General features: G+C 53.9%; 78 protein-coding genes and 1 tRNA gene (1 of these 79 running past the window's edge). 52 read left to right on the forward strand and 27 right to left on the reverse strand.

Features of this window, described 5'->3' with window-relative positions; all coding sequences use genetic code 11:
• The first annotated feature begins 9 nt into the window (after positions 1-9).
• From HW115_RS08910 to HW115_RS08930, 5 genes are all read left to right on the forward strand, one after another.
• Positions 10-924: a DUF58 domain-containing protein gene (locus HW115_RS08910; RefSeq protein ID WP_178932272.1), complete on the forward strand. Its 915-nt coding sequence runs from the start codon at positions 10-12 to the stop codon at positions 922-924.
• A gap of 15 nt (positions 925-939) precedes the next feature.
• The gene (locus tag HW115_RS08915) at positions 940-3,858 is read left to right on the forward strand and encodes a PA14 domain-containing protein (protein ID WP_178932273.1); all 2,919 of its coding nucleotides are present in this window, start codon (positions 940-942) and stop codon (positions 3,856-3,858) included.
• A complete protein-coding gene (locus HW115_RS08920; RefSeq protein ID WP_178932274.1) occupies positions 3,855-6,287 on the forward strand; it encodes a vWA domain-containing protein in 2,433 nt (810 codons plus the stop codon). The genes HW115_RS08915 and HW115_RS08920 overlap by 4 nt, the downstream gene beginning before the upstream one ends.
• A 2-nt stretch (positions 6,288-6,289) precedes the next feature.
• Positions 6,290-10,168 (forward strand): DUF4175 family protein, encoded by a 3,879-nt coding sequence (locus HW115_RS08925; protein WP_178932275.1) that lies wholly within the window; start codon positions 6,290-6,292, stop codon positions 10,166-10,168.
• 74 nt (positions 10,169-10,242) lie between these two features.
• A complete protein-coding gene (locus tag HW115_RS08930; protein ID WP_178932276.1) occupies positions 10,243-11,286 on the forward strand; it encodes a prenyltransferase/squalene oxidase repeat-containing protein in 1,044 nt (347 codons plus the stop codon).
• A gap of 48 nt (positions 11,287-11,334) precedes the next feature.
• On the opposite strand, the gene HW115_RS08935 is transcribed toward HW115_RS08930, so the two are convergent.
• Together HW115_RS08935 and HW115_RS08940 are read right to left on the reverse strand one after the other, a co-directional pair.
• Positions 11,335-12,177, reverse strand: coding sequence for a hypothetical protein (locus HW115_RS08935; protein WP_178932277.1), 843 nt, complete (start codon positions 12,175-12,177; stop codon positions 11,335-11,337).
• Between the two features lie 63 nt (positions 12,178-12,240).
• Positions 12,241-15,663, reverse strand: coding sequence for a hypothetical protein (locus HW115_RS08940; RefSeq protein ID WP_178932278.1), 3,423 nt, complete (start codon positions 15,661-15,663; stop codon positions 12,241-12,243).
• Positions 15,664-16,186: 523 nt separating this feature from the next.
• Between HW115_RS08940 and HW115_RS08945 the strand changes: the two genes are divergently transcribed.
• The 7 genes from HW115_RS08945 (at position 16,187) to HW115_RS08975 (ending at position 25,253) form a co-directional block, all read left to right on the forward strand.
• Complete coding sequence (locus HW115_RS08945; protein ID WP_178932279.1) at positions 16,187-17,341, forward strand: basic secretory protein-like protein; 1,155 nt, start codon at positions 16,187-16,189, stop codon at positions 17,339-17,341.
• 59 nt (positions 17,342-17,400) lie between these two features.
• Positions 17,401-19,509: an ABC transporter substrate-binding protein gene (locus tag HW115_RS08950; protein ID WP_178932280.1), complete on the forward strand. Its 2,109-nt coding sequence runs from the start codon at positions 17,401-17,403 to the stop codon at positions 19,507-19,509.
• Positions 19,510-19,614: 105 nt separating this feature from the next.
• Complete coding sequence (locus HW115_RS08955; RefSeq protein ID WP_178932281.1) at positions 19,615-20,685, forward strand: substrate-binding domain-containing protein; 1,071 nt, start codon at positions 19,615-19,617, stop codon at positions 20,683-20,685.
• Positions 20,686-20,954: 269 nt separating this feature from the next.
• On the forward strand, positions 20,955-21,929 hold the full coding sequence (locus HW115_RS08960; protein ID WP_178932282.1) for a L,D-transpeptidase family protein: 975 nt from the start codon (positions 20,955-20,957) through the stop codon (positions 21,927-21,929).
• 212 nt (positions 21,930-22,141) lie between these two features.
• Positions 22,142-22,693, forward strand: coding sequence for a sigma-70 family RNA polymerase sigma factor (locus HW115_RS08965; RefSeq protein WP_178932283.1), 552 nt, complete (start codon positions 22,142-22,144; stop codon positions 22,691-22,693).
• Positions 22,690-24,306, forward strand: a complete 1,617-nt coding sequence (locus HW115_RS08970) for a LamG-like jellyroll fold domain-containing protein (RefSeq protein ID WP_178932284.1) — start codon at positions 22,690-22,692, stop codon at positions 24,304-24,306. The genes HW115_RS08965 and HW115_RS08970 overlap by 4 nt, the downstream gene beginning before the upstream one ends.
• Before the next feature lie 185 nt (positions 24,307-24,491).
• Entirely contained in the window at positions 24,492-25,253 is a 762-nt protein-coding gene (locus tag HW115_RS08975) for a PEP-CTERM sorting domain-containing protein (RefSeq protein WP_178932285.1), read from the forward strand.
• Between the two features lie 64 nt (positions 25,254-25,317).
• Here the strand turns inward: HW115_RS08975 and HW115_RS08980 are convergent, their stop codons facing one another.
• Positions 25,318-26,868 carry a tetratricopeptide repeat-containing sulfotransferase family protein gene (locus HW115_RS08980; protein WP_178932286.1) on the reverse strand — a complete coding sequence of 517 codons (1,551 nt, stop codon included), beginning with the start codon at positions 26,866-26,868 and terminating at the stop codon, positions 25,318-25,320.
• A gap of 328 nt (positions 26,869-27,196) precedes the next feature.
• Here HW115_RS08980 and HW115_RS08985 point away from each other — a divergent pair, with 328 nt between their 5' ends.
• Positions 27,197-28,060, forward strand: coding sequence for a PEP-CTERM sorting domain-containing protein (locus tag HW115_RS08985; RefSeq protein WP_178932287.1), 864 nt, complete (start codon positions 27,197-27,199; stop codon positions 28,058-28,060).
• A gap of 234 nt (positions 28,061-28,294) precedes the next feature.
• On the opposite strand, the gene HW115_RS08990 is transcribed toward HW115_RS08985, so the two are convergent.
• The 3 genes from HW115_RS08990 to HW115_RS09000 all read right to left on the reverse strand — a co-directional run bounded on the left by HW115_RS08990 (position 28,295) and on the right by HW115_RS09000 (position 39,316).
• The gene (locus tag HW115_RS08990; protein ID WP_178932288.1) at positions 28,295-35,239 is read right to left on the reverse strand and encodes an MFS transporter; all 6,945 of its coding nucleotides are present in this window, start codon (positions 35,237-35,239) and stop codon (positions 28,295-28,297) included.
• Between the two features lie 52 nt (positions 35,240-35,291).
• Entirely contained in the window at positions 35,292-38,603 is a 3,312-nt protein-coding gene (locus HW115_RS08995) for a YfbK domain-containing protein (protein ID WP_178932289.1), read from the reverse strand.
• Positions 38,604-38,731: 128 nt separating this feature from the next.
• Positions 38,732-39,316 carry an RNA polymerase sigma factor gene (locus HW115_RS09000; RefSeq protein WP_178932290.1) on the reverse strand — a complete coding sequence of 195 codons (585 nt, stop codon included), beginning with the start codon at positions 39,314-39,316 and terminating at the stop codon, positions 38,732-38,734.
• Positions 39,317-39,582: 266 nt separating this feature from the next.
• Between HW115_RS09000 and HW115_RS09005 the strand changes: the two genes are divergently transcribed.
• The 5 genes from HW115_RS09005 (at position 39,583) to HW115_RS09025 (ending at position 44,123) form a co-directional block, all read left to right on the forward strand.
• Positions 39,583-40,884, forward strand: coding sequence for a bifunctional UDP-3-O-[3-hydroxymyristoyl] N-acetylglucosamine deacetylase/3-hydroxyacyl-ACP dehydratase (locus HW115_RS09005; RefSeq protein ID WP_227021389.1), 1,302 nt, complete (start codon positions 39,583-39,585; stop codon positions 40,882-40,884).
• Between the two features lie 54 nt (positions 40,885-40,938).
• A complete protein-coding gene (gene lpxA, locus HW115_RS09010) occupies positions 40,939-41,712 on the forward strand; it encodes an acyl-ACP--UDP-N-acetylglucosamine O-acyltransferase (RefSeq protein ID WP_178932292.1) in 774 nt (257 codons plus the stop codon).
• 99 nt (positions 41,713-41,811) lie between these two features.
• Positions 41,812-42,477 (forward strand): outer membrane protein, encoded by a 666-nt coding sequence (locus HW115_RS09015; protein WP_178932293.1) that lies wholly within the window; start codon positions 41,812-41,814, stop codon positions 42,475-42,477.
• 130 nt (positions 42,478-42,607) lie between these two features.
• Positions 42,608-43,267 carry an outer membrane protein gene (locus tag HW115_RS09020; protein ID WP_178932294.1) on the forward strand — a complete coding sequence of 220 codons (660 nt, stop codon included), beginning with the start codon at positions 42,608-42,610 and terminating at the stop codon, positions 43,265-43,267.
• 163 nt (positions 43,268-43,430) lie between these two features.
• Complete coding sequence (locus HW115_RS09025) at positions 43,431-44,123, forward strand: outer membrane protein (protein WP_178932295.1); 693 nt, start codon at positions 43,431-43,433, stop codon at positions 44,121-44,123.
• Between the two features lie 75 nt (positions 44,124-44,198).
• On the opposite strand, the gene lnt is transcribed toward HW115_RS09025, so the two are convergent.
• Complete coding sequence (gene lnt / locus HW115_RS09030; RefSeq protein WP_178932296.1) at positions 44,199-46,031, reverse strand: apolipoprotein N-acyltransferase; 1,833 nt, start codon at positions 46,029-46,031, stop codon at positions 44,199-44,201.
• Between the two features lie 86 nt (positions 46,032-46,117).
• A complete protein-coding gene (locus tag HW115_RS09035) occupies positions 46,118-48,058 on the reverse strand; it encodes a phospho-sugar mutase (RefSeq protein ID WP_178932297.1) in 1,941 nt (646 codons plus the stop codon).
• A gap of 120 nt (positions 48,059-48,178) precedes the next feature.
• On the opposite strand from HW115_RS09035, the gene HW115_RS09040 reads away from it, so the two are divergent.
• The 7 genes from HW115_RS09040 (at position 48,179) to HW115_RS09070 (ending at position 60,907) form a co-directional block, all read left to right on the forward strand.
• A complete protein-coding gene (locus HW115_RS09040; RefSeq protein ID WP_178932298.1) occupies positions 48,179-49,084 on the forward strand; it encodes a class I SAM-dependent rRNA methyltransferase in 906 nt (301 codons plus the stop codon).
• 49 nt (positions 49,085-49,133) lie between these two features.
• Positions 49,134-50,369: a hypothetical protein gene (locus tag HW115_RS09045; protein ID WP_178932299.1), complete on the forward strand. Its 1,236-nt coding sequence runs from the start codon at positions 49,134-49,136 to the stop codon at positions 50,367-50,369.
• A gap of 10 nt (positions 50,370-50,379) precedes the next feature.
• Positions 50,380-51,564: a hypothetical protein gene (locus HW115_RS09050; RefSeq protein ID WP_178932300.1), complete on the forward strand. Its 1,185-nt coding sequence runs from the start codon at positions 50,380-50,382 to the stop codon at positions 51,562-51,564.
• Positions 51,565-51,685: 121 nt separating this feature from the next.
• Positions 51,686-52,381 carry an SDR family oxidoreductase gene (locus tag HW115_RS09055; protein WP_178932301.1) on the forward strand — a complete coding sequence of 232 codons (696 nt, stop codon included), beginning with the start codon at positions 51,686-51,688 and terminating at the stop codon, positions 52,379-52,381.
• A 157-nt stretch (positions 52,382-52,538) separates the two neighbouring features.
• On the forward strand, positions 52,539-55,136 hold the full coding sequence (locus tag HW115_RS09060) for a DNA topoisomerase III (RefSeq protein WP_178932302.1): 2,598 nt from the start codon (positions 52,539-52,541) through the stop codon (positions 55,134-55,136).
• Between the two features lie 217 nt (positions 55,137-55,353).
• The gene (locus HW115_RS09065) at positions 55,354-57,183 is read left to right on the forward strand and encodes a phosphoenolpyruvate carboxykinase (GTP) (RefSeq protein ID WP_178932303.1); all 1,830 of its coding nucleotides are present in this window, start codon (positions 55,354-55,356) and stop codon (positions 57,181-57,183) included.
• 235 nt (positions 57,184-57,418) lie between these two features.
• The gene (locus HW115_RS09070) at positions 57,419-60,907 is read left to right on the forward strand and encodes a HEAT repeat domain-containing protein (RefSeq protein WP_178932304.1); all 3,489 of its coding nucleotides are present in this window, start codon (positions 57,419-57,421) and stop codon (positions 60,905-60,907) included.
• Positions 60,908-60,945: 38 nt separating this feature from the next.
• Here the strand turns inward: HW115_RS09070 and HW115_RS09075 are convergent, their stop codons facing one another.
• Positions 60,946-61,989 (reverse strand): SHD1 domain-containing protein, encoded by a 1,044-nt coding sequence (locus HW115_RS09075; RefSeq protein WP_178932305.1) that lies wholly within the window; start codon positions 61,987-61,989, stop codon positions 60,946-60,948.
• A gap of 113 nt (positions 61,990-62,102) precedes the next feature.
• Between HW115_RS09075 and HW115_RS09080 the strand changes: the two genes are divergently transcribed.
• The gene (locus HW115_RS09080) at positions 62,103-63,233 is read left to right on the forward strand and encodes a LamG domain-containing protein (RefSeq protein ID WP_178932306.1); all 1,131 of its coding nucleotides are present in this window, start codon (positions 62,103-62,105) and stop codon (positions 63,231-63,233) included.
• 82 nt (positions 63,234-63,315) lie between these two features.
• On the opposite strand, the gene HW115_RS09085 is transcribed toward HW115_RS09080, so the two are convergent.
• On the reverse strand, positions 63,316-63,984 hold the full coding sequence (locus tag HW115_RS09085) for a PEP-CTERM sorting domain-containing protein (RefSeq protein WP_178932307.1): 669 nt from the start codon (positions 63,982-63,984) through the stop codon (positions 63,316-63,318).
• Between the two features lie 145 nt (positions 63,985-64,129).
• On the opposite strand from HW115_RS09085, the gene HW115_RS09090 reads away from it, so the two are divergent.
• From HW115_RS09090 to HW115_RS09100, 3 genes are all read left to right on the forward strand, one after another.
• Complete coding sequence (locus HW115_RS09090; RefSeq protein ID WP_227021390.1) at positions 64,130-65,272, forward strand: glycoside hydrolase family protein; 1,143 nt, start codon at positions 64,130-64,132, stop codon at positions 65,270-65,272.
• A gap of 20 nt (positions 65,273-65,292) precedes the next feature.
• The gene (locus HW115_RS09095; RefSeq protein WP_178932308.1) at positions 65,293-66,948 is read left to right on the forward strand and encodes a glycoside hydrolase family protein; all 1,656 of its coding nucleotides are present in this window, start codon (positions 65,293-65,295) and stop codon (positions 66,946-66,948) included.
• 84 nt (positions 66,949-67,032) lie between these two features.
• On the forward strand, positions 67,033-68,313 hold the full coding sequence (locus HW115_RS09100) for an NnrS family protein (protein ID WP_178932309.1): 1,281 nt from the start codon (positions 67,033-67,035) through the stop codon (positions 68,311-68,313).
• Positions 68,314-68,316: 3 nt separating this feature from the next.
• On the opposite strand, the gene HW115_RS09105 is transcribed toward HW115_RS09100, so the two are convergent.
• Together HW115_RS09105 and HW115_RS09110 are read right to left on the reverse strand one after the other, a co-directional pair.
• Positions 68,317-68,832, reverse strand: coding sequence for a hypothetical protein (locus HW115_RS09105; protein WP_178932310.1), 516 nt, complete (start codon positions 68,830-68,832; stop codon positions 68,317-68,319).
• 172 nt (positions 68,833-69,004) lie between these two features.
• On the reverse strand, positions 69,005-69,631 hold the full coding sequence (locus HW115_RS09110; RefSeq protein ID WP_178932311.1) for a peroxiredoxin: 627 nt from the start codon (positions 69,629-69,631) through the stop codon (positions 69,005-69,007).
• A 329-nt stretch (positions 69,632-69,960) separates the two neighbouring features.
• On the opposite strand from HW115_RS09110, the gene HW115_RS09115 reads away from it, so the two are divergent.
• Together HW115_RS09115 and HW115_RS09120 are read left to right on the forward strand one after the other, a co-directional pair.
• Positions 69,961-70,839: a ThuA domain-containing protein gene (locus HW115_RS09115; protein WP_319609287.1), complete on the forward strand. Its 879-nt coding sequence runs from the start codon at positions 69,961-69,963 to the stop codon at positions 70,837-70,839.
• Between the two features lie 95 nt (positions 70,840-70,934).
• Positions 70,935-71,732, forward strand: coding sequence for a glycerophosphodiester phosphodiesterase (locus HW115_RS09120; protein ID WP_178932312.1), 798 nt, complete (start codon positions 70,935-70,937; stop codon positions 71,730-71,732).
• A gap of 457 nt (positions 71,733-72,189) precedes the next feature.
• On the opposite strand, the gene lysS is transcribed toward HW115_RS09120, so the two are convergent.
• The gene (gene lysS, locus HW115_RS09125; protein ID WP_178932313.1) at positions 72,190-73,674 is read right to left on the reverse strand and encodes a lysine--tRNA ligase; all 1,485 of its coding nucleotides are present in this window, start codon (positions 73,672-73,674) and stop codon (positions 72,190-72,192) included.
• Between the two features lie 521 nt (positions 73,675-74,195).
• The gene (locus HW115_RS09130; protein WP_178932314.1) at positions 74,196-75,479 is read right to left on the reverse strand and encodes an SUMF1/EgtB/PvdO family nonheme iron enzyme; all 1,284 of its coding nucleotides are present in this window, start codon (positions 75,477-75,479) and stop codon (positions 74,196-74,198) included.
• 127 nt (positions 75,480-75,606) lie between these two features.
• On the opposite strand from HW115_RS09130, the gene HW115_RS09135 reads away from it, so the two are divergent.
• Both HW115_RS09135 and HW115_RS09140 read left to right on the forward strand, forming a co-directional pair.
• Positions 75,607-76,263: an RluA family pseudouridine synthase gene (locus HW115_RS09135; RefSeq protein WP_178932315.1), complete on the forward strand. Its 657-nt coding sequence runs from the start codon at positions 75,607-75,609 to the stop codon at positions 76,261-76,263.
• A 103-nt stretch (positions 76,264-76,366) separates the two neighbouring features.
• Positions 76,367-76,440, forward strand: a tRNA-Gly gene (locus tag HW115_RS09140).
• A gap of 748 nt (positions 76,441-77,188) precedes the next feature.
• On the opposite strand, the gene HW115_RS09145 is transcribed toward HW115_RS09140, so the two are convergent.
• Positions 77,189-78,172 carry a helix-turn-helix domain-containing protein gene (locus HW115_RS09145; protein WP_227021391.1) on the reverse strand — a complete coding sequence of 328 codons (984 nt, stop codon included), beginning with the start codon at positions 78,170-78,172 and terminating at the stop codon, positions 77,189-77,191.
• A 118-nt stretch (positions 78,173-78,290) separates the two neighbouring features.
• Here HW115_RS09145 and HW115_RS09150 point away from each other — a divergent pair, with 118 nt between their 5' ends.
• Together HW115_RS09150 and HW115_RS09155 are read left to right on the forward strand one after the other, a co-directional pair.
• Positions 78,291-80,015 carry a sulfatase-like hydrolase/transferase gene (locus HW115_RS09150; protein WP_227021392.1) on the forward strand — a complete coding sequence of 575 codons (1,725 nt, stop codon included), beginning with the start codon at positions 78,291-78,293 and terminating at the stop codon, positions 80,013-80,015.
• Between the two features lie 283 nt (positions 80,016-80,298).
• Positions 80,299-81,027 (forward strand): PEP-CTERM sorting domain-containing protein, encoded by a 729-nt coding sequence (locus HW115_RS09155; RefSeq protein WP_178932317.1) that lies wholly within the window; start codon positions 80,299-80,301, stop codon positions 81,025-81,027.
• 198 nt (positions 81,028-81,225) lie between these two features.
• Here the strand turns inward: HW115_RS09155 and HW115_RS09160 are convergent, their stop codons facing one another.
• Positions 81,226-82,509 (reverse strand): mechanosensitive ion channel family protein, encoded by a 1,284-nt coding sequence (locus HW115_RS09160; protein WP_178932318.1) that lies wholly within the window; start codon positions 82,507-82,509, stop codon positions 81,226-81,228.
• A 136-nt stretch (positions 82,510-82,645) separates the two neighbouring features.
• On the opposite strand from HW115_RS09160, the gene HW115_RS09165 reads away from it, so the two are divergent.
• From HW115_RS09165 to HW115_RS09185, 5 genes are all read left to right on the forward strand, one after another.
• Entirely contained in the window at positions 82,646-84,487 is a 1,842-nt protein-coding gene (locus HW115_RS09165; RefSeq protein ID WP_178932319.1) for an NPCBM/NEW2 domain-containing protein, read from the forward strand.
• Positions 84,488-84,587: 100 nt separating this feature from the next.
• A complete protein-coding gene (locus HW115_RS09170; protein WP_178932320.1) occupies positions 84,588-85,967 on the forward strand; it encodes an FAD-binding oxidoreductase in 1,380 nt (459 codons plus the stop codon).
• Positions 85,968-86,179: 212 nt separating this feature from the next.
• Positions 86,180-86,596: a GxxExxY protein gene (locus tag HW115_RS09175; protein WP_178932321.1), complete on the forward strand. Its 417-nt coding sequence runs from the start codon at positions 86,180-86,182 to the stop codon at positions 86,594-86,596.
• Positions 86,597-86,760: 164 nt separating this feature from the next.
• Positions 86,761-89,070, forward strand: a complete 2,310-nt coding sequence (gene ligA, locus HW115_RS09180; RefSeq protein ID WP_178932322.1) for an NAD-dependent DNA ligase LigA — start codon at positions 86,761-86,763, stop codon at positions 89,068-89,070.
• A 147-nt stretch (positions 89,071-89,217) separates the two neighbouring features.
• Positions 89,218-89,541 carry a DMT family transporter gene (locus HW115_RS09185; protein ID WP_178932323.1) on the forward strand — a complete coding sequence of 108 codons (324 nt, stop codon included), beginning with the start codon at positions 89,218-89,220 and terminating at the stop codon, positions 89,539-89,541.
• Positions 89,542-89,555: 14 nt separating this feature from the next.
• Here HW115_RS09185 and yegS read toward each other — a convergent pair whose 3' ends face one another.
• Positions 89,556-90,455: a lipid kinase YegS gene (gene yegS / locus HW115_RS09190; RefSeq protein ID WP_178932324.1), complete on the reverse strand. Its 900-nt coding sequence runs from the start codon at positions 90,453-90,455 to the stop codon at positions 89,556-89,558.
• A 224-nt stretch (positions 90,456-90,679) separates the two neighbouring features.
• Between yegS and HW115_RS09195 the strand changes: the two genes are divergently transcribed.
• The 4 genes from HW115_RS09195 (at position 90,680) to HW115_RS09210 (ending at position 93,496) form a co-directional block, all read left to right on the forward strand.
• Positions 90,680-91,651, forward strand: a complete 972-nt coding sequence (locus HW115_RS09195; RefSeq protein WP_178932325.1) for a DUF6268 family outer membrane beta-barrel protein — start codon at positions 90,680-90,682, stop codon at positions 91,649-91,651.
• A gap of 19 nt (positions 91,652-91,670) precedes the next feature.
• Positions 91,671-92,243: a DUF4136 domain-containing protein gene (locus tag HW115_RS09200; RefSeq protein ID WP_178932326.1), complete on the forward strand. Its 573-nt coding sequence runs from the start codon at positions 91,671-91,673 to the stop codon at positions 92,241-92,243.
• A 76-nt stretch (positions 92,244-92,319) separates the two neighbouring features.
• Positions 92,320-92,889 carry a DUF4136 domain-containing protein gene (locus HW115_RS09205; protein ID WP_178932327.1) on the forward strand — a complete coding sequence of 190 codons (570 nt, stop codon included), beginning with the start codon at positions 92,320-92,322 and terminating at the stop codon, positions 92,887-92,889.
• A 52-nt stretch (positions 92,890-92,941) separates the two neighbouring features.
• Entirely contained in the window at positions 92,942-93,496 is a 555-nt protein-coding gene (locus HW115_RS09210; RefSeq protein ID WP_178932328.1) for a DUF4136 domain-containing protein, read from the forward strand.
• A 93-nt stretch (positions 93,497-93,589) separates the two neighbouring features.
• Here HW115_RS09210 and HW115_RS09215 read toward each other — a convergent pair whose 3' ends face one another.
• The 4 genes from HW115_RS09215 to nrdG all read right to left on the reverse strand — a co-directional run bounded on the left by HW115_RS09215 (position 93,590) and on the right by nrdG (position 97,040).
• A complete protein-coding gene (locus tag HW115_RS09215) occupies positions 93,590-94,402 on the reverse strand; it encodes a hypothetical protein (protein ID WP_178932329.1) in 813 nt (270 codons plus the stop codon).
• A gap of 27 nt (positions 94,403-94,429) precedes the next feature.
• Positions 94,430-94,669, reverse strand: a complete 240-nt coding sequence (locus HW115_RS09220) for a hypothetical protein (protein WP_178932330.1) — start codon at positions 94,667-94,669, stop codon at positions 94,430-94,432.
• 73 nt (positions 94,670-94,742) lie between these two features.
• Entirely contained in the window at positions 94,743-96,527 is a 1,785-nt protein-coding gene (gene nrdD / locus HW115_RS09225; RefSeq protein WP_178932331.1) for an anaerobic ribonucleoside-triphosphate reductase, read from the reverse strand.
• A gap of 30 nt (positions 96,528-96,557) precedes the next feature.
• The gene (nrdG, locus tag HW115_RS09230) at positions 96,558-97,040 is read right to left on the reverse strand and encodes an anaerobic ribonucleoside-triphosphate reductase activating protein (RefSeq protein WP_178932332.1); all 483 of its coding nucleotides are present in this window, start codon (positions 97,038-97,040) and stop codon (positions 96,558-96,560) included.
• Positions 97,041-97,491: 451 nt separating this feature from the next.
• On the opposite strand from nrdG, the gene HW115_RS09235 reads away from it, so the two are divergent.
• A complete protein-coding gene (locus HW115_RS09235; RefSeq protein ID WP_178932333.1) occupies positions 97,492-99,126 on the forward strand; it encodes an aspartate:alanine exchanger family transporter in 1,635 nt (544 codons plus the stop codon).
• Between the two features lie 30 nt (positions 99,127-99,156).
• Here the strand turns inward: HW115_RS09235 and HW115_RS09240 are convergent, their stop codons facing one another.
• A complete protein-coding gene (locus HW115_RS09240) occupies positions 99,157-99,951 on the reverse strand; it encodes a carboxylesterase family protein (RefSeq protein ID WP_178932334.1) in 795 nt (264 codons plus the stop codon).
• A gap of 176 nt (positions 99,952-100,127) precedes the next feature.
• Here HW115_RS09240 and HW115_RS09245 point away from each other — a divergent pair, with 176 nt between their 5' ends.
• From HW115_RS09245 to HW115_RS09260, 4 genes are read left to right on the forward strand one after another with little or no spacing between them, the layout of a single operon-like run.
• Complete coding sequence (locus tag HW115_RS09245; RefSeq protein WP_178932335.1) at positions 100,128-100,907, forward strand: hypothetical protein; 780 nt, start codon at positions 100,128-100,130, stop codon at positions 100,905-100,907.
• 17 nt (positions 100,908-100,924) lie between these two features.
• The gene (locus HW115_RS09250) at positions 100,925-101,635 is read left to right on the forward strand and encodes a hypothetical protein (RefSeq protein WP_178932336.1); all 711 of its coding nucleotides are present in this window, start codon (positions 100,925-100,927) and stop codon (positions 101,633-101,635) included.
• Positions 101,636-101,670: 35 nt separating this feature from the next.
• A complete protein-coding gene (locus HW115_RS09255) occupies positions 101,671-102,384 on the forward strand; it encodes a hypothetical protein (protein WP_178932337.1) in 714 nt (237 codons plus the stop codon).
• Positions 102,381-105,764, forward strand: a complete 3,384-nt coding sequence (locus HW115_RS09260; RefSeq protein ID WP_178932338.1) for a VIT domain-containing protein — start codon at positions 102,381-102,383, stop codon at positions 105,762-105,764. The genes HW115_RS09255 and HW115_RS09260 overlap by 4 nt, the downstream gene beginning before the upstream one ends.
• 18 nt (positions 105,765-105,782) lie before the next feature.
• Here HW115_RS09260 and HW115_RS09265 read toward each other — a convergent pair whose 3' ends face one another.
• From HW115_RS09265 to HW115_RS09285, 5 genes are all read right to left on the reverse strand, one after another.
• Complete coding sequence (locus HW115_RS09265) at positions 105,783-109,169, reverse strand: sulfatase-like hydrolase/transferase (RefSeq protein WP_178932339.1); 3,387 nt, start codon at positions 109,167-109,169, stop codon at positions 105,783-105,785.
• Positions 109,170-109,452: 283 nt separating this feature from the next.
• Positions 109,453-110,121 (reverse strand): PEP-CTERM sorting domain-containing protein, encoded by a 669-nt coding sequence (locus HW115_RS09270; RefSeq protein WP_178932340.1) that lies wholly within the window; start codon positions 110,119-110,121, stop codon positions 109,453-109,455.
• 148 nt (positions 110,122-110,269) lie between these two features.
• A complete protein-coding gene (locus HW115_RS09275; protein WP_178932341.1) occupies positions 110,270-111,877 on the reverse strand; it encodes a LamG domain-containing protein in 1,608 nt (535 codons plus the stop codon).
• Between the two features lie 8 nt (positions 111,878-111,885).
• Positions 111,886-112,410, reverse strand: a complete 525-nt coding sequence (locus tag HW115_RS09280; protein WP_178932342.1) for a sigma-70 family RNA polymerase sigma factor — start codon at positions 112,408-112,410, stop codon at positions 111,886-111,888.
• Between the two features lie 79 nt (positions 112,411-112,489).
• Positions 112,490-113,362 (reverse strand): MYG1 family protein, encoded by an 873-nt coding sequence (locus HW115_RS09285; RefSeq protein ID WP_178932564.1) that lies wholly within the window; start codon positions 113,360-113,362, stop codon positions 112,490-112,492.
• A 165-nt stretch (positions 113,363-113,527) separates the two neighbouring features.
• Between HW115_RS09285 and HW115_RS09290 the strand changes: the two genes are divergently transcribed.
• The 3 genes from HW115_RS09290 to HW115_RS09300 all read left to right on the forward strand — a co-directional run.
• Complete coding sequence (locus HW115_RS09290) at positions 113,528-114,526, forward strand: PEP-CTERM sorting domain-containing protein (protein ID WP_178932343.1); 999 nt, start codon at positions 113,528-113,530, stop codon at positions 114,524-114,526.
• A gap of 131 nt (positions 114,527-114,657) precedes the next feature.
• Entirely contained in the window at positions 114,658-115,200 is a 543-nt protein-coding gene (locus tag HW115_RS09295; protein ID WP_178932344.1) for a sigma-70 family RNA polymerase sigma factor, read from the forward strand.
• Positions 115,197-115,343, forward strand: the beginning of a protein-coding gene (locus HW115_RS09300) for a LamG-like jellyroll fold domain-containing protein (protein ID WP_178932345.1). It continues 1,398 nt past the right edge of the window; only the first 147 of its 1,545 coding nucleotides appear in the window; its start codon is at positions 115,197-115,199; the stop codon falls past the right edge of the window. Before HW115_RS09295 ends, HW115_RS09300 begins: the two co-directional genes overlap by 4 nt.

Below are 115,343 nucleotides of genomic sequence, written 5' to 3' on the forward strand. Positions count from 1 at the left end.
CCCGCAAGCATGTCCTTGCTCCCTACGGAGACCATGGCGGTGATGCGTCGGCTCGAATGGCTGGCACGCAAACGCATGCAAGGCACCCTGACGGGCAAACACAGCAGCCCCGACAAGGGGTTTTCTGTCGAATTTGCCGAACACCGGGAGTACAGCCCGGGCGATGATCCGCGCAACCTCGACTGGCGCGTGATGGCAAAAAACGATCGCAACGTCATCAAACAGTACATCGAGGAAACCAACCTCCGTACGACCGTCGCCGTCGATATCTCCGGCTCAATGCGTTACCGTGGCGAACAGGCGAGCGAAATCGATGGAACCGCCAGGTCGAAATTCGAATACGCACGCTACCTCGCCGCCGCGCTGTCCTACCTTTACGTCAAACAAGGTGACGGTGCCGGCCTCGTTACCTTCGACCACATCATCCGCGACCAACTCCGCTGCGCCAGTCGCCCCAGCCAGGTGCGACGCATCCTCGACACCCTCTGGAACACGGAGCCCGGAACCGAAACCGAAGTGGCCAAGGTGCTGCACGAAGTGGCCGAGCGTATCCCCAAACGAGGACTCGTCATCCTGATCAGCGACTTCCTCGATGACCCGAAGTCCATGGTCGAGGCCCTGCACCACTTCGATTTCCGACAACACGAACTGGTCCTCTTCCATGTTCTTGCCGAGGAGGAACTAAGCTTCCCATTCAAAAACTACCAACGGTTCCGCGACCTTGAAGGGATTGAACCGATGCTCAAAATCGATCCTCAGGCGGTGCGTGCCGCCTATCTCGAACGTCTGCGCGAGTTTATCCAATCCATGGAAACCACCTGCGGCAAGCTGCGTGCCGATTACGTCCCGGTCAACACCCGCACCCCGCTCAGCGACACCCTGGTTCGCTATCTTGGCCGTCGCATGCACGCCCGCCGCTCGTAACCATCCCACACCCCGATGCTTTTCCTCAACTCCATACTTCTGGCCGGACTGGCGGGTGCGATGATTCCGGTCATCCTCCATCTGATTCGCCGCCAGGCGGCCAAGCCGATGGACTGGGGCGCCATGCGCTTTTTATTCGACACCGTAGCCATGAGGCGACGGCGCATGGAATGGGAGGATCTCCTCCTGATGGTCACCCGCTGCCTCTTACTGGCACTCATCGCACTCGCAGTCGCACGCCCTTTTGTGCCCCCGAATTCGGCCGTCCCCTGGTTGGTCGTCATCCCACTCGTCTTGCTTGGCATGGCAGCTTTTGGGGGATCGTTTACCTTATCCGGGCGGAAATCAAGATGGCTACTCCGGCTCACCGGTCTACTCTGCCTGCTCGCTACAGCCGCAGCGATCATCATGGAACGGGAGCTCAACCTGAAACGCTTCAAACTCGCCAGTGGTCGGGATGTGGCTCTGATCATTGACGCGTCGAGCTCAATGACGCTCACCGACGGCACATCACCAAACAGCTTTACTCAAGCTGTCGAAGAAGCCAAGGAAGTGGTCAAACAAGCCCCCCGAGGCACAGCTTTCACCATCATCCTCGGCGGACCGGCACCAGAACTCAAGACGGCCACTCCTTTGACTCACCGCGCTGACGTGTTGGAAGTACTCGAGCAAGTGCAAGCGGTCGGTGGCCCCTTCCGGGCACAAGACGCCATCAGTATGGCCACACTCAGTCTGGCCGATGGAGAAAATGCGAATAAAGAAATCCTGGTCTTCAGCGATGGCCAACGCATCGGTTGGCGCACCGACAACCCGTCCGCATGGAGCTCGCTGGGCGATGTGCTTTCCTCCATGCCGCAGGCACCCAGATTGCTGATGCGGCAGCTGCCACCACCGCAGATCCTCCGAAATGTCGCCATTGCGGATATCTCCCTGTCGCGGGAACTCGTCGGAACCGACCGCCCACTCGGGATCAAGGTCATGGTTGAAAACACAGGAACGGAAACCATCACCCCGGGGGAACTCAGCCTCCACATCGGCAAGCAGTCGCTCGAAGCCCAGGGAGTCGGGCAATTGATCCCGGGCCAGCAGGAAACCATCCACTTCCAGCATCAGTTTAAACAAACGGGGGCCCAGCTCATCCACGCCCGGATCGATACCGCCGATGCCATTCCGGGGGACAACCACCGGGAACAGGTGGTTAACGTCCGCGAGTCCCTGCCGGTCCTCCTCATCGACGGCCACCCGTCCGGTGCCTTTTTCGAACGTGCCGCCAGCTTTACCGCACTCGCGCTCACGCCAAATAGCCAGCCACTGAAATCCGGAAAAAGCACCTCCGGCTTCCTGATGGACCCCAGAGTTGTCCCGGCCCCCGAGATGGGCACCCTGGACAAGCTTCCGCGACGCGGCGTCATCGTGCTCGCCGATGTGCCCCGGCTGCCAAGCGATCTCGCCCGGAAGGTAGAGTCCTTTGTCGCCAGTGGCGGCGGGCTGTTGATCCTCGCCGGATCACGTGCCGACGCCTCATTCTACAACACTTGGCAGGGAGCCTCGGGCCCGGTCTCGCCAAAGCAGCTTGCAGCGGCCAGTGGCACGAAAGAAGAAGTCTCCCCCGCCCCGGACACCTTCGACCACCCGGCACTCGATCTCTTTTCCCGCGATAAAAAAAGCGACCTCAAGCAGGCCAATATCTCGCAGTTTCGCAAGGTGCAGGCGCATGTATCCCAATCCGCCAATCAACACGTCATCGCCCGCTTCTCCAATGGCGCTCCCTGGTTGATGAGCAAACAACACGGCCAAGGACGCGTGATGCTCGCCAGCTGTCGGTTTGACCGCTTCAGCGGCACTCTACCGTCCCGGGAATCGTTTGTTCCTTTCATCCACGAAATCATCACCTGGCTGGCGGGAACCGGCGATATTCAATTCAATCTTCCCGCACGCTGGAGCCCCCGCATCTCGCTTCCCGGCGGCAGCGGCCTGCTTGCCAGCTATTACGAGCAAACATCGATGCAAGGCTCACCACTGAGCCGCCAAATCCATTCTGTGGTCGATCTCAATGATTCCCCCCGACAAGACCAAGCAACCACCGAAGCCAAGGCTCGTGGGATTCGCTGGCATGGGCGGCTCCTACCACCAAGCAGCGGCGAGTACAAGATCACGATTGAGGGCCGGGGGAAATACAGCCTGAGCCTCGACGGCAAGCAGCTCTTCAGCAATGGGCAGAAGTCCGAGGCATCGGCAAACATCAACTTAAGCGCCGGGCAAGCAGTGCCCCTGCAACTCGACTTCTCAAAAACCGGCAACCCGCCCTCGCTTCGTCTCCTCTGGACCCCGCCCGGTGCGCCGTCCTCGCTCATCCCCCCTGAAGCGCTGCTGCCACCACGCGACCCGGACAGCGGATCCGATCTGGTGTTGGAAAAAACCACCGCCATTGACCCTCTCGGCGTCCAACGCAGCAGCACCCTGACGCTCGGCGCCCGCGGTCCTTCTCTCAACATTGAGTGCCCCGCCATCCCGGGACTCTACCAGATCGTGGTTCCTCCCACCGCTGCCCAGCTACTCAACCAACAAGCCGGGACCACGATGCCCATGGTCGTCCGTCGGGACATCGAAGAAAGCCGCTACGAAGCACTCAATGACGATGATACAACCCTGATTTCCAAACACATCGAAACCATCCCACTCCGTAATCAGGACGACATTCTCGCGGTGTTGAATGGCAAAGGGTTCGGGGAAGAACTCTGGAAGGTTTTTGCCATAGGTGCCCTGGTTCTCCTGGTTCTGGAAGTCGCCTTGACCCGTTGGATATCGAAATCCCGACGGGCCGGGGAAGAAGTCAAAATCGATTTTGCCATCGAGGCCGACCCACACAACCCACTGGTGCAGCCAAGCGGCTCCCTGGGCAAAGCCGTCAACGGGAAAGGAGACCTCCCATGATCCGCCCCATCGCCACCGCACTCGCCCGTATCCTGATCGGCTTTTTCCTGATCCGGGGAGGATACGCCCTGCTCGGCCAGTGGCTCCAATTCGGGACCACCTGGTCGCTGACCACACTTGCACTCTGCGGCAGCCTCGCCGCAGAAACCATTTTCCAGTTATCCCGCTACGAACAAACGGTGGTTGCCTCACGCCGGGGTCGGATCTTGCTCGCTCTCCGATGGTCCGCTCTCGCCGGCCTGCTCTGGATGCTGTCCCAACCGGTGTGGAGCCGGATGGTCAAAAAAGAAATCAAACAGGAAGTGATCATTGTGATTGATGACTCCGCCTCGATGCACCTCACCGATGACGGCCAGTCGAATACCCGCCAGGAGATCGCCATCCAGGCGCTTGAGGCCTCGGGGCTCTCAAAACAATTGGAAGGTAAAATGCGCGTCCGCACTCTGCGGGCCGCCCGTAAGGTGCTGGGCAACGATGAACAGGCGATCGAAGGATGGAACCAGGCAACTGACTTGGCAGGAGCGCTTGACACCGTGCTCGACCAAGTTCCGGCCGACCAACTCGGCGGGGTGGTCCTCCTCAGTGACGGTCGCCATAACCGCCCCGGACGCGTGGAAGACATCGCCCGGCGTTTTGGCATCCTCGATGCCCCGATAGGAGTCCTCGCGGTTGGCGACGACGCCCCGCCTCGGGATGCCGCCATTTTATCCATCCAGTCACCGGATGCTGTCCACCTTGGGGATCGAATCCGGATCCAGGCCCGACTCAAGTTCGACGGATACAAAGGTAAAAAAACGAGCGTCCGACTCTACCAGGGGGAAACCTTACTTGAAGAACGGCCGGTCTCCATCCCTCAGGACAGCCACCGTGAAGAGATTCGCTTCCGCCACACCCCCGATCAACAAGGGATCACTTCCTACCGTTTGGAGCTCGCAGCCTTACCAGATGAACGGTTTTCCGACAACAACCGCTGGGCATTCGAAACCTCGGTCACCGATGCGCGGACCAATGTGCTGATCCTCGAATCCCACCCGCGGTGGGAGTTCCGCTACCTCAGAAACCTGTTCTATGGTCGGGACAAGTCCATTCACCTGCAATACGTCCTCATGAACCCTGACCGGATTTCAGGGCAGGAAGACCAAGCGGTACACGCCTCCGCTGCCAGGCCCTTCGGCCAGGCCCAGGCAAACCGACTGCCGAAAGACGAGCAAGCATGGCGATCGTTTGATGTCATCATTCTCGGAGACCTCCACCCGGACAGCCTGAACACCGATCAATGGAAGATTCTCGAACAGTGCGTTCAGCAGCGGGGAACCATGCTGATCACGATCGCGGGCCCACGATGGATGCCCCACGCCCATCAAAACCCATCACTCGAACGCCTGCTGCCGATCCTCTACACTCCCAGCCAACGAAGCTACTTCCACACCCGACAATCAGAATTCCAAATCCATCTGGCAAGCGCCGGACAATCCCACCCGATCAGCGCACAGTCCGACAGCCGACTGGAAAATGCCAGCATCTGGAGCCAATTTCCACGCCTCCGCTGGCGACATCCACTGGCCGGTGTCAAAAAGGGAGCCGAGGTGTTACTCATGGCCGGGCCTTCACAAACCCAGGCCCAAACAGCACCAAACAGCGCCAAACAACTCGACAAAGCGCTCGAAGCACTGAAACGGAAACGTGCCATCGAAAGCAACAATGCCCTGCTCGTCACCCAGACATACGGCAAAGGTAAAGTCGCCACCCTGCTCACCGACCGCATTTGGCGACTGAGGGAAGGCGTCGGCGACCAGCACCACCATCGCTTCTGGGGGCAACTCATCCGCTGGGGTGCAGGCCCCAACCTTCGCTCCGGCACTCCGGAAGTTCGCCTTGGCACCGATCAACTCACCTATTCAGGAGACGACCCCATCCAGATCATGGTCAGGCTCCGGGACAAACAACGCAACCCCATCAAGGACCCGGGACTGAAAGCCCATATCTGGAAACTGAGGAAAAAAGTTGCCACCGTGCCGCTCAGCTACGTCGAAGAGTCCCACGGTTTACACCAGGCGACAGCCCCGGCACTCGCGACCCCCGGCAGCTACCACATCACCCTGGAGAGTGAAAAATTGGATCCCAAACTTACCGGCAACCGCCTGTCGAGTGTCCGCACCGTGATCCGGGTAGTGGGCAGCACCAGCCCGGTCGAGCTCTCCGAGACCACCCTCAACCGGCCACTCATGGAAAAGGTCGCCGAGCTTTCCGGCGGGCAGTTCACCACTCCGGATGATGCCAGCACCCTACCCTCCTTGTTTTTGACAGGTGACGAATCCCGTGAAGAGTTAAGAGAAACCTCTCTCTGGGATCACTGGCTGCTTCTCACCCTCCTGCTCATCATCTTCACCACCGAGTGGTCACTCCGCCGAAAACTCGGCTTGCCGTAAACATGCCAGACTCCAACACTCCCATGACCGTCATGTCCCAAGCACCCACACCGGAAATCACGGATGGCCTGAAGGCCATCCTCAAGAGAATCCGTCGCCTGCAATGGACGCGTGGCCTCTTGGCCATTCTCACCATCAGCCTGAGCGGCCTGCTCGCCATCATGGCAGCCGATTGGTTTCTCGCTCCACTCGCAGAATCCACCCGTTGGGCGATGTTTGCCATCTGGCTACTGGGCTGCGCCATCGGGATTTGGCGCTTTCTTTGGGAACCACTTCGGCGACGGATTACCTTGGTCCAGATTGCCCGCTGGCTGGAAGTCCATCATCCGGACATTCAGGAACGCATCAGCACCTCACTCGAATTAGCTGATCGTTCATCCCACGGGATGTCCCCCGCTCTACTGGACGAAATTGCCCGCGAGGCCAGAGTCGACATCGCAAGGATCCAACCGCGGCAGGAAATTCATACCGGCCCGGTCAAACGCTGGCTTGCCCCGACGCTTCTGGTCATCGGCCTCTTTGCATTGCTCTTTGCCATCTGGCCAAACCAAACCGGCCGTCTTTTTGTCCGTGCCATTGCTCCTTTTGCCAACGTCGGTAATGCCGCAGCCATCCACATTGAAATCTCGCCAGGCAACCTCGAAGTGCTCGAAGGTGAACCCATCGAAATTCAGATCCACTACACCGGGGACCCCGGCGAAACACTCGTCCTGGAAACCCACAACCAGAGCCCGGGATCAACCACCACCACCGAAACCCTGCCCTATTCGGGAACCGAGGCAGGCAAACACCTCGCGGTCTACCGCTTGAGTCAGGCCAAGGAGGATTTCGCCTACCGGGTGCGCGTCGGTAAAGCCGAAAGCGAAGAGTTCCACGTCAAGGTCTGGCCCAAACCCCAACTTCGCTCAAGTCAGGTAAGCTACCGCTATCCGGCATACACTGGATGGAACAACAAACAACAGGAACTCAATAACCGCGGCATCGCTGCGATAGCCGGCACCCAAATCGAAATCACAGCAAAAACCAACACCCCGGTCATCCGCGGCGACTTACAGATTAAGGGCTCAAACCCAGTCCCGCTCGATATCCACCCAGGGGCCGACCAATCCAGCCTGAGCTGCCGGTTTCCCATCACCAAAAAACGATCGGGCCAAGGGACGATCCTACTCAAACACCGACTCGGCCAAGAGTTCGAAGCAGCCAGATTCCCCATCAACGTTCTCCCTGACAAAGCACCCAGCATTGAAATCCTATCGCCAGACAAGCAAGAACTTACGGTCCGCCCGGACGAGCACCTGCCGATCACCTATCAGATCCGTGAAGACATCGGTCTGCAATCCGTGGAGCTCGTATCCTTTACCGATCCGAAACATCCTCACAGCACATCCTGGCCGATGCCAACACAGGTTTCACCAACAAAAAAACAACTCTGGCGTGGAGAACACACCCTGCCGATTGCCACCTTGCTCGAGCTCCACCCCAAAGCTCGCGAGATCAACATCTTGATCCAGGCCAAGGACAACCGTCCACCGGAATTTGACGGACCAGGGGTTGGAAAATCAGCCATCCTCACGCTGAAAATCTCCCGCAGTGCGACCTCGCTGGCACGCCAGGAACTTGACCAGCAACAATCATCCGTCCGTGAAACCGCCCGCAAAGCTCGCGAAGCCATCAGGCAAGCAAAAGAAAAAATGGATGCCAACCGCGATACCGTCCGCAAGGAGGAGATCCCGAAACATAACCGACAACAACTCGCCAAAGCGAGAGAGCAACTGCACCTTGCGGAAAAATCACTGCATCAACTCGCCAAGGAAATGGAAAACACCGTGCACGCCCCAAAGGCTGAACACGCAAAAAAAGCCGCCGACAAATCGCGCGAAGCCCGTGAGAAACTCGAAACAGCCCCACTCCAAAACACCCCCGATGAGCGAAAAAAAGAACTCGACCAGGCACGTGACGCCGCGGAAGACGCGATGAAGCAGCTCGACCAACTCCAACAAAACGTCGACCGGGATCGCCAACGGGTCGAAGACATCGCCCGCCTCCGGGAGCTCGCCCAAAAAGAATCCGAGCTCGCACGCCAGGCTGAACAACGGGCACAGAAGCAACAAGCAGAGCAAGCCAAACAGACCGCAGACGCCTCTAGCCCGGAGCCAAACAAACAAGACGCAAAACAAGACACCAAGCGAACAAACAAACAAAACCGCGAACAAGCAAAAGCCGACGAGCAATGGCAACAGCAACAACGGCAGGTCCAGGAGGAACTCCGACGAGCCATCAACGAACGACCCGATGCACAGGCCGAGGCATCCCGCCAACAAGCGGAACAATCACGTGAACTGGCGGAACAATCACGCAAACTCGCATCCCAACAAAAACAACTGCAATCACTCAGCCAACAGGCAGAGAAACAACAACAATCCGCCGATCGAGCCAAACAAGCCGAGAAAACCAAGCCTCAATCCGCCGCAAGCAAACAGGCACAAAAACAAGCGAGCAAGCAAAAGGAGGCGTTCAAGCAACAGGTGGAAAAAGCACTCCAACAAGCCCAGCAGGATGTGATCGATCAAGCGGAAAAACAACTCGAACACGCCCGCCAAGAGGCAAAACCCGAAGCCGACACCCTGCCGGATGCCATCGCCAAAGCCAAAGACGCTCTGATGTCCCAAAAAGCAGAAGCCAAAGACAAAGCAAATCCAGAAAAGGACGGCAATCCGTCAACGGAAACAGCCGGCAAGCCATCACCCGAACAAAAACAATCAGCAACAGAACAAAGCAAACAGGCGGCCAAGGCATTCAACGAAATTGCCAACCAACAAAGCCACGAAGAATCCAAACCATCCAACAACACAACCGACCCAGCCGCTAACAAACCAGAGGAGCAGGCAGACACCAATGCTAACAAACCTTCATCAGCTGAGCATGATGCCGGGCTCGAATCCTTGGCTGAGCGTCAAGAATCGATTGCCAAAGCCGCGGAACAACTTGCTCAAAACAAGCCGAAAGAGGCACTCGCCGAGTTGCAAGGGATGCAAGCCAAGGCCACAGAGCAACTCGCCGATGACATCCAGGCACTACCGGAGGTCCAACACCACTCGGGGGAGCGCCAGCAGGCAGAACACCAGTCACGTCAAGCGCGTGAGCACGCACGCGAAGCCGCCCGAACAAGTCAAGAAGGGCAACTACCGGCCAGCACCCAGCGCAATGAGCAGGCATCCCGGTCACTGGAACAAACCGCCAAAGCGCTCGACGCCGAAGCCAAACGCCTCGACCAACAAGCGAAACAAGCGGAGTCGATCGCCCAACGGGAGGCCGCCGAAACAAGCAAAGCGGAAATGGCCATCGAGTCCGGACAACAACCGGGGCGTCAAACCCGGCCGATGAAACAAGCAAACGTCGACGCAAAACAACTCGCCAAAGCATTTGAACAGGCGGCTGAAGCCAGTCAAGCCGCCAAAGCCGGGCAAAACCAGAAGGCAGCCGAGGCAAGCCGGCAGGCGGCCGACGCCCTACAAGAGCTCGCCGCTCAAGCGATGGAAAATATGCAAGCCGGACGGCAGCAGCCCGCATCCAACCCAGCAACAAAACCTCAAACGGCATCGTTGTCTGAACCTTCCAAGCACGAAGAAGGCCCCGAGAACAAACCATCAGGTCAAGGAACCGGTGAACAGAACAAGAAACAAAACCAACAACCGTCACCCGGAGTCCCCCCAGAGCTCGCAAAGCTCGGCGTCTCTATCAAAGACTGGGAAAAACTCCAACACATGCTGAAATCCGATATCAAAGGAACCGATGCCGCCCACATCCCTGAAGACTACCGCCAACTGGTTCAGCAGTATTTCCAACAAATTGCCAGTGAGGGAAAGGAAGACCAACCATGAGACCCCGTAGATTTCGCCCTATCGATCGATGGATCACAAAGGCCCCGGTAGCCGGCATACTATGCGGTCTACTCATGGCCAGCCTCTCTGGCATCACGCCTCTCCATGCCCAGTCCCCGGCGGTAGCGGACAGCTCGGTTTTCGAACAATTTCGAAGCCAGGTTGACCCCAGTATTGAAAAGGCACTTACCTATCTTGCGGCGCAACAAAAACAAAACGGATCCTTCCCGGGCAGCTACGGCGATTCCACAGGTATCCCCGCCCTCGTCGGTATGGCCTTTCTCTCCAAAGGACATATGGCCACCGAAGGGATACACGCGGAAACCATCAGGCGATGTGTCGACTTCATCACCAGCCATCAGAAAGACAACGGACTTCTAGAAGCCGGCAGTGGAGGTAATGGCCCGATGTATGCCCACAACATCGCCACCCTTTTCCTCTCCGAAATTTCCGGTATGGTCGACCCCGAGCGACAAAAGAAAATCGACCAGACACTGCCCAAAGCACTCAAAATCATCCTCCAAGCCCAGGCCGTAAAAAAGAGCGAATCCCATCGCGGGGGCTGGCGCTACCACCCTGGATCACACGACAGCGATACCTCCTGCAGCGGCTGGGCCCTGATGGCCTTGCGCTCGGCCAAGCTCAACGGTGCCGCCGTGCCGGACAAGGCCATCGAAGATGCCGTTGCCTATCTCTATCGGCATCACAACCCCGATACCGGAACCTTTGGCTACACCGGCCGGGACGACCACAAAAACACCCTCACCGGCATGGGCCTGCTCTGCCTTGAGCTCTGTGGAGAACACGGTAACCCCGCTACCATCAAAGCCGCCGATTACGTGCTGAAAAACCACCGCTCACTGCCCGGTGCCCAGTTTGAAATCTATGGCAACTACTACAACGCCCAGGGGATGTTCCAGCTCGGCGGTAAGTATTGGAATAGCTACGGCAAATGGATGTACGCAACCTACCTTCCCAAACAACAAGCCGACGGCTCATGGAAAAGCCGGGAAGCCGGATCGGTCTACGGCACCTCGATGATGGTTCTTGCCTTCACCGTGCCCTACCGCCAACTGCCAATCTATCAGCGAGACGAAACCGTCGACGAACCGGAATAAACTGCGCGCCGCGCCCCCTCAACTCATCCGTTAGACCAAGATCAAACATCATTGATGTCTTGGATTTTCTCTTGGGCCCGACTTCTTTTTTTCGGTCTGGCCCTTGCGGGCATCCTCATCCTCTTTTTGTTTTGGCGCCCGATTGGCAGCAATATCCCGAGTATCGGCAGCCACCGTGTCTGAAATGCCGCGTAAAATCAAATTGCGTCGGTTTGCATCAAAAAACACAAAGATCAGATGCCGCTGGGTTGGGGTATGAAACCAGCGGGTGGAGCTCAGCGTGTTCCATTTTTTATTGGCGCCGTAGTATTCCAAGATCACCGGCTGACTGGCAAGCACCTTGGCCTGACTGTTGAGCACCGGCACCGTCACCATTTTCTGAGCCTGGCAGACAAAACGAACATTCTTCGAAGAGCCACGCTGGAAGGGATTTGCCCCCATTTCTCCACGCACCGGATACGAAGAAAGGTTGAGCACTTTTCTCGTTCCGGCTTTGAAGACATCCAGATCACCATTCAGAGCAAGAGCGCGATAAGGCAGCTTCGCTTCCTTTTGGGCAGGTAACAATACCACAATCGTACGCCGCCCGCGCTCAGGCAGATTCACCCGGGCAGCCGGGAGAAGTTCTCCACCATCGGCTCGGTGCATCAAGGTCAATGTCTTGGGCCCTCGATAATCCACTGGCGGAAGTAGGGTGTTCGACGACACTCGGATCTCTGGCAGATCGGCATCCTTTTGCTTTTCTCCACTATTCCAAAAAAAACGATTTTCCCCTCCCACCGGTTTAAAGCTCACCACCTGCAAGCTCTTGCTCACCAGATCCTGGGCATCCGCTGTCACTCCAAACAACATCCCCCCCGCGATCAGCATCCACACTAATAATCTTGCCATATCCTAGTTTACATCAAATCCAAACAATTCACACAAAAGCATCCGTAAAAAATACTCACTCCCTTACACCTCATCCAGAGACAACCAGCGGAACGATTGCACCTTGAACCTCCGGCCAAATGCCTGGTTCACTTCGGCCAGCTGATTCTGGTTCGATGGGTTGAAGACCTCCTTTTCAGGCTCATCCACACGATCGAGATACTCAGGGTATCGCTGAACAACGGCCTCACAGTAAGCCCTGGCCTGAACTCTGCCTCGCGAATCCACCGATTCCCCATAAGCACGGATTTTAAAGGTATCCGATCTTACTCTCACCAAGGGAGCCAAGGGCATCAACACATCCGCCTGAGTCACATACCCGGGAGCTCCTTCACCCACCTTGCCCAGAGCAGCTTCCGGGTTACGGTAACCCACTTCTGCCACTTCATTCTGAGTCACCAAATCCGAAGTCTTTTCAAACGATTTGTTGATGCTGGTCTCATCAATGGCCGCCTGCAACGCACCACGCAACCCGGACTCACCAGAGCTAAGTCGACGGTTGACAAATTCCGCCAGCGAAAGAAACGGCCCACGTTCACGAACTTGCTCGACCATGGCCTCGGCCAACTCCTCAATTTCATATTCAGTCAACGAGCGCACCCCTTCCCAACGCTTGCGCAGGAATTCTTTCTGATCACCATCGAACTCATCTGTTTCAGCGCCATCCGCGTTGGGAATCGTGAAGCGGCTCACGGGATAACGTTGTTCGTCTTTCTGATCAAATTGTCCGGTCTCGGCAGACAGCCAAGCCAAGGCCCGACCATCGAGGCTGGCAAGAAATGCCTGCCAAGCTTCAACCGATGTCGAGTTCACATTGAAAGCGCCTTCGCAAACGAGGTGCGAGCTGATTTTTTTATACCCATCCTCGTCCAGCAGTTCCGTCATCAATTCCTGGGCCTGGTCCCCTTGCCGGATCTGCATAAACCGGTAGCGGCTATTGGGTAAAGAAGTGCCATCTTCCAGAGCCTCCTGCAAGACCTGCAGCCTGTCGCGTTGCTGCGGCGAGGCAACAAGCTCCTGATCCTGGGGCGACACACTCGAAAAACACCAGGCATCCCAAAGCGCCTCATTCGCTTTCCAGCACTTGTCATGCAGCAAGCGGGATCCACCATTGTCGGGAGCCGGAGCACTCTCTTCAATCTCACTTGCTCCCAAATAAGGTAAAGCCCAGGAATTTCCGAAGGCATTCGCCACATAAGGGAATGAAACATACGGAACCGGACCATCCGGGTCATTGGGCGACTGCACATGATTCGGGTCGGGCCACGGATGACCAAGACCGGCATGCTGCAACTGGGCCAAAGAAATCATCGGTTGATATGGAATTTCCTGAATCGGCACATGATTTTGCCCATTCAAAGGTTCCAATGCCCCCCGGCTGGTCCCAAGGTAGCCTTTATTGTCAGCCGTCACCTCAACAAATGGGTAATCGTTGAGACTGTTCACGCGCTGAATGAAAAACTCATATCCACCGTGGCGCAGGGTCAGCGGATTATTATTACGCACATCCGTGTTCAATTGCCATGGGTCATTGAGGAGATAGTGCTTCACCTTGGCTTTCTCCGATTCAGAAATCGGACTTTCAGACGAGGGCTCGATCCGGTGCTCCGTTCGCATCCTCATGCCCATCAAGGCCAGTGGCTTTTTATTGCCCACCCCGGCAATCTGGCCAGCTGTAAAATTCGCATCGCTGGTCCGCTCCAAATCATTGGTCACCGTATCAAAAGAATCCTTGGTGATGACCCCCTTGAAATATCCATATTCGTTTGGATAGCCGTTCGGCCCGGTAAAATAAATGTCAGTGAAGTGATCAAAACCAGCCCACGTAGGCGCCGAGCCATCTTTTTCGATCACCGCCTCAATCTCGTCTCCGCCGGACACAATCAGCGGGTGCCCCCCATGTCCCAGTTTATAGGAATACAATCCGCCACTCATCTGCCACCCCGGCTCGAGACGAAACAGGTGATTGGGAGGCTGCGGGCTGTCAGAGTTATCGGAATACACCCGCACCTCACCAGGCATCAACGGAGTATCCAACCTCAGCATCGCATTGTGTAACTGCCAGTGCGTACTTTCCGGCATGTCTTGGATAATCCACCACAATGGCTTTTTGCTAGGTGTCCGGTTCCACCGCTGACCTCCAACGTAATAGCTGATACCATACGGAATATTCCATAGTTTGAAGTCAATCTGGCTGTCCGAAGGAATCGACATCGGGATGGTATACGGGTTCCACAGCTCCATGATGTTATCGAACACCATATTCACCTGAAACTTGCCAGGGCCATGCACATCAGGGTCAGCCGGCACACTGTAATGGGAAACCAACCACTGCCATTTGGTAGGAATTGGCAAATGCCGCCGCCAATTCGCCTTGCCAACATACTCCGACCAGGTATCGCCAGCGGCAAAATGAGGCACCCCGCCGACCCACTTGACCATGCCTCCTTCATCGACCGGCTTGTAGCTCCGGTAGTATCCATACAAATCGTCCCATGCCGGTCCCCCCTCATAGATTTCCTGCTTGGCAAAGTCCATGGGCAGACCGTCCAACTCGAACAACAAACTGAGATCCTTTCGCATCCCTGCCGATTTCGTATCGGTTAACAAGCCAAGGGAGTCCACCGTCACATCATGAAACCGATACTTCGCCGATTCCGGTAAATCCGCACCACCATCGCCCAGAAAATCCAAGGTTCCACGGGTCACTCCCCGCAGCACGGTTTCATCCTGAACCAGAGTGTTCATTTCCTCAATCTCCCGCACGGCAAGCACGGGTGCTGCCACCGATTCGTTGGCACGACTTGCCAACCCCTGGGCATCAGCCTGATACAAATTCACCCTTGCCTTGCTGTTCTCACCCGTGATCCACCAGCTGTAGGACCCTTTGCGTTGGCCATTTTCCTCCAGGGCGACTTTGGGCACCCGAACCATCAACTTGGGATCGCCCCCCTGCCCCAAGCTTCCCAAGCCCACCATTTCCACCGAGTCCGTCGCCAGATCACTTTGAGGAAACTGAAAATCATCGGCATTCGCACCCGATACCAACCACTTCCTGAAACGAGTCGGCCTGCCGACATCATAACTTGAAGCCACATTGGCCTCCGTCAATTGCTCACCATCTTCCATCCCTTCCCCCCAACTATCCCAGACCCCCAGCAAATGCGGCTGGGTAATCTCATCCCCCAAAATATCGGCGCGCGCCGTGACCCTGCGGTCCGGCCCGGTCTGCTTCTGCAATTCACCCAAGGCAATCATCAATGCCATCCGGGCATTGGCCCTGGCGTCCTGCATCGCCTGCCCCTGTTGGGAAGACCTCAATTCCACCGTACTCAGACTCAACATCGCCAGAGCAATCATCACCAGCAGCACCATCACACTGATGGTTGCCACCAAAGCAAATCCTTGTCGCCTGCCAATTGCTTGTTTTTGTCTGCGATTTTGCATCTTGTTCAATCTGTATGATTCCTAGCCTCCATGTTCACGTTCTCGCCGTCATCTCATCTCTCACAACCATCATTTTTCGACAATTGACAGTCAGAAGCCGGGATCCATTCATCCACTTCCTCTGACTGAACAGCGAAAACCTAATCGTTCTTATCATAGATACAGCGAAAAGAGCATCTAGGTAACTCCATTCCTTGTTCTCACGTTTCATTGCTTTTTTTTTGATGATTCACGACAAGGATCGAATTCCACCTCATCATTGAAGTCTGAGTATACCCCTTCCCATACGACCATACAATTTATATTCAAATGTAACCGCAGGGTACAAGACACATCCAAGCCTTACAGCCACCTGTTCCACAGCTAACCACCCCAAACTAGTAACCTAAGTAGACAGGTTGATTATTGAAATCCTTCGATTAAGATCACGTAGTTTCATCAGCCAGCATTGAGGCCCGACAGCTCAACTGCGCCTTCCTCATTTACCATAGCTATTTCATACTCATTTCAATCTCACCACATCATGCATTCGTCCACACCCCTACTTTCCGCCAGCCTCATCCCCGTTCTTGCCAGCTGCTTTTCACTCACCGCCAACGCTGCTGAAACCGATGCGTCAGCGAGCACGCCATCGTCCGGTCAAAATGAAATTCAGGAAACCCAATTCCAAGAGAGATACACCATTAGCACGCCACTTCCCACTTGGAAAAACCACAAGCCCCGACTCTGTTTGGACGGCAATGCCGAGACCCATTACTGGTCTTCCCGCCCGATGAAAAAAGACGAAACGTTCACCGTCACCCTCGCCAAGCCGGTCAAGGGCCTCACTCTCACCGTCAAAACTGGCAAAGAGGACGGCAAAGATATACTCAAGAATGGCGTGCTCGAGATGAGTCAGGACGGAACATCTTGGAAACCCGCTGGAAAATTCTTCAAGGGCAAAGCTGAAACCACACTCACCCGGGCGACCAAAGCCATCCGCTTGCGAGCCACCAAGGACCAAAACGCATGGCTTGCCATCCAGAGCATCACCCTGGGAGATCACGAGCGAACCCAACTATCCACCACCCGAAACGTCAAAATCGGGGAACAAAACCTCGATTTAACCATCACCGTCGAAACCGAAGGGTTTGAAGACCTGAAACCCCGGGTCGAGGAAATGACCAACCTTTACTTCAGCAGTTGGCAGAAAATTGCCAAAGCTCTCAGCGCCCCGATCGACCGCACCCCCACCCACCTGTTTCTGAGCTTTCGTGACGACATCAATTTCCCGGCCTATGTGCTCGGAACCAGCATGGTGCTCAAGGGAGACCATCTACGTAACAACCCGGAAGATACCTTCGGTGTGTTCACCCACGAACTCTGCCACTTTGTTCAGAATTACCCGGGAGGTGCCCCCGCTTGGTTCGTCGAAGGAACGGCTGACTACATCCGTTACAAAGCCTACCCCGACTCCCTCTGGGCCAAGAAAAACAAGAAGCGCACGGACAAATCCAAGCCGCTCGGCCAGTACTGGAACTCCACGGCCTTCCTGTTGTGGATTGAAAAAGAACACAAACCCGGCGCCGTCGCCATCGTTTCCCGAGCCTGCAAAGAAGGGAAATACAACGATAAGATTTGGATGGAACTCACCGGCCATACGCTCGACCAACTCGTCAAGGCCTACGGCAAATCCTAAACCCTCAGCAGAACCCAATAAGCACTCGAGAGAACCATCCTGACGCTTCCCTTGCCACCATGCCTTTCCCAACAACCTCCGCGGCTTCGTTGATTTGCCGTTGCCTGCAACTGGCAACCGCCGTGCTGCTGCTCGGAGCCTGCTCGGAATCCGATGAGCCCCCGAGCCATCGCCTGGATCTCAAATCCTTCACCCCGATCTACAACCAGTACATCCAACGCTGGCTGGCTGAAGAACACCAAAGAATCAGCAAGCAAATCCAAGAATTGGAGCGCTCGGGCAAAGCTCAACAACCCATCGATTCCAAGCTCCTCCAATCCCGCCGCGAGATGGAACGCATCACCTACCGGCAATCGCTGGGTGATTACTTCCAGTTCAAACAAATCGACGACCTACCCGAAGACTTGGTCTGGGAAGACGGCATGGACCAACCTGAAATCGGAGACCCGCGGGCAAAAAAAGGAGGCGTCTTTCGCTACTACATCACTGAGTTCCCCCCCACGGTTCGTCCCTTCGGCAAGGAATCCAACAACAGCTTCCGAGGCCGGCTTTACGATGAACTGGAAATACACCTCACCGGCGTTCATCCGCTCACCGGAAAACCCATTCCCGGAATCGCCAAACGATGGGCGATCAGCCACGATCAACGCACCGTCTACTACGAACTTGACCCCGAAGCCCGATACAACAACGGCAACCCGATCAAGGCCAGCGACTACATGACCGGCATCTACATCCGGGTCTCCGACAACGTCGCGTCCCCCTTCGAAAAACAATACTACCGCGAACAATTCGCCCAAATCACCAGCTTCGGAGAGTCCCATCTCGCCGTTACCCTGCCGGAACCGAAGCCCATGATGACCTATCACACGCGGCTGTCCCCGGCCGACCCCGACTTCTATCAAAACTACGGGCCGGACTTCGCTGAGCGCTATCAATGGAAGGTCGCCCCCCATAGTGGAGCCTATTTCGTCCAAGACAAAGACATCCGTAAAGGAGTCTCAATCAAACTCACCCGCAACCCGGACTGGTGGGCCAAAGACCACAAGTACTACCGCCACCTCTACAACCCGGATCAAATCATCTACACCACCATCCGGGACGCATCCAAAGCCTTCGAACTCTTCCGAGCCGGAGAACTCGACGCCTTCCAGCTCAACGAACCCAAACTCTGGTACGAAAAATCAGAAATTGATCCGGTGTTCAACGGCTACATCGAACGCTACATGTTCTACACCCAGTTCCCGCGCTCCCCCAGAGGGATGTACTACAACCTCGACCGACCTCTACTCCAGGACCTCAACATCCGACTCGGCATCAACCATGCACTGCATTGGCAAAAAGTCATCGATATCATCTATCGTGGCGATTACGCCCGACTGCAACAATTCAGCGAAGGCTTCAACGAGATCACCCGTTCCGACATCCGGGCCCGACCCTTTTCGGTCATTGAGGCCCGGCGTCATTTTCATGCCGCCGGTTTCTCCGAAGAGTCCCCGGATGGCATCCTCCGCCGCCCCAACGGGCAACGGCTCGCATTCGACATTACCTACCCGACATCGGGAAATTACAACCGCATCATCGCCATCCTGAAAGAAGAAGCCAGAAAGGCGGGGCTGGAACTCAGGGCCGATGGACAGGAACCCACCGTTTCCTACAAAAAAGTCATGAAAAAAGAACACGACATGACCTTCTGGGGATGGGGGTGCCGTCCGCCATTTCCCTCCTACCACCAATTCTTCCACTCATCCAATGCCTACTCGGACAATGGTGAAGTGAAACCTCAAACTAACAACATCAACAGCTTCAGCAATGAACAGATGGATGTCCTCTGCGAGCAAATCCGCAACGCCCGCACACGGGAAGAAGTCAAATCCACCTCACACGCCATCCAACAACTGATCCACGACGAAGCCATTTTCTCTCCCGCCTGGGTTGCCAATTTCGTTAGAATCGGCTCCTGGCGCTGGGTTCGCTGGCCAAATACCAAAGCAACCCCCTTCAACAATCCCGTCATCTCAGACCCACTCGAAAGCTACGTGTTCTGGATCGACCAAGACATTCAGAAGCAAACCCAACAAGCGGTCCAACAAGGGAAACCATTTCCCGAAGTTCAACGTATCATCGATCAATTCAAAGAAGGCATCCCCGATCAACCCAAACCCTGACCTCGATCAATAAAAACCCTGACCTCATCACACCGGGCGCTTTTCCTCCTTTTCTCTTTGTCGAATCCAGCTAACTTTATCCCTGATATCTACTCTGAATCCTCTATGAAAACACCTCAAAAAATAAGCTTGGTCACCCAAACCGCCAACATCCTGAGGGATCAGATCGCCACCGGAAAAATCCTGCACATGCTCCCCGGCGAAAATAAAATGTCGGAAGACCTCCAGGTCTCCAGAAAAACCCTGCGCGCCGCCCTGCTCATCCTCACCAGCGAAGAAATCATCTCAGAACCCACTCCAGGAGCCCGCCGACGCATCCTCAGTAAACCACAAAAAGTTAATCAACAACGCAGCGTCGGTATTCTCCTGCCCCGCCCGCTGGACGAATTACACGCATCCTCTCAGGACCTCTTCCGCGCCTTACGCAAAAACCTGAACCGGCTCGGAGTCTCCATCCACTACCACGACTATCCGTTCCTCACCACTCGCCAAAACCCGAACCAAATCAAAGGCATCTTCAAATCCCACCATGCGGATGTCTGGGTGGTCCTCGAAATCACGACCACCATCGTTGAAATCGCCGAAGAACTGAACATTCCCGTTGTTGCCTGCGGCGGCCGGACCCATAACAAATTTCACAACGTCGCCTACGATGCCGTCTCAGCGTTGGAGCACGCCTTCCACAACCTGATCAATCACGGCCACCAACGCATCTGTTACCCAAGTGACAAACAAGGATCAAGTATTCCCAGTCTGGCAAGCATCCTCGAACAGCAAGGCATCGAAGTCATCCCGGAACTCCACTTCCCGGCCTGTGATCAGTCCACCACCGACTTCGTCTGCATGCTGGAGCGGCTCTTCAAACGTCCCAATCCACCGACAGCCTTCATCACCGGCGGACCACGCAACCTGATCACCTTGATCACTTGGCTCGCCAAACAAAAACTCTGTGTGCCTGAAGATGTCTCCATCCTGCATATCGGTTCCGACCCCATGATCAGCCCCATCATCCCGAAGATCAGCTACTACAGCACCTCCTACGCACCACTCGCCAAACAACTCGGCCGGATTATTTCAGCCCTGCTCGAGAACCCAAACGCCAAGCTCGAACAAAAAACCTTCTTTATGGACTACATCCCCGGCGCCAGCCTGGCCCCACCCCAATCACAGCCATGACCCGAGAACCAAGGCGAATACACTAGGGGCTAACAGCCTGCGGCGCTGACAGGATTCACATGATTGAAGAGGATCTACAGAATTCTTTTAAGAAGTAAGCGATAAGTTTTGGGCACACCTTGATCTTTGAGAATTAAAAATCCTGACCATCCTGTCAGCGCCGCAGGCATCACCGATGATCATCTCCCTAATGTAGGAGGCATGCATGACCCGAGAACCACGCTTTTTGACTTGTGCTCTCTGACTCAGCCTATCAGGATGAGCCAATCATGATCAGAAAACGACCCGTCCGCCTCCTGGCAGCCCTCACCCTGGCTGCAGCAGCCAGCCTGAGCGTCAACTCCTGCGCCCCGTCCACCTCCACCCAAAGCAAACTTGCCCCGGGACAATACGAATGGCACCCGGAACGATCACCCAAAGGCCCCGTCCTGATGGTGGTCAGTATCGATGACCAAATGACCTACGTTTACCGCAACGGCGTGCAAATCGCACGTTCCACGGTCAGCACCGGCCGCCCGGGCAAAGAAACGCCCACCGGCGTGTTCACCGTCCTGCAACGTAAGGTCGAACACGAATCCAGTATCTACAAAGGAGCCCAGATGCCCTACATGCAGCGCCTGACCTGGAGCGGCATCGCCATGCACGCCGGCGACCTGCCAGGTTACCCCGCCTCCGGAGGCTGCATCCGTCTTCCCTATGCATTCTCGCAAAAACTTTACGGTATCATGCACAACGGAGCCACCGTTGCCATCACCAAGAAAAACGCCCAACCTTCCCAGTCCAGCCGCCCAGCCGGCATCCTGCTCGCCAGCAAAGGGGCCAGCAGCGAACGCGCCATCCCCAATCCCTCGGGTGAGATTGTCTGGAACCCCGGCAAAAGCCGCAGTGGCCCATTTTCCATCCTCATCAGTTACGCCGACCAGACCGTCTATGTCTGGAGAAATGGTGTTCAAATCGGCCAATCCCCGATCGCGATCCGTCCGGGTGCCCGCCCACCTGAAGGTGTTTTCATGATGCTCGAAAACAAAGACTCCAGCGGTCTGCCTGCCTGGAGCGCCCTCAGCCTAAGCGGAGGATCCAGTCGAGGCAACGCCGTTGCCGCCATGCGCTCGGACCTCCGTATGCCCGATGAGTTTGCCCGCAAAATTCGCCCACTGGTCACCCCGGGAACCATCCTCGTTTCCACCAGCAAATCGAGCAACAAGAGCACCCGCTCAAACCGCAACTTCGATATTATTCGTTAACCACTCAAGCTTGCCCCTTTTCATCAAGTGGCGGGTACCCCGCCACGGCTACTGCGAAGAGCCCTTGGCTCGAGCAGCATGACTCTCGTCCTCACCCCTCTCGGTCTCACCGGGCGGGGTGATTTTTTGAAAAAAATGACCCCACGCTGCTAAGAATCTCGAAATCCGGCTGTGATCAGGTAGACTGTATCCTTCTGTCATCATATCGATTCATGCTCAGCACCTCCTCCAGCCCGCCGTCTACGGAATTTGTCAGCCTGCTCACCGAGCATCAGGCTGACCTCTGGGCATTTATCATCTCCCAACTCCCCGGCAACCCGGAGGTCGGAGATATCCTGCAAAAAACCAATCTCACGCTCTGGACCAAGCGGGAGCAATTCGCTCCGGGTAGCAACTTCCGGGCATGGGCATTCTCTGTCGCCCGCTTCGAAGTCCTCGCCCACCTCAAAAAACACAAACGAGGCAACTGGCTCATCTTTAACGACGAACTACTCGAAACCATTTCCATGGAAGCACCTGCTGCCATCCCCGAGTCCTCACTACGCCTGAAGCTGCTCGAATCCTGTACCGCCAAACTCCAACCTCAACACCGCGACCTACTCAACCACCGCTACCAAAGTAAAGACGGTTTGGCCAGCTACGCCAAACAATGTGGCCGCAGTGTCTCTTCTCTCTCCGTCACCCTGCACCGGGTGCGAGCCACCCTCCGCAAATGCATTGAAACCGGACTCGCCAAACACCTCGAGAAAGGAGACGTGGTATGATCCAAACGCTTGAATCCCGCATCCAGACAATGCTTGACGGCACCATCAGCGAGGAGGAATTCCGACACCTCGAGGACGAGCTGATCGCCAACCCGGAAGCTCGGCAAATCTATTACAGCTATATCTCGCTTCATCAGGGATTGGAATTTCGTCTCTCGCGATCCTCATCCACCTCCTCGGCATCCGGGACCCATGCCATTCAGGGACTGGCCGAATCCCGCTTGAAGCGTCAACGCGCCCGTGCCCGTAAACTGGCAGTAATCAGTGCCGCAGCCCTGATCCTGATCTCTCTGGTCAGCATGCGCTTCTTTCTGATTCAGGAGCAAGCATCCAGCAATCCTCTCGATTTCAAAACCTCCCCCGGCACCCTCTTCACCCTCACCCACAGCTCCCCGGAAGCTGCAGAGCAAGGTTTCATCCTGGAAAAAGAATCCAGACTCCAAATCTCCCAGGGAAGCGTGGAACTCAATTTCCCCTCCGGCGTGAGGGCGATCGTTCAAGCCCCTGCAGATCTCACCCTGCATAATGACAACCAACTCTACCTCGGCACCGGCACCGGTTGGTTCCACGTGCCCGAACAGGCCCGCGGATTCACCGTCATTACCCGGGAGATGAAAATCATCGACCTCGGCACCAAATTCGGCGTCGTCTCCACCCCACAAACAGATGATGAAATTCACGTCTTCAAAGGCATGGTCGAAGCCATTGCCCTTCACGGGGTGAAAAAGAAAACCACCCTCACAGCAGGTCAGGCAGCCCTCGTCCGCCCTTACGGACGCTTCCACACCATTGAACCCAACACCTCAGCATTCCCTACTGAACTTCCCCGTACGCTGCCCCATCTCCACTTCTCATTCGATCAGCGGGATGTCAATCCGCTCCCCACCAGCGCCAATCAACTCAAACAACAACCGGACGTGCAGGCTGTCGTGCATACCGCCGCCAACCCATCATCCACCCCCGAACACAGCAGCGGTAAATTCGGCCAGGCTCTGAAACTCGACGGCGTCAGCAATTACCTCGAAACCAATTGGGACGGCATCCTCGGAAACCAACCTCGATCCGTCGCCTTCTGGATCAAAATGCCTGAAATGCGGCTCGGCGACTCCTTGAGCAATGGACGCACCATCATCGGCTGGGGAATGCAACAGGAACGACAGGACTCCGTCAACGTCAACAGCAAGTGGACCATCCATCTCGACCCCGCCACCAACCGCTACCCGATGCTTAACATCAGCTTCGGCGGCTTCTGGTATTACGCTCCTGAAACCGTCCTCGATGACGACCAATGGCATCACCTCACCGTCGTCTACACCGGCGAAGCCGATGACAAAGGTCAACCCATCACCCAACTCTACCTCGACGGTCAACGCCGCCCGATTTCCAAAGCCGCCCATAACCCGGTCCAGAGAGATGTCGAAGACAACATCGCCATCAACACCACCGCACACACCCCGCTTGTCGTCGGAGCAGCCCTGCACCCGGATGCCCGTAAACTCATTCACCATAACCGCTTCCTCAAGGCCGAGATCGATGAACTCTACATCATCGAAGGCGCGATCACCGAGGAAAGCGTGCTCAAGCTGATGCATCAGAACCAGCTTAGCCATTAAATGGCAGACCTCGGCTGAAAACCTATAAAAAGAGGACAATTTCATTTTTTTGAAATTTCTCGTTAAGATCTGTAACCTTCAGGCTGTTTTCCATTAGCACGACTTCATTCGTGCATGAATCACCTGCATTTTTCATGGGTTTGAAAATGCAGGTAAAACAAACCCAAATAATAATACGTAACAAAATGAATACAAAAAAAACTGCAGCCACACTGGCCATGGCCAGTCTCGGTATCGCGGCAGCACAAGCTGCAATCATTAGCGTCAACCTTACTGATGGAGGGGGAGGATTCGGCAATGCCGACATCACCGAAAAAGCAGGTGTCATTGAAGCAGGAGGGTGGGAAACTGCCTCTGCTAGCGGAGCCAAAAATGATACCAACCTCTCTGCCCTACGAGCTGATGACGATGGATCTCTGGTCACCACAACCGCCACCATGACAATTAGTTCTGGCTTTGGTGGCTACTACAATGGTGCAAGCGGATTCAACACTGCAACGGCACTGTACAGCAACAACATGATGACGAACTTCATGGAAACTGGTACAAACACGGGAGGCACGATAGGCTTCACCAACCTAAATGCCAGTGTAGGAACTACTTACGACGTCTATGTCTATATGCGTAGACCATTTGGCAATACGGGAGCTATCTCGGTTACTGTCGATGGCACAACCAAATGGATTGAACCTCAACACAGTGCTGGGCCATTCTTAGAAGCCGACTACGCAACTCAAGCTGAAGCTCAAGTCGACCCCAATAATGGGGGACACTACATCCTCTTCAGCGGAGTAACCTCAGATTCGATCGACATCGTTTTGGGCGACAATGCCGGGGGACGGGTAGGAATCAACGGTATCCAAATCGTCGAAGCTGTTCCTGAGCCATCTGCAGCAGCATTACTTGGATTAGGAGGAGTCGCTCTCATCTTACGCCGCCGCAAATAACTCAATCAATCGATTCTTTAGTCTTCAAATCCCACTTGGTTCATTCCAAGTGGGATTTTTATTTTCAATACCCTAAATTAGCCAGTAATGGCTCTAGTTTATCCAAGTGTGGAGCCATGTGCTTTTCGTAATTGCGCCATCTTTCCACCGCTCCGCGATAGACAGGTTTACTGACAGCCTCGTACGTAGGAGAAGTCACACCCTTGTTTCTTATCTGGCTCCGATAGTTTTCCACGCCCTTTTCCCAAGTCAAACCCATCCATTCTATGACATTCTGAGACTCACCCATAAGATCATCCACGGCATTCTCATACTTTGTTTCACGCCACCGATCTTCCGGTAACAACTCCTTGATTTGTTGCCACCATTGCAATTCACAGATCGTCCTTTGTACAGTTTTTTCGATATCATTGAAACACACACTGACGGAATTTTGTTCCATCCAGCAAAAATAGCAGCTGATGATGATATCACGAGGATCCCTCAAGGCATACAACACTCTGGTTGAAGGGATCATCCTCACCATCAATGGGATCATCATCGTATTTGAGGGAATCTTGTCCACAAGCACCCTGCCCCCTATTCTTTCACCGATTCCAGCTTCGATGTAGCGATAATAATTACGCACCTCACGCCTAATGAGCGGTCGAGTCCAGGCGCTCACCGAATCAGCGTGCAAATGCTCGCTCTCCATGCCTCTCAGCACGCTTGAAAGCGTGTAAGTTGGAAAGGCGCCAAGCTCCTCAGCGGATACAATACCTGTATGGGCATCCAGCACCTTTTCGATCAAGGTTGTTCCGGATCTGGGACAACCCGTCAGTATGACCTGATTGTGGGGACAATCCACACCTAATGAAACCCATTCTTCTATATGCCCCGGCGTCAAGGTCCCAAGAAATCGATCAAACCAATGTCTTTCTTGCCTCTCTCTCGCAAGTAAAGCTTCCATGCCTGAATGACGCTGGAGAATAAGTTTGCTCTCCGCTAGAGTCGTCATCGCAGTCTCATAGTCCTGTTCCTTATCATGGATCTGAGCCAGGTCATTCAACCCTTGAGCCAAAACCATTTGATCCTTCGGACCGCAGCACTCCCGCAAGGACTGATAAATTACCTTCGCCTGCTCAACTTCTCCTTGCCGACGCAAAATCAACGCCTGTAGGCGCAGGCCATCTGGAGCATTCGGTCGCGCAAACAAATAGCGATTGACCAAACCCATGGCATTCTCCAAGCGATGAGACCTCTCTTCCATCATGGCCATACTTAAATAGGTCTCGGCGCGGGCATTACCCGTTTCTATCGCACGTTCCAGAGACCTCATGGCTTTTTGAGGCCTATAGGCCGAAGTCCACGCATCGGCCACCACATGCAAAGCACCTGGATCATTACCCACCAAATGCTCCATCCGCTTGATATAACGTGTTGCCTTATCAATTTCAAAGTGCTGTCCAAACGCATAAGCTGTATCTTGCAGAGCTTTCAAATTATAGGGCTCTCTCTTCGAGATACGCTCAAATAAACGAAGTGCACGAGTGTAATCACCTGCATTCCACATTTCACGTGCCTCTTGCAAACCCACTCCATCTTGATAGTAGGGATCCTTTCGTTTCGAACGCATGCGCGATTATACAATCACTCATTCTAAGGTAAAACCTTATTCATCGTAAAGCCGGCTTCACTACTGCGGAACCCAATGCCACCACATCCCCTCCACCCAGACGTTACCCGTAAACTTTCATCAACAGCCCTAATCTAACTTCGTCGCTCTGATCCTGCGTCGACGCAAGTAATCGAAAACTCTCGAATCTTTCCAAGCCGTGGCCCATCTGGGGCCACGGCTTTTTATTTTCTGGTTCAAGATTCAACTCGACACCGACAAAGCAAAATGCTTATATCAACACGCTCTTTTTTTATCTGAAAAAATATTCCACCCCAATCATCGAATCATGAAACCCACACGCTTAACTCAGATGTCAGCCATTGCGGCATCTGCTACACTTTGTATTGGAGCCACCCATGCTGCCGTCGTCTGGCAAGGTGCCGACCTCGCAGACTATTATACCGGCTCCAACTGGGTGGGTGGTAGTGCCCCCACCAATGGAAGCACCGAGGACATTGTCATCAACAATGGCACCCGTGCCGACTATGAACCAGGGGGAATAGGAGACATTGTCAGTAACGGAACCTTCACGGTGAGTGGAACTAACTCCGGCTGGGTGACGGACAACACGAACTGGTCCCGTTTTAACGGCACCACCCATGTCCTCAACGGAGGCTTCATTGATCGCAATGCGGGAGGCAACCTGGTCTTCGGCTCCGACAATGTCGGAAGTGGAGCTGGGCAAACCATCACCCTCAATGTGCACGGTGGCAGCATCGAAACCGGTGGAGAACTGTGGTTCGGCTGGACCAACGCGGGAACGCACAATATCACGGTGAATATCTCCGATGGTGGATCGATCACCTCACTCGGTGGCGGCGGAGCCAGCATCTTCTCGTGGGACGCCGCAACCTTCAACTTTACCGGAGCAGGCACTGTCACAGCGGCATCCCAAGGGGTCAAAGTGGGCGCCAACTCGGCCGCCGGCCTGACAGCGGGTATCTGGGAAAACCAGTGGGCTGCCGGAACCCTTCAGTTCAACGGACAGAGCGGACTTAACGGAGCAACATTTTCAGACTACTTCAGCACCACTGGCACAAACGGAAGCTCGACCTACACCCTGACAGCCGTCCCTGAACCTTCCTCTGCCGCCCTACTGGCATGCGGTGGCCTCGCACTGACCCTACGCAGACGAAAGCAAAAGTCATAAAGCGTTAGACCACACCGCGCACGCTATACCACCGTAGGACAGATTTTTAATCTGTCGACAGGCTTGGGAACGCAGAGCTCACAACCGGATCATTCCACGGGAGGCCGGCAGGAGCCAATCCTGCCCTACCATCACGCATCCACCGTAGGACAGATTTTCAATCTGTCGGCAGGCTTGGAAACGCGGAGCCGCACCGATCTTTTATCGCTTCATCGATTTGAGATAGGGTTCCATTTATGCTGACTCCACCTTGCGGGTCATGGATGCCGCACCCACCAGACCGAACCCAAATAACAGCATCAAAACCCAACTGCTTTTCACTCCGGATGTTGATTCGATATCCAGCTCCAGCCCGAGAGAGCTGTCTCCTTCCACTTGTATCCCCCGGGTAAACCTGAGAACTTCTCCACGACCGCGAACAATCGTGCTGATGGTTTGCGGGGCAGGCTCGGTTGCCAATTGCTGGCCGATCAGGCGTTTAGCAATATTCTTGAGCGCCTGCTTTTCCTCCAGACTGTTGCCACGAAGGAAGTCGTCAACCTGGCGCACATCGAACTCCTGCTTCCCTTGGAACAGAGGGTTGCTGTTGGCGGCGTCTTCGAGCGCGTCGTTCGCCTTGACGCCATTCCCGGCAGCCTTGTTATCCAGATACATCCGCTGTCGGCGCGAGTTCAACCCCCACACCGCCTGCTGGGTTTGAAGCTGGAACAACTGCACCCGTGCATCTTCATTCGATGCGGCATCCACCGAACGGTTTTTGGTGACCTTCTCTAACTCCTTCGCAGCTTCCTTGCGTTTACCCACCTTCATGTAGTCACTGGCTTTCTGCAGCGATACCACTCCTTGGCGAGCCTCCTCACTCTGCTTGCTGGAAATCATCGAGAGATAATCATCGAGGTGGTAGTCCTGCACCCCCTGGCTTCCCCGAAGGTCAAACCCACCGACATAGGAATCCAAACGGTATCCCTCGGGAACCAATACATCCCAGGCCATGGATTCCAAAGGAACGTTGAAACTTGGAGCGGATAAACGAATATCCCCTTGCCCAGAAGGAGTGGAATACACCAGGGAAACGGATGCCTGATCCGAGTCCGGAGAGCTTGGCGCCACATGAAACAGATGCGTTTCTCCCTCACGAACCACATTCACCGAGGCCTCGTTAACCAGAACATTGTAGAGCACAGCCTGCTGTGGCAAGGTCACTTTGAGTTTGGTTTTTTCTAGGACCCGGGCGTCGAGGTGCACCGATGTCAACGACTCGCCACCTGGCGAAAAGACCGTCATCATCCGTCCGCCCGTCACCCGAAGCTTCAGGGTGTTCGCCATTTCGTGACGCTTCAGGGTCACCTTCAATGGTCCTTCCGGATCGTTCAAACGATAGCAAAGGTCCGGCATGCTGGTGTCCGCCGGGTTGCGTAATTTGGCAGCTACCGCCGCCCAATCACTACGCCTCCAACCGTGGCCGGGGCGGTCCGCCTGCATATCAAGCCGCCCTGTTGTCCGCACCGCTACAAAGTAGGTCGAACGCTTTGTTTTTTCGAGAACCGCCGGAAGGATCGATTCCTCACCTCCTTTACCCCGGTCCGCACTACGCTGGTATTCGATCTGCACCGGCACCTGTCCTAACACCCCACGGCGGAACACAATCTCCCAACGCTCTCCGTCAAGCCGTGAGATTCCTTTCACCGCCGCGCCACTCGCCCGGACCGTGCGGGCCTCATCATCGCTCAACCCAGGAAGCACGACCTGTATGGATTTAACCGCAGCGTGATCAATCTGATAGATTGTCGATAGTCGGGTCCGGGTCTGACCTTCCCGCAAGGTCACCTCATGCAAGACCGAAGCTGTAATCCAAGCTTCCAGCTGCTCAATCCCCAGACTCAATGACCAGTCGGATTGTAATATCCGAAATGCCAACCCGCCACTTTGTTTAACCCGCACATTGATCGATTGATTTAACTGCGCATTGAGTCGGGAGACTTTATTGCGATTCACGGCCCTCACCCGGATTCCTTTTTCAGGGATCACAATCAACTGCCCACTCTGCCTTACAGCATCATCCAGCAAGAGGCGCGGCACCTGCCACTCGGACTGCTCACCCACCGGTGTCCCTGTCAGGGTGAGGGCAAACTGCTGCTGACCAATCGTGCGACCATTCAAGTGCATCGTCACCTGACGTTTACCCTTGGAATCGTTTTCCGTCCAATGACTGAGGGCAGGGCCACTCAACGACTCCATCTCCATGCCCTCCGGCACTACAAAGCTTAGTTGGAAAATACCGGCACGGGTGATATTTGCCTGGATCACCGCCGACAGCAGAGTGCGCTCACTTCCCAAAGTCAGCTCCTGGCTGGTCACCACTCGCAGTTCCGGCATCACCGGAGCTACCTGTAAGTTCACCGATCCCACACCCGAGGCACTCCGATACACCTTGTGTAAAATACCGCGCGCCTGCTTTTTATTTCCCGCAACCGTCGGGATCAGGCTCCGATCGAAATCGTCCACATTCACAGCTGACATTTCGTCCACCGTGATTTTTCCAGGTTGCGCTTCCGAACCGAAAGCCAGACCTAACATGTTTGTCTCTCCGGCATCACCGTCGACAGTCATGGATGCCAGGCGGGTATCTGCCGGTAGAGCTTTCAAGCCACGTTGGGTTTCCACCCGGATGGAAAAGGCTCGCGACTGGGCGGGAAGCACTTCCACCGTCAAAGAGCGCGATCCCGGGTCAAAACGCCAGTTAGCCACCTCTTTTGCCAGAACTTCTCCCACAGTGAACCCCTCGGGAACCTTCATCGTCAGAGAGCCAACCTTACCGCTCGATGGCCGAATCGTCACCTGATGAATGCCATCAACCACCCCGGGTGATGGAAGGTAAAGGTTGGCAACCTCGGCATAAAACTTGGTCTCCTCGGCATCGATATCACGACCTCGAGCCCTGACGCCAATGGCAATCTGCGGCAGTGGAGCCAACACCAACTCCACCGACCGCTTTGTATCCTCACCACGAACCGTCTGAACGGCAGCGGACGAATAAAGTTCGAGCCCCGGCTCATCGATCACCGCCTTGAGCTTCTGCACTGATGCCATACCGGTGGGCAACATAAAGTCCCCCCGGTTCTTTGGCAGAGCCATTTCGTAGGTGGCCCGACCCGTGATCAGGCCATCGCGCTCCACGGCAAGCATCCAAACATGCACCTTACCTTGCTTGAGCTTGCTCACTCGTAAGCCGTCGCCTTCAAAAGAGGTCAACACTGCGGGTTCTCTGAGAAGCAGATGGCTGCCACCCACTTTCCCTTGAAGACTGATATCCACTTGGGCAAACAGGCGCCCTTTTTCGATCCTCCACGTCTGCTCCATGGTATCGATCGAACGCACCTCATCGGCCGCTTTGAGTGAAGCGCCAGACAGCATACCAGCCAATCCAAGGCCGAGAACCAAAAGCTTCATCACCCCATCAGCCGCACCCAACGACAGAGCTTCCTCTTCTTCAGCCTGTTGTGTCCGTCGAGCCTCTTGACGCTCGCCATTCCACTTCGACCAATGACCGAAACCACGGATCAGAACCCACAATAACAGGATAACTGCCAGAACCCCGACCAAAATCAACAAACCAACAGCTCCACCGCGCTGGGCCAACATGCCGCCGGCAAGCATGGCTACCCCCAGCACCCGCAGCCAAAACACAGGCAAGGATTTAAAGAGAAGAGAAGCTAACAGGGTGATCACACCGACCACCCCCGCAGCCACGCCCATCCAGGAAACCATGGCCTGCCACGGTGCGATGTTTTTCAACATCACCTGAACCGGAGCATCCGGGCTTACCACTTGGGCTGTGATTTCAATCGCCGACTGATTTACCCGACGTTCAAGCCAAACCTCCTTCGCCAAGGTCCACGACAAGCAAATACTCAGGAACAAGCCGACGGCCGCCAACGCATACAACCAGCCCGCCCGCTTTCCTCGGCGCAAACCAATCACACCAACAAGAAAACAAATACCGATCAAAAGCAAACGTAAGCTGCGCCCCTGCAAGCTTTCAAAGCCGGTTTCGGTCAAGGGCTCCTTGCGAACCCCGGCATCCGCATCCTCAGGGACCAGCAACCTGCCTTGCTCGGCCGAAACCTTCCAGCCGGCAATAATCACGGGAGCTGTCAAAACGGGTGCTCCAAGACTTACCTTTTTGCCCGAAGCCCCTTGCTCAGGCCGACTCCCGTAACGAACCTGCACTCTCACCGGTTGATTCGGATTATCACCCACCGGTAATGGCAGCAGGTACTGTTCACCATCCCTACGAGCGGCAATGCGCGAACCGTCAGCCCGTGCATCCCATAGTTTGCTTGCCGAGGGTAAAGTCATACGCAATGCCTGACGGCCACGCGTGCGCACATAAAATTCAGCCACCGTTGTGACCTGACCGTCACGAGAAACCTTACTGGAGAGTTCGGCGAAATCCACCACCTGCTCCAAGGTTTCCCCCCGCTTGAACCAGGCAATATCAATCGCCAACTCAAATGGCCGGGCTGCATACTGCCACGCCACCTGTGAGGGTGCAGTGGTCAACATTCGAAACTCCGCTGGCAACTCCTGGGCACTCACTTTAAGCAGCCCTGGACTAGTTTTACTCACTTGATGATTCACCAACACCGGGCTCACCACTTCGATAAATCCACTCTCACTCTGCACATTCACCGGCCTCACTTCGCCCAGCGCCAAGGTTCCGCCTCGTGCACTCATGGCATTTTCATAGGTTACTAACAATGTTGCCGATCCACTCACTGGGGACTCGAGCTGCACCAGCACCTTGTCACCTTCGACACGTCGCCACTGGCGCACATTCTGCCCTTCAATATTCACGTTGCCATAGCTTTCCGGGATCGACAGCTCCCACTGATTCACAGGAGCACCCACCACAAAATAGTTCAGGACAACAGATCCGTAGGCCATGCCTTCCTTCAGGGAGTAAAGATGGAACACATCCGCCTGCACACTCTGCCCGCGGGCTTCAATTTTGATTTCTGAACGCCAGTCACTTTCTCTGAAACGATAACTTTGCTGCAGGTCCGTCATCTTGATCGGGAAGTAAGAAAGGGGCGTCTCACTCAGCTTCTCACTGGTTTCAGAGGTCACCCGCCACCCGGCAGCCGCAGCCACGCCCACATGCCCCCGGGCATTTTTCACATTGGGAAATTCCAAGACCGGCAATGACCACAGCCCCTCGGCAGGCGGTGCATTTTTTTCCAAGCGCAATTGAATGAGCTGCCGACCGGATACCGCCTTCTTAAACAAGACCTTGATATCCCGCAGCCCCTTTTCCACCGTGGTCCCCACCACATAGTCCGCGACCTCGGCACCATTCAACGCCGCCACCGCGTAGCCGTCCGGCACCCGCAGTTCCCACTCACGAAGCGGTGCCTCGCGAATATCCAACTCCATATTGGAATGAATCAATCGATCACTCTCGGTTTGCTGATAAACGACAACCTGGTTCAACGATACCTCAGGAAGGATTTGATCCGCACTTACCTTCCAATCATAATCTGCCGATGGATAACGGAAAGCAAACACCTGACGGGCATTGATTTTTCCTGACGGATACTTGTCCGGCGAAAGCTGCATCAATCCCTGCACCCCCGAAGTTCCAAGCCGGACCGCACCGGCATTCCTCAAGCGCAAAAAACCCGAATGACGAAGCACCCCGACCGGAGTCAAGCGCATGGGCGAAGCCGTCACGGGAAACGGTTGCAGTGCCTGCTGAGTGCGAATTTGAACCACTCCCGCATCTTTCAAGGGCAGACTTAACTGCACCTTCAGCACACGATCACCTGCCGCGCCCTCAGGTGACGGCTCGACTTTCCACCCGGCAATGTGAGTACCTTCGACATCCAACACCTCGCCAGCCCCCTGCATCCGCAAACTCAGGGTATTGAGCTTCCCTTGTAGAATTTTCAATTGGAACTCACTCGTTTGCCGCATCAATCCGGCGCCCACACTCACATCCGTAAGCCCTCGGCAGGTGAAGGCCAACTTGCCATCGCCCCCTTTTCTCCCTTTTTTCCAAGCTAGAAAACAATGACCACTGGCAGGTAAAAATGTCCGCCATTCATCAGCGCCATCACGATCCTCATGACGCGGCATCAGAGCCTGGCCTTCCGCAAACAAGAGATCCTTGGCGAGCCCCTTGAACACCACCGGAACCACGGCACCTTGTGGCGTTGTAAAATCCAACACATTCCACCCCTGCCATGAACCATGCCGGTCATCGATCCGTGCAATCATCTCCAAATTCACAGGGAACTCTCCCGCCCGGTCAAAAACCAATCGATATCCATTCCCGTCCGGCCGCACATGCAAAGAATACGCCGCACCTTCCTGAATCCGGCTCACCGCAGCCCGGCCACTCAAAAAATCAATCCCACCTCCGTCTGCATCCGATACATATGCCGTGGCCGTGTATCTAAAAAGAGCACTGCCCAGGGCATCATCGATCGAACCTGTTAGTCGGGCGTTGCGCAACTCCACCGCCCCTGGTGCTCCACCCGACGGGTAAACCTGAAGATCCAATCCATGTTCTCCGGCCGAGGTAAACGTCCATTCTTTTTCCAGGGGAGAAAGTCCGCGCACCTTCGCGACCCGCGCATCCACACCACGAACCTGCACCTCTAACCTCGAACGATATCCCACGGCCTCACCCGGGTTGATCACCAACATGGACATCTTTGCAGGTAATGATTTCAGCTCATGTTTCGACTTCACGGTCAAGGTCATGGATTTCGGCCCCTGACTTCCTTTCACCAGCACAGGCTTGAGATCGAGAAAGCGTCGTTTGCCATCGGCCGACCTCCGCACCGCCCAATCAGCCAGCCCCTTGCCTGTCACGGAGACCACCTCACCATCACCAGCCAAGGCCAGGGTCATCAACTCCGGCCGTCCCTGAAGCACCTTGATACTGAGTGCCGACTCTTGCTCGACCCGACGCGCCGTCACCGTTGCCAAGGACTGCACCCCTGCCGTAAAAAACAATGCCGGTTTCGGCAATACCCCCTTGGCTGTCAGGGTCACCGCCCCCGCTCCGTTTTCATCCACCGATGCTTGCACACCTGCAGATGGTTGATTCTGGGCGCTCGCAAATCCTAACAGCGAAAACAAAAAGAATAAGGTTCGAATCATCATTTTCATAGCTTTTGATATCATGGTTTCGTTTGAAATTGGGTAAAGGGATTGTAAACATTCACTCACTACCGACCTTTTCACACATACGGATCAGGTCCTGCACCTTGCGGTCGGAATGGTAATGGGCACGGAGCTTGCCAAGTGCTTCCGAAATCATCTCAAAGCGAACCGAGCCGGCATCGGTCCCGTGTAGTTTTTCTCCCAACATCGCAGCCGTTCCAGCGAGCTGCATGGAGGCGGTGCTTTGATTAAATGCTTTTGCCTGTGGCTCGTAACTCAATGGCCAGGATCGTTCCACCATGGCGCCGGTATTGGCATCGCGGAAGCGCACAAAGACTTCTCCCAGATCTCCTTCACCTCCGGGCATGACCTGTATCTGGTAGACCGCATTGCCAGCCTCCTCGGATGCCATTTCGGCAGCATCCACTTGATCGTTACGAAAGTCCTCCTTTTTCAAGCGATGCTTTTCAAAGCCCAACAACCGATACTTTGCCACCCGCTTCGGGTTGAACACCACCTGCACCTTCACATTTTTAGCTGCCGGACTCAGGGCTCCGGCCAACTGACGGGCAAACCCGCTGTCCGCATCCTCAGGCCGGTTGAGAAAATAATACCGCCCGTCCCCTTTGCGGGTCATGGCCTCAAGAATCTCATCGTTCAGTCCTTCGGCCCCCACGCCACAGGCATCAAAGGCGATCCCCTCCTGACGCATCGTCTCAATTTCCCGAGCCAACTCCTCCGGCACGGTATTGCCGAGATTGGCTACACCATCGGTGATCAAAACCACACGGTCCTGCGCCCCGGCATGTCGTTGCCGTTTCGCCAGTGATCTGGCAAGCCGAAGCGCCTCCTCAATATTCGTCCCCCCTTCACTCGGGGTATTCGCTACGATGTTTACCAACTTCTCCGCCTGATCCCCGGGGACGCGATCGGCCAGCAAGCGGGGCTGACGGGCAAAGCCAACCAAGGTAATTTTATCCTGTGGCCCCAACTGGGATGCCAACACCCGGATCGCAGCCAGGACCGAGGCCTCACGATCCGCCCTCTCCATCGAGCCCGAGTTATCCAACAGAACCGTGAGTCGCAAAGGCGTCGACCTCCCCAAAGCGGCCGTTTTCATACCAATCCGGACCAAGTTCCGCTGCTGTAAAAACGGATGAGCCGATTGCTCAAGCGCACAAGCGACCGGCTCCCCACGACGCGGTGACGGGTCGCCGTAATCAAAGGCATTCACAAACTCCTCAGTGCGCACCTTCGACGCCTCAGGCCAGGTTCCTTTCTCCAATAAGGCCACTCTGGCCAGCTTGAACGAGACATCCGCAACATTCAGGGAGAAGGTCGAAAACGGCTGCACCGATGTGCTGGTTTCCTCGGGCAGCGGGGCCGACGGAACAGACGATTCCTTTTTAGGTTCTTTCGATGCCTTTCCGGACTGTTTGGCTTTTGCCTTTTCAAATTCAGCCAAGGCTTGCTGATGTTGCTGGACAAAAGCAACCTTCGCATCTCGCAGGTGCCCCTCATACAGCTTTTTCCTATCTTCCATCACTGGCCCAGGAGGCAACATCCTCTGAGCCAGCTGATACTGCTCCACTGCTTTTTCATAATCCCCACTGGCATACGCATCCCGACCTAACAATAAAGCTTGATCCGCTTGTTTGACCAAGCTTGCACGCCTGGGGTTTTCTTTCTGAGCTAGCGATGAGGGATCTGTGGGAGCATTCAAAATCGAATCAATTGAATTCCTCGTTGTGGCATAATTTCCACTGCGAATGCCACGAGTCGACTCCCTTCCTTCGGCATCTTTCCCCAATGGCCTCCAGGCAAGGCCATCGTCTGAATTGAGACTCAAAATTTCTCCATCCGCAACATACCCAACAGCATGCCAGCTTAAATCGTTTTTCATCTCCCCACTCCGCTCATTCGCAAACTCAATTTTCTTTGAAGCGTCCTGATAGTGATAGGCCGTATCCGACAGCGACAAGGTTCCCAACTGACCATTCAGATCCATTTCCAAAACCACGCCTGTTTTCCGTGATTCAAAATCAGTAGGGGTTGCCGGGGTCACGGGCATCGGGGCTTTTTGCATCGGCTTGGACTTGGCAAGCTGGTTCTGAAGCTCCGGCGGGTCATATTCGGTCGGAAATACCAATCCTTTCCCATCTTCTGCCCCGGGCTGTAACCCCTCATCCTCCTCACCTTCCACCGCAATCACACTTCCCCTGAATGCAATGCTCCCGTCCAACGACTTCTTTTTACTCTCCAGGCCCAAACGTTTCTCCGCTTTCTGCAACTCACGCCGCACCACGCGGTCCCGGTCCGTATCGTCAAAACCTCCCCCACCACCATCACCCCAACCGTCGCCAAAAGTGTCGCCATCACCAAAATCAGCCGATGGATCAGGCACGACCACCTCGGGAACCGGTATGGCCAATCCACTCGACGAGTTTGCCGCTATCACTTTGGCCATCGACGAACTCGGGGCCGATGGCTTGCGCTCCACGGCCCGGCCCAAACTCTTTTTACTATAACTCTTTTTACTATAATGCACGGTAGCATCTACCGGGGCTTCTGCTTCCTCCATCACCAACGCCTCCGATGCCAGGGCGGGAAGCGGCTCAGATAACGACTTGGGAGCCATGGGCTTGGCTGCCGGTGCTGCGACTGAGGGAAGGATCGGGGCCCGACCACCGTAATCCTCACGACCTTTGGATGCTTCCTTTTTTCCTTTAAACTGGCCACGACCAAACCTTCTTTCACCTGAAGCTGGAGCCTCATCGGCAAGCACGGCTCCATCCCAACCTTCCGTATTTCCTTCCGGGGCCCAGACAATGTCGCCCTTCTCATCATCTTTACCGTTCAGGTTGTATTTATCCCGAGGCGACCGCTTGACTGAGGATGCAGCCACCATGCTTTCTTCTTCCGCAGACTCACTTTCAGCCGCCTGATAAGAAATGATTTCCGGAGTAAACTGGTCGACTTTCCGCAAGGTCGTTCCGAGGGGTGTCATCGTCCCGTAGATCACCAGACAGAAAAGCACACAGGCCGCAATGCTGGCCACCGCCCGCCAATGCGCCCGGGAGACCACCGCCGTCCTAACCTTCTGACGCTCCTGTTTCCGACTAAACGTCTGCCGCAAAACCGTCCGCCGCTCGTCGGAAAGCTGCCAATGCTCATCGGGTGCCGGTTTGACCACCTCGCCGAGCAGTTCATGCATCGCCTCAATCCGTCGCCGAAAGATTTGCAACTCCGGCTTCTCTGCGATGATTTGTTCTAGCTCCTCGACGTCAAACTCGCTGACTTCGCCGAGGACCAGCGCCGTGATCCTGGCTTCCAGCTCAGGCTCAATATAGGTATGAAGGTCGTCAGACATGGTTTCTTGGACTTAGGGGTTGGTAAAAAGGGAGTTAAAAAAAGGGTCGTTTAATCATGGTAAGGCATTCGCGTATCGTGAGACATTGCTTGTATTCGCTTTATCACGGCTATCAGTCGCTGGATGCCTCAGCCCCGACTCGAGCTGACACCGTATTTTTTCAAGGATTCGGACAGTTGTTTCAGTAAATGGTGTAATTTGTAGCCTACGGTTCCGGCACTGAGTTTCAGTTGTTCCCCGATATTTCCGTAACTCAGTTCATCATGGTATTTTAGTTGGATCAGTTCGCGGTCGGCCGCGGGGAGTTCTTCAATCAATATCTTGAGAGTTCCCATCGCCTCCATCCGGCCAAGCTGTTCATCCGGCTTGTCGCTCGGACTTTCATTTTCGTCGGATGTTTCACTCAGGGATTCGCGTTGATGCTTTCGCAGGTGGTTCAGGCAGAGGTTTCGGGTCGCTCGATAGAGCCAGGCCCTCGGGGTTTCGATCGCCTGCCAGTGCTGATGCAGCTTGAGGAAGGCGTCCTGGACGATCTCCTCGGCCACTTCACGCCGAGCCACCATGCCATACGCGTAGCGCAACAACGGCGACTCCTCGGCATCAAACAACTGCTCAATGCTGGGTTTTACGGCTCTGGATGGGGTCGGTCTCACATCTGGGGCTGATGGTTCAAGCTCACGACGGAGGACCTTGATGGATGGGCGGGCTGGCATTCTCTGACATCATGCTTCTATCCCTATGACACTCCAGCCGCAAATTTCTTGGAAAAAAAATGATTCTTTTTTCAAGAAGCATGGATCCACCCACTCACGGGTCAGAGCAGGCATGTTCGAATACCTCATCCAATCATCAGCGTCTCGTCTGTTTTGCGGAGTAGCATGACCCCCTATCCTCCACACCCCATTCCCAATTACCCCATGGGGCAATTCGCTTGTCATCGGCGGGTTGGTAGCCTATGACACCCCTCATGTCAGCCGAGATGGAACATACAGTCGCCTCCGCAGCCTCGCTGGAGGGAACCTCATTACACACAGGAGAAAAAGTCACTCTGACGGTCAAACCCGCCCCAGCCGGGCACGGGTTCAAGTTCAGGCGCATCGACCTACCCGACCAGCCATTTATCAAGGCAGACGTGGACAAGGTGCAAACCGTCGAACGGGCGACCACTCTGGCAGAAGGCTCGGTCAAAGTGCACACCGTCGAGCATATCCTCTCGGCACTCTGCGGTATGGGCGTTGACAACGCCATCATTGAAATGGACTCCAACGAGCCTCCCATCGGCGACGGTTCCTCCCGTCCCTACGTCGAGCTCATCAAAAAAGCCGGCATCGAGCCCCAGGACAAACCAAGAAAAGTTTACGAAATCCGGGAGCCCATCCACATGGAAACCAAAAATGGCTCCTTTATCACCATCGTCCCCGATAAAAAGTTCCGGGTTTCGGTCACCAATGTCGGCCCCGACGGCCGCTTCACCCAGTTTTTCACCAGCGAAGTCACCCCCGAGCTCTACGAAAAGGAAATCGCTCCAGCCCGAACCTTCGTTTATTACGAAGATGTCAAACCTCTGCTCGACAAAGGCCTGATCAAAGGAGGCAGCCTGGAAAACGCCGTGGTCGTCCGAGGAGAAGAGGTTCTCAGTAAAGAACCGATGCGCTTCAACAATGAATTCGCCCGCCACAAGGCGCTCGACGTCATCGGCGACCTCATGCTCAGCGGTAAACGCATCATGGGCCACGTCATCTGCGTCAAACCGGGCCACAACCCAAACACCCAGATGGCCTCCATCCTCAAGCGCGAATACACCCGGATGCGCACCATGGTTCCACCCGTCCAGATTCCAAGCGGCGAAGCCATCCTCGACATCAACGAGCTGATGAAGATCCTTCCGCACCGCTACCCCTTCCTCATGGTCGACCGCATCGTCGACTTCGAAGGAGACAACAAGTGCACCGGGATCAAAAATGTCACCATCAACGAGCCCTTTTTCCAGGGCCACTTCCCGGGGCACCCGATCATGCCCGGCGTGCTTCAGGTCGAAGCCATGGCCCAAGTCGCCTCCATCTGCGTCCTACGCATGCCCGAATACCAAGGGAAAATCGGTTACTTCATGAGTGTCGACAAAGTAAAATGGCGCCGCCCGGTCCTGCCCGGCGACACCCTCTTCATCGAGGCCGAGGTCATCAGCGTCCGCCGCAGCATCGTCACCGCCAAATGCCGCTGCCTGGTCAATGGCGAAGTGGCCTCCACAGGAGAACTTAAAATCGCCCTCGCGGACAAGTAATTCAACCCGGCAGTCCGCGTATTCATCGCCGGACTGCCGCCCCCTCACCCCACCATGATCCACCCCACTGCCATCATCGACCCCTCAGCGGAAATCGCTCCCGACGTCGAAATCGGCCCCTATTGCGTGATCAATGCCAATGTCAGCATCGATTCGGGCTCCGTCTTGAAATCCCACGTTGCGATCGACGGCCACACCCGCATCGGTAAAAACAACACCTTTTTCCCCTTCGCGGCGATTGGCCAACTCACCCAGGACATGAAATACGCCGGTGAGCCGACAGCCTTGGAGGTTGGAGATGGCAACACCTTTCGCGAAAATACCACCATCCACCGGGGCACGAGCGAGGAAATCCCAACCCGGATCGGCAACGACAACCTCTTTCTTTCTTACGCCCACGTCGCCCACGATTGCCAAGTGGGAAACAACTGCATCCTCTCCAACAACGCCACCCTCGGCGGCCACTGCACCGTTTACGACTATGCCATCATCTCGGGGCTCTCGGCGATCCACCAGTTCACCCGCATTGGAGAACACTGCATGATCGGAGGTATGTCTCGCATTCCACAAGACATCCCCCCCTTTATGATCATTGCCGGCAACCCGGCTGCCGTCCGCGGCGTCAATCTCATTGGACTCCAACGACGCGGGTTCTCTGAAGAAACTCGACGCGCACTCAAAAACGCCTACAAAAAACTCTTCCTTAACAAGAGCAACAACCTAGCGACCGCCACCGAAAACTTTTTGGAAAATGAACAGGCCAAAGATGAAAATGTTAGTCGCTTGATCGAATTCATCCAAAGCAGTGAACGCGGTATCACTCGATAGATAAAGCCTCGTGGTCGATTTCTATTTAGTTTGTAAAGCTTAAAAAAAATCAATCTAATCATTGCCAAGGCCTGATTTTTGATTAGAATGCGAGGCGTTATGAAAAATACATTAGTAACAATGATGACAGGTCTCGCCCTTGCCGCTACGGCACAGGCGGGAGAAGATTATTCAGCCAAGGCTCCTCCAGTTCCGGTTGCCGAGCCATGCCTCTGGTCATGGTTTGCAGGTGGATCCGGCGGATATGTAGACGATATCGATAACGACATGTGGACTCTCCACATCGGTAAAGAATACAAATGCCCGGGCTCAAACTGCTCACATGCCATCTTCCTTGAAGTCGGCTGGACCAGCTGGGACGAAGGTGATTCCGTTTATGACTACGGTGACACTTCCAACCCTTATCCAAACTACGATCTGGACTACGACTTCGACGTCATCCCTATCACTCTGAACTACAAGTACGAGTGCCAGCTGACCAACAACCTGAACTGGTACATCGGTGCCGGTGCCGGTATCGCCATCAGCGAGATCGATGTCAGCGTTTCCAATGGCAACGGCAACTTCAGCGACGACGACAGTGAGACCAACTTCTACGGTCATATCTTCGCAGGCCTCGTCTACAACTTCACCGAGAGCTTTGAAATGTTCGGTGGTGTTCGTTACCTCTACATGGACGGAACCGACGACCTGCTTGGCGTTGACGTCCCAGGCGTTCTGGACGACGACTTCTTCTACGAGCTCGGTGCCCGCTGGAACTTCTAATCATTGATTGGATATTCATCTTATTCCGACCCGGTCAGGCAACAGCTTGACCGGGTCTTTTTTTCACCTTTCTTTGGCGACTAAGAGATATCTTGACTTCCATTTGATTTTGATTAGAATGGCAGACGCTATGAAAAATACATTAGTAACAATGATGACAGGTCTTGCCCTAGCCGCTACGGCTCAGGCAGGAGAAGATTACTCAGCCAAGGCTCCGCCCGTTCCTGTTCCAGAACCATGCCTCTGGACATGGTTTGCAGGTGGTTCCGGTGGTTACGTGGACGATATCGACAACGATATGTGGACGCTCCACATCGGTAAAGAGTACAAGTGCCCAGGATCTAACTCCTCGCACGCTCTCTATCTCGAAGTCGGCTGGACCAGTTGGGATGAAGGTGACTCCCTCTACTTCGATGTCGGTGACAACGACCCCAATTTCAACCTCGACTATGATTTCGATGTCATTCCCATCACTCTGAACTATAAGTATGAGAGCCAGCTGACCAACAACCTGAACTGGTACATCGGTGCCGGTGCCGGTGTCGCCATCAGCGAAATCGACATCAGCATCACCAACGGAGGCAACAAGTTCAGCGACGATGATAGTGAAACCAATTTCTATGGTCACATCTTCGCAGGCCTCGTCTACAACTTCACCGAAAGTTTCGAAATGTTTGGTGGTGTCCGCTACCTCTACATGGACGGAACCGACGACTATGAAGATCTCGACATCCCAGGAGTTCTGGACGACGACTTCTTCTATGAGCTCGGTGCCCGCTGGAACTTCTAATCATTGATTGGATATTCATCTTATTCCGACCCGGCCAAGCCTCTGCTTGGCCGGGTCTTTTTTGCGTCATGGTCTCAAACGCATCTTGCTCCAATCGGAGCCTTTTTTCGCCATCGAGAGAAATCTTGACTCAACTCTCATTTTTGATATGATCCCAGACGCTATGAAAAAGATACCCCTCAGCATACTAACTGGCATCTGCCTCGCCAGCATGGCCCAGGCAGGTGAAGATTACTCCGCTAAAGCAGCGCCCGCTGTCGCCCCCGCACCCTGCCTCTGGTCATGGTTCGCAGGTGGTTCCGGTGGTTATGTCGACGACTGGGATGAGGACATGTGGACCCTCCATCTCGGTAAAGAATACAAGTGCCCGGACAAGGGAAGCTCACATGCCATCTTCCTCGAAGTCGGTTATACTGACAAAGATTGGAGCGGCGACTATTATTACGATCTCGGCTCAGGCCCCATCCCTCCTGATTACCAGACATCGGATGTGCGTAAATTCGCCAGAAATGCCCGTTTCGAATACAGCATGGAAGTGATTCCAATCACGCTCAACTACAAGTATGAACGCCCACTCTGGCGCTCTCTGAACTGGTATGTCGGCGGCGGTCTGGGTATCGCGATTACTGAAATCGATGTCGAGTTAGGAAACCTCAAGGAATCCGACGATGAAACCGCATTCTACGGGCAACTCTTTGCCGGCCTGGTATGGAACCTCTCCGACGCCTTTGAAATCTTCGGTGGTGCTCGTTGGATTTACATGGACAGCGGCCTCGATGACGTCAACGGCATGGACATCCCAGGTGTTCTTGACGACGATATTTTCTACGAATTAGGTGGAAGGTTTAACTTCTAACTTATTACCTACCCTTCTATCATCATTGTTATGCCCACCCGGTCATCTGCACCGGGTGGGTTTCTTTTTGAACAGCTATCGAGCGGCTACAAACCAAGCTCGGATAGCCATCATCAAGACAATCAGGGCACACAAGCCGGAAAACCAGTCACCCAAGATCGCATAGACCGTCAAAGGTCCCGATGTTGGTAAATACGCATGTCCGTACAAGGTGTCCCGAACAAAGTGCGAGTTCTCATTTTCGATTACCTGACGGTCTCCACTGACAGAATCATTCAAACTGCCGGTAACCGACACAATCCCGCTCACTCCCGTATTGGCAGCACGAATCATCGGACGACGCAATTCGATCGACCGGAATCGGGCATTGGCCATATGTTGCGCAGCTGCCTCACTTTGTTTAAACCAGCCGTCGTTCGTAACATTAACGATGAGCTGAGGTTCAGCTCTTACGAATTTTCGAGTCAGCCTACCCACCGTATCTTCAAAACAAACGCTGGGGATCAACTGCACATCACGGTCTTGAACCGGAACAGGCAATGGGTCGGTTGATTGACCAGCTTGAAAGTTACCGGAAAAAGAAGCCCCGGCGGAAAATTCAAACAGCTTTTTAAGCATCGGTATCTGATCCACGAAAGGGATGTATTCACCAAAAATCACCAAATGCTTTTTCCGGTAGGTATAAAGGCTCGTTTCCAATTCTCCTTCTGAAGGAACCACCACCACGCTATTGTAAACCTGCCCCCCTTCCATCGGGCTCCCCCGTTTTCCATCCCACACGGCCTCCACTTCGTTCATGCCGGCAACCAAGGTAAAGCCTCCAAGGGGTCGAACCTCTTCATTGATCATGTGCCTAACTCCACCATAGGCAAGATAGCCCTCCAGGTTATCTGCAAACAACAAGGGGGTCGGCATCGCACTTTCGGGCCATACCACCAAATCCGGAATCTTCATCTCGTAGCTCTCATCCGGATTGGACATCATTTGCTCCTGGGCTTCCTGCTCCAAGGCCTCAATCGCACCAGTCGTGGCATCCGCATAGCCTTGGATGATTTCCGCACCTTGTTTCGGGTCCCATTTGACATCCTGGGGGATGTTTTCCTGGACTAACAAAACCCGAACCCGCTCGGTTTTCCAGGCTTGAACGTCATGGATCCTCCACACTCCGTAACAAAAATGTACGGCTAACAATAAAGCCGCCACACCGAAATCGAGTCGAGGCCTGATCTTACCTTCACGCACTTCCTGCATCAATCGGCAGCCGGTTTGAACCAGCACCGCACTCATAAAAACCGGAAGAAAGGCAAGACCCGAAACCCCCAGACAATCCGCAGCCTGAGCTAATACAGGTGTATCATGAAAGGTCACCCCCAGCCCATTCCAGCCAAAACCGGTAAACAACCAACCACGCAAGCACTCGATCGCAACCCATGCGGAGGCATTCACCAACGCAAACTTCAATGACTGGATCGAATCCTTCACTGCCAGCCCAAGTGGGCTCACCCGCTTGCTTTTTGCGAGCTTTTGATCAATCGCCTGTTGGATCTTATTTCCCCCATGGGCATCTCGCGCCGCCTTGTGCTCCCGCTTTCTCCACGGGTTCCCCAGTCGGACGGCAATCACACCCCATAGGCCGAAATAAAGAGCCAAAAAGAAGGCTAAGGCAATCGCCCCCAATCCACTCACCGTCCACAACCACTTCAGGTTGATCAACCAAAATGTCAAGCCGGCCAAATACGCCACCGCAAAGCCGTAACGCTTTTTCTGTCCGCTCCAAATGGCAGGCAACAAGGGCAGCATCCACACCCACACCAGGCCGGGAAGATCCCAACCCGGAAAGCACATCGCCAATACCCCCCCACTCAACACCGCAGCCAGCCACGGCCAATATTTTGCATTCCTTATCATGGCATGGGTAGGGCGGCACGGCCTCATGCCGCCAAATCAAAAGAAAAAAACTCAAGCGGGCTGAGGCCAGCCCACCTTGATCGATCCTAGCCCATCCTCACTTTGGCGTCCGCCTCCAGGGCGCCCCAAAGCGATTCCAGACCTGCAGCTACCTTGTCCTTGCTTGCTTGCAAATCCGCAGCTCCAGCCGCATCCTTGCCAAAGAGGTAGTATTTGATCTTAGGTTCGGTTCCCGAAGGTCTCACCGCACAGGACCGACCGTCAGCAAGGTCAATGATCAGCATGCCTTCTTTCGGCAGGGAGTCGCCCTCGGCGTCTTCAAAATCATCAACCGCAAAATCACGCACGCGCGTGACCGCCGCACCATCGATTTCAGTCGGAGGATTCTCGGAATACGATGCCGCAAGCGCTTTGATGTTGGCGGCCCCATCAGCCCCCTCCATCACCAGTGCTTTACCTATTTCCAAATGATACCCGAACTCTTGATAGAGGCCATCCAGCAGGGCTAACAAACTCTTACCCTCACTTTTTGCATAAGCTGCAAGCTCGGCAAACATCACGGCAGCTCCATTACCATCTTTGTCGCGAATGGTATCCGTTCCGAGGTATCCGTAGCTTTCCTCACCGCCAAAGATAAAGTAACGGGAATACTCCAGACGCAGAGCCCGGCTTTCTTCCTGGCTGAGCGAGCGGTAGTCGCCCTTCTTGTCTGCTGGAATGGCGTCTTCATACTTCTGCAATTTAGCAGAAATGTATTTAAACCCGGTAAGGGTATCGACCAAACCAACGCCGTATTTTTCAGCAATCGCTGCCTGCAGCTCGGTGGTCACAAAGGTCTTGATCAACACCGCACGGCTACGATTCGAGTCGGTGATGACTCCTTGCTCGAACAAGGTCTTTGTCCGGTACCACGCCATCAGGGAGCCAATTTGGTTACCTGTGAGAAGCTGCATACCTCCATCGTCATTTCTGACAGCAATACCCATCCGGTCACAATCAGGGTCGGTGGCAATCACGATTTCAGCATCCTCTTTTTCAGCCAGGGCAATTCCCATTGCCAAGGCTGGCGCATTTTCTGGGTTGGGTGATTCCACGGTAGGGAACCGGCCATCCTGAACATCCTGCTCAGGCACTGTCGACACCTCGAAGCCAAGTTCGGTAAGCAACGGCACAATACAGTGGCCTCCGGTTCCGTGCAGGTTGGTGAAGACCACCTTGGTTCCACCACTTTCCAACAAATCAGGTCGCAAAAGCTGGGTTTTGGCATCATCCATGTACTGACGATCCATTGCGTCCCCAAGTAGATACATCGTTCCTTGCTCAGATTCGGGCAAGGCTTCGTAAGACTCACTGACAATGGCATTTACCTCCTCGATCACACCGGTAGCGTGAGGTTCAACCAACTGCGCACCTTGGTTAAAGTAAGCTTTGAATCCGTTGTCGTGGGCTGGGTTGTGACTCGCCGTCAGGACAACACCGGCATCCGCATTCAAGGCTCGGATCGCATAAGAAATCTGTGGCGTGGCACGGGCACCATCAAAAAGATGCACATCACAACCCAGATCCGTGCACACCTTGGCACAAAATTCGGCAAAATCCCGTGAGAAATGACGGGTGTCATGGCCCAGCACAACGGCCGGCTTGCGGGCCTCACCTTGCTCTGCAAGATAGCGCTTCATATACACCACCATCCCCCGAATCGCGCGGCCAACGTTGTAAAAGTTCATCGACGCCGTACCGACACAGGGGTGTTCAGGCCGCTCGTTGGGGCCTCCGGCTCCTTGTTCGGCCTGAGTCACCACTTTACCGATTGTCCGGCCACGCAAACCACCGGTTCCAAAAGCCAGTGTCTTAAAAAACCGGTCATTCAGCTCATCCCAGGCCCCCTGGTCAAGCAGTTCAGTAATCGCAGCCTCCGCTACCGGACTGGTGGATCCAGCGAGCAAGGCCAACACATTATCACGCGAAGAGGCAAGCAGATGACCTTCAGCCACTGCACTATCGAGAGAAGATTGAATAGCAGACATTTCGGCTGGATGATAAGCGTGAAACATGAGATTGCAATACCTGTTCATGCCATTGACAGAAACGGCACAGGCCAATCTGCAAATCACCCTGCCGTTCATTTCAGCCCATCCAGCCATCCCATGTCCGCAAACCTTCTCGAACAAGCGCTCCAACAACGCTCATCCCTCCTCAGCCCGGACACCAACGCCCTACGCTTGATCGACGGCGATGGCGATGGACTATCCGGTATTTTCCTCGAAACATTCGCCGACCGCTGGGTCGTCTCCACCCGAAGCAACCACCTACCCGACGACATTCGCAAGTGGCTCACAGCTCAGAACCACAGCACCTATTGGAAACGTCTCGACCAACACGAGAAAGAAAGTCCGAGCCACATCGGAGGACCGGAACAAAACGAAGCATTCACCGCCACCGAGTCCGGCGTCCGTTACCAAATCGACTTTCAGGCCGGTTACTCCCAGGGGATCTTTCTCGACCAGCGCCTCAACCGCCAGCGGGTTCGCCAATCTTCCACCACTGGCGACGGTCAAACCAAAACCGTGCTCAACACCTTCGCCTACACCGGAGCCTTCTCCGTCTGCGCCGCGCTCGGCGGAGCCACCACCACCACCCTGGATCTCTCCCAGGTTTACCTCGACTGGGCCCGGGACAATTTCCGCCTCAACCAGCTCGACCCCGCCGACCACTATTTCTGTAAAGGTGACACCTTCCACTGGCTCAAACGCTTTGCCCGCCAAGGCCGCAGCTTCGACGGCATCATCCTCGACCCCCCGACCTTTTCCCGCGACGACAAAGGCAAAGTCTTCCGGGTCGAAAAAGACTACCACCGGCTCGTCCAACTCGCCCATGCCTGCCTCGCCCCCGGAGGCTGGATCCTCTGCTGCACCAACTGCCGCAAACTTCATCCACGCGAGTTCGCCCGCATGGTCCGCCGTGGAGCCCCCGGCTGCACGGTCACCCCACTCCCCATGCCCCCTGAATACACCGGCGAAAACTACCTCAAGTCACTCTGGGTGAATAAATAAACTTGCCCTACCCTAGCAACAAATACCATCATGGCATACGTATTTTGTTATGATGCAAACCATCCCGATTGTCATAATCGCTACTCTGGTCGCGATGCTTGTATGGACCGTCCACCAACGTGGCGACATCACAACCCTGACTCGGCAAAACCAAGAACTTGAGCAGATCATTCACACTCACCAGAGAGCAGATTCCAAGCAAGCCAAACACACGGAGATCAGGACATCGCTGGATGATACCCCTATCAACTGGACAAAAGTCGTCAAAGATCTTCGAAGCAATCTTGGTGGCTACGGCTATTTAAAAACAACAAGGCGCCTAGACGAAGCCTTTGAATCGATGAGTTATGACGGCTTAATCACAGCCCTCGACGAGATCCACGCCACGGACTTATCCAAAGGGGACCGGCAAATGCTCATCCGGATCATGTGCTCCCAACTGTTTTCCAGGTTCACGGAACAAAGCCTCGCCCGATTTATCGATCGCTACCGCGAACCCATCTGGCAACATTCCATCGCCCAAGGGTTTGCGAAATGGATACGTCAACATCCTGAAAAAGCCACCACATGGTATGAATCAGAGCTTTTAACAGGAACCTTTAACACCGACTCGCCAGAAAATCAGCTTAACACCCCCGAAACTTTACTAGAGTATGGCATCTACTCGATTCTTTCCTCATCCCCTGATCATGCACAACGTCTGCTAGCCTCCGTCCCTCAATCTAGCCAACTCAGAGCACTCTCGAGCATTAGACTAACCAATCTCACCCCCGAGGATCATATCAACTGGGCCACATTGGTTCGTAACACATTATGCCAAAAAGACCAACTCAAAGCTATCACGTGGCCCACCCAGAACTGGAGTGATGGTGATGGTGCCCCAATGCACATCTCCGAAGTAGACGCCTACCTTAGACGCATCCAACCTAACAACGACGAGCTCGAAGCCTGCATCATGACCGTCGCAGCACAACCAACTTCATGGCAACAAGACCGGAGAAAAATAAAAACAGACGATATCGACAGACTCCGCCAATGGGTCAACACTCATCAGCCGGAACTCCTCGATACCGCCACGGCCAAGGCCGTTCGTAGTGCTCATATCCCCTACCAAGAACTGGAACGCATCATATCCCGATACCATGCAACCAGCCACAACGATGAACTCCTCATTGCCCTGCTGAAAAACAGGCAGGCAAGCCACCACCGCGAATTGTCACGCGATATCGCATCCCGACTAACGGACGAAGCGCAGCGAAACCACTATCTTGACGAGTTTGAATAAGCCTCTAGCCATGAAAAGAATCACGAACATCACGGCGGCTTTGCTGATTGCTACGACAGGTTTCGCTTGGTTCAACCACCACCAAATCACCGTCTTAGAAGCCAAACAAGAGGCTCTGAATGAACAGGCAAGATCTCGAGGCATCCACCCTGAGGCCACAACCGGCACACCCTTCCGAAACCACAGGGGCAACCGAGCCAGACACTTTCCGACCCTCACCCACTCTGAAACCGTCTCACTGGGCCATGCATTCATCGCCTATGCCGAGGAAATGGAATTGCTAGATCGCAACACCCCAGTCGATCAGGCCACCCGACAGCGAATGATCGACCAGATGGATCAAATTCTGGCCTTAAATAAAAAGCAGATCCTCACCCTGATCCAGGAAATCCAGGCCGCCGACTACACCACTCCGATCATCCGCGACCGCCTGCTCTCGTTTCTCATCCGCCAACTGGGAAACAATCATCCTCCCGATGCACTCAAAGTACTCACAGAATCCCCTGGCATCCTTGAGCAGGTCAAGCGTCACAACAGCTTGATCGGCGGATCAATTCGAGCCTGGGCAAGTGAAAATCCCGGCCAAGCGCTCGCATGGTTTGACCAACACATCCAAGCACTCCCCGCAAACGCCGCCGACCAATTCGAGTACGACCTAATCTGCGGGACCGCGTCCAGTGATATCAAGCAAGCATTCTCATTATTCAATCGATTCGGAAAATCACCGGACCGTGCCGCGGGAATGCTCCGTTACATCGATCCCTCCAAGGAATCCAGAATCGCCGCCCTGGCTCCACTCCGCGAATGGATCAAAACATTGCCAGCAAACTCCAAAATATCAGATCGATGCTACAGTAAATGCATCATCACACTCACTCTGGGCCAAGGTGGCAAGTCCGCACCGTTTGATTCAACCACTCAATGGATCAATCAAGCCCATCTTACTCTGGAAGAGAGCCGATTTCTCACTCGCAGGGACCTCCTCGATATCACCTACTACATCCGCCCAAATGAGGCCGGGCAATGGGCCGAATGGTTTGGAGCACAATTCCCTGCTGAGATAGCACAAAGAACCATCCAACACCTCGCATCCAACCGTCGCACGGCTGAGCACATCAAAGACTGGCTGGAGTCAGCGCCTAATGGACCAGGCAAGAGCATGGTGCTGGATTCCATCGAGTCCACTAAGCCATGAGCCCGACACCGAAGATGTGACGATTGTGAGGACCTATCATTGCACCCATTGGCAAAGAATTCCATTATGATTCCCTTGTCACCAGAAGCCATCTCTCATTAGGTTATGCTCCATGATATCCATGCATCACAAAACCGCCCTTGTCACCGGTGCCTCCTCGGGCATCGGCCGCGCCATTGCCAGCCAACTCGTCGACGCCGGGGCCAAGGTGATCGGCCTCTGCCGAGACAGCTCGAAGCTTCCTGCGGGCGTACAAGCCCTCCCCTGTGATCTCACAGACATCCAGCAGATCGATGCCGCCTTTGCCTCAATCAAGCATCTCGACATCCTCGTCAACAACGCGGGCCTCGCCCTGCTGTCCCGAATTTCCGACGGGAACCCCGCCGACTGGGAAACAATGTGGCGGCTCAATGTCCAGGCGCTGACCATCTGCAGCCAGAAAGCGCTCGCCCTCTTTCCTGAATCGGGAGGCCAAATCGTCAACACCTCCAGCATGAGCGGGCATCGCGTCCCGGCCACGGGCGGTTTTTATTCACCTACGAAGTTTGCCGTGCGCGCCATCAGCGACGCCCTGCGCAGCGAACTCCGGGCCGATGACAACCCGACCCGGGTCGCCACCGTGTCTCCCGGATACGTCGACACCCCGCTACTCGATCACTACTTCAAAGGACGAGAAGAACAACTCGCCCAAACCCGCCAATCGATCCGCATGCTCCAGCCAGATGATGTCGCTTCGGCTGTGCTTCACATCCTCAACACGCCCCTTCATGTCGAAATCACCGATATCCAAATGCGCAGCGTGGATCAGAAAAGCTGATTGTATCACCTATGATAATATTCGTATGATTCGTGAGATTCGTGGTTCCATCAATTGCTGATTTTTCCCTCGAATTTTTCTTCCTACTACGTAGGAAAGACGTCATCGATGAAAAATGTGCTTTCCAAATCGGTTTTGGCTGTCTAGTCCCCCTCCCATGCCGAAAACTCTGATCATTGCGGAAAAACCCTCCGTTGCCACCGATTTGTCCCGTGCACTCGCCAAAGCACCCGGGATCGAAAAATTCGGAAAAAAGGGCCAGGGAAGAAATACCTACTTTGAAAACGACACCCACGTGATCACTTCGGCCGTTGGTCACTTGGTGGAACTCAAAATGCCCCAGGGGCCGATCGGCAAAAATGGCAAAGCCCGTAACCTTCCATGGAATTTCGAGGTCCTGCCCGCCATCCCCCAATCTTTCCAACTCCAACCCATCGAACAATCCGAGTCCCGACTCAAGCTCGTTCTCCGGCTCGCCCGCCGCAAGGATGTCGATACCATCGTCAACGCCTGTGACGCCGGTCGCGAGGGGGAACTGATCTTCCGCTATATTCTCGAACTCGGCAAAGTGGATAAACCGGTCAAGCGGCTCTGGATGCAGTCGATGACCCAAAATGCTATTCTCGAAGCTTGGGCCAGCCTGCGCAGCGACGAAGACATGCACAATCTGCGCGACGCCGCCAAATGCCGGTCTGAATCCGACTGGTTGGTCGGGCTCAACGCAACCCGCGCCCTGACATGCTTCCGCTCCCGGCACGGTGGATTCAACATCACCGCCGCCGGCCGGGTCCAGACGCCCACCCTTGCTATTTTGGCCAAACGCGAGATGGAAATCCGCGAATTCATCCCAGAAGCCTACGCCGAGGTCCACGCCGACTTCGCTGTGGAAAAAGGAAGCTACGCCGGCCGCTGGTTTAATGAATCCTGGAAAAAAGACCCGGCCCACCCCCACTCCAAGGCCGAGCGCATCTGGGATAAGGAAAATGCCGAAACCATCCGCAGTCGCTGTGAAGGAAAAACCGGCACCGTCAGTGAAACCCAGAAACCCACCAAACAAGCGTCCCCCCAACTCTATGACCTGACCACCCTGCAACGCGAAGCATCCTCCCGCTATGGCTTCTCGGCCCGCCGCACCCTGCAACTGGCCCAGTCACTTTACGAGAAATACAAAATGCTGACCTACCCGCGGACCGACTCCCGCTACCTGCCGGAAGACTACCTCGGCACCGTGCATGGCACCATCCAATCGATCTCCGAACAAGGTGGCGATCTCGGCCGCTATGCCAAACAAGCAATCGACCAAGACCTGGTCAAACCGAGCAAGCGGATCTTTAACAACGCCAAGATCTCCGACCACTTCGCCATCATCCCCACCGGCCGCTTTGTCAAACTCGATGAGGCAGCCCAGAAAATTTTTGATTTGGTCGCCAAGCGCTTCCTTGCCGTGTTCTACCCTCATGCCGAGTTCCTCAACACCCGGCGCATTACCCGCATTTCCCACCCGGATGCCACCGATGCCTTTCTGACCACCGGCAAAATCCTCGTCACTCCTGGCTGGCTCGCCATCTATGGCCGCCAACCCGGTGTCGCAGCCGGCAAAGACGACCTTTGCGCCGTCTCTGAAGGTGAGTCGGCCCAAGTTACAGACATCGAGGTCAAACATGACGAAACCAAACCGCCGGCACGATTCAACGAAGCCACCCTACTCTCCGCCATGGAGGGCGCTGGCAAACTCATCGACGACGACGAACTGCGCGAGGCCATGGCTGACCGTGGACTCGGCACCCCCGCCACCCGCGCCGCCACCATTGAGGGCCTGATCCGTCAAAAATACATCGAACGTGACGGCCGCGAAATCCACGTGACCCGCAAGGGTCTCAGCTTGATTGACCTCACCCAGGAGCTCGGAATCGACGCCCTGGCCTCCCCATCCATGACCGGAGACTGGGAAAGCAAGCTTCACCAAATGGAACATGGCCAACTCACCCGCCCTGAGTTCATGCAGGAAATCATCGGTTTCACCAGTGACATCGTCAACAAAGCCAAAACCTACACCGCCGAGCTCAAGAACAAGGTCTTTCCGGACCTGCTCTGCCCCTGCCCGGTCTGTCAGACCGAGCCGATGAAAACCACCGATGCCACCTATCAGTGCTCCAACCCGGAGTGCGGGTTCCAAAGCAACAAGTATATCGCCTCCCGCGAGCTCAAGCCGGAAGAAGCCATTCAACTCTTCACCACCAAACTCGTCGGCCCCTTCGACGACTTCAAATCCCGCTTCAACCGCCCGTTCGAAGCCGTGCTCGAACTCAAACAGGAAACCACCAAATCCGGCAAACCCGGAAAGTGGAAAGTCAACTTCGTCTTCGATGACGGCGAAGATGAAAAAGACGAACTGAGCGATGAGCACATTGTCGCCACCGTAACCACCCCGGATGGCAGTGAAGTCCAGATCTATGAGATGAACAAAGCCTGGCACGTCCCCGCGATCACGACCAAAAACGACCCCGACGGCATCCGCATCTCACGCACCATCCTGAAACACGAAATCCCACGCGATCAAGCGATCAAACTCATCCAACTAGGAAAGACCGATCTCATCCCGGGCTTCATTTCGCGTAAGACCCGCCGACCGTTCTCAGCCTACCTCACCTTCGACCACAGCAGCGGCAAAGTGGGATTTGAATTCGAACCCCGAAAGAAAGCAGCCAAGAAGGCGGCAAAAAAATCAGCAAAAAAGAATGAAGAAAAAAAATGATTTTTTTCTTCTCTCACGAGCTCTCGTGAAACTAACAAACCCCTGTTTTACGGGGTTTCCAGAGCACTCGGAAATCGAAGCAAAACGGTGATACTACCAAGGGAAATCTGAAAGGCAAGCGAAATCGTTTTTCCCCTTAATCATATTTTGTCGGAGATCGCGCATATAATCGATTCCCGTTGTCAAAAAGAAAAAGTTGGGGTTATGTGAAACCGCCATGAGCACAACACATGAACCATTGAAACAGTGGGTCGAAGAAATGACCCAACTTTGCCAGCCGGACAACGTCCGCTGGTGTGACGGATCGCAAGCCGAGTGGGACGAACTCACTCAACTGCTTGTTGACAAAGGTGTCTTCACTCGCCTCAACCCGGAAAAACGCCCCAACAGCTTCTTGGCTCGTTCGGCACCATCCGACGTCGCCCGTGTTGAAGACCGCACTTACATCTGCTCCGAAGACGAAGCCGACTGCGGCCCTACCAACAACTGGTATGACCCAGCAGCAATGAAAGAGCTTCTCAAGGGCAAATTTGACGGCTGCATGAAAGGCCGCACCATGTATGTTATCCCATTCTGCATGGGACCTCTTGACAGCCCGCTCGCCAAGATCGGTGTCGAGGTGACCGACAGCGCCTACGTTGTCGTCAACATGCGCATTATGGCCAAGATCGGCGCCAACGTGCTGCAACGTCTCGAAGACGAAGCCGCTGGCAAAGTCGACTTCGGTCGTGACGGTCACGGATCATTCGTTCCTTGCCTGCACTCTGTTGCCTGCCCACTTGAGCCAGGCCAAGAAGACAGCGCATGGCCATGCAACGAAGAGAAATACATCTCCCACTTCCCTGAGACCCAGGAAATCTGGTCCTACGGATCTGGATACGGCGGAAACGCCCTGCTTGGTAAGAAGTGCCTTGCTCTCCGCATTGCCTCCACCATCGCACGCAAAAACGGCTGGATGGCTGAGCACATGCTCATCCTCGGCATTGAAAACCCAGAAGGTGAGAAGCGCTTCATTTCCTGCGCCTTCCCATCCGCCTGCGGAAAGACCAACCTCGCCATGCTCGTTCCTCCCAAGGAGCTCGCTGACAAGGGCTGGAAAGTCACCACCATCGGTGATGACATCGCATGGCTCTGGCCACACGCCGACGGCACCCTGCACGCCATCAACCCTGAGTGCGGATGGTTCGGTGTGGCACCTGGAACCTCTTACGAGACCAACCCGAACGCCATGGAATCCATGCTCGAGAACTCCATCTTCACCAACGTGGCCCTCACTGACGACGGCGATGTGTGGTGGGAAGGAATGACCGACGAGACTCCTGAGCACCTCATCGACTGGAAAGGCAACGACTGGACACCTGAGTCCGAGACACCTTCCTCGCACCCGAATGCCCGCTTCACCGCACCAGCATCCCAATGCCCATGCATCGATCCTGAGTGGACCAACCCGGACGGTGTTTCCATCGACGCATTCGTCTTCGGCGGCCGCCGCGCAGACACCATGCCTCTGGTCTTCCAATCCAAGAGCTGGGAACACGGCACCTTCATCGGTTCCGTTATGGGCTCCGAGGTCACTGCAGCTGCTATCGGCCTGAAAGCCGGTGTGCGCCGCGACCCAATGGCCATGCTTCCGTTCATCGGATACCACGTCGGAGACTACCTCCAGAACTGGCTCGATGTCGCAGCCAAGACCGAGAACCCACCGAAAATCTTCAACACCAACTGGTTCCGCAAGGACGAAGACGGTGCTTGGCTCTGGCCAGGATTCGGTGAGAACACCCGTGTTCTTGAGTGGATCATCAACCGTGCAAATGGCAAAGTAGGCGGCGAAGAAACCTTCGTTGGCACCGTGCCTAAGTTTGAAGACTTCAACACTGAGGGACTCGACTTCTCCGAGGAAGACTTCAACAAAGTCATGACCCTCGACAAAGAAGAGTGGGCTGAAGAGCTCGCAACTCAGCAAGAGTTCCTCGATAAAGTTGGTGACAAGCTTCCACAAGCTATCTCTGACGAGCGAGCCGCTCTTATCGAGCGTGTGAACGGCTAACTGCCAACACCACTTTTACATACATCGTTGTTTTGTATGTTTTCATAAACTGGGCCGCCCCGCACGTTGATCGTGCGGGGCGGTTTTGTTTTCAGCCATCACCGCCATCGTGTTGCGATTGAATCGGTAGCTCGCCGATTTCGATCAAAACCACATTCGCGGAATGCGCTGTTCATATCTGGGAGGATCGTCCGTTGATGAAAGATGGGGATCGATGAGCTCGTTTCCAATAAGTATGTCCTCACCGTTCAGATGGCCGTGCCTATGGTTGATTGCCCATTGTTTCACCGCCAGTCTGCAAGCCGAAGAGCGTGATTTGCTCAACGAATCTCCCTACGCAAGCGAGGTTCGGACTCGAGCCGCTCACTTAGCCGCGCCCTCCCCCTTAACTCGTTCGAAAGCCATCGAGCGATTATCCATGATGCGGGAGCGCAGCGTCTGCCATCAGGTTTCCACCTTGCTAGGAGACCCCGACGCCCGCGTCCGGCGGGAAGCCGTCATGTATCTGGCCATCAATGGCAATCGAGAGACGCTCAACCATTTGATCGAAACGCTGAACGATGCGGACTGGACCGTCAGACAAGCCGGCATCATCGCCTTACGGACGGCAACACATTTGAAATTACCCTACCGTGCAGAAGCCCGGGCAAGCGTTCGCACACCTCAGATAGAAGAAATCAAATCCACACTTTCGAAGCTTGATTGGGACACCCACATTTCAACCTTGATCAAAACCGCCGAGGATACCCAACTCGAATACGCCGAGCGATGCGACGCCATCCGTGCCATTTGCCGGACCGGTGAAGCCAATGATGAGCTAGTCCGCAGAATCATCAAACTCGTCAAACCTCACGAAACGAAATCCTATTACCTGACAGGTAAATCGGCGCAAAAAGTCATGTATCAAAGTGGAGGTGCCAACGCCACAACGCGCCCACCAAAACAATTTGTCGGCGCCTGCATCCGCGCGATCGGACGGCTGAGCCAAGCGGGCAAACAGGGGGAATCCTATCTTATTTCACTCCTCGATTACCCACATTGGGCAGATCAAGCACTAGATGCCATGCTGGATTGCGGCGGACCGGCGAGCATCGATGCGGTGATCCGTCATCTACCGGACTACGGGTTCAATCCAAGCACCCGCCACGAGCAACACACAAGCTACCAGCACATCGTCAAAAGCTATCCCGCATCGGACAACCCTCAACTCTGCATGTCGGACAGGCTACCCAAACTGTATTATCAAGGCCTCAGGGTTCTTTGCCAACGACCCTTACTCGAACGGCATCGAACCGCGATACGGGCCATTGCCCCAACCATTCTGGCAACCATCCCGAACCACTTTGATTCCACAGTCGTTTATTCACGGGAACCCCTCCATGACATGACAGCTTATCTCTTGGAATTCTCCGGAACACGAAAACACGCCCTCGACGCAGCCTGGGCAGTCATTCGTAAAGACCGGCATCTCCCCGAATCGTTTGAACACAAGGACAGCTTTATGAAGCTGGCCAGCGACTACTTCAACACAAACAAAACAACCCACCCACCCTACGCCAGCCAAATTCTAGCAGCCCTGGCGAGAGAGAGCGATCAGATCCCCCACCTGATCGAACTACTCGATCATCCCAACGGATGGCTGCGGATCGATGCCTGCAGAGCCTTGATTTTTCTTAATGCCAAACAAGCGGCCCCCAAGCTCAGATCACTACTCACCCACTCACCCGATGATGCCACCTTCGGCGTGCGTGTGGATCTTGACCGATTCAAATTAAAGCCGATCGAAAAGCAGGGATACGATGAATTCTGCGACCCCTCGCCACGTTTTAAATACGCATGGATCATCGCACTCGAAAAATTGGGAGATGATCGTGACATCCCCCTGCTGCAACACTTGTCGACAAACGACCAAAATGTCCTGGAGGTGCAGCACGCCGCGGTCCGGGCTCTTGCATCAAAAAGCAACAGCGGAGCTCATCGCTTCCTCCAAACCATCGAACGAGACCATCCCTATTATTCGATCCGGCTGCTGGCAAGAGAAGCGTTATACCGTTCCGGCACTCCCCGATTACGCCCTACCGCCACAAAAAAAGCATCCAACCCTCATAACAAACCATCCTCTCACGCTTCGGATCAAGCCGGATTGAGTTATGCTTTTATCAAAGGACCACACGACACTGGAAACCACTTTCAAATTTCCAAAGATCAAACCGCCTACTCAACGACAGATTCCGGCCCCACCTACCGGTTTGGGCACAATGTGTATATCTATGACACTCACGGTCAGCATGGCAAACTCAAACAATTGACCCATTTCAATAACGCCTATGTTGCCGATCTCGAGGTCAGCTACGATGGCCAGTGGCTTCTCTTCTGTAAACGAAACATCGATAGCCCGGACCCATGGTGGCACTTGTTTGAAATACACACGGATGGCAGCAAACTCCGACAAATCACACACGGCCCCTACCACGATGTTCAGCCGGTCTATTTGCCTGATGATTCCATTGCCTTCAGCTCAACACGCTTGGGATACAGAGACGAATACCATGGCTACCCGTCAACCGGCCTAACGACAGTCAATCGAGATGGAACGAACATCCAAGTCGTCGGCTTCAACTTTGGACGAGACTCTGAACCGTCCGTCGGCAAAGATGGCAAGATCCTCTTCACTCGTCTCGAGCTATTCTACTCACGGGTTAAAACCGAGTGGACCCTGATGTCTGCCTTCCCTGATGGAAGCAAAGCCCAAACCCTCTATGGCCCCGAACGTAGGGAACTTTTCTATTCGATCAAGGGAGCCCAGGCACTCAGCCCACCACGGCACCGGGTTCTCCGTATCACTCAACCGCAACCTTTTGGAAACAACCAATACATCATCAACAGCTTTCGCGGCCCGATGCTCGTCGGCCCCGGAAGGGAGCAGGAACGTTTCCTCCTTCCGAATAACCACTGGGCCGTTACCTGCCCTTACCCGCTGGACGATCAAACGCTCCTGGTATCAGCAGGAAAACGACCCAACCCGAAAAATCTCATGCAAGCGGTCAATCACGGCATCTATCACATGAATGTCGATGATGGTTCGCTGAAGTTGATCTATGACGACCCGGCAACCTCAGAACTGGATGCCAGGCCACTGCGCTCACGCCCACGGGAAAATATTCTGACGGCAAACCCAACTCAGCAGGCCTCCACTCCTTACACCGGCGTTATGATCTGCAACTCGGTGTTCAATAGCCGCCAACAACAAATAAGCGATCGGACAAAGTATATTCGAATCAACGAAGGCATCCCTGTCGTCGAAAGACACCAGACACATACCAACCACGGGGCGGCATGGAGAAACCACGGGGGGCCTATCGGACGCATTCTCGGAACCATTCCCGTCGCTCGCGACGGCAGTTTCTCAATTGAAATTCCGGCTGACCGGTTAGTTCACTTCCAAGCACTCGACAGCGACCGGCAAGTGATTGGCAATGAAATCAATTGGCAGTATGTGCGCCCGGGCGACAACCTGAGCTGCATCGGTTGCCACGAAAAACCTGACACCACACCGGTCGTGCAGCACTTCCCACTGGCACTGCGAAATAAACCCGTCCGACTGCTCCCCAGCGACGACGACATCCTCTACCGGGCAAAAATGTGGTTCAAAGGCTGGGCTCCCGACGAACGTGAAGCCCGCATGCGCTCGGTCAACGCAATCAATACCTACGGCCGGGAATAATACCATTCTCCCAGTTAAATGGTATCAGACGGCCATTTCTATGGTTTCTTCAGCCCGATCCACTCCAAACATTCGGGAAGTCGCTCCGCTGATGGAGGGAAATGCCCCATCCCGGGGACATCGAGAAATTTGTAATCCAGGCGCGCCTTTTCCCAGTCCTTGCTGGTTTTCAAGATCTCCGGATGGTTTCTGTCTTTCTCTCCGGAAATCACTAACCACTTGTTCTTTTTACGCTCTCCCCGCTTGAAATCTCCAACATCAAGCCCAGGGAAATGACCGGGCAAATAACTCTGCGCAGCAGAACTGATGGCACCTAAAAACATTTCAGGAAACAAAGCCGCGGTGAGCATCGCCATATGACCACCACCAGAGGTTCCGGCGACCACACGCCTATTGGGATCAATGTTGTAATCCTTCTCCACACTGGCGAGGGCATCCATGGAAAGACAAACCCTGCGCGCATAAGACACGTCATTGCCCACTTTGTTCGCCGAGACGGCAATCATTTTGAACTCATCAAAGATCGGATACCACGCCTTATTGATATGCGCATTGGGAGAGTGATTGATATAGAGAAATATTCCGTAGGCTTCGGTAGCATCATAAGAGCTTGGCACATAAATCGAACAGGTATCATTCACCAGGTCCCGGGCCATCCATTCTTCCTGGCTGCCATTATTCACATCACCCCCGTGATTGCCACTACCTACCGCTCGGATAAACTTTTTACGCTCCGAATCTTTGAAGTAGCCTTTTGCATCCGTGAATAAGCGGGAGTGAATGGGCTTGTTATCAAATCGGCCAGTCATCGATTTGGCTTTCGCCGCGCGTTTAACCGCCGACTCCGCATCTTCCTTCTTTTTTTGCTCCAACCACTCGAGGTCCGTCTGGGAAAGTTTGCTGAAAGGCACCGTAAACTCCTTCCCATTCATTTCGATCACCACCTTGTCACCGCCCTCGTAACGGACAAACTCGGCTTCTATCGCTTTCCCGTCACTGCTGGTCCAGGTCCGGGCATCCATTTGCTCTGAAGCGAGCAACACCATGATCCCTGCAAGCAAGGAAGAGCTTTTTATTTTCATATCAAATTTATTGAATCACTAACATTCGTATCAAAGCCCATCCAATCCTCAAGCTTTCATTTTTTAAATCGCCTTCGTGTTCCTATTCTCTATGCTCAAGTTTCTATCGAAAAATGAACACACGGACACTCACGCTGATCAGCACTCTGGCTCTACTTTCTTCCACTTGGGGGAAAGAGGAAACAAGCATCACCATGCCAGCTTCCGCTAAGCTCGCCTTCGTGGAAGACTGGTCGAGCGGACAAATCGATCCCACCAAGTGGTATATGCTCAGAAAAAAATGGGGCGCGGGCAACCATGGTGTTGTCCCCGAAAATGTCTTTCTCGCCAAGGACACCGTCGACGGCAAGGAGCAGCACGTCCTGGTCTGCCGAGGCCATGGTGACCAGTACCAAGGGGCCATTGTTGGTCTGCATGGGAATGCCCAACGCGTTGGTGGTGTCATCGTCTCCAAACCATACTTCGCATCCGGTCGATTTGAGGTCGTGATGAAAATTGGCAAGACAAGCCATACAGCAGGCAACCCGAAAGATCCGAGGCGGCCAATCGGGATGATTCCCGCCATATGGACTTACGCCTACCGATGGGTCCAAGCTGGAAAACAATCCGACCCCCATGCCTTTTCCAAAGACAATCCGATGTACAACCCACACCTCAACCATCGGGGGTGGAAGAGCAATGAGTATTGGTCCGAAATCGATTTCCCTGAATTCGGTAAAAACCAGGACCTCGAAACCGGACTCTACAATGGTTTTGTCAACAAAAGCCATCAGAGTCTAACCTTCGACACCAAGGCCGCCATCGACGGTCAGTTCCATACCTTTACGACCATCTGGCGAACCCACCTCGTTCCCATCCCGGGCGTCACGGACCAACAAGTCACCTCCTACAACGGCTACTGGTGGATTCAGGACAAGCGTATCCCGTTCAAGCAATATCTCGGCAACCCTCTCAAGCGGCTAGGCAAAGACCAATACTCCATCTACTCAGGGAAAGTGGCCACCCATTTCATCGATGGACAATATGTCGGGTCCAATCACAAATTCGTTCCCTCCATGGCTGCCCAACTCAATATCGGTGTGTGGTTTCCTAAATGGGCCGGTGCCGCCCCATGGAAGCAATCGACCATCTCCGTCGCCTCGGTCAAGATCTGGCAGTTTGACGACCCCGGAGACGTTCGGGGGATTCTCACCGAGGACATCACCAACAATATGGATAAACAAGGAAAGCCACTGCAGCCCTGAACCAGGGTATCACCGCTGAGGCCTCATGCACATCGCGGCACCTGATCGCCGCACAACACACAAACAAGCGCTTGAGCAAAGATCATTCAGCGCCCCCGCGGTGCATCACTGGCTCAGACAAGCACCTGCGTTGACGTCTCAGCAAAAGTGCGACTCCCGCCAATCCAAACAAACTCGCGGTCGAAGGCTCAGGAATCAGAGTCAACCTAACAGCATTTAATCGGGTTTTATTACCCGAACTATTTTCCCGGAGAAACACATCATAAGCACCCACGCCATCAGAGCTGAAGGTAAAGGAGGCTGCCGGGCCGGATGCGCTTACTTCCACATCCGTATGAACGATCGTCTCCGTCCCATTCCTCCGGTATCCCACCATCTGAGTTCCCACCGAAGAGCCCGAATCATAACTCCAAACCTCCACCAGCCAATCACCCGCAACCAAACTACCCGCCTGGCCAAAGTGCAAGATGATCGCAGAATTGGCCGCGCCTTCATCAAAGGCAAAATCACCGACCAGAGAGTCGGGAGCAGGATTGGAAGGACTTCCCCTGAGCCGGGAGCCGTCAGAGCTGCTGATCCGGAATTCCACACCATCGACCGTCACCGCTCCACCATCAGCGCTGTGAGGGGAATTAAGCCCAGTCCAGCCTGATGTTGTCAGAGGCGCATCGGCATCGTTGATATCAATGGAATAAACCGTAGCACCATAACAGGCGCCCATGGATAAAAGCAAACAGCTAAGAGTTTTCATAACAAGCATCGCAACACAAACTGATGAGGGCTGTCAAAAACCAAGGGAACAAAAAAACCATATATGGACAAAGCGAGCCGATTTCACCAAGAAATGGAGTAGATCCGCAGGAGCGCAAAAGAACGTCGATGTCAGGCACGTATTGATGAAGCTAAAACCTAGCATCAGCTGGAGCTCTGGTCTGATGATTCATTACCCGTATTTGATGATGTTCAAAGCCACCCTTCTCACATCCCTCATTCTGACGAGCCTCCTCGCCACGCTTATTGCAGGTTCTGAACCCAAGTTCCCCTTGCAAGCCATACCTGAGAGTTCCAAGTCACAGTTCCTCAAGCGGCAAGCAGCGCCCCATGTCTTTGTTGACCCCGGCTACCGAATCTGGGGAATGGCCGTCATCAAGTGGAGCGATGGAAAGTACCACGGTTATTATGCCCGTTGGCCAGAAAAACTTGGCCACAACGCATGGATGACCCACTGTGAAATTGCCCACGCCGTTGCAGACAAGCCCGAGGGTCCCTTCACTCATGTCAACACCGTGCTCAGCAGCAAACATCTGGAGGGATGGGATGTCAACAACGCCCATAACCCCGCCATCTGTATCGCCGATGGAAAGATCTGCTTGTATTACATCTCTAACGATCTTAAAAAGATCTACGATAAGGATCCGGCAAAGTTTTACCCGGACAATCAATGGTTCGTTAAAAATCGAAAAGCTCTCCGCAACAGCCAGCGGATCGGAGTCGCCATCGCCAGTTCACCTGAAGGCCCGTTTGAGCGACACCCCTCCCCCGTGGTGGAGCCTCACGGCAGATTCAAAAACATCGCCGTCAATCCGGCCGTCACCTATCAGAATGGAACTTTCACCATGATCATGAAGGGAGACGACATTCGTAAAGACGGTTGGTTCCGTATCCAGCTCGTTGGGCATTCCTCGTCTCCCACAGGCCCATTCACTTTCCAGCCGACCCCGGTCTACGACCGGGCCCAGACCGAAGATGCAGGCATCTGGTATGACCAAAAAGACAAAACCTACTACATGGCATGTCATGTCATGGGGAAACGGGACCTCGCCTTATTCCACTCCACTGACGGCAATGCGTGGAGCATGACTGCCATCCCTCTGTTCATGAAAAAACAATTTCGCCTTGGCGATGGAACCATCTGGAATCCTGCGCGCGTAGAACGCCCATTCATTCTGACTGACGACCAGGGCTCACCTATCATGCTTTACCTCGCCGTGGCCGATAAAAACGCCAATGGCAATATTGCTGTGCCATTCAAAAAATAATCCACTCAATCATGCCATCCATGAAAACGACCAGTGCCATCCTCTTGTGCTCCCTGCTCTACTCCTGCGCAGTAAACGCCCAGGACACCCAGCGATCACGGCCAAAACAGTGGGAACAGCTCGTTCCAGGCGCCCGCTTTATGGATCGATTTCTCCCTAACCCAGTAAGAGGAAAACTCAGTTCCGACACCTGGGGCGTTGACGCGGTCAAACCGCGTGATACCCAGCTCGGCATCGAAGACCCGGCCTGGTCGTACTGGGGTGGCAATATCCGCCATGTTGACGGCACCTACCACCTCTTTGTCTGCCGCTGGCCTGAAAACCATCCGAAAGGGCACATGGCATGGCACGGCTCTACCGTCGTCCGTGCTACCGCGCCCCATCCATGGGGTCCCTATCAAGTAGCCGAAGAAATCGGCAAGGGGCACAACCCGGAAATCTTCCCAACCAAAGACGGAAGCTACGCCCTCTACGTCATCAATGGCTACTACCATGCGCCTGATATGTCCGGCCCGTGGACACGGAAAAAATTCACTTTCAACACCCGCGATCGGCGTGTCATCGAAGGCTACACCAACATGAGCTTCGCCCCACGTGAAGATGGCTCCGTGCTGATGGTTTGCCGGGGAGGTGGCATCTGGATCAGTGAGGACGGACTCTCACCCTACCAACAAATCTCGGTCAAACGCGCCTACCCACCCGTGCCCGGTAATTTTGAAGATCCTGTCATCTGGAAAACCAACATCCAGTACCACATGATTGTCAACGACTGGAAGGGGCGCATCGCCTACCACCTCCGGTCCAAAGACGGGCTCAGCTGGGTCACCGAAGATGGTGAAGCCTACTTACCCGGGATCGACCGCTATGAAGACGGAACCCATGTTGATTGGTATAAATACGAACGCATCAAAGTGCTGCAAGATGACTTGGGCCGAGCCTATCAAGCCAACTTCGCCGTCATCGATTTCTCCAAATGGAAAGATAAAGCAAACGATCAGCACAGCTCGAAAAACATCCCCATCCCGCTCACTGTGGGCCGCCAACTCAGCATCCTCAATCCAGAGACCATCGATGCAGGCACGTCAAAAATTCAGCTTAAAATCCACGCGGAAGAAGGCTTCGACCCTCATCAGGATATGGACCTGCCGTCCCTGCGCTTCGGCCCCAGCGCCGAAGTCAACTACGGCCGGGGCGGCAAGGTGATCGCATCAGAAAAGGACGGCAAAGACCTGATTGTAAGCATCGACGCCTCCAACCATGCGTTCAACAGCGAGCACTTCGCCGGTAAACTGCTAGGCAAAACCAAACAGGGAAAACTTCTCTTCGGATACTCACGACTGCCGGGAGTCCAATACGCGGCTCCCATGCTCTCAAGCCGACTCCCCACCGTCAAACAAGCTGATAAAGGCCAGTCTCTCCGTGTTGAAACCACCAACTATGGGTTGAACCGTTCTCCCCAACAACAAGCCAAGATCGAAATCTCCAACGGAACATTCAAAGAAAGCCTCAAGATGAGTCTTCCGGAGCTTCAGCCCTATGAATCGGTTACTCTGGAGATCCCCCTGCCGCAATCGCTGAAGCCAAAAGAGACCCACCAAATCAACATCATGGTGGAAACTCAATCCACCCCATTGTTTACCAGCCAACACCGCAACCCCAAACTCATCGCGCCATAAGCGTATGCGACTCACCAACTCCCCACATTAACGAATATTTATTATTTAATATCATGCCAATCCGGCTATAGCTTGGTTGTGCCCTTGAATCAACGATCCATAAAAATGCTGGCGGACGAGCCCTACCGGCTCTTTTTCCCCGTAGCTCTGCTGGCCGGAGTTTTCGGCGTCATGCTCTGGCCCATGTTTTATGCCGGACAACTTTTCTGGATCCCGGACGCTCTCCAGCTTTCCTACTACCCCAATCTGGCCCACGCCCACCTCATGATCCAGGGCTACGTCGGCGGCTTTGCCATCGGCTTTATCGGCACCGCCATGCCCAAACTGCTGAAGGCTACACCGCTCAAAGCCCCCCTCGTTGCGCTTCTCTTTCTTCTCCACCTCGGCCTGACGCTACTCCACCTCTGCAACCACACCCGGATTGCAGACGGACTCTTTGCCGCGATGCTTCTGCTGATGCTCAGTCAGGTGCTGATTCGACTCCAATCCGGTAAACTCGCTCCGCCTCCAGGGATGGTGCTCGCCGGCATGGGACTTCTCAGTGGTGCCCTTGGCGCTGGCTGGCTGGCTGCGGTAGGACTGCAAGGTGACATAAGCATGTACCGTTTTGCCCAGCGCTTGCTCTACCAGGCATTTATCCTTCTCCCCCTGATGGGGATCGGAGCCTACATCTTTCCGATGATCCTCAACACGGCAAACAAACATGCCGCTCTGAACCAAGAAAAACGATCACGCGCCTGGAAGCTCAAGTTTACAGAAGCCCTGATCCTCGGTTGTTTGATTCTCGCCAGCTACTGGGTAGACTCCCGTCACCCTGGCCAGACCAGTATGCCCTGGGTCCGATTCCTCTTATGCGCTGTCTGGCTCAGTAAAGAATGTGGGTGGCTGCAATGGAAATCAGCCCGCGGCATCATGCCCTGGGCACTTCGCTCCGGCATCCTCTGCCTACTCTGCGGCCTGATCGCCGTAGCGTTGATCCAGCGACACCCAATCGCCCTCGACCACAGCCTCTACATCGGAGGATTCGGACTGATCACCATGATCGTCGCCACCCGGGTGATTTACGGTCACAGCGGCCAAGGCAAGATGTTTCAGCGCTGGGTCAAACCCCTCTGCTGGTGCACAGGCTTGCTGCTCTTCGACATGCTCACCCGGGTAAGTGCGGATTTTATGCCCTGGATCATGGTTTCCCACCACGTCTACGCCGCACTGCTCTGGGTGGTGGTCAGCATCATCTGGGGGATTGCCTTGCTGCCATCGGTGCGCAAGCGCCCCTTCGCAGGTATGGGGCTGTCCTCAAAGCCAACGCCCCCCAACCCCGCCACTCAAACGAAGTCGTTGATGGACATGGATTTCAGGAAATAAAGATCAAGTCATAGGTTCAATCCACCGTGCGTGTTCCCCTTTTTGGGTCAGAACCCAGGTGACGGCATAGGCAAAACTAGCATCTGCACCATCAAAACCAAAAATGATCTGCTTCCCGTCCTCAGTGATTTTGATGAAAGGTAACTCACCCGGCTCCATCATGGCAGGCTCCTTGTAAGGATGCAGGTGCAGGTTGAAACAATCTTTCCATAGGGCTTCTGGAACCGGGACCACCACACCGTCCCACTTGAGTTCAAAGGAAATGAGCTCTTTCTCCGGCAAGACTCCTTCAACACCCCAAGGACTCCGACCATCGATTTTCATCTTTCTCGTATCCGGATCATTGAGACCTACCACCTCATGACGGTCTTTCCGGTAGGAGGCCCCCACGATTTTTAATTCGATCGAGTGGCCCGCCTTACTTCCCTTCCAGTGAAACACCACCGGATCCTCCGCAGAGGCCGGAGAGCAAAACAACACAAACAAAGGCAACAGGGTCAGTGAGAAGAATCGAAGCATCACCGATGGTTCTCCACAGGATACACAATGTCAACCAGACGGCGTGACTGCGTTGAAACAAACGCCAAGCCTCCGCCGAGCCAGTGGTGGCGTTTATAAAGCCCACCACCCAACGTAAAAACCCGCACACCGGTTAGGCATGCGGGTTGGAAAAAATACGCAAATGCATGAATTACTTCGCGAGGTATCCGGAAACACCTTCGTGCGTCGCGGTCATCGCGTCTTCACCCTTCTGCCAGTCCATGGGGCAGACTTCGCCGTGCTCTTCAAAGTGCTGCAGAGCATCGATCACGCGAAGGCACTCGTTGATGGAACGGCCGAGAGGCATGTCGTTGACCACCTGGTGGCGGACGATGCCATCCTTGTCGATCAGGAACAGGCCACGGTAGGCCACCATTTCTCCTTCGACCACGAGGTCGCCGTATTCATCTTCCACATACTCACCTGCGAGCACATCGTAATCGTTGGCGATGGTTTTGTTGATGTCTGCGACGAGTGGGTAGCTGACATCCTGAATGCCACCCTTGTTTCGTGGTTGCTGCAACCAGGCAAAGTGAGAGAACTCGGAATCGGTTGAGCAACCGACCACCGCAACGTTACGCTTCTCAAACTCCGCGATTTCTTCTTGGAAACGGTGCAGTTCGGTCGGGCAGACGAAAGTGAAGTCCTTAGGGTAAAAGAAAAAGACGACGTATTTTTCGCCCAGATACTGGTCGAGGCTGAAGTCTTCGATGATTTGAGCTCCTTGCACGGCCTTGGCTGTGAAGGACGGGGCTGATTTTCCTACGAGAACGGACATATTAGTAAGTTGATGTTAATAGTTTAAATCCAAGGATGCGTGTGTGCTGTGCCACCCGCAAACCGCGGCTTACATACGCCAGCTTTTGAATTCAGCAAATGATTTTTTCAGTCATGCATGGCTAACCTTTCAGCAAGCTGAAAATAAGACCTGAAACCGATGGACTCCACACTTCAGCGACCTTAAACAAGAATGCTGGGGTGACACTCCATCAGGCACACGCTCCCGGTCAGCAGCACCTCATCATTGTTTTACGACAGAAAAACGAAAAAAGGCCGAATAACACACCGTCTGGTTTACGTAATGAAACATCACCAACCATACCAACCGTGAATAAAAACTTTTTAGCTCTCAGCCTAGCCTTGATGACCTCATTCACCCCAGGCACGCTTATGTCCGCAGAGAAAATCAAGGTCCTGATCACCGACGGCCCCCAGAAGGCCCACAATTACAAAGACACAACCCCGGTTCTCATGCAACTCCTCGGCAAGACTGCCCGATTTGAAGTCGATCACTCTCGCTCCACAAAAAAGGGCTGCGAAGACGGAACTTACAAGCCGGATTTTAGCCTATACGATGTGGTTGTGATGAATGAAGGCTTCGGTGCTGCAGATTGGCCTGAGGCCACTCAAAAGGCCTTTGAAAAATACATGGCAAATGGTGGAGGCATGGTTTCCTTTCATGCCGCAAACAACTGCTGGCCGAACTGGAAGGAATATAACAAGATGACAGGCATTGGCGGATGGGGGAAACGCAATGAAAGCAGCGGCCCCTATCTATACATCGATTCCGAAGGCGCGGTCGTCCGCGACACATCCAAGGGAAAAGGCGGCAGCCATGGCCCCCAACACGAATTCAAATTGATTGTTAGAGAGAAGGAGCACCCGATCATGAAAGGCCTTCCTCCCACCTTCGTGCACGGTCCGGATGAACTCTACGATAGGTTGAGAGGGCCGGCAGAAAACGTAACGATTCTGGCAACGGCCTTCTCATCGAAGAAGCAACGGGGAACTGACCGCAACGAACCCACCTTAATGACCATCACCTATGGCAAAGGGAGAATTTTTCACACTGTTCTGGGCCATGGCGTGAAGCAAATCAAGCAAGGCAGTTTTGTAACCACGTTTCTGCGTGGCACGGAATGGGCAGCCACAGGAAAGGTAAGCATTCCCGTCCCTAAGGATTTCCCCAACCAGAAAGTTGAATAGGTTCACTTGGAGCCAGTAGCCTGACAAAGGCAAGGGATGAAGGCATGAGTATCGATATCAATGGAAGTCGAACCCGTTCTTTCCGAAATCATCAAATGATAAAAATAGTAGCCACTCTGCTCCTCCTCAGTTTTTGGGTTGATGCCAAAACTCCCGCAATTGTAGCACACAGAGGAGCATCCCAAGATGCACCGGAGAACACCATACCGGCTTTTAAGCTGGCCTGGGAACAAGGGGCAGATGCCATTGAAGGCGATTTCTTTCTGACAAAAGACAATCACATCGTATGCATTCATGACCCTAACACGAAAAAGGTAGCGACCCGAAATCTGGAAATAAAAAAATCCACATTGGCTGAACTACGCACGCTGGATGTAGGCGTTAAGTATGCTGACCACTTCAAAGGGACGAGCATCCCGCTCATCTCAGAAGTTTTTGCGACGGTCCCCGCACAAAAAAAGATGATTTATATCGAAATCAAATGCGGCACTGAAATCATACCTCCCTTACTTAAAGAAATCGGAAGATCAGGGCTCAAGCAAAAACAAATCGTCATCATTAGCTTCAACCACAAAGTGATCGAAGCCATGAAGATCAAAGCCCCACAGTACAAAGCCTTCTGGCTTTCGGGCATGGAGAGGGATCGATCGGGGAAACCAAATCCTTCGTTGGAGACCGTGCTCTCAACCTTGAAAAAAATCAACGCAGACGGCTTTAGCTCACACCACCGGCATATCGATAAAAAATTCATACGAGAGCTCATCGACAAGGGTTATGAATATCACGTATGGACCGTTGATGATGCCAAGACGGCAGCGCGTTTTCAGCAATGGGGAGCAACATCCATCACAACCAATGTGCCCGCCCATATTCAAAAATCCATCGCCAAATAATACCAAGTAGTAAAACAGACGGGACGATCGCCGAGATGAATGAGTTCTTTGGTAAGGCGCGACGAAGGAATGGTGCGGGCACCATGACTAAGGAGAAACAAAGCCAAAGGAGTCATTCATCCGGAACTCTCATGCATCACGCAGTGCTTTTCCAAATACCTCAACAACGATCAATCGTCTCGTCTGTTTTGCGGAGTGGTATAAATCCGCAGGCAGGCAAGCCATATCAATAGGCTCATGCTCATGAAGCTGCAGCATCGCTCAAGCGTTCTCCATTGAAGCCCACGCTTCTACAAAGGACTCACACGCCCCCCGTGGGTCGATCGGAACCACACTGAGTCAACAGACCGAATCAAGATTCGAGGCCGGCAACACCGTCACCCTCCTGACCAGTCTGGTTTTGCCGCTGCTTCTGATCCAAATGAGAGCGGGTATCCATACCCGCGCCCAAGGGATTCTAGCTTTTTTTCTTCAGCAGAGGGAAAAGAACAACGTCACGGATGGTCGGGGCTCCGGTGAGCATCATGATCAAGCGGTCGATCCCGATGCCGATACCACCGGCCGGCGGCATACCATTTTCAAGCGTTTCAACGAAGTCGTGGTCGATTTCCTGCTCTTCCTCTCCGCCAGCCTGATGCTCGAGGCGCTCACGTTGGACATCGGGGTCGTTGAGTTCGGAATATCCGGGTGAAATTTCCTGACCGTTGATGATCAGTTCATACACTTCCACGGTCTTGCCACCGGGGGTGACTTTTGCCAAAGGAATCAGCTCGCTCGCCACCCGGGTGACAAAACAAGGGTCAAAGGTGTGTTCTTCCACCTTTTTCTCGAAAACCTGCTGGACCACTTCATAGTCCTCCATTTCCGGTGAGATCTGCACGCCGAGTTCGTCACATTTGGCGCGACGTTGCTCCGGTGTGATATCGAAGAAATCGTCCCCGGCGACCTCTTTGATCAAATCATGGTAATTCGCCCGCTTCCATGGACGCTGCAGGTTGATCGTGCGGAGCACATTCCCCTCCTCGTCCTTGTGCTCGATTTCAAGTCCACCACAGAACGTCTCTGCCAAATGACAGGTCATTTCCTCCACCATATTGGCCATGGTTTCAAAATCACCGTAGGCAGCATAAGCCTCAAGCATGGTGAACTCCGGGTTATGCCGACGGGAAATGCCCTCGTTACGGAAGTTGCGATTGAGTTCAAAGACCTTGGTGAATCCACCCACCAGCAGGCGCTTGAGGAACAGCTCCGGAGCAATCCGCAGCGTGAGATCCATGTTCAAGGCATTGTGATAGGTTTCAAACGGACGGGCGGCAGCTCCTCCGGCCACACTCTGCAGCATTGGCGTTTCCACCTCGAGAAAATCGCGCTCGTGCAGGAACTTCCGGATCTCGGCAATCATCTTCGAGCGGGTGATAAACACCTCGGCGCTCTCCTCGTTGCTCATCAGGTCGAGATGGCGCTTGCGGTACTTGGTTTCGCGGTCGGACACGCCGTGCCACTTGTCGGGCATCGGGCGAAGCGACTTCGAAAGCACGGTCAGGCTGTTGACTTTGACTGACGGTTCGCCCTTACCGGTGGTGAACGTCTCCCCCTCCACGCCGATCCAATCGCCGAGGTCAAGCAGCTTGTAGGCAGCCCAATCGGTTTCACTGACGCCCTTTTTATTCAAATAAATCTGAATCCGGCCCTCGACGTCACCGAGCGTAGCAAAGACGGATTTACCCATATCACGGATCGCAAGCAAGCGACCGGCGATGGTCACCTGTTTTTCATCGGCAAAATCGGCCTTCAATTTACCCGGCGTGGTTGTGGTATCAAACCGGGCACCGTAGGGGTCGATCCCAAGCTCACGTAGCTGGGCCAACTTCTCGCGGCGAACAGCGATCAGTTCAGCTTCCGTGGATTGGGGTGTCTCTTGCTTTTGTTGCGGGTCGCTCATGGCGCGCGGAGCATAGGAGCGAAACAAAATATTTCAAGGGCGGAAATTCAGCGGTCTTTCTTGGGCTCCTCCATTAGGGAGATGATCTCGGTGATGCCTGCGGCGCTGACAGGATGGTCAGGGTTTCTTTTAGATTTTACAGGATGTTTAATTTTCAAAGATCAAGGGTTGGCCAAAACCTATCGCTACCTTCTAAAAAATCATGTAATACCACTCCGCAAAACAGACGAGACGATTGATCGTTATTGAGGTATGTGGAAAAGCACTGCGTGATCCATGAGAGTTCCGGATGAATGACCCCTTTGGCTTTGTTTCTCCTTAGTCATGGTGCCCGCACCATTCCTTCGTCGCGCCTTACCAAAGAACTCATTCATCTCGGCTATCGTCCCGTCTGTTTTACTACTTGGTATAAATCCTCTTCAATCCTGTGAATCCTGTCAGCGCCGCAGGCTGTTAGCCCCTGCTGTATTCGCCCTGGCGGACTGTCGGGTCACCCAGCCACCTCTGCGCCCCCTCCATTCTTAAGGCTCGTTCAAGCAAGTCCGGAAACCCGTAAACACATCCGTTCGTCCAGGGAAATACGCCTGGCGGTAGGTGTTGCGAATCAAATTCGAACTTGTGGCACAAGAACCGCCACGTGTCGTTTTATGATCTCCAAACTGCAAAGTCGACATGTAGGGGTACCGATCCACACAAAAACCATCGTACGGCAGGTACTGGTTCGTCGTCCACTCCCAGGCCGTGCCCAGCATCTGCCGGCATCCTCCGGGGCTTGCACCATCAGCTAGAGCATCGACGGCCAGCTGTCCTAAGCAACGACCATCCATATCAACCAGCTCCGCATGCATGGTGTCCCCCCATGGATATAGCCGGGCGTCTCCGCCTCTGGCGGCGGCCTCCCATTCATACTCCGATGGCAAGCGCCGTCCTGCCCATTGGCAATACGCCTCGGCCTCCCAGAAGCTCACCGCTATCACTGGGCAACGAGTCGGCAAGGGTTGCCAGACATTAAACCTTCTCAAGTACCAGTCTCCGTGGTCTTTTTTCCAGTACGATGGCCGACGGCGCGCGCCTTCTCTGAGCCAATGCCGGCCACCAAAGCTCCACAACTCAGATCGTTCATAGCCACCATCCTCGACAAAGTCCCGGAACTCGCCACAACTCACCAAGGTTGGAGAGATGGCAAAGGCTTCCACATCCATCTCAAAACCCGGCTTTTCATGATCGAAACAAAACACCCCCTCGCCTGGAGGCTCGGCAGGCATCCCAATCCGGTACTTCCCCGTCGGGATTTCCACATCAGACAATGACAACCTATCCGATTCATCCGGGCAATCAACATGCCCCATAAACGATGGCTGAGGATACGCCAAGATCTGCCGGCTATAAATCAACGACTCCACATGCATGTTCTGGTGGGCAATTCCATACCTCACCAAATACGCCTGATAGGGGGTGAGAACGCCGGAGGTCAACACCTCCCTCATCTCATCCAGAATCCGATGATAATACGTAAAGGTTGTCTTCCGATCCGGAACCAATCCATCGCGCCAACGTTCCCGGTGCTGAATTTCCAGTGAATCCCAAATCTCATCAAACCCCGGCATCCTCGCATCCGGGTGGCGGAACTCGCGGAGAAAAAAGGATTCGTAAAAAAAGGCAGAATGCCCCACCTCCCAAATAGGTGGATTGATGCCACGGTGATAGGGGACAGCCAACTGATCATAACTCAGATCATCTATCAGCATCCGCATCTTCAGATCCGCCTCATCCAATGCTGCCAGCAAATCATTCGCACAATTCATACCCGTATCATATGCAGGAGGCTATCGCTTTGTCGAGACTACAAGCGACACGCCTCAATCTCCGGATTCAAGATCGAGGCTTCCTCCCTTGACAGCCACCTCTGGACGCTGCAGATCTGTCCCGACCATGAACCCCAATCCTCCACTGCTCGAGATCCTGCATACCGACCCCTGTTTCGTGGTGGTGAACAAACAAAGCGGCATGCTCGCCGTCCCCGGCCGTGGGCCGGAAAAAATCGACAGCGTGGCCCACCGGGTCAAATTGATGTTTCCGGGATGTATCGAACAGCCAGCCGTGCACCGACTCGACATGGATACCTCGGGGTTGATGGTGGTGGCTCGGACTGCCGAGGCACACCGCCATCTGTCCCGCCAGTTTCACGAACGCCAAACCAGCAAACGCTACATTGCTCTGCTCGACGGCCTACTCGCGGATTCGCTCGGCGCTGAAGGAAGCATCGAGCTTCCCTTCCGACTCGACGTCGACAACCGACCAATCCAGATCTACGATGAAGTACACGGTAAAATGGGAACAACCCACTGGTCGATTTTGGGAGTAGAAAGCGGACGCACCCGAGTATCCTTTACCCCGGTGACGGGTAGGACCCACCAACTACGACTTCACGCGTCCCATGCCAAAGGCTTGGGCGTTCCGATTGTGGGTGACCCGTTTTACGGTCATGGCACGGGCCCCGGCCAGCTCCTGCTGCACGCTTGTGAACTTGGTTTCACCCATCCTGACACCGGAGAATCGCTGCATTTCCGGTCGGCACCGGCATTTTAGCCTCTCTAATCGGGGACATGCCAAAAAAAAATAACATTGGTATTGCCATTTTCTGGCGGGTGCATTAGCAAGTGCGCGCGCTACGGCGCAATCACAGATTCAAGCGGGTATAGCTTAGTGGTAAAGCTCCAGCCTTCCAAGCTGATTATGCGGGTTCGATTCCCGCTACCCGCTCCATCTGAACACCCGCTCAAGGGTGTTTTTTTATGTCCAGAACACTCACCATTCCCTTCCCCACACTGCGGGTAGTGGGATGAGAACCCTCCGAAGCGAACAAAGTGAGCGTAGGCCAAGGTTCGAGCGCACCATGTTCGTGCATCACGAACTGACCTCCCCATCAAAAATCCGGAGGAGGATTTTTGCACACTCGCACAGCCTGAGGGGCTCCGAAGGCAGCGCACATATCATCGATCAAACTTTCGGAGGAGAAAGTTTGCACACTCGCACAGCCTGAGGGGCTCCGAAGGCATTCCCGCTACCCGCTCCATCTGAACACCCGATCAAGGGTGTTTTTTTATGTCCAGAACACTCACCATTCCCTTCCCCACACTGCGGGTAGGGGGATGAGAACCCTCCGAAGCGAACAAAGTGAGCGTAGGCCAAGGTTCGAGCGCACCATGTTCGTGCATCACGAACCAACCTCCCCATCAAAAATCCGGAGGAGGATTTTTGCACACTCGCACAGCCTGAGGGGCTCCGAAGGCAGCGCACTTATCATCGATCAAACTTTCGGAGGAGAAAGTTTGCACACTCGCACAGCCCGAGGGGAGCCGAGGGCATTCCCGCTACCCGCTCCATCTGAACACCCGCTCAAGGGTGTTTTTTTATGTCTGGGTATCTGGCTAATCAACAGTGGCTTAAACGGGGGGGGAACGAAGCCTCTGCACAGACAACGGTATAGATCAACTCACTAATCAGACAATGCTTAGTCTGAGAATAGACTCTGAGACGGTTTTTCTCCAAAACTCTTCTGATAATCGGCTGCAAATTGCCCCATATGCCAAAACCCCCATGCGTTGGCAACATCAGCGATTTTAAGATTTTTCAATTTGGATCTTCGAAGGATTTGATGCACTCGGCTTAGGCGAATCGCTTGGAGATAGGCCTTGGGCGTTACTCCAAAGGTTTCTTTAAAACCTACTTGAAGCGTCCGGTCACTCACACCCGTGATTTCACAAAGCTTTTTAGTATCTGGAACTTCTTGAGCATGTGCCCGTAAGTAGCATTCAGCCTGACGAACCGCATTGGCCTTTTTCTTCGAACAAATCACTTTTGATCGTGAGTCGGTTTGACTCAAACCTCTCAACAGAGCGATGAACACACGATCCATCTGAGCGACCAAGTCAGCAGAATAGTGTGGTTTTGCAAGAAGAGCCTCATACCGGCACATTTCCTTTAAAACCAACTGCATTCCCTTCAAAGTGAGACGGAATACCTCTCCTTTATCCATGTCCTCTAGAACCTGCTGATAACCTGTGACCTCAGCTAATTGTCGGAGTGTTTCATCGGTGACTGAGAGCGAGGCCAAATGAAATTCAGGCTGATTGATGGCGAACAGCTCACCCCCATCGGGGAATACCATCACGTCTAACCCCGTTACCATTTGCCCGCGCCAGTGAAGACCGCCATCCAAGGTTGTAAGAAAAGCAAAAGTTCGGACGCCACTAGGTGGTGTCCCAACTTGCTGAGTGGGATGAGAAAAATAATTGCGACCAAAATAGTATCCGGCCGTAGGGTCAATGACTTGAAACAGTTCTGAGGTAAAATTTCCTTTTGATAGAAGCGCCAGATCAACATCCCAACCGCGATACGCTTCGGCATGGGCATCAAAATTACCAAACCCCTTATGGATCAGCATATAGTTGGGCTGAGCATCGAGGCAAACCGATGATTTTAAGTCATATAACATTTCCGGTGGGCTTTTTTTCGCTTTTTTGATGTGTTGTAGCTAATAATGAGGTATCGTTCCCAGATGATCTTTTACAAGGTCTCAGTAAATTATTCAGCGAACCAACAGATAGACAACAATGAAACCTATACACAAAAGAAACATACGGCGAGCTTTACCGCTTGCTCTTAGTGTCTCAGCGATGCTGCCTTTGTCATCATCGGCAAAAGAGATTATTCATGATGCGGAGTATTACGTGCTTAAAGCGCAGCACGGTGATCAATGGGCTAAACAAGATAAAGAAATTAATGAAAAGCTAGCAGCTCTGCGCAGTAAATTTGGCACTCCTCCGAACATTATTCACATTATGTGGGACGACACCCCCGTTGGTGAAGTCGGGATTCCTGCTCTCCAGCAGTTGAGGGGGTTTACAACACCGAATATTAACAAGCTGGCGGCGGAAGGGATTAATTTTACGCGGATGTATACCGAGCCTTCCTGTACTCAAAGTCGGGCAGCGGTTGTTACAGGTCGCCATTCTGTCAGAAGCGGGATGACTCAAGTTGGTTTTCCTTTCGAATATGGTGGTCTGCGGAAGGACGAAGTTACGATGGCGGAGGTCCTCGGTAATGTTGGCTACGCCACGGCATTCTATGGTAAATGGCACCTCGGGGACATCGAAGAAAGTTATGTCAACAAACAGGGATTTGATGATGCGGTATGGGAGCCCTACAACCAGTTTCCTATTATCTATGGCCCGCAAGCAGAGATCGCCGGAGGAGTATTACCCACAACAGCTGTTCCTGACATTTACCCCGACGACCCCTTTGAAATGGATAAAGATTGGAGGACGATGGGGCATTGCGCAGTACTTCAAGGTAAGAAAGGTGGGCCCGTTCGTGAGCTTGTTCAGCCTGGCGACCTACCTGGGTGGTATAAAAACATGGAGGATAATAAAACGCGAACGTTGTCATTTATTGACAAAAACGTAGCAGCCAAAAAGCCGTTCTACATTGCCTACTGGCCAGAGCTCATCGCCTTCCTCCCCTTCAAAGAAAGAAAAACTCTCTCAGGTGGATTTCTCCAAGAAGGTTTAGCTAGATTTGACCCCTTTGTGGGAGACTTGATGGAACATCTGAAAGCCAAAGGTATTGCAGAAAATACTCTTGTGATTCTTATGGCCGACAATGGTCCCATGACTCACAACGGCCCTCCAGGCATGGTTGAAACACTCTACCGCGGCGGAAAGGGAGACTATCTTGAAGGTGGTATCCGCGTTCCCGCCATGGCCTGGTGGCCAGGAATGATCGAAGCGGGTCAAACCGTTGGGGACATTATCCACGAAACAGACCTTTTCACGACCTTTGCTCGTCTTGCGGGTGCAGAGAAGCATATCCCAACGGACAGGGTGATCGACGGCGTCGACCAGACATCCTTGCTCATCAATGGCAACTCGAACAGCCGGCGCGATTATGTGCACATCTACACAGGTGAGATCTACGCTGCCACGGTCAAGGGGCGCTTCAAGCGGCACTGGGTCGGGGATCTTCCAGGATTGAGTGGAGCGTCGTTTTACGATCTTTATAACGACACCAGGGAGGTTCAACCCAAAATGCTTCCAGGCTTTACCATGAAAGGCATGTTCAATGCCATGAGGGCTCGCCACGAAATCTGGAATGAAAAGTATCCACACTCTTTGGAGGCTCGTGGACATCCATTTACAAATATCGAAAACGCCCGTCCCGAAACGGTGAAAGCATCAAAGGCACGTTTTAATCAGAATGAGGTTCCCTTTGATGTTGAAGAAGTCATGAAACGGACTCGTGAATTAGAAAACTTCGAAGCTAACTGGGGGATTAAATAAACACCTGGAGTCATTCACTATTCATCAGCAACGTCATGGGCACTGGCTTATGGCGTTGTATGTTTTTAGGCTCAGCCATCTCAGACGGAAACGAATCCTTTGCCAGGATTAAAATCAGGCACGAACTGAGGAAAAGAAAACCCGCCTCCTCTATCATGTTTGCTACTATCTGAAATGGCACAAACTGACCTGTGCATTGGAAAAAATTGTTGACTTATACTACTCGAAACAGAAACTGCTTTCTATAAGAAATCATTCTGGTTTTGCATTACTTACAAATACTATGAAAAAAACATCCTACACACTTTATCTTTTCTCTGTAATGCTTTTAGGAGGTGGCAGCCTTTCCGCTGCTAGCACCTATACCTATGACGTTAGTAATGTAGGTCCAGGCAACACGCTTCTCTCCAATGATAACTGGACGGGCGATGATATTGCAAACTGGAAAGTTGGTACATTTAGTGGCGTAGGGGAGTACCTGCGAAACTCGAACGATGGAGACAATACCATCACGCGTCAGAATGATGCTAACTTCTCCTTCACTATCGACGCCTCGACTACCAGTTTTTCCTTGGAAACCCATGGTCGCTTCGGCGTGAATGGATATTTTGAACTTGGGCTCGTGAACAGTTCAGGGTCTCTACTCGTTGGGCTAGGTGCAGATTGGTATCAACAAAACAGGAAATGTATCATTCTTGAGGGGGGGCGTAATTATGAAACAGGAACATCCTATCCCAATAATCTCGACGGAGTTCACGCCATGAAACTTGATGTGGACCTTCTCGCTAACAGCGGTAATGGTTCTGCTGACCTCTATTTTGATGGCAATCTGATTATTGATGATATGGCGCTTACTCTGCCTGACATGACGACAGCGACGGGTTTGCACTTCCGTTCTGGCACGAGATATAATGGCCCAGGAACAATTGTGATCACGACTATTCCTGAGCCATCATCAACGGCACTTCTTGGGATCGGCGGCCTTGCTCTGGCCTTACGTCGTCGCAAGTAATCCTGATTGCCTACAAGAATATTTCCCAGGCCCACGCCCTTCACTGGGAGTGGCTTTTTTTAATAAAGAGGTGTTTATCTGCTCATATTTCCTTCCACCCTCTTTACCTTTCGTCATTTACGTCAACAACCCTAACGAATATAGGGACGAGCCTTTCTTAAGTCGAGTTATGCGCGCTCTCGTCATGACAAACACTCTTTAACCTCGCTCTCCCTTGCCTAGTATCGAGTTCAACTTAAACCCAGAAGGCTGATAGTCCGTCGGCCGGTGTTCCTCCGGGATGGTGATGTCATTGCCATCTCTTACGGCATTGTAGATCGGGGAAAGAATCTCCACCCCAGCCTCGTTAAACGCATCCTGAATTGACTGATGCAGTTGGGAGTAAATCTCCTGGGTTTTGCGCGGATGGCGGGTCAGCACATTCAGTTCGTATGCCACACTGAAGTCCCCGAGGCTTTTTTGCAGGACAAAAGCGTGGGAGCTATCCTCGATATGATCCACTTGTTCAGACGCCTTGATCAGCAACTCGTGCACCTGCCGCCATGGGACATCGTAACCAATCGTCACCTGGATATGGAGCAATACCCCGGTTTCCCTGGCATGGGTGCTGTAATTCACAATGTGGTTGTTCATGATCATCGCATTGGGAATAGAGATCACCACATTTTTCGGCGTCCGGATCCGTGTAACCAGCAAGGATTTTTCTACGATGTCACCAACCGTATCGGCGATCCTCACCCGATCTCCAGTCTGAAACGCCCTCATGTAGGTAATGGCAATCCCGGCGATGATATTGGCCACCGCCGATGTCGAACCCAACGATACCAGCACCCCGATAAAGATTGAAAGCCCCTGCAAAGCCGGCGACCCCGATCCGGGCAAATACGGGAACACCACCACCAAGGCAAAAACAATAATCAGCAGACGAACCAGCACATAAGTGGGATGCGCCCACTCTTGATAAAATCCATTGATTTCAATACTGCCACGGCCAAGCCCGTCAAACACCACCTTGACTACCCGAATGATGAAATGCGCCAACACCGCCACCATCAAAATAAACAACATGCTGGGCAGAAAATTGATCACATCCTGCTGCAGGATCATATACGTCCCACTCACGTAAAGCCATACCCGTTCCGGGATGTGCCGTAGCGAATCAAACTGAGTCAGCACCAGCACCCCGTAAATGGCCATCAACAACAAAAAACAAAACTTCCTCACCAAGCGGGTGATGACTTTTGCCCATTTGGTGATTTCTTCCGCTTGAATAATCTCCTGATTCTGAAACTTGACCGACCGGATGGGCCTCTTGAATATTCGGCCGTGCTCGGTTCCCACCCAGCGGAACAGGCGCCGAACCACCAACCAACAAATAAGGGCTCCCAGCGATGCCAGGAAAATGATCAACGCCCGATCGAAGAACGAGGCATCCATCAGGCCCGAACTCCATTCGGTTACACGGTCGATGTATTCTTTCATAACCAACATTCTATCCACAATTCAAGCCTCAGGTAAAGACACCAATCCGACATCCTCCCCCCCAGAGTAAAAAACACAAAACACCCCATCCCGAATCGCTGTCAGATTACATCCACCACAACCGTATACACCATCGATGAGAACGTTCTACCTCGCCATCCTCGCCTCCGCACTTTGCTATCCACCTCCGAGCGCCGCTGCGGCTCCAAGCTCCCCAAACGAAGAGGCCGCACAAAAATCAGCCAAGGCACTGAAAATCATCAAGGCCTGGCGCGGCGATGCACAGGCAAACCCCTCCGATGCACGCACCCTGCATGTCGTGTACTGGACGCCCTCGGACCACCCGGCCGCTCCCGCCTATCGTGAGCGCCTGAGCCGGACGATGTTTCACATCAGGGATTTTTATGCCCGCGAAATGAAACGACTCGGCTTTGGCCCGCTCAGCATCAATTTGGACACTGAAAAAGACGAACTTCTCAAAATCCACATGGTCACCGGCCTCAAACCCTACGCCGACTACAAACCGAGTGACGGCCAACGAATCCTCAAAGAGTGCGTCCCAAGCTTGGAAAAAGCAGGCATCACTGAAAACAAAGAAACCATACTCATTTTCTGCAACCTCTCCAAATGGGATGCCGAAAAAATGCTCATCGTCCAAGACAGCCCGTACTACGCTCGCGGCACCCACTGCGAAGGCTGTGCCTGGCAAGTCGACAGCCCCATCCTCGACCCCAACGACCTGGATAAAAAACAACCGATGCTGCGCGACCGTCAATACGGTCGGATATCGCTCGGGCGCTATAACTCGATCTTTGTAGGAGGCGTCTGCCACGAACTTGGCCATGCCCTCGGACTCCCCCACAACCGGGAGAGGCAAGATGAACGATCAGCCCACGGAACCGCTTTGATGGGATCGGGCAACCGCACCTACGGTGAAGAACTTCGCGGCGAGGGCAAAGGTTCCTTCCTCACGCTGGCCAACGGCTTGCGACTCGCCACCCACCCGATGTTTTCCGGAGTCACCCGGGAGATGTGGAGCAAAGGAAAAGCCACGCTCACGGACATCGATATTCAAGCAGGAGACCGCTTGCTCAAGGTTAGCGGCAAGGTCAAACACGCCGAGGGGACTCCTCCGGTGTATGCCGTGCTGGCCTACTGCGATCCCGCTGGCCGTAGTAACTACGACGCCACCACGGCCACCGCCATCCCCGACGCCGAAGGGAATTTCACGCTACACTGCACCGACCTTCAAGCCGGCAAATCCGCCTCCCTACGCCTGATCGCCCTCTATGCCAACGGTGACGCCACCTCCCACATCGGAAGCCGGACACCTTACGCGTTCCCCTACCTGGTCGATAAGAACGGCCAAGCCAATCTCGACACCTGGAATCTACTCAGAGAATTCCTTCCCTTACAATCAGCCATTCAACGACGGAACCAAAAGGACATCCACAAGGAACTGACCCTTCTCAGCAAATCCCAGCAGCCGAAGGCCTCGGCCATTGCCAAACGTATGCTCGCTCGCGGTCACCCACATCCATCACCTGAAAAGATCGAGGCCGAAGTTCAAGCCGTCGCCCTGGCCGACACCACACCGGCATCTGCCAAAGTCGGCTATTTCCGGCCCACCTACAACCGCCTTCCCAGACCCGATGCCATCCTGCAATCCGAAAGCCAAATCTTTACCAGCGGCATCTATGCCCATGCGCCGGCCAAACACAGCTATCAACTGGGAGGAAAATGGAAAACGCTGAGCGGTCAATGCGGCATCGCCCAAGGCAATAGCGGAAGCTGTGTCTTTGTCATCAAAGCCGATGGAAAAACGCTCTGGCGCTCAAAAACCGTCAAATCCGGAAGACTCCAAGGCTTCAAAATCGATGTCAGCGGCAAACAAAACCTCGAACTCATCGTCGAAGATGCAGGAGATGGCAATGGTTCAGACTGGGGGCTCTGGCTGGAGCCTCAACTTAAACGATAAACAGAGACTTCACGGTTAAGCTCACGGGCACGTCATCGTTTCCGAGCTTTCCCTGTGATCCAAGGTTTTCAAATCCCGCAGCTATGTCTACATTCACTGCGTGACCAGCACTGATCTTTCCCGCCACCTTTCCTCCTTTTTACCAACCGACCAAGTGTCCACGGCCGAGGACGTCCTGGATGCTCACGCCTCGGATAAGTGGCACGCATCCGCACTGCCGGATGTCGTGGTTTTTGCCCACACCACCGAAGACGTCGCCAAAACCGTCGCTTTTGCCCATCAGCATGGCATCCCGGTCTACACCCGCGCTGCCGGAACCGGCCACATCGCCGGATGTGTCCCCGTTCATGGTGGCATCCTGATCTCGACGGAGCCAATGAACGAAATCCTCGAGATCAGCCCGTCCGACGGCACCGCGGTGGTCCAACCCGGCGTCATCACCGGGGAGCTCCAACAAGCAGTACGCGAGCATGGATGGTATTACCCACCCGACCCCGCATCGCTGAAAGAATGCACCCTCGGAGGCAATGTCGCCACCAATGCAGGAGGCCCACGCTGCCTGAAATACGGTGTCACCAAACAATACATCCTCGGGCTCACCGTGGTCCTCGCCGACGGACAAGTCCTCAAAACCGGAGGCCGCTGCCATAAAAACTCAACCGGCTTCGACCTCACTTCCCTGATGGTTGGCTCCGAAGGCATGCTCGGTATCATCACCGAGATCACGGTCCGCCTGATCCCCCACCCGCAGACCCGTGCCATGCTCGGGGCCTCGTTCCCGGATTTTGCCGCAGCGGCGGCGGCCGTGCAAGCGATCCTGGACGCAGGCACCCTGCCCAGTGCCCTTGAGATCACCGATGGCTTCACCATGAATGCCGCACGCGATTACCTCGGAGCCGACAAGCTGCCACCGGGAGATGCCTACCTCATGATCGAAATCGATGGAAACACAGAGACCGTAGCCCGCGAACTTCCCACGCTGCGTGATTTTCTGCTCGAGCATCAGGCACTTCGCATCGATGAAGCGCCAAATGAAGATGCCTGCGAGCGCATCTGGCAGCTCCGCCGTGATTTTTCCTACTCGCTGAAACACACCGGACTCACCAAACTCAATGAAGACATCGTCGTGCCTCGCTCCAAACTCGTCGCCTTGGTCGAATTTGCCGAACAACTCCAACAAGACACCGGCATCCCGGTCGCCTGTTTTGGCCACGCTGGTGATGGCAACATCCACACCAACATCATGGTCGCCGATTACGATGACCCCGAAATCAAAGCCAAGGCCGATGCCGCTCTGGACCGACTCTTCACCTGGGTGATCGAAAACGACGGCGTCATCAGCGGCGAGCACGGCATCGGACTGGCAAAAAAACCATGGATCACTCAAGCACTCGGAGAAACCTCCATGGAAGTCCACCGCCAAATCAAACAAACCCTCGACCCCAAAAACATCCTGAACCCCGGAAAGTTTCTTGATTGATCAACGAACCAATAGAAACGATCCCCTGATCCCCCACCATCTCATCAACTTCCCCCTTTGAGCCTTAGCCCGAAAATAAAAAACAGGACTCACGCCAAGCCGCAAAGTCGCTAAGCAAGAAAGAACCCATTACCCACAGATACCGATTCTCCTTTGCTTTTTTGGAGCATAACAAATGAACAAAGTTAATCGATTAGCTCAGTAAAACCATCATGAACATAACCAGAAAGGAACTCTCACATGAGGCAAACGAGCTGGCGAAGGTGGCTGTAAACTGCGCCTATGTCCTTCATCGTGAAACCGGCCCTGGACTATTAGAGTCTGTTTATGAAGTGGTTCTATCCAAAATGCTTACCGACAAGGGAATCATCGTTGATAGACAAAAGCCTATACCGATTCAACTCATGGGAGCTACTTTTACTGAGGGCTTTCGAGCCGACCTCCTGCTCAATAACACACTTCTTATTGAACTGAAATCCGTAGAAAAAATCCACCCCTTACACAGCAAGCAAACGCTCACGTATTTAAGGCTTCTGGATCTCCCCCTTGGCTTACTCATTAATTTTGGATCCCCCACACTCAAGGAAGGAACCAAACGCATCGTTAACAACTACTATGAATCCCCTTAACTTAAATACCCTCCTCCCCCTTTGCGTCTTAGCGTCTTTGCGTGACATAATAAAAAACAAACACTCACATCAAGCCGCATAGCCGCCAAGCTAGAAAAAAAGCACCCCACCCTCCGACCAACATCCCTTTGCGCCTTTGCGTGATTCTTCATATCATACCAGTCATGGACGACCTCTTCTCCTTTGCCGAATCTCAGAATACGCCTTCCCCTGAGGCAAGGATTGCCGAACTCTGCACCCAACTCGAGCACCACAACCAGCTCTACTACCAACAGGCCGAGCCGGAAATCAGCGACGCCGAGTACGACGCCTTGATGAGTGAACTCAAAAAGCTGGAGGCCGCTCATCCGGCACTTGCCAGACCCGACTCCCCAAGCCAACGCGTCGGGGGAGCACCACTCGAAGGCTTCACCCAGATCAAACATCTCGTGCCGATGCTCTCCATCGAGGACATCCACGAACTCAAGGACGAGGAACTGATCGAGATCCAACAATCAGAACCGACCGCTACCCGAGCGTATAACCTTCTTGATTGGTTTGACCGCTTTCAGCGATCTTTGGGTCACTCCGATGTAACTCTTACAGTTGAACCCAAAATCGACGGGGTCGCCGTTTCCATCGTCTACCGCAACGGCGTGCTCGACTATGCCGTCACCCGCGGAGACGGCACAACAGGTGACGATATCACGCAGAACATCAAAACCATTCAATCGATCCCACTTCGCCTACCCGAGGGCGCACCCGCCTTGTTTGAAGTCCGGGGTGAGGTGTTCATGCCGAACGAAGGGTTTGCCAAACTCAACCAACAACGGGACGAGGCCGGTGAACCCGCCTTTGTCAACCCACGCAATGCCACCGCAGGCACCTTGAAACAGCTCGATCCAAAACTGGTCGCCAAGCGACCGCTCGATTGCATTTTCCACTCATACGGACATGTGGACCAGGCACCCTACACCACCGTGGCAGAATTCCAGCAAACGCTCGAAGACTACGGCCTGAAGCACACGCATTGGTTCAATAAAGCCCACACGATGGAGGAATTGTTAGGCTCAATTACCAAGCTTGACCATGATCGTCACAGCTTTGCGTATGCCACTGATGGGGCGGTCATCAAAGTCGACAAACTCAGCCTGCATGCAGAACTTGGCGCCACATCCAAACACCCGAAGTGGGCCTGCGCCTTCAAGTTTCTTCCCGAGCAAAAAGAAACCCTACTCAAGAGCATCACGATTCAAGTTGGGCGCACCGGCGTACTCACTCCCGTTGCCGAGCTCGAACCGGTATTTGTTTCCGGCACCACCGTTTCGCGTGCCACTCTACACAACCAAGACGAAATCGACCGCAAAGATGTCCGCATTGGTGACACCGTTGTGATCGAAAAAGCCGGTGAGATCATCCCCGCGGTGGTCAAGGTCATCGGCGGCAAACGTCCAGCCCAAAGTCAGGCGTTTAATCTCTACGATTTCGTCAATGGCCGATGCCCGTCTTGCTCCGGCCCTATCGAACAAGAAGAGGGGTTTGTCGCCTGGCGCTGCACCAACTTCGCCTGCCCAGCCCAAGCCATCACCCGGATCAAACATTTTGCCTCCCGTAAGGCACTCGATATCGATGGGCTCGGAACCGCCGTGGCCGAGAAATTGGTTGAAACCCAATCCGTCACCACCACCCTCGACCTGTTTGATTTGGAACAAAAGGCTCTGGCTGATCTATTGCTGGATCCAGCTCAACTGGAAATGGGAGAAAGCAAACCCCGCCGGCTCGGGGAGAAAAAGGCTCGTCTGATTGTAAACTCACTGGAAAGCGCACGACAAGCCCCCCTATCGAAATGGATTTACGCCATGGGAATCCCCCAGATCGGAGAGTCCGCCGCCAGGGAAATCGCACGTCTCCACAACAATCTCAGCGAAGTCGCTAACAGCCCCATCATCACTACCATCCTCAAGATAAGTAAACTTGAGACGGAACAGAAACTCATCTCCCCTCGCAACAAATCCAACCCGCCTGCCAACGACGCCGAAAAAAAACAACGCCAACAACACTACAACGATCTCAAACAGAAAATCACAAATCACAAATCACAAATCACCAATTATCAGGTCTCACCTGATCTCGGACCCGTCGCGGCCGAACACATCGTTGACTTTTTCCAAAGCGAGGGCGGACAACACGTCTTGGAAAAACTAACAAATCTAAACATCAACCCACGATCAGACAACTACGACCCCGAAAAATCCGCACTGCAAAATAGTGGCTCGGCCATCGCCGGAAAAACCTTTGTCATCACCGGCACACTCTCCGAGCCAAGACCGGCATTCAAAAAACGGATCGAAGCCGCGGGAGGCAAAGTCTCCGGTTCCATCTCAGGAAAAACCGACTACCTGTTAGCCGGTGAGAAGGCTGGCTCAAAACGCAGCAAGGCAGAATCCTTGGGAGTGACCATCCTCGACGAAGAAACGTTCCGAGACATGCTTTAGCATGAAAGTAGGACAGGATTTCATCCTGTCGGCAACCTTGATTCATCATACAGAGCCCCAACCAATTTCCAGAGCTGTCGACAGGTTAAAAACCTGTCCTACTTTCACGATCAATCATTCCACCTAATCCCCAACAATAGCCTCACCATGAACAACGCCTGGATTTGCCTCATCTTTGCCGGCTTCTTTGAAATCGGCTGGCCAGTCGGCTTGAAGTTGGCCCAGTCACCCGGGAAAACCGTCCAAGGGATCATCATCGCCGTCGTGTGTATGGCAATCAGTGGCTGGCTACTGTGGTCGGCCCAAAAAACGATTCCAATGGGAACTGCCTATGCTGTCTGGACGGGACTGGGTGCCGCGGGAACTTTTTTTGTGGGCGTGCTGTTCTATGAAGACCCCACCAGCATGATGCGCTACCTGGGCGTGCTCATGATCATTGGCGGCGTGGTGACGCTCAAGCTGGCTCATTGATCACCCCGCTCTGATTACCCGTTAGGATCCAGCAGCGGGCACTTGGCAGGGAGAACCATGCGGACCGCTCCCGGGACCACCTCGAAACGGATATGGGTCGACTCAATCGGCTCTCCATCTAAATTCACAGGGATGGGCACCTCGGATGATGATTCCAACCATGCAACCTGCCGCCGTTGTACGTATTCGCCATCCACATCGGAATCGAGCAGCTCACGAATCACTTGGGAGACAGCGTCCGCAGGAAAACTTCGGAGAGAGACCACATCGAACAATCCATCATTGATCACGGCCTTGGGCGCGAGCTGTTGGCCTCCACCCGCTTGTCGACCATTGCAAACCGCCCCAATCACCAATTCATGATCCATTTCCACCCCGGGAGCTCTGACTGTTCCAGCGTAGGGAGTGAAGTTCACCGCCTGCACCAAGCCAGATAAGGTATAAGCACCTCCACCCAGGAAGTTTTTCAAGGCAACCGGGGTACTTGTGGTCACCTGCGCCCCGAACCCGGCACTCGCCACATTGATAAAATGACGTTCGTTCGCCCGGGCCGCATCCACTGGCACGGCTGTGCCGGTTTGGGCCAATCGCAGTGCCTGTCCATAGTCCGCCGGAATCGTGCAGGCCGTGGCAAAGTCATTGGCCGTCCCCAAGGGAAGCAGTGCCAACTCCGGCTGTTGATCAGCAGGCAATTGTAAAATGGCATCCACGGCTTCATTCACCGTTCCGTCGCCCCCCCCGGCAATGATTCGCTGACAGCCCTCGGCGGCTGCCTCAGCAACAAGCCGCTGCACATCCCCACCCTCCCAGGTGGGTCGCACCTCCATCTCAGCAAACTCTCTGGCTTGAAAAACGGCATCTCGCACCGGATCGAGCCCGGCTTTTTTACCATTGATGATCAATCGTGTTTTCATATCAGTTTCTATCGGTTATCCAAGTTATCCCCTGCAGGCAATCAACAGACTAATCAGAATGGTCCCAATTGCCAACTCGATTTCCAGCAATTCCAAGCCATGAAGCTCAAGCGTAGACATCCTGACGCCTCCATAGCCAAGGCCTGGTTATAATGACAAAGTCTTCCGCTGAGCTTCCAATTTGCGAGTTGCAATGCCTTCGTGCTTATGGGACAAAGGCGGACGTGAAACGTATCTTCTCTTCCTCACTGATTGTGGCGGGCCTTTCGCTGGCTTTGCTGACTCCCGCCATGGCCGGCGATTCCGTTGCCGAAACCATTCCTCCGACAAGTGATGGCCTCAACGGCAAACAAGAGTGGTTCGGCCCTCCCTACATCCAGTTCGCCCGTAAGAACTCGAATACCGATCTCCCAGGATATGCCGTTGGCAATGCAAACTACCGCCACAATTTCACCACGGATTTCGACAGCCTTCCCGGTGATGTCAGCTCGGATGCCTTCAACCTCTGGCTTCCTTTTGCCGGTGTTAACCACGATGAGTTCCACCTCTTTGGCTTCATCAACTACGGTGCCACCAAATACGACACCAGCGTGCCCAACTTGCTGACCGAAGACACCCTGCACAACTTCTATATGCCCATTGTCTTCATCCACGATGTTTCCGAAAAATGGATCTGGGGAGGCATGGTGATGCCCTCCTATTCCGGGGCTCAAAGTAGCAGTGACAACTTTGCCATTTCCGCTGCTCTCGGCGCAGGGTACAACTACAGCGAAAACCTCGAGCTCTTTGCCGGTGTCTACTACTACCACGGCTTCGGTGAAGAGTATATCATCCCGGGAGCCGCTTTCATCTGGCGCCCCGCACCACGCTGGGAAGCCTACCTGCTGCCTCCCATCGGTGGCATTACCTACAGCGTCAACGATAACTGGCTGGTCAACCTCTACGGCCAATACAGCTCGCCGACCTGGCACGTCAAAGCCGACGATGCAGGACCGGACCGCGATATCAATGTCAGCAGCCTGCGTATCGGTCTTCGTGCGGAATACAACGTGCACAACCAACTGTGGGCCTGGCTCGGTGCCGGTGTCAGCATGGGACAAGAGCTCGACATCGAAAATACCTCGGACAAAACCATCCAGAACAGCGACATCGACATGACTCCCTTCGTTCAGGTCGGTCTCAACTACCGTTTCTAACCCAAGCAGCTCGATATCCATGAAACACCTTGCCCTCATCCCCAGCCTCCTGATAGGCTTACTGCTATGCTCATGTTCCACCGGCATCAACATGCCGTCAGGTACGATCGACTCCTACCAGTCCGCCAATCTGATCAGCCGCAACCCGTATGCCGAGAAATTCGGCTCCGCAGCCAGTCAGGCCCATGTGCGCAAGGTGCATTCCATGATCCAAGGATCTATCAAATCCGAGTTCCAAAGAAATGGTGTCCAATACGGCAAAAAGCAATCCGACCTGGCCGTCGCTTATCTGATTCTGGTTCAGAACCGGGCCATCACCTATCATTACAATGATTACTTTGGTCATGGCCCCAATGCCAATGAGATCGCCAAAACCGCGCATGAACGTGGCGTCATGAAAAAAGAGGTTTCCGACTACCACAACAAAGCCGGCATCCTCATCGATGTGATCGACACCAAAACCAATAAAATTGTCTATCGGAACTTCTACGCGACCGATATCGTCCACATCCCATCCGACAGCATCCGGGCCAATCGCATCCGCCAAGCAGTGCAATCCGCCTTGGCTCCATTTTTTGTCAGAAAGTCATAACCCCGACCTGTCATTGACACGCCTCAGTCTCTGGGGCTAATATGCCTGCCCTCTATTCCATCCCATTCTATCTTCTATGAAAGCAATCCAATACCTCACAGCCCTCACTCTCGCCACCGTCCTCGGAGCCTGCTCTCCAGGTGTGGATCTCCCCAAAGGTACCAGCAAAGGCTACAGTTCGGCCCGACTGATCGCCCACAACCCAGACGCCGAAGTCACTGACGACCCGGTCGCCGTCGCCAAGGAAAAGAAATTCCACAAAAGCTTCCAAAAAGCGCTCAAAAATGAATTCACCGACCATGGAATGAAATACGGGGCCAAGGACGCCGATCTCAAAGTCGCCTACCTCGTGATGATCCAAAACAATGCCATCACCTTCCACTACAACGACTACTTCGGTCAGGGACGCAATGCCGACAAACTTGCCGATTTCGCCCATCAGAAGGGCGCCATCGAAAGCAAACGCGACGAGTTTTTTGAGCGGGTCATCCTTGTCGTCGATGTCATCGACACCAAAACCAACGAGCTCGTCTTTCGCAACCACTACGCCAAGGACATCGTCGATGTTCCAAGCGATGCCCAGCGCACTCAGCGGATCAATGCCGCAATCAAAGAAACACTCGCTCCCTTCTTCGTCAAAGAGTAGCCACGATCTTCTCTAAACCGACTTATCCATCGACCGCCCATTACTCAATATCATGAAACCACTCTCTATTTTCGGTGCAGCCGCGCTCGCTTTTGCGCTTAGCGCCTGCTCGCCTAGCGTCGACATGCCCAAGGGCACCAGCAAAGGCTACGAATCCGCCCGCCTGGTCAAACGCAACCCCAATTCCTCCATCACGCTGACTTCAAGGGAAAAACAAGCGCACCAATTGATCCAAAATGCCATCAAAGGTCAGTTCACCAGCAATGGAAAAAGCTACGGTCAGGCGAATGCCGACCTCATTGTCGGCTACATGGTCATCGTTCAGGACAGCGCCAGCACCACATCCTACAATGAATACTTCGGCTTTGGCCGCGATGCCGAAGGCATCACCGATGCCGCCCACATGAAAGGGGTCATCGAAGGTGTCCGCCCCGATTTCTTTGAGCGTGCCGGCCTGCTGGTCGATGTCATCGATGCCAAAACCAATAAACTGGTCTACCGCAATATCTACGTCGGTGACGTGGTTAAGGGGTCATCGGGTTCTGCTCGAACCCAGCGTATCAATCAGGCCGTTGCCCAGGCACTGGCACCCTTTTTTGCGAAATAAAAGCGCGCATAGTATCATTCAACCATCAACGCGGTCGGGGATCACCTCGTCCGCGTTTTTTTGTGAAGCCCACACACGCGACTCTTCGCTTCCTCAAGGGCGCCGCCGCCCGTGGGAACTGCCTCGGTGACGCCGACCTTCATCTATTTTGCCATCGGCATCCCTGTCCTCACCCCAGGGCATCTTGTCCTCATAGCGGACCCCTTCCCGCCTTCCCTGGCTAACATGATCCGCATATTGTTTCCGTTTCTCCGATTCCGCAAAACGTCCATTGGCTTCGTTCAGCACCTTACGGATCTCGACTGGTGAAGCATCCAGTGGCAGCTCGGCCATCACACGCCCGTCCTGCCCAAAAGCCCCGGAGCGAACAACAAAGATACCGGACTTTTCCTTCTCTCCTTCAATCACATTCGCCCACTCCAGATCTTCCTTATCGGCAAAATCAAGATGGTATCGACCAAGCACATCAGGATGGTTCATCACCTTGCGCATCGATACGGTTAGAATCTTACGTTTGCGCTCCGGAGCCACCACAAATACAAGCAACCGCTGGTCCCCGGAGGCCACATTCAAAGCCTGCTTAAAACTGTGAAAATCCTGAACCTCCGCATCCAAAGTCGAACCACGTTCCGGGTACTGCACCGCTATCTTGTTCATCTGCCGAATGACATCGGCATTCTGTTGCTCGGGAGAACTCCGTCCCAACCCAAAACCTTGCCTCGGACTGCGCCCCGTTCCCGAAAGGCGAGTCTTTCCATCCGGCGCAAAAATACAAAAGGCCGTATTTTCAAAACGCCCATTCAGCAGGCTGCGTACCATGTCTTGGTGCCGCTTGCTTTCAAACGACTCCAGACGGACACAAACAAACTTCCGTGAAGCTTCAACAAAGGCTTTCGTTGCGAACAAACTGTTCTGCGTCTTGGCGTAACCGGGTCAAAACACACCGGACACGCCATTGCACTGTGCTGCCGCTGCCATAAAGAAGATAGGCCGCTGACTTCGTTGTGCCTCGACCTTTGCCGTTTCCCATGTGGTGTACCACATTACACCGGGGTCTCCAACCGGCTGAGGACTGGCTCCGATATCCATCGGCCTCGGCCCCTGGGCATCAAGTGCCATCGGGGACAAAACCACAAGCTGAGTGATCATTGAAAGAACAAGGGGGATTTTCATGATACCCATTCAACCCCCACCGCTACGGAAAGTTGCGGATACGAAGCCCCCCCCGCCAGCCATCACACTAGATTCATGACACCTTACGCTTTTCGTAATACCGCACCGCCGCTTCTTTTTGACGCGGTGAACTGAAATGATCAACCCGCTTCAAATAGCCAATGATCCGGGTGGCATAACAAAGATTCGTCGAGGCACATGAGGGGCACTTCACCACCGTCTCCTTTGCGATATAACCACAATCGTCACAAATCGTGCTGCGCACATTGATACACCAATAGTTACAGCCTAACTTCGCCGCGACATCAATCAACTTCATACAGGCGTCCTGGTTCGGGTGTTCGTGAAGATTAAGGTGAAGCGCACTACCTCCATCCAGATAATCCACCACCTGGCGACCATGCAACACCATCTTGTCGAGAATACTCGCGTGTTCATCTTCCACCCGGTAAAAATAGCTGTTGTAACAATCGCGAGGAACTTCCAAACCATCAGCCCGATCCCAGTCCGCGTTCCTCACCCCCAACGTTTCCGCCGGAATCATCTCGGTATTGAATCGACACCCATACTGCTCCGAGGCCTCACGGTTCAGTCGGTAAATCGTGCCCAACTGCTGCTGTAGGTAATCAATGTAACCGGACTGATTCTCCGGCCCCAAGCCAAGGTATTCAGCCGATTCTAACAACCCATTCACTCCAATCGTCAGGAATTGTTTTTCCATGCTGATAAACCCGGCGTCATACACGGGTAGCATCCCGTTCTGCAACATCTCCTCAAGCAAGGTGCGATAAGCCACTTGGTAGCGATGAATTTTTTCTATCTGTTCTTTGAGATCACTTCCGTTCTGAACCAAGCGGTTCATATTCAGGGTGATCACATTGAGTGACCCGGTACTGACCCCTCCGGCCCCTAGGCTGTAAGAAAACGAAGTATCGGTGATCTCGTTACGCAGTCGGCAGCAGGAGGCGAGGCTGTCCGCACTCTCCGACTGATAGATAAAAAAGCTATTCCCATCACTCATCTGCCGGGCCAGCATCGCGGAAAACTCACGATCCTTCGCTTGTTCGTTTTCATTTAAGATCGCCGCCGTCACAACGGGGAAGGTCAGAACTGACCTCGTTCGTTCATGGTTGAACCAGGACAAAAAATGCTCCTGAAGCACCTGCAAGCGTGCGTAATCCGGCACATCCCCATTGGGGAATACAAAATCTCCAAATAATGATTCAAAGTAATACTGGTCATACACGGAGATATTCCAAAACACACTCTGGTAGCCGCGGCAAGCCGCCGGCTGATTGATCGAATAGACCACATGCTGGAAATAGCCGTCGATCCGCTCACGATGCGTTTCAAGATAAGCATCACCAAACTCACGCGCTGCAAAGTGATCGAAGTACAATAAAAACTCAACCGTTGCCAAGGCCCCGGCAAACTGGCTTGAGACCGCAAACACCAGGTTAATAAAACTTCCACAAAAACTCTCCAGATGCTGAGGAGCCTTCGACTCCCCACCGAGCTTTGTCAGGCCATCCATCAGAAATGGATAAAGCGTAATCGATGCACAGTACGGTTTGATACTGGTTTCATCGTGCGCATAGATTTCACGAGCATCCAGCTGCCTCACATACTCATCCGCCAGATCCTGTCCAAACATCGAGGCAATCTTTTCCTGCAGCATCCCGCGGTTAATCTGCCGAAAATAATCTTTGAACAATTCATTCTCTAAGGTCGCAATATTCTTGTGCGTCACATTGGCATTCGGGTCATGCTCCGAACCGTCCGCCGCATTACCTGCTTCGATGTATTGATTAAAAAATTGTTGTTTCTCCTGTAATTGCTTGCTGCTGAGTGCACTCATTTCCTGTGATTGGTTGCTTGTTCATTCTTTCTAACTAGCGAGTCGCATTCGCTCGCTTGCGGGTTTTGTTTCCAGGAAATGGTGGTTCAAACACTGCCCGGTTCGTAAATCAATCAATCGCTGGTTCGTATCCTCAGAATCCAGCCCCCCTCTCTCCGCGATCCACGGCCCCAATTTGACGTAATCTAACATAATAGCCAATTCGTCCTCTACCTGGTCGCGCCCGGTGTAGAGAGCCGTTAGTAATCCACGCTCCCTAATCACACGTAAATGAGCCATCAGAGTGTCCTTTTCCCACTCGCCGCCATAAAACAACACACAGCTGATCATCCCTTGGTAACGATCCAAAAAACCGGTTAAAACCCGCTCATCCAGAGGCTCTCCATAGGACGGGTTCCAGGTAAAGGGACTGTGACATCCCGGACACCTTACAGGACAACCCGAGATCGAAAGAGCCAGGGATATTTCTCCCGGAATTTCCTGCATTACAACCTGTGGATAACTAAAGTTCATCGCTTTTTTGTCATTATTCCGACCCAGCCCAGCCTGCAGCTTTGCCTGATCCCGTGCTGTTCACTATGCCTTAATTAGCATGGTCACATCAAGATGATTTTTCTATATGAAGTATGTCTATATTTAAAATATACCACATGTTGTATATATTTAAGTTCTGCGGAAATAGAGCAAAGCTTGACCTAATCCCCTGATTTTCGAGCCCATACACCTTCCACACCCTCGAAATCAGCCACCTTGTTCCATCCGCCCCTTCCTAAATATGGGGGTGAATTTTTTTATCCTGTTTTGTTAGAAAGCAATCATTCTATCACCCTTTCCGATATGCTTTTGCTGCATCGGGTCACCCTGCCGAACAGAAATCAGGTCACTGAAAAGCATTGCCAAAACCAGACAAGCTCACTATGGCTGCCAGCAACGGATGCGCTCTGGCGCTGATCCTTTTTTTGTTATGAATGCGATCGACTCTTTCGTTTCGGGCCTGTTTGACTACCCCCTGATGCATCACCCTGTGTTTGTTCTCTTCAGCGTGATTGCGATTGGCCTGATTCTTGGCCGCATCTCCCTGTATGGCGTCAGTCTGGGAAGTGCTGCGGTGATGTTTGTCGCTCTGATCTACGGTCATTACGATGTGGAAATCAGCCAGACGGTCACCAGTGTCGGTTTGGTTTTGTTTGTTTATTGTGTGGGGATTGGTGCCGGTTCCCGCTTTTTCAGCACCTTGAAGCAGACCGGGGTTCAGCTAGCCATCATCTCCTGTGCCGTGGTCTTTGCCGGAGGGGTCTCAGCAGCCTTGGCGGCAACGGTCTTTGGCATTTCACCCAGCGTGGCTGCCGGCATCTTTGCCGGAGCCCTGACCAGCACCCCGGGCCTGGCAGCGGCCCAAGAACACTTCACAGCCGGCGCAGATCAAAGTCTCGTCTCAGCCGGCTACGCCATCGCCTACCCATTCGGCGTGGTGGGCACGGTTCTCTTCGTCCAGATGTGGCCTCGACTCCGGAAAAAGGACCTGCAAAAAATTGGTGAGAAGGTCGATGCCGAACAATCCCAGGCAAAAAAAATCGTCCCCGTGCTCGTCAAAATGACCAACCCAAAGTTTGTTGATCGCCCGATTGACCAATTACGCATCCTCGACCACCTGCACTGCCGGATCACCCGGATCATGAAAGACGGTGTGCTCGTCCCCATCGAACACGGAGCCACACTGCAGCTCGGCCAATTACTCTGGGTGGTGGGACGCGAGGACGACATCGAAGCCATGCTCGATGCCCTCGGTGAACGTGAGGAAGCACCCGTCATTATCAACTCTGACATGGAACGCCGCACCCTGGTGGTCACCAACCGCGCCTTCGCCAATAAGTCCCTCTCCCAACTCCGGCTCCTGCGCGACCACGGAGTCTCGGTCTCCCGCATCCGAAGATACGAATACGAACTCATCCCCAACGAAAACACCGAACTCAGCATCGGTGACCAGCTGGTCACAGTGGGCAACACCGAGAACCTCGAAAAATTTTCCAAAACGGTTGGCCACCGCCCTTCGATCATCGACGCCACCGACCTGCTTTCCCTGACTCTTGGCATCGCCATCGGTGTGCTCGTCGGCATGATTCCATTAGGAGGCTTCAAGCTCGGCCTCGCAGGTGGCCCGCTGCTGGTATCCCTCCTGCTCGGCCACTTCGGTCGGATTGGAGCGGTTGCCGGATATGTCCCGCGCCCCACCCGCTTGCTGCTACGTGAACTCGGACTTTGCCTCTTCCTCGCAGGTGCCGGGATCAAAGGCGGAGCCAGCTTCGTCGATACCCTGCAAGCCCAGGGCGGCGGCATCTTTGTGGTCGGCGTGATTGCCACTCTAGCCCCCATCGTCGTCGGTTACTTCATTGCGACCGCGGTCTATAAGTTCAATATCCTGACTTCACTTGGTGGCGTCTGCGGAGCGATGACCTCGACCCCGGCGCTGGGTGCGATCTCCTCGAAGACCGACTCCCAGGCACCCATCGTGAGCTACGCCAGTGCCTACCCCGCAGCGCTACTGCTGATGGTGGTGGGAGTCAACCTCCTGCTCGCCATTATGAGCAGCCTCAGTTAGACTCCACGATAAGCACCCATTTTCGCCCTTTTATTTCCCCTTAGCGTCGTTGTCCCTCTCAGGTTTGGAGAGGGAAAACATCCAACGATAAAGCTCTTCCTTGCCGTAGACCAATCGTCTGGCATTGTGCCCCTCCTCGGGAAAAACCTTTAACCTTGCCTGCTTGCCACCCGCTTTTTGTATGGCTGCGATCAGGCGTTGAGATCGCTCGGCTGGCACCACCCGGTCCTGCGCCCCTACAAAGGCAAAGACCGGCACCTTGGCGAGATTCACCACCCAGTTGTCGAGCTCCGGGCTCACATCCTTTGGTCCCTTGCGACCAATCCCTCCGGAAACGGGAGCCACCGCGGCAAAGAGCTCCGGATGATGGGCCGCCCAAACCCAGCAGCCGTATCCTCCCATACTGTTGCCCGTTAGATAAACACGCTTTTCGTCAAAGGACAGACTGGTTTTCAAGTCAGCCAAAAACACATTGAGATCCTCCGGGGTCCATGTCGATGATTCTCCGTTTACCCTTTTTGACAGACACTGGGGAGCGACCACCACACAGGGAGATGAAACGTATCGCTGCACTCCCCGGCACAGTGGCGCCACCTGGCGCTGAATTTTGTTAATCTCATCGCCACGTCCACCGCTGCCGTGCAAGTAAATCAACAGTGCCGGCTTTTCCTTCGCATCATGCTGCAAACGAAGACAGACATATTCGGGATTTAAAAACGACGTCTTCGCTTGAGCCGCATCACTCATCCGGCGCAGATCCTTCCATTTCCCTTGCTCCGAGCCCTCCTCATCGGCATCTACCGGAGTCAGAACGGACAATATCATCAGCAGGAGCCCCAAACCCCATCCCCCCTGCTTCTTTCTTTGATACCTTTCTTCCATTTGATTATCACGACTCAAACCAACAACGTCTCCAAGAGCAACGATAAAAATAAGACCCTTTCTTCTGAATATCTTTCTTCTCGACGCCGTCCAAGCTGCCACCTAACGTGAAACAGCCTATGAATACCATCCGATCCTCCCATGTTCTATCCAGCCTGGTTGCCGGCGCCACCCTGATGATGGCTCCCGGCCTACATGCCCAAGAATCCTTCGACCCCACAGGTAAAGAAGCCGAGGCCACCCTACCCCACCTGATCCGCACCCAGGTCGAGTATATCGAAATGTCACTCGAGCAAATGACCGCACTCCTGGCCGACCCCGCAGCCACCAAAACCGACACCATCCTGCGGCAACGCATCAACGAACTGATCAAACAAGAAAAGGCTGAAATCATCGATACCCAGATGGTCATCTCCCGTAGCGGGGAGAAATCAACCAGTGAGTCGATCCGCGAATTTATCTACCCGACCGAATACGAACCACCGGAGCTTCCCAACAAAATCCACCTCCATACCCAGGATGGTAAAACCGAGATTCCGAACAAGGAGCTCGCCACCGGCCCCACGCCGACCGCCTTCGAAACCCGCAACCTTGGCTCTACCCTGGAGGTCGAACCCACACTCTCAGAAAACAAGCAGTACGTGGATCTCCGTTTCGCTCCCGAACTTGTCTACCATGTTGAAAACGTCAAATGGGCGACATGGAAAGACAAACACGGCGAAGCCGATATCCAGATGCCTATCATGTATACGCTCCGAGTGAACACGGCCGTCTCTGTGTATAACCACCGACCTTGTCTGGTCGCGGCCCTTTCACCCAAAGATGACAAGGGGATCACCGACCGCTCACGCAAGGTGCTTGTGTTCGTCCGATGCGATGTGGTTCCTGTCGGGCGATAACTCATCCCCACACCTACGTGATGAAGACGCTGGTCTGCATCCACTGCCTGATTCTCGCCATGGCTTCTCTGGCAGCAGAGGAGCCAAGCCCGCGTCCCAACATCCGGGTGCAAACCCAGATGATTGAAATGTCGCTGGAAAGCTTCGTCGAGCTGTCCAACAGCCCGGTGGCCATGTCACCACATGCTATCGCGCAAAGGTTCATCCACGAGAACAAGGCCAAGCTCATCGATAGTAATCTGGTCATCTGCCAGCATGAGCAAGATGCACGTCTCCAATCGTTCAAAGAATTGATTTATCCTTCCGAGCTTACGGGTTCAGGCATTAGTGGGTCCTTCACTGACGAGGATCATAAAAAGCTCGAAGCCTCTATGAGAACACTCAACGCGCGATTCATCCTTCCCAGCTTTGAGTCCAGAGAGGTCGGGGAGTTCTTGGAAATAGAAGCATCCATCAAAGACGATCGCATCCTCTTACGGTTCGCCGGAGATTCCGTCACCAACCCCGAATACCTCTGCTTACTCGAACAACATGATCAACACGGCTGGGCCCGAGTGGGCTTTCCCATTTTTGAAACCAGGCGCGCATACTCCACGCTCCATCTGGCAAACAACCGGTTCACATGGATCAACCATTTTACTTCCCTCGACAGCTCTGGAAAACCAGACCCAAACAACAAGCTCCTACTCTTTGTCAAAGCCGAGCTCATTCACCCCAGCGCTCCCTGAGTCACCACCGAACAAACAAAGCAAGCACCCCTCCAATGAAAGCACTTTTTCTCAGCCCACTCTTGTTCGTCGCCTTTCTCAGTGGTGGGGCCAAGGCAAGTGAGAAAGATCGTAGCGGCCCCAGACACGTCCGCATCCAGACGATGCTGATTGAAATCCCACTGACAATCCACACCGAACTGTTCGACTCACCACTGGCACTCCCCACCTTCGATGCAGCTTGGCAGCTCGTTGAACAAAAAAAGGCCAAGCTGATCAACAGCGATGTACTTATTTGTCGCAGCGGAGAAAAGGCAACACATGAATCCTACACCGAGTGGATCTATCCAACCGAATATGCACCACCTTGTCTCCCGTGTGCTCCCGGAGGCAGCAAGCATTTCAAACAAAAAACCAATTGGATTCGACCCGACCTAACCACACCCACCGCCTTTGAAACCCGCAACGTCGGAAACACCCTGGAAATGGAACCGACCATTGGTGAAGGAATCATCGATATCCGACTTGCGGCGGAATATATCAACCTGAGCGCCTGGCACCAATGGTTTAACTGGAAAGATCAATGGGGAGAAGCTGGCATCCGCTTCCCTGATTTTTACACCCGGCGCGTCAACCTGGCGACCTCTGTCGTTCGTGACCGTTACGGCTACCTCACCAGCTTCACTCCCTATGACGCTACAGGTCGCCGCGACCCCAGCCGTAAACAACTCTTCTTTATCAAAGCAACTCCCGTCTTCGTTTCCCCATGAAATTCATCTTCACCCTTATTCTTCTCGGACTCACCCCCCTCCTGCAGGCTGCCCTGCCCACGATGTGGGTGAAGGATAAAGGAGGTCGAGTTCCGTTAAAAATCGATCACATCCACGCTGAAGTCCGCGTGGTTCAGGACCTGGCGGAAACGACGCTGACACTCCGATTCCGCAACGAGACCAAGCGCATGCAGGAGGGAGAATTTGTGCTTCCCCTTCCGGAAGGGGCCACGGTTTCTGGCTATGCCTTGGAAATCAATGGCGAGTTACGCAACGGCGTCGCCGTAGAAAAACTTCAGGCACGCCACGCCTACGAATCCATCAAACGCCAGATGATCGACCCCGGCCTCGTCGAACGTGAAGCCAACAACACCTACCGCACCAAGGTCTTTCCCATCCCAGCCGAAGGAACCAAACGTGTCCGAATTTCCTACACCGAAACCCTCCGGGAACATGACAAGCAACTGCTTTACACGCTGCCAACCCAAACCCCGGGAGCCGTCGATACCTTCATCTGCGACGTTCACTTCGAACAATCGAAAACACCTCAAATCGACACCCCATCTCTGGAATTTGAAACCATCAGCGACACGCACCTCCAAGCCAAAGCCGAGCACATCACCCTGAAGGATCCCATCAAGATCCAATGCCCACAGGATCAATCCAGTGTTGTGATCACCGGCGAATATGACGACCAAACCTACCTCTACTTGCGCTATAAACCCATGGATGACATTCGGGACATGCCGCGCAAAGCCGTGCAACACATCCATCTCATCTGGGATGCCTCGGACTCGCGTCGCACTCAGAACCATCAGGCTGAACTGGCTCTGCTGGATGCCTATTTCCAAAAGTTGGCAGAACAAGGCCCCGTCAAGGTCAGCCTGCAATTCCTCCGCAACCGACTGATCGACGCCGGTAGCTTCACCATTCAAGACGGCCAATGGAAAACCCTGCGCGACACCTTGGAAAAAACATTCTACGACGGCTCAACCCATCGTAACGCCTTCGCCGAACATCAACCAGCAGCCGAGCTCACGATGGTTTTTACCGATGTCAATCGCTCCAAGCAAGCCCTGCCGCTGCAAGTCAAGGTCCAGCCTAACACCTTTATCTTCCACTGTGGTCAAGGGCATACTTTTTCCTCATCCGAACTCAGCGAAGGTGTCACAAACATCCAGCTGGAGGAAAAACCACATCGTGGCAACATCAACAAAGCGCTGCACCAACTCACCCATACCGCCTTTAAGATCGAATCCATCGAGCTCGAGGGGTCCCAGCTCATCGCCTGCCTTCGGAGCATGCAGCAGTCACAGGCATTGGTCGGCACCATCCCGGGCAAGCCGACCAAACAAATCAAGATCATCTGGAAAAACGGCAACGGACAAACCATCGAACAACCACTATCCACCACCGTCGTCAGAGACATCTCTCAGGGAGACGTGACCCTACAAAACGCCCACATGCTCGAGCGGCTCTTCGCACAAGAACGTCTGAACCAACTGGAACGCACACTCAGCCGTCCCGTGGACATCATCAAGCACTGCCGCCGATACGGGCTCGTCAGCGATCACACCTCACTCATCGTTTTGGAACGATTCGAAGACTACGTCCGCTACAATATCCCGCCACCGGAACCCGCGCTTCGCAAAAAATGGGAAACCCAACGCCAACAATTTGAGCAGCAGAAAACAAAAACCACCTCCCAGACCGACGGCTTACCAACCCGACTGCACCGCGCATGGCAACTCCATCTGCAGTGGCACCTACGCACCTTCCCCTGGCGCTCCAAGGTACTGCAAAACCACCTCAGACAGAGCTCTCTCTGGCTCGATGCCTGCAAGTCTCTGTTCCAGCCGGAAGACCTCGACTCCCACAGCCACGGCATCATCGAAACCTGGCATCAACAAACCTTCCGCTTCATCCGCAATGCGCACCAGATCCGGGACAATGCCAGCCACCAACAGTGGAAACGCCAACAAGACCAACTGATCCGTGAGTGGGCCAAGTTTCCAACACTTGAGGTCAAACGAAAACCCGGTCAAGCACTCGCCGTTTCCATCCGCGGTCTGGTCCAACATCCTGACACCTACCGCCTGTCTGGCAAACTCACACTGAAACAAGCCATCACCCGGGCCGGCGGACTACACCCGGCAGGCAACCTGCAGTACATCAGCCTTTACCGTAATGCCCACGCCACCACCTACAACCTACTCAGCCAGCACTACCAGGATATCCCCCTGCAGCCAGGCGATATGGTTGTCGCCTCCCCGATCCCCTGGGAGCATTACTCCGACGATCCCTTTGGCGCCTTCAGCCCGCAACCCGCCCGTGACCCATCCCGGGCACCCGCGATCTCCCACACCCCGAAGGTGAGCGGCGACGATTTCGATGGTAGCTCAGACGACGGAAGTTCAGATGACCCCTTTGGCGGAGGCGATCACCGTAAAAAATACAGCCCTACCAAAGGAGACATTCGAATCCTACCACCACTCGCACCCGCATTTGATAAAAAACGACTGCTCGCTTTCGAACGCGCACTCAAACAAAAAACGAACGAGCAACAAGCATACGATTCCTGGAAAAAGCTTAAACAAAAGCACGCGCTTCCGGCACCCATCTATCTCGAGGCCGCCCGCATCCTTGCACGTAACCAACATCAGGAACTCGCGATCCAAGTGCTCTCCAACCTCCGTGAACACCCGAACGAAGCTGCAGAAAACCCACGCGCATGGGCCTACCTGCTCGGAGCAATCGGCAGATTCGATCTCGCACTCCCGATCTTGCGCCAACTTCAACAGTCGCACCCCGACACCATTCAGAACCAGCTCGACCTGATCCGCTACCGACAAAAAGTCCAGCCGGACAGACCCGCTGCATTCTGGGCCAAGCAATACCACGAGCTGGTGACATCCCTCCCTGCTTCCAATCGAACAAGCGATGCAAAAGTCCTCGCACTGGCACTCATCGAACGCAACGCCTACCTCAAGCGACCATTGCCAGAACCCGCACCCGATTACTCCAACAACCTGAGCAGCGACCTGCGAATCGTCGTTTACCCCAGCAACCCAGAAGCCAAACTACAAGTCAAAGTGAAGGAGCCTGTCGATGACCACACCAGCCGATGGCACGACTCGATCCAGGGCGGCCGACTTCACTACGCCTCCAGCATCCAGGAGTATCGACTGAGGCACGCGATGCCCGGTAAGTATCAGCTCAGCTGCACCAGCAGACAGCCACTCACCCTGCAAATCGCCATTTACACCCACTGGGGAAAACCCAATCAAGCATGCCACTGGACAACGGTTACTTTAAACGAATCCAGCTCTTGGACGCCTGTCGCTGAGTGTGATCTAAGCTACGATGAAGAAGAAAAATAATCTCACCGCAAGCGCACCCTATTCCACTTTCACCCGGACAAAACGACGCCCCATTTCGGGCACCGCATCCAGGGTTTCGACCAAGACTTGTTGAAACTCAAATCCTAACAACGGATGAGAGACAGCGGAAACTTCCTGAAAGGGCAACAACCAGGAAACCAAATCATCTGAAACTTCGATGGAATATTGCAAGTCATGCGATCCAGGTTTCCGGCGGTTGTATTGAACTTCCAAACGTCCGCTTATCTCATTATAAACAGCCGTCGGCTCAGAGGTCGGAGCATCCGCCTGGTGGGGGTTGCCCCCAAACCCGTATTCCTGCAGAAGATCGACCCCATCACCGTCACGATCATCCGACCACGATGGAACCACTGAACCAAAGTGGCGGTATAACCAAAGCGAGGACACTTGTTCATCCGCCGCTGCCAGGTCTGCCATTTCTGCCGATGACTTTGCTCCCGCAAAGACACGCAGTTCGTCAATGTCACCCTTGAAGTTATAGCTTGTTGCATGGTTCGATGCGCCAATCACGGCCACACCTCCCGGATCGGTATTCATCACCTCGGAGCTCGATCCTGAAACCACCTCCTGCACGCCATCCACGTACAGCTTGCACTCATTCACATCCGTGCTGCTGTTCCCATTAAAATCATCCACCACCACAGCCACATGGTGCCACTGACCGTCATTGATGTTAGTCGATCCAACGATATAGCCACCTTGCACCTCAAGGCGCAGTTTCTGAGTCGTTGTCCCGTCCAGTCGAAAACTGAAACGTTTACCGTTCGTGTTCACGCCGTAGCCAAAAATCACCTGGTTTTCTACCCCGGATGTAGCGGACACCCTGATCCAGGCCGCAACCGTCCGGGGACTGTCACCTGTGGGCAAAACCACCCCTGAGAGGTTCACCTGATCGTCCACTCCGTCCAAGGACAATGCGTAGCCATGTTTGCCTTCAATATGAACCGCCTCACTGTCAGCCACACCGCTATGCGTGCCCACCACCTTACCTCCGGCTTCGCTCACCGTGTTGCCAGTGGTTTCGTTCAATGGGAACCAAAGGTCGGCAGATGGCACACAAACATCCACCGTCACGGTGGACTCCGCAAGATACTGCCCATCCGTGATGGTGTAACGGAATGTCACTTGGCCATATTTTCCAGCCTCTGGAGTGTAGATAATCTGATCGCCGTTGATCGCAGCCGAGCCAATGGGCGGAGACGAAACCGACTGGATCTGAAGGGTTGAAGGTTGTCCGTCATCGTAATCATTCTGCAACACAGAAATGGCAACAGGAGATACGCCGTCGGCACTGGCATGATCCGGCACGGCCGTCGGTTCGGGCGCGGGAGTCCCCGCGCGATAGAGCGCATTGAGCGGCACATCCTGCAGGCTGACGCCAGGCCCTGAATAACGTAAGCTGATATCATGGCTACCGCTGCGATGTTTATAGAGCACCCGGATTGGATGAATGCCAGCTTTCAAACGCATCGAGCCATTGCGTTCCGTTCCGTCATGATTAAAATCATCATCAATGACGTGTGCATCGTGCACCCAAAGCATCCCTCCGGAACCATTGTCAGCGACCGTGGTATCCGTGGTCATACGGAACGTGTATTCCCCATCCGTTGGCACTTGCAGATAACCAGTGAATTCAATCACCACATTGTCATCCTGTGTGCGCACAGTGAGATCCAAGCCGCTGCAATCACCACTCGCCACTGGAGTCAACCCTGCTGTTTCAGGTACCCACGGCCAGATTCCGGTGAACACCTTGTAATTCATCCCCTGCACCACCGGAGTGACCACACCCGGTGCATACTCCCCGGAGAGGTAGGAACGATTGTAGTCACCATCTAGCCGAACCTGAAGCACCCTATCCTTCATCTTCTGCTGCAAGGTCGGCTTGCCTGCCGCCAGGTTTGTTCCCTCATCGGAGTCGGCATCCACATCATAGATTTGAAAGTCCTGGCTATGACTCGAAACATTCGTCCGGACCCCTTTGTAGCGTTTACCATCCGTATCATCCATGAAGATGGTCTGCATCTGCCCCCGGGTCGCTCCTCCGTGGTTCGGGAAATCGGTATAATTGGGTGTGCTTCCCCCCACGTTGTATTCAAAATAGAGATAGCCTTTATCTTTTTGATCCCCCGTTCCCGTCAGTTCGGGAAGCAGGGAAACACCAGTGGTCCAGGCCGGGGGAGTCAGCCCGGCGGCATCCACCACGGTGGGCATCCAATCCCAGAAGGCAGACGGACGAAGCGAATTACGTCCAGGTGTCGACGGGTTATTGTCACCGATGCTTCCCGGCCACCAGGCGAAAGTCGGCACTCGGATCCCCCCCTCCCAGTGGTCCCGCTTGATACCTTCGAGTTCTCCATAGGAATCAAAATTCCTCGGGTTGTGGGCAACGCTACCACCCGACCCCGACTCATTGTGTGTTCCGTTGTCCGAGGTGAAAATCACCAGCGTGTTGTCATCGATGTTCAGGTCCCGGAGTGTTTGCAGGATATCGCCCATACAGGTGTCAATCCTCCGCACCATGGTCGCATGCCGGGCAGCCGCATTCGACAAAGCACTGTAATCCGGGTGGATCCAGCTGTCATTGGTTCCCGAGTTTGTATTCAAAGGCCAACTCAATCCTCCGCTCGTTCCAGAGCCAGCCGGATACGCCTGGGTGGGAACCTGGAGTTGGGCATGAGGAGCATCATAGGCGAGATAAATAAAAAACGGAGTTCCTGCATGGTTGGTCGTGCGGTCCTGAATGATACTCTTCACCTTGGCGGTCCACAGATCAGTGGTGTAGGCGTGGTCCAGTCCACTGGTGACAGGAGAACTCTGCTCCACCACGGTCCCACCATTACCAGGGTAGTGCTGATGACCATGGATGTGGCGGGTATACCCATAAAAATAGTCAAACCCTCGATTGTTTGGCCTGGCCTCATCCGTTGGCGAGGTTCCCCCGACCCCCCATTTTCCTACACAAGCGGTATAATAGCCGCCGGATTGCATCACCGTGCCCAGAGTATGGTTATCATCGATCCGTTTATCAAAAGAGTTATCTCGGATGTTGGCATGCCCTTGGTCCCGGCCCTGGAGTAGCGATCCGCGAGCGGGGGCACAGACCGGAGCACTGGTGTAGTGCCGTGTGAGTTTCGCCCCCTCAGCAATCATACGGTCAAGCTGCGGGGTGTAAATAAAGGCTTCTTCCGTGCCATTCATCACCCCGTCCCCCGCGATACCGCCACCCGCGCCATTGTCCCGCTTGTGCTGGTGCAGATTGTAAATATCACCAAAGCCAAGGTCATCACACATGACCAGGATCACATTAGGCGCAGCCGCCGACCAGGCACCGGCCGTAAGAACGATCGAAAACAAAGAGCAAAGACAAGTAAATCGTAGCATCAGATCAAAAGATAAAAACAAGTAAACACATGGCAAGTTTCAAACGTGCCGCTCAACTGTGGGCCCATCAACAATGATGTAAAAACGAACACACTCCCTTATGTCCGCAAGCGATAAAAGTATTACTCATCACCTTACGGGTATCTTGCGCCATAAGAGGGAGCCGAAACCATGTTGTAAAAAAAGCATCCACCGGCTTCTTTGCGGTGGATGCTATAGATGTCAGCCGGTGACTGCCCCATGGTTCCAAGCCAATGGGAAATCCCACGACTTGGCCATCTACTTACTTCCGGCGGCGCAGGATAAGTGATAGCCCTCCAAGGCCTACAAGAGCTGCTGAAGACGGCTCCGGCACGGCGTTAACCGAACCATTCACTTGAATATCATTGAAATGGATATTTCCATTACCCGTTGCATTATCCAACCTGAACTCAAACTTCACAGTGGTCGCTCCTGTAATAGACTCCGTAAAAGTGTCTACGGCAAACGGAGTAAGCTGCCCTACCTGTTCAGTTCCATATTCTTCTTCTGTGCCACCGTCGACAGTTACATGCCACTGAAGCTGAGTTGGCGCACCGCCACCGTTCCGATAAGAACTCATCGTAAGACTGGTGACCTCAATCGTCTTTCCCGGATCAGCGGTGAGGGTAAACGAAAACGAGCCTCTACCATTACCTGACGTGATGTGAAAATTCTTCAAATTAAGTTCCCCCGCAGCTCCTCCGGCATTCTCATATCGCAAACTCCCACCACTAAGAAGATCACTGGAGGATATCCCCGTGACAGCTCCGGAATTGGTTGCGTCTATCAGTGTAGATCCGGGTGTAATATCAGCATCTGGAACCGTCCCTGATGCTCCTGAAAAATCCCAATCTGCGATTACGGCTGCCTGACTTGTCAGCGCCGCCATACCTGAAAAGGTAACAGCGCTCAGTAGTTGTTTAATCATCATATAATTCGTGTTTACAGTTCAAATGCCCCCTCCGAATCCTACCGGAATGGTGGGAAGCGCTGTCAAATGACAACAAACCGGAAAAGTATTACTTTTTTACGATAAAAAAATCAGACGCTCTTCAGTAGGCTGAATCAATGGGAGAAAGCTATCGATTCACCAAGGACGGAATCAAACTCTCAGGAGCCTCATTGCGCTGGTAAAGGTTCATAATCTGGGACGGGGTCAAGGCCGCAGGAAAAACATAAAGTTCATCAATCGCACCATGAAACGTTCCAAACGATGATTCGTTTTCCAATCGTCTCCCGATGTAAGCCACGCTCTGCTCATCCTCCTGCACTTGGGTATCAATCTGCTGGTGGCGAGCAGCCGTCACGGCCTCCAGTTTACCGTCAACATAATGTAAGACCTGACTGGAGACATGCTCGGACGACGCTCCAAGGTACACCGATGTCACATGGTGCCATTTGCCGTCACGGAGGTTGGCGCTACCAATGACCCGACCCCCTCCGAACTCGGTCCGTAAGGCGCCGTACTGGCCTGTATTGTCCACACCCGGATTCCATGACACCTGCCACTTGGTTCCCGTCTGCGACTGTGGTTCACCCCAGGAAACAATCGAATAAGCATTTTTATTTTGTGCCGCTTTCGGGATTCTTACCCAGCAAGCCACCGTCCGTTCGGCAGCTCCTGTAACTCCCGGAAAGCGAGTCTCAAGATACGACCCCAATCCATCGAAACGAAGTGCCCTTCCGAATTTTCCTTTGATGACGTGTGCTTGCGCTTCACCCGGCATCCTCGGCAACTGCTTCAATACGGCGCCGTAGCCAGCCCCCGAATAGCTGCCGGACTCCGGGAAGGTATCCATCAGCATCGAATCAAACGACCACCTCAAGAACCGTGCCTTGGATTGCGTTCCGGACACCGGCAATTCAGAATGAAACCCTCCGGCAGCATAGCGGATTTCACCTTCTCCTAACAAATGAGTCTCATTCATCCGCAACGATTGTTTGGCATTCAAGGTTCTGGCCATGGTCATGTTCTGATTCGGGCTGGCCTCGATACTCCCCTCGATCACATGCACTTCTGTTTCTTCCTCATCCACCGCCAAAGCAAAGGAACAGGACTGGTCAGCAAAGGAGCTCGATGGCGTCTTCAAACGAAAGCCCTCGGCCTGCGCCGGAATATGAACCACACCCTTACCACGGACCAAACTCGCCAATTTCGGGGAAAGGCATCCCAACTCGGCAGGCCCTTGAATCACCACTCGGGCTCCCGAATCAAAGGTTACCTCGGCATTGCCGGAAATGAGTTCAATTACTCCGGCAGTCAGCCATGATCCGACTCGCAATGATGGATCTTTCCATACGGCATCCTGCATGTTGGTGACCCTCGCCAAGGTCGACTGAGCGCCTTCGGGCAATGGTTCCACCTGCCCTCCACCGCCTGCGATTACCTTGCCGCTCTGCTCCATCGACATCGGAGAGAATTGGGTAAGAGCAAACCAAGTTACGAGCGCCACCCCTGCGGCCACGGCCGCGAACTGCATCCAGTTCGCCCGGGTAAGCGGAACCGCCTTTTCAGTCACGCCGAGGGAGACATGGTGCTTCAACTCCCAGTCCAAGCGACCACTGAGTTCGGCTTGCTCACAGTAATATGCCATCGCTTCCGAATCACGACGCAACTCTTCCTGCAGTTTGGCAAACTCCTGCTCATCGATCGAGCCGTCCAGTGCCCTGCCGATCATCTGTATCATTTCCTGGTTCATGAAATCGATTGGCTCTTTCCAAGTTGCCGGGTGACACAGGAGCGCAGACCTCGGTGAATCCGAAAAAATGCCTGCTGGAGCGCACCTTCTTTTTTCTTCTGCATGGCGGCAATTTCCCGCACCGTCCTGCCATCTGTGTAGCGGCTTGTCACCAAGGCCCTGTCCTTCTGTTTCAGCTTACTCAGACATCGCCGCAGTGCCGATTGAAATTCTCCCCTATCCTCATTTCCCGACGCATAGTAGTCGTTGATGTTCTCGACGATGTCCGAGTCATAGACGAGCCACTTCTTGCGCGACTGCGCACGCAAACTCTCCATGGTCTTGAAATAGGCAACCTTGCAGGCGAAGGCCTTGAAATTCGTGCCCAACTCGAAATCATTCATTTTTTGCCAGAGCAGCACATTGGTCTCCTGCAGAACATCCTCGGCCTCCACCCCCGGAGCAATGCTGTGAATATACCCCTGCAGCATCGCCTGGTGACTGGTCACCAACTGAAGGTATTCAATTTGCTCTGGAGACATCGGGTTCATCATTGTCATCAGTAGAAGACTACTACCATAAATGACAATTGATGTTGCTGTATTACTTTTTTTTCAACCATTACCCCCAGGCGCCAATCAACAAATGCTTCAACCTGACTTCATCCGTCACACTCGTTTTACATAAAAACCCACTGTTGTGAGCAAAATGAACATCCGCTTCATCTTGCACCCGGCAGAAATCGAGCTTGGGGTGGTCATTGAAACGAGCAAGACCATAACCAGTCCCGCGACTGTCCGGATAGACAATCGCCGCAATCTCCTGATCCAGCCCGTTCACCAATAGGTAGCGAGCCAAACCGCCGGATGCGTCATCAATGCTTTCATCCGTCCGGGGCAACACCAAAACGCTGAACGCCTCCCCATCCTTTTCCAACTCCCAGCGGCAGACACGCTGGGCCACAAAATCAATCCGCTCCCGCACCCCCTTGAGGTAATCCAGTAGGTCCTCTCCGATCATTCGCATCAATTCATACACTGGATCACCCGAGCCCAACCGATCATCCTTACCGACCGAAGCAAATCGTCGCAACATCGAGATATCGATCGGAGAATTCATCTTGGAAATGATATCCCGCTCCACCCCGAGCCACTCTGCTGTTTTCTTAGGGCCCCGGGTATCAAACCACTCGGCAGGCTCCAACCAGTCACAAAACAAACGGGCATCCTCATACACCCCCAGATGCTGCAGCACCAAGGATAGGGCACAGGTCGGCACGTGATCCCGGTCAAATTGATGGTGATCAAAGTTGTTGTTCTCCGGCTCGTGTCGGTCACCCACATCAATCACGCACACCCGCGGGTCCTCAAGCTCCCCAGGCGTCGGCTCCCGACGCACCAATGGCACCCCGTGCAGGGCAATCATCAAACTGCAGGCTAAAAAATCGTCTTTGTGGGCACCTCCCGGATGGGTCAGTAGATAATCGATACTCATCGCAGCCCCCAGCCTGCCCACAGTCACGCCCCATGGTCAACCAGAGCTTCCTCCTTTTATGCACGCTCTCGGACAAGTCCCCCAAAAAGCTCAAAAATCATCTTTTCAAATCCGGCAATCTCACTAAAATCATCAATCAGACTTAAAATTTCATTTTCCTCTCCCATGAAAACTACACCACTGCTTCAGATCGCGGCCATTTCGGCAACCAGCGTTCTTACCTCACACGCATCTCTCACTTGGACCGGCGCGGGCAACGGAGTCTCCCTCTATGCCGAAAACAACTGGCTTGACGACAACGGCGTTGTGCCTCCGGCGAACAGCATCAATGGCGGTTCAGACGTCACAGCTGTCACAGGTGGCCTGATCGAGATCAATGCAGGAGCCGGCGAACCATCCAACTTTTCTCCTGGTTTCCAAGTCGGCACCGGCAATAGCCTGACGATTGGCGGAGGTAAAACCCTGGCATCAGGATCAAATGCCGAAGTCGTCGGGGGTGGAGCTGGAACCACACTCACCGTCAATGGAGGAGCTACTTTGAATGTTGGCAATGTCAGCAACTTTGAAACCATCACCGTCAATGGAGCAGCTATCGACCTGCTCAACGTCAGTGGAGCCACCAACGTCAACCTGACCGGAGCAACCGGCAATGTAGCCAGCATGACCATCGATACGGGGACCATCACATTTTCCAATGGCAACCCGACTTTCACCAGCCTCACCCTGTCTAATTCTTCTGCCATCTTCACAGGCTCAGCTGGGTTTACATCCTCCGAATTATTCCCAAGTCAAATCAGCCTGACCAACGGATCCTCATGGCTGTCACAGTTCGTCTCAAACAATACCATACTCTTTGTCGATGGCTCCAGCTCGATCGAACTCAAAGGCAGCGGGGATCCAATCAATTCACAAACCAATCAATCATCCGTCAATCTGGCATCAGGTGCTCAACTGATTTTCAGAAATACCAACGAACTCGACGACCAGCTCAACGACAGCGGGACAGGTGACATTTGGGTCAATGGAGTGCGTGTAACAGCTCTCAATAAAGACACTCTATTGAGCACAGCGGACAACCTGACCTACACTGCCATCCCCGAGCCATCGTCAACGTCCCTACTCGGATTGGCTGGCCTCGCCCTCATCCTGCGCCGACGTAAATAAGGGTAAAACGCTTCGCGCTCAGCCATAAGCTGTCCGTTTATTCACCATAAAAACCACTCCTCACGCCGGGGAGTGGTTTTTTTGTACCTTTTTCCGTTAACGCCTGAGCTCATTATGGCTTATTTATGTAGGTGCCCAAACATCCGCAAATTTCCCAGGAATTTGTCAGCCTCCTGACCGACCACCAGGAGGTCATTCGCTCGTACATCATCTCCCAGGTTCCAGGCTCACCGGACGTCCGCGACATCCTCCAGGAGGTCAATATCCGACTCTGGGAAAAAATGAACGATTTCCAGCTTGGAACCAACTTCGGCGCATGGGCATGCACCGTCGCCTATTACAAAATCCTCGACTACCGGAAAAAACAAAAACGAAACGGCTTCCTGATCTTTAACGACGAACTCTGCGAAACCCTCGCCAAAGAAGCTGAAGAACGGCATCCCGAACAGTTCGAACAAAAACGACAGGCACTGCAACAATGCCTCAAACAACTCAGCCAAGCCAATCAGGAACTCATTCAGGCACGCTACGAAGACTCATCCAACAACATGGCCCAAATCTCCCAAACGTCCGGCCGAAGCAGGGCGTCCCTCCGCGTCACCCTCAGCCGCCTGCGCGCCACCTTGCGCCAGTGCATCAATAAACGTCTCAAATGGAAAGGAGATCCAGCATGACCCCAGAAGCCTTTGAAGCCGCCGTCTCCCAACTCCTCGACAACGACCTGTCAGCCGAAGGCTTTGCCGAGCTGGAACATTACCTGCAGCACTCACCAGAAGCCCGGCAAAAGTATCTCGAATTTGTCGATATGCACAATGTG

This window comes from Oceaniferula marina, from assembly GCF_013391475.1.
Taxonomy (GTDB): Bacteria; Verrucomicrobiota; Verrucomicrobiia; order Verrucomicrobiales; family Akkermansiaceae; genus Oceaniferula; species Oceaniferula marina.

What these genes read in the sequence shown, in the direction of transcription:
- HW115_RS08910 (WP_178932272.1), top strand. Translation starts at nt 10, where the DNA reads ATGTCCTTGCTCCCTACGGAGACCATGGCGGTGATGCGTCGGCTCGAA.
- HW115_RS08915 (WP_178932273.1), top strand. Translation starts at nt 940, where the DNA reads ATGCTTTTCCTCAACTCCATACTTCTGGCCGGACTGGCGGGTGCGATG.
- HW115_RS08920 (WP_178932274.1), top strand. Translation starts at nt 3,855, where the DNA reads ATGATCCGCCCCATCGCCACCGCACTCGCCCGTATCCTGATCGGCTTT.
- HW115_RS08925 (WP_178932275.1), top strand. Translation starts at nt 6,290, where the DNA reads ATGCCAGACTCCAACACTCCCATGACCGTCATGTCCCAAGCACCCACA.
- HW115_RS08930 (WP_178932276.1), top strand. Translation starts at nt 10,243, where the DNA reads ATGGCCAGCCTCTCTGGCATCACGCCTCTCCATGCCCAGTCCCCGGCG.
- HW115_RS08935 (WP_178932277.1), bottom strand. Translation starts at nt 12,177, where the DNA reads ATGGCAAGATTATTAGTGTGGATGCTGATCGCGGGGGGGATGTTGTTT.
- HW115_RS08940 (WP_178932278.1), bottom strand. Translation starts at nt 15,663, where the DNA reads ATGCAAAATCGCAGACAAAAACAAGCAATTGGCAGGCGACAAGGATTT.
- HW115_RS08945 (WP_178932279.1), top strand. Translation starts at nt 16,187, where the DNA reads ATGCATTCGTCCACACCCCTACTTTCCGCCAGCCTCATCCCCGTTCTT.
- HW115_RS08950 (WP_178932280.1), top strand. Translation starts at nt 17,401, where the DNA reads ATGCCTTTCCCAACAACCTCCGCGGCTTCGTTGATTTGCCGTTGCCTG.
- HW115_RS08955 (WP_178932281.1), top strand. Translation starts at nt 19,615, where the DNA reads ATGAAAACACCTCAAAAAATAAGCTTGGTCACCCAAACCGCCAACATC.
- HW115_RS08960 (WP_178932282.1), top strand. Translation starts at nt 20,955, where the DNA reads ATGATCAGAAAACGACCCGTCCGCCTCCTGGCAGCCCTCACCCTGGCT.
- HW115_RS08965 (WP_178932283.1), top strand. Translation starts at nt 22,142, where the DNA reads ATGCTCAGCACCTCCTCCAGCCCGCCGTCTACGGAATTTGTCAGCCTG.
- HW115_RS08970 (WP_178932284.1), top strand. Translation starts at nt 22,690, where the DNA reads ATGATCCAAACGCTTGAATCCCGCATCCAGACAATGCTTGACGGCACC.
- HW115_RS08975 (WP_178932285.1), top strand. Translation starts at nt 24,492, where the DNA reads ATGAATACAAAAAAAACTGCAGCCACACTGGCCATGGCCAGTCTCGGT.
- HW115_RS08980 (WP_178932286.1), bottom strand. Translation starts at nt 26,868, where the DNA reads ATGCGTTCGAAACGAAAGGATCCCTACTATCAAGATGGAGTGGGTTTG.
- HW115_RS08985 (WP_178932287.1), top strand. Translation starts at nt 27,197, where the DNA reads ATGAAACCCACACGCTTAACTCAGATGTCAGCCATTGCGGCATCTGCT.
- HW115_RS08990 (WP_178932288.1), bottom strand. Translation starts at nt 35,239, where the DNA reads ATGAAAATGATGATTCGAACCTTATTCTTTTTGTTTTCGCTGTTAGGA.
- HW115_RS08995 (WP_178932289.1), bottom strand. Translation starts at nt 38,603, where the DNA reads ATGTCTGACGACCTTCATACCTATATTGAGCCTGAGCTGGAAGCCAGG.
- HW115_RS09000 (WP_178932290.1), bottom strand. Translation starts at nt 39,316, where the DNA reads ATGCCAGCCCGCCCATCCATCAAGGTCCTCCGTCGTGAGCTTGAACCA.
- HW115_RS09005 (WP_227021389.1), top strand. Translation starts at nt 39,583, where the DNA reads ATGGAACATACAGTCGCCTCCGCAGCCTCGCTGGAGGGAACCTCATTA.
- lpxA (WP_178932292.1), top strand. Translation starts at nt 40,939, where the DNA reads ATGATCCACCCCACTGCCATCATCGACCCCTCAGCGGAAATCGCTCCC.
- HW115_RS09015 (WP_178932293.1), top strand. Translation starts at nt 41,812, where the DNA reads ATGAAAAATACATTAGTAACAATGATGACAGGTCTCGCCCTTGCCGCT.
- HW115_RS09020 (WP_178932294.1), top strand. Translation starts at nt 42,608, where the DNA reads ATGAAAAATACATTAGTAACAATGATGACAGGTCTTGCCCTAGCCGCT.
- HW115_RS09025 (WP_178932295.1), top strand. Translation starts at nt 43,431, where the DNA reads ATGAAAAAGATACCCCTCAGCATACTAACTGGCATCTGCCTCGCCAGC.
- lnt (WP_178932296.1), bottom strand. Translation starts at nt 46,031, where the DNA reads ATGATAAGGAATGCAAAATATTGGCCGTGGCTGGCTGCGGTGTTGAGT.
- HW115_RS09035 (WP_178932297.1), bottom strand. Translation starts at nt 48,058, where the DNA reads ATGTCTGCTATTCAATCTTCTCTCGATAGTGCAGTGGCTGAAGGTCAT.
- HW115_RS09040 (WP_178932298.1), top strand. Translation starts at nt 48,179, where the DNA reads ATGTCCGCAAACCTTCTCGAACAAGCGCTCCAACAACGCTCATCCCTC.
- HW115_RS09045 (WP_178932299.1), top strand. Translation starts at nt 49,134, where the DNA reads ATGATGCAAACCATCCCGATTGTCATAATCGCTACTCTGGTCGCGATG.
- HW115_RS09050 (WP_178932300.1), top strand. Translation starts at nt 50,380, where the DNA reads ATGAAAAGAATCACGAACATCACGGCGGCTTTGCTGATTGCTACGACA.
- HW115_RS09055 (WP_178932301.1), top strand. Translation starts at nt 51,686, where the DNA reads ATGCATCACAAAACCGCCCTTGTCACCGGTGCCTCCTCGGGCATCGGC.
- HW115_RS09060 (WP_178932302.1), top strand. Translation starts at nt 52,539, where the DNA reads ATGCCGAAAACTCTGATCATTGCGGAAAAACCCTCCGTTGCCACCGAT.
- HW115_RS09065 (WP_178932303.1), top strand. Translation starts at nt 55,354, where the DNA reads ATGAGCACAACACATGAACCATTGAAACAGTGGGTCGAAGAAATGACC.
- HW115_RS09070 (WP_178932304.1), top strand. Translation starts at nt 57,419, where the DNA reads ATGTCCTCACCGTTCAGATGGCCGTGCCTATGGTTGATTGCCCATTGT.
- HW115_RS09075 (WP_178932305.1), bottom strand. Translation starts at nt 61,989, where the DNA reads ATGAAAATAAAAAGCTCTTCCTTGCTTGCAGGGATCATGGTGTTGCTC.
- HW115_RS09080 (WP_178932306.1), top strand. Translation starts at nt 62,103, where the DNA reads ATGAACACACGGACACTCACGCTGATCAGCACTCTGGCTCTACTTTCT.
- HW115_RS09085 (WP_178932307.1), bottom strand. Translation starts at nt 63,984, where the DNA reads ATGAAAACTCTTAGCTGTTTGCTTTTATCCATGGGCGCCTGTTATGGT.
- HW115_RS09090 (WP_227021390.1), top strand. Translation starts at nt 64,130, where the DNA reads ATGAAGCTAAAACCTAGCATCAGCTGGAGCTCTGGTCTGATGATTCAT.
- HW115_RS09095 (WP_178932308.1), top strand. Translation starts at nt 65,293, where the DNA reads ATGAAAACGACCAGTGCCATCCTCTTGTGCTCCCTGCTCTACTCCTGC.
- HW115_RS09105 (WP_178932310.1), bottom strand. Translation starts at nt 68,832, where the DNA reads ATGCTTCGATTCTTCTCACTGACCCTGTTGCCTTTGTTTGTGTTGTTT.
- HW115_RS09110 (WP_178932311.1), bottom strand. Translation starts at nt 69,631, where the DNA reads ATGTCCGTTCTCGTAGGAAAATCAGCCCCGTCCTTCACAGCCAAGGCC.
- HW115_RS09120 (WP_178932312.1), top strand. Translation starts at nt 70,935, where the DNA reads ATGATAAAAATAGTAGCCACTCTGCTCCTCCTCAGTTTTTGGGTTGAT.
- lysS (WP_178932313.1), bottom strand. Translation starts at nt 73,674, where the DNA reads ATGAGCGACCCGCAACAAAAGCAAGAGACACCCCAATCCACGGAAGCT.
- HW115_RS09130 (WP_178932314.1), bottom strand. Translation starts at nt 75,479, where the DNA reads ATGAATTGTGCGAATGATTTGCTGGCAGCATTGGATGAGGCGGATCTG.
- HW115_RS09135 (WP_178932315.1), top strand. Translation starts at nt 75,607, where the DNA reads ATGAACCCCAATCCTCCACTGCTCGAGATCCTGCATACCGACCCCTGT.
- HW115_RS09145 (WP_227021391.1), bottom strand. Translation starts at nt 78,172, where the DNA reads ATGTTATATGACTTAAAATCATCGGTTTGCCTCGATGCTCAGCCCAAC.
- HW115_RS09150 (WP_227021392.1), top strand. Translation starts at nt 78,291, where the DNA reads ATGAAACCTATACACAAAAGAAACATACGGCGAGCTTTACCGCTTGCT.
- HW115_RS09155 (WP_178932317.1), top strand. Translation starts at nt 80,299, where the DNA reads ATGAAAAAAACATCCTACACACTTTATCTTTTCTCTGTAATGCTTTTA.
- HW115_RS09160 (WP_178932318.1), bottom strand. Translation starts at nt 82,509, where the DNA reads ATGAAAGAATACATCGACCGTGTAACCGAATGGAGTTCGGGCCTGATG.
- HW115_RS09165 (WP_178932319.1), top strand. Translation starts at nt 82,646, where the DNA reads ATGAGAACGTTCTACCTCGCCATCCTCGCCTCCGCACTTTGCTATCCA.
- HW115_RS09175 (WP_178932321.1), top strand. Translation starts at nt 86,180, where the DNA reads ATGAACATAACCAGAAAGGAACTCTCACATGAGGCAAACGAGCTGGCG.
- ligA (WP_178932322.1), top strand. Translation starts at nt 86,761, where the DNA reads ATGGACGACCTCTTCTCCTTTGCCGAATCTCAGAATACGCCTTCCCCT.
- HW115_RS09185 (WP_178932323.1), top strand. Translation starts at nt 89,218, where the DNA reads ATGAACAACGCCTGGATTTGCCTCATCTTTGCCGGCTTCTTTGAAATC.
- yegS (WP_178932324.1), bottom strand. Translation starts at nt 90,455, where the DNA reads ATGAAAACACGATTGATCATCAATGGTAAAAAAGCCGGGCTCGATCCG.
- HW115_RS09200 (WP_178932326.1), top strand. Translation starts at nt 91,671, where the DNA reads ATGAAACACCTTGCCCTCATCCCCAGCCTCCTGATAGGCTTACTGCTA.
- HW115_RS09205 (WP_178932327.1), top strand. Translation starts at nt 92,320, where the DNA reads ATGAAAGCAATCCAATACCTCACAGCCCTCACTCTCGCCACCGTCCTC.
- HW115_RS09210 (WP_178932328.1), top strand. Translation starts at nt 92,942, where the DNA reads ATGAAACCACTCTCTATTTTCGGTGCAGCCGCGCTCGCTTTTGCGCTT.
- HW115_RS09220 (WP_178932330.1), bottom strand. Translation starts at nt 94,669, where the DNA reads ATGAAAATCCCCCTTGTTCTTTCAATGATCACTCAGCTTGTGGTTTTG.
- nrdD (WP_178932331.1), bottom strand. Translation starts at nt 96,527, where the DNA reads ATGAGTGCACTCAGCAGCAAGCAATTACAGGAGAAACAACAATTTTTT.
- nrdG (WP_178932332.1), bottom strand. Translation starts at nt 97,040, where the DNA reads ATGAACTTTAGTTATCCACAGGTTGTAATGCAGGAAATTCCGGGAGAA.
- HW115_RS09235 (WP_178932333.1), top strand. Translation starts at nt 97,492, where the DNA reads ATGAATGCGATCGACTCTTTCGTTTCGGGCCTGTTTGACTACCCCCTG.
- HW115_RS09240 (WP_178932334.1), bottom strand. Translation starts at nt 99,951, where the DNA reads ATGATATTGTCCGTTCTGACTCCGGTAGATGCCGATGAGGAGGGCTCG.
- HW115_RS09245 (WP_178932335.1), top strand. Translation starts at nt 100,128, where the DNA reads ATGAATACCATCCGATCCTCCCATGTTCTATCCAGCCTGGTTGCCGGC.
- HW115_RS09255 (WP_178932337.1), top strand. Translation starts at nt 101,671, where the DNA reads ATGAAAGCACTTTTTCTCAGCCCACTCTTGTTCGTCGCCTTTCTCAGT.
- HW115_RS09260 (WP_178932338.1), top strand. Translation starts at nt 102,381, where the DNA reads ATGAAATTCATCTTCACCCTTATTCTTCTCGGACTCACCCCCCTCCTG.
- HW115_RS09265 (WP_178932339.1), bottom strand. Translation starts at nt 109,169, where the DNA reads ATGCTACGATTTACTTGTCTTTGCTCTTTGTTTTCGATCGTTCTTACG.
- HW115_RS09270 (WP_178932340.1), bottom strand. Translation starts at nt 110,121, where the DNA reads ATGATGATTAAACAACTACTGAGCGCTGTTACCTTTTCAGGTATGGCG.
- HW115_RS09275 (WP_178932341.1), bottom strand. Translation starts at nt 111,877, where the DNA reads ATGATACAGATGATCGGCAGGGCACTGGACGGCTCGATCGATGAGCAG.
- HW115_RS09280 (WP_178932342.1), bottom strand. Translation starts at nt 112,410, where the DNA reads ATGTCTCCAGAGCAAATTGAATACCTTCAGTTGGTGACCAGTCACCAG.
- HW115_RS09285 (WP_178932564.1), bottom strand. Translation starts at nt 113,362, where the DNA reads ATGAGTATCGATTATCTACTGACCCATCCGGGAGGTGCCCACAAAGAC.
- HW115_RS09290 (WP_178932343.1), top strand. Translation starts at nt 113,528, where the DNA reads ATGAAAACTACACCACTGCTTCAGATCGCGGCCATTTCGGCAACCAGC.